General features: G+C 71.0%; 91 protein-coding genes, 5 pseudogenes and 1 riboswitch. Of the genes and pseudogenes, 23 read left to right on the top strand and 73 right to left on the bottom strand.

From position 1 onward, the window contains the following. From ACFWVP_RS24030 to ACFWVP_RS24040, 3 genes and pseudogenes are all read right to left on the bottom strand, one after another. Positions 1–365, bottom strand: a 365-nt coding sequence (locus tag ACFWVP_RS24030; protein ID WP_384499575.1) for a carboxyl transferase domain-containing protein, incomplete at its 3' end; no start/stop codon positions are given. Between the two features lie 275 nt (positions 366–640). Further along, positions 641–763 carry a hypothetical protein gene (locus ACFWVP_RS24035; RefSeq protein WP_384499576.1) on the bottom strand — a complete coding sequence of 41 codons (123 nt, stop codon included), beginning with the start codon at positions 761–763 and terminating at the stop codon, positions 641–643. A 2-nt stretch (positions 764–765) separates the two neighbouring features. Beyond that, a pseudogene (locus ACFWVP_RS24040) lies at positions 766–1,253 on the bottom strand (hypothetical protein); the annotation flags it as partial. 292 nt (positions 1,254–1,545) lie between these two features. Between ACFWVP_RS24040 and ACFWVP_RS24045 the strand changes: the two are divergent. Continuing rightward, a complete protein-coding gene (locus ACFWVP_RS24045; protein WP_384499703.1) occupies positions 1,546–2,757 on the top strand; it encodes a glycoside hydrolase family 64 protein in 1,212 nt (403 codons plus the stop codon). Positions 2,758–2,849: 92 nt separating this feature from the next. Here the strand turns inward: ACFWVP_RS24045 and ACFWVP_RS24050 are convergent, their stop codons facing one another. Continuing rightward, entirely contained in the window at positions 2,850–3,374 is a 525-nt protein-coding gene (locus ACFWVP_RS24050) for a hypothetical protein (RefSeq protein ID WP_384499578.1), read from the bottom strand. A gap of 253 nt (positions 3,375–3,627) precedes the next feature. On the opposite strand from ACFWVP_RS24050, the gene ACFWVP_RS24055 reads away from it, so the two are divergent. Further along, the gene (locus ACFWVP_RS24055; RefSeq protein WP_384499579.1) at positions 3,628–4,245 is read left to right on the top strand and encodes a YceI family protein; all 618 of its coding nucleotides are present in this window, start codon (positions 3,628–3,630) and stop codon (positions 4,243–4,245) included. A gap of 66 nt (positions 4,246–4,311) precedes the next feature. On the opposite strand, the gene ACFWVP_RS24060 is transcribed toward ACFWVP_RS24055, so the two are convergent. From ACFWVP_RS24060 to ACFWVP_RS24070, 3 genes are read right to left on the bottom strand one after another with little or no spacing between them, the layout of a single operon-like run. Further along, positions 4,312–4,950 carry an SAM-dependent methyltransferase gene (locus ACFWVP_RS24060; RefSeq protein ID WP_384499581.1) on the bottom strand — a complete coding sequence of 213 codons (639 nt, stop codon included), beginning with the start codon at positions 4,948–4,950 and terminating at the stop codon, positions 4,312–4,314. Then, complete coding sequence (locus ACFWVP_RS24065) at positions 4,947–5,987, bottom strand: NAD(P)/FAD-dependent oxidoreductase (RefSeq protein ID WP_384499583.1); 1,041 nt, start codon at positions 5,985–5,987, stop codon at positions 4,947–4,949. Before ACFWVP_RS24065 ends, ACFWVP_RS24060 begins: the two co-directional genes overlap by 4 nt. 15 nt (positions 5,988–6,002) lie before the next feature. Continuing rightward, positions 6,003–6,449 carry an ATP-binding protein gene (locus ACFWVP_RS24070; RefSeq protein WP_384499584.1) on the bottom strand — a complete coding sequence of 149 codons (447 nt, stop codon included), beginning with the start codon at positions 6,447–6,449 and terminating at the stop codon, positions 6,003–6,005. A gap of 112 nt (positions 6,450–6,561) precedes the next feature. On the opposite strand from ACFWVP_RS24070, the gene ACFWVP_RS24075 reads away from it, so the two are divergent. Together ACFWVP_RS24075 and ACFWVP_RS24080 are read left to right on the top strand one after the other, a co-directional pair. Next, positions 6,562–7,383 (top strand): Scr1 family TA system antitoxin-like transcriptional regulator, encoded by an 822-nt coding sequence (locus ACFWVP_RS24075; protein ID WP_384499585.1) that lies wholly within the window; start codon positions 6,562–6,564, stop codon positions 7,381–7,383. Beyond that, the gene (locus tag ACFWVP_RS24080; protein ID WP_384499587.1) at positions 7,380–7,619 is read left to right on the top strand and encodes a DUF397 domain-containing protein; all 240 of its coding nucleotides are present in this window, start codon (positions 7,380–7,382) and stop codon (positions 7,617–7,619) included. The genes ACFWVP_RS24075 and ACFWVP_RS24080 overlap by 4 nt, the downstream gene beginning before the upstream one ends. A 436-nt stretch (positions 7,620–8,055) precedes the next feature. Here the strand turns inward: ACFWVP_RS24080 and ACFWVP_RS24085 are convergent, their stop codons facing one another. The 6 genes from ACFWVP_RS24085 to ACFWVP_RS24110 all read right to left on the bottom strand — a co-directional run bounded on the left by ACFWVP_RS24085 (position 8,056) and on the right by ACFWVP_RS24110 (position 12,738). Continuing rightward, positions 8,056–8,499, bottom strand: a complete 444-nt coding sequence (locus ACFWVP_RS24085; RefSeq protein WP_384499589.1) for a hypothetical protein — start codon at positions 8,497–8,499, stop codon at positions 8,056–8,058. A gap of 45 nt (positions 8,500–8,544) precedes the next feature. Continuing rightward, positions 8,545–9,225, bottom strand: coding sequence for an NAD(P)H-dependent oxidoreductase (locus ACFWVP_RS24090; protein ID WP_384499591.1), 681 nt, complete (start codon positions 9,223–9,225; stop codon positions 8,545–8,547). Between the two features lie 35 nt (positions 9,226–9,260). Beyond that, positions 9,261–9,602, bottom strand: a complete 342-nt coding sequence (locus ACFWVP_RS24095; protein ID WP_384499592.1) for an ArsR/SmtB family transcription factor — start codon at positions 9,600–9,602, stop codon at positions 9,261–9,263. Between the two features lie 153 nt (positions 9,603–9,755). Continuing rightward, on the bottom strand, positions 9,756–10,706 hold the full coding sequence (ppk2, locus tag ACFWVP_RS24100; RefSeq protein WP_384499594.1) for a polyphosphate kinase 2: 951 nt from the start codon (positions 10,704–10,706) through the stop codon (positions 9,756–9,758). 168 nt (positions 10,707–10,874) lie between these two features. Further along, entirely contained in the window at positions 10,875–11,261 is a 387-nt protein-coding gene (locus ACFWVP_RS24105; protein WP_384499595.1) for an ankyrin repeat domain-containing protein, read from the bottom strand. A 13-nt stretch (positions 11,262–11,274) separates the two neighbouring features. Beyond that, on the bottom strand, positions 11,275–12,738 hold the full coding sequence (locus tag ACFWVP_RS24110; protein ID WP_384499596.1) for a catalase: 1,464 nt from the start codon (positions 12,736–12,738) through the stop codon (positions 11,275–11,277). A 244-nt stretch (positions 12,739–12,982) separates the two neighbouring features. Here ACFWVP_RS24110 and ACFWVP_RS24115 point away from each other — a divergent pair, with 244 nt between their 5' ends. Then, positions 12,983–13,399, top strand: coding sequence for a Fur family transcriptional regulator (locus ACFWVP_RS24115; RefSeq protein ID WP_384499597.1), 417 nt, complete (start codon positions 12,983–12,985; stop codon positions 13,397–13,399). A gap of 120 nt (positions 13,400–13,519) precedes the next feature. Here the strand turns inward: ACFWVP_RS24115 and ACFWVP_RS24120 are convergent, their stop codons facing one another. The 4 genes and pseudogenes from ACFWVP_RS24120 to ACFWVP_RS24135 all read right to left on the bottom strand — a co-directional run bounded on the left by ACFWVP_RS24120 (position 13,520) and on the right by ACFWVP_RS24135 (position 19,465). Next, complete coding sequence (locus ACFWVP_RS24120) at positions 13,520–14,914, bottom strand: hypothetical protein (RefSeq protein WP_384499599.1); 1,395 nt, start codon at positions 14,912–14,914, stop codon at positions 13,520–13,522. Between the two features lie 61 nt (positions 14,915–14,975). Then, entirely contained in the window at positions 14,976–18,062 is a 3,087-nt protein-coding gene (locus ACFWVP_RS24125; RefSeq protein ID WP_384499601.1) for a glycoside hydrolase family 3 N-terminal domain-containing protein, read from the bottom strand. A 56-nt stretch (positions 18,063–18,118) separates the two neighbouring features. After that, positions 18,119–18,466: pseudogene (locus tag ACFWVP_RS24130) on the bottom strand (family 1 glycosylhydrolase); the annotation flags it as partial. Between the two features lie 24 nt (positions 18,467–18,490). Next, positions 18,491–19,465: a LacI family DNA-binding transcriptional regulator gene (locus ACFWVP_RS24135; protein WP_384499603.1), complete on the bottom strand. Its 975-nt coding sequence runs from the start codon at positions 19,463–19,465 to the stop codon at positions 18,491–18,493. A 300-nt stretch (positions 19,466–19,765) separates the two neighbouring features. On the opposite strand from ACFWVP_RS24135, the gene ACFWVP_RS24140 reads away from it, so the two are divergent. Further along, on the top strand, positions 19,766–21,634 hold the full coding sequence (locus tag ACFWVP_RS24140; RefSeq protein ID WP_384499605.1) for a ricin-type beta-trefoil lectin domain protein: 1,869 nt from the start codon (positions 19,766–19,768) through the stop codon (positions 21,632–21,634). Positions 21,635–21,640: 6 nt separating this feature from the next. Here the strand turns inward: ACFWVP_RS24140 and cimA are convergent, their stop codons facing one another. The 10 genes from cimA to ACFWVP_RS24190 all read right to left on the bottom strand — a co-directional run bounded on the left by cimA (position 21,641) and on the right by ACFWVP_RS24190 (position 34,898). After that, positions 21,641–23,248, bottom strand: a complete 1,608-nt coding sequence (cimA, locus tag ACFWVP_RS24145) for a citramalate synthase (protein WP_384499606.1) — start codon at positions 23,246–23,248, stop codon at positions 21,641–21,643. Positions 23,249–23,633: 385 nt separating this feature from the next. Then, positions 23,634–24,737, bottom strand: coding sequence for a branched-chain amino acid aminotransferase (locus ACFWVP_RS24150; RefSeq protein ID WP_384499607.1), 1,104 nt, complete (start codon positions 24,735–24,737; stop codon positions 23,634–23,636). A gap of 275 nt (positions 24,738–25,012) precedes the next feature. After that, positions 25,013–26,056, bottom strand: a complete 1,044-nt coding sequence (locus ACFWVP_RS24155) for a 3-isopropylmalate dehydrogenase (RefSeq protein WP_384499609.1) — start codon at positions 26,054–26,056, stop codon at positions 25,013–25,015. A gap of 143 nt (positions 26,057–26,199) precedes the next feature. Further along, positions 26,200–26,328 carry a hypothetical protein gene (locus ACFWVP_RS24160; protein WP_384499611.1) on the bottom strand — a complete coding sequence of 43 codons (129 nt, stop codon included), beginning with the start codon at positions 26,326–26,328 and terminating at the stop codon, positions 26,200–26,202. Positions 26,329–26,748: 420 nt separating this feature from the next. Beyond that, a complete protein-coding gene (locus ACFWVP_RS24165) occupies positions 26,749–29,541 on the bottom strand; it encodes a hypothetical protein (RefSeq protein ID WP_384499612.1) in 2,793 nt (930 codons plus the stop codon). Continuing rightward, entirely contained in the window at positions 29,538–30,650 is a 1,113-nt protein-coding gene (locus ACFWVP_RS24170; protein ID WP_384499613.1) for an AAA family ATPase, read from the bottom strand. Before ACFWVP_RS24170 ends, ACFWVP_RS24165 begins: the two co-directional genes overlap by 4 nt. A 12-nt stretch (positions 30,651–30,662) precedes the next feature. Further along, a complete protein-coding gene (locus ACFWVP_RS24175) occupies positions 30,663–32,189 on the bottom strand; it encodes a VWA domain-containing protein (RefSeq protein WP_384499615.1) in 1,527 nt (508 codons plus the stop codon). Beyond that, complete coding sequence (locus ACFWVP_RS24180; protein ID WP_384499616.1) at positions 32,186–33,577, bottom strand: hypothetical protein; 1,392 nt, start codon at positions 33,575–33,577, stop codon at positions 32,186–32,188. Before ACFWVP_RS24180 ends, ACFWVP_RS24175 begins: the two co-directional genes overlap by 4 nt. Continuing rightward, complete coding sequence (locus tag ACFWVP_RS24185) at positions 33,577–34,047, bottom strand: hypothetical protein (RefSeq protein WP_384499704.1); 471 nt, start codon at positions 34,045–34,047, stop codon at positions 33,577–33,579. Before ACFWVP_RS24185 ends, ACFWVP_RS24180 begins: the two co-directional genes overlap by 1 nt. Before the next feature lie 251 nt (positions 34,048–34,298). Then, a complete protein-coding gene (locus ACFWVP_RS24190) occupies positions 34,299–34,898 on the bottom strand; it encodes a TetR/AcrR family transcriptional regulator (RefSeq protein WP_384499617.1) in 600 nt (199 codons plus the stop codon). A gap of 287 nt (positions 34,899–35,185) precedes the next feature. Here ACFWVP_RS24190 and ACFWVP_RS24195 point away from each other — a divergent pair, with 287 nt between their 5' ends. Next, positions 35,186–37,477, top strand: coding sequence for a glycoside hydrolase family 3 N-terminal domain-containing protein (locus ACFWVP_RS24195; RefSeq protein ID WP_384499619.1), 2,292 nt, complete (start codon positions 35,186–35,188; stop codon positions 37,475–37,477). A gap of 140 nt (positions 37,478–37,617) precedes the next feature. Here ACFWVP_RS24195 and pruA read toward each other — a convergent pair whose 3' ends face one another. Both pruA and ACFWVP_RS24205 read right to left on the bottom strand, forming a co-directional pair. Next, on the bottom strand, positions 37,618–39,249 hold the full coding sequence (gene pruA, locus ACFWVP_RS24200; RefSeq protein WP_384499620.1) for an L-glutamate gamma-semialdehyde dehydrogenase: 1,632 nt from the start codon (positions 39,247–39,249) through the stop codon (positions 37,618–37,620). A 93-nt stretch (positions 39,250–39,342) separates the two neighbouring features. After that, entirely contained in the window at positions 39,343–40,269 is a 927-nt protein-coding gene (locus ACFWVP_RS24205) for a proline dehydrogenase family protein (RefSeq protein ID WP_384499622.1), read from the bottom strand. 188 nt (positions 40,270–40,457) lie between these two features. Between ACFWVP_RS24205 and ACFWVP_RS24210 the strand changes: the two genes are divergently transcribed. After that, a complete protein-coding gene (locus tag ACFWVP_RS24210) occupies positions 40,458–41,651 on the top strand; it encodes a PucR family transcriptional regulator (RefSeq protein ID WP_384499623.1) in 1,194 nt (397 codons plus the stop codon). 875 nt (positions 41,652–42,526) lie between these two features. Here the strand turns inward: ACFWVP_RS24210 and serA are convergent. The 6 genes from serA to ACFWVP_RS24240 form a co-directional block, all read right to left on the bottom strand. Then, a complete protein-coding gene (gene serA / locus ACFWVP_RS24215) occupies positions 42,527–44,119 on the bottom strand; it encodes a phosphoglycerate dehydrogenase (protein ID WP_384499625.1) in 1,593 nt (530 codons plus the stop codon). Between the two features lie 285 nt (positions 44,120–44,404). Continuing rightward, positions 44,405–45,406 (bottom strand): ketol-acid reductoisomerase, encoded by a 1,002-nt coding sequence (gene ilvC / locus ACFWVP_RS24220; RefSeq protein WP_384499627.1) that lies wholly within the window; start codon positions 45,404–45,406, stop codon positions 44,405–44,407. A 131-nt stretch (positions 45,407–45,537) separates the two neighbouring features. Next, positions 45,538–46,065 carry an acetolactate synthase small subunit gene (ilvN, locus tag ACFWVP_RS24225; RefSeq protein ID WP_056794595.1) on the bottom strand — a complete coding sequence of 176 codons (528 nt, stop codon included), beginning with the start codon at positions 46,063–46,065 and terminating at the stop codon, positions 45,538–45,540. A gap of 21 nt (positions 46,066–46,086) precedes the next feature. After that, the gene (locus ACFWVP_RS24230) at positions 46,087–47,940 is read right to left on the bottom strand and encodes an acetolactate synthase large subunit (protein ID WP_384499629.1); all 1,854 of its coding nucleotides are present in this window, start codon (positions 47,938–47,940) and stop codon (positions 46,087–46,089) included. Between the two features lie 217 nt (positions 47,941–48,157). After that, entirely contained in the window at positions 48,158–50,980 is a 2,823-nt protein-coding gene (locus tag ACFWVP_RS24235; RefSeq protein ID WP_384499631.1) for a putative bifunctional diguanylate cyclase/phosphodiesterase, read from the bottom strand. A 266-nt stretch (positions 50,981–51,246) separates the two neighbouring features. After that, on the bottom strand, positions 51,247–52,209 hold the full coding sequence (locus ACFWVP_RS24240; protein ID WP_384499632.1) for a 2-hydroxyacid dehydrogenase: 963 nt from the start codon (positions 52,207–52,209) through the stop codon (positions 51,247–51,249). Between the two features lie 130 nt (positions 52,210–52,339). Here ACFWVP_RS24240 and ACFWVP_RS24245 point away from each other — a divergent pair, with 130 nt between their 5' ends. The 3 genes from ACFWVP_RS24245 (at position 52,340) to ACFWVP_RS24255 (ending at position 54,844) form a co-directional block, all read left to right on the top strand. Then, a complete protein-coding gene (locus tag ACFWVP_RS24245) occupies positions 52,340–53,296 on the top strand; it encodes an aldo/keto reductase (protein WP_384499706.1) in 957 nt (318 codons plus the stop codon). 68 nt (positions 53,297–53,364) lie between these two features. After that, positions 53,365–54,573, top strand: coding sequence for a PQQ-dependent sugar dehydrogenase (locus ACFWVP_RS24250; protein WP_384499634.1), 1,209 nt, complete (start codon positions 53,365–53,367; stop codon positions 54,571–54,573). A 34-nt stretch (positions 54,574–54,607) separates the two neighbouring features. Beyond that, entirely contained in the window at positions 54,608–54,844 is a 237-nt protein-coding gene (locus ACFWVP_RS24255) for a DUF6191 domain-containing protein (protein ID WP_384499636.1), read from the top strand. Positions 54,845–54,915: 71 nt separating this feature from the next. On the opposite strand, the gene ACFWVP_RS24260 is transcribed toward ACFWVP_RS24255, so the two are convergent. The 14 genes from ACFWVP_RS24260 to ACFWVP_RS24325 form a co-directional block, all read right to left on the bottom strand. Next, complete coding sequence (locus tag ACFWVP_RS24260; protein WP_384499637.1) at positions 54,916–57,981, bottom strand: AAA family ATPase; 3,066 nt, start codon at positions 57,979–57,981, stop codon at positions 54,916–54,918. A gap of 50 nt (positions 57,982–58,031) precedes the next feature. Next, complete coding sequence (locus tag ACFWVP_RS24265) at positions 58,032–58,217, bottom strand: hypothetical protein (RefSeq protein ID WP_384499639.1); 186 nt, start codon at positions 58,215–58,217, stop codon at positions 58,032–58,034. 153 nt (positions 58,218–58,370) lie between these two features. Continuing rightward, the gene (locus ACFWVP_RS24270) at positions 58,371–58,997 is read right to left on the bottom strand and encodes a hypothetical protein (RefSeq protein ID WP_384499640.1); all 627 of its coding nucleotides are present in this window, start codon (positions 58,995–58,997) and stop codon (positions 58,371–58,373) included. A gap of 52 nt (positions 58,998–59,049) precedes the next feature. Further along, complete coding sequence (locus ACFWVP_RS24275; protein ID WP_384499642.1) at positions 59,050–59,604, bottom strand: GNAT family N-acetyltransferase; 555 nt, start codon at positions 59,602–59,604, stop codon at positions 59,050–59,052. Positions 59,605–59,621: 17 nt separating this feature from the next. Beyond that, complete coding sequence (locus tag ACFWVP_RS24280; protein WP_384499644.1) at positions 59,622–61,841, bottom strand: MMPL family transporter; 2,220 nt, start codon at positions 61,839–61,841, stop codon at positions 59,622–59,624. Between the two features lie 457 nt (positions 61,842–62,298). Then, positions 62,299–63,807, bottom strand: coding sequence for an Asp-tRNA(Asn)/Glu-tRNA(Gln) amidotransferase subunit GatB (gatB, locus tag ACFWVP_RS24285; protein WP_384499646.1), 1,509 nt, complete (start codon positions 63,805–63,807; stop codon positions 62,299–62,301). Positions 63,808–63,823: 16 nt separating this feature from the next. Next, positions 63,824–64,066, bottom strand: coding sequence for a hypothetical protein (locus tag ACFWVP_RS24290; protein WP_384499648.1), 243 nt, complete (start codon positions 64,064–64,066; stop codon positions 63,824–63,826). Continuing rightward, entirely contained in the window at positions 64,063–65,565 is a 1,503-nt protein-coding gene (gatA, locus tag ACFWVP_RS24295) for an Asp-tRNA(Asn)/Glu-tRNA(Gln) amidotransferase subunit GatA (protein ID WP_384499650.1), read from the bottom strand. The genes ACFWVP_RS24290 and gatA overlap by 4 nt, the downstream gene beginning before the upstream one ends. A 5-nt stretch (positions 65,566–65,570) precedes the next feature. Further along, on the bottom strand, positions 65,571–65,867 hold the full coding sequence (gene gatC, locus ACFWVP_RS24300) for an Asp-tRNA(Asn)/Glu-tRNA(Gln) amidotransferase subunit GatC (protein WP_014048481.1): 297 nt from the start codon (positions 65,865–65,867) through the stop codon (positions 65,571–65,573). 175 nt (positions 65,868–66,042) lie between these two features. Beyond that, positions 66,043–68,196: a putative bifunctional diguanylate cyclase/phosphodiesterase gene (locus ACFWVP_RS24305; RefSeq protein ID WP_384499652.1), complete on the bottom strand. Its 2,154-nt coding sequence runs from the start codon at positions 68,194–68,196 to the stop codon at positions 66,043–66,045. A gap of 305 nt (positions 68,197–68,501) precedes the next feature. Then, positions 68,502–70,697, bottom strand: a complete 2,196-nt coding sequence (gene ligA / locus ACFWVP_RS24310; RefSeq protein ID WP_384499653.1) for an NAD-dependent DNA ligase LigA — start codon at positions 70,695–70,697, stop codon at positions 68,502–68,504. 24 nt (positions 70,698–70,721) lie between these two features. Next, positions 70,722–71,747: a methionine synthase gene (locus ACFWVP_RS24315; RefSeq protein WP_384499654.1), complete on the bottom strand. Its 1,026-nt coding sequence runs from the start codon at positions 71,745–71,747 to the stop codon at positions 70,722–70,724. A 32-nt stretch (positions 71,748–71,779) separates the two neighbouring features. Further along, positions 71,780–72,472, bottom strand: coding sequence for an SDR family oxidoreductase (locus ACFWVP_RS24320; protein WP_384499656.1), 693 nt, complete (start codon positions 72,470–72,472; stop codon positions 71,780–71,782). A 125-nt stretch (positions 72,473–72,597) separates the two neighbouring features. Further along, a complete protein-coding gene (locus ACFWVP_RS24325; protein ID WP_384499657.1) occupies positions 72,598–73,137 on the bottom strand; it encodes a TIGR00730 family Rossman fold protein in 540 nt (179 codons plus the stop codon). A gap of 65 nt (positions 73,138–73,202) precedes the next feature. On the opposite strand from ACFWVP_RS24325, the gene ACFWVP_RS24330 reads away from it, so the two are divergent. Both ACFWVP_RS24330 and ACFWVP_RS24335 read left to right on the top strand, forming a co-directional pair. Next, a complete protein-coding gene (locus tag ACFWVP_RS24330) occupies positions 73,203–73,538 on the top strand; it encodes a DUF427 domain-containing protein (RefSeq protein ID WP_384499658.1) in 336 nt (111 codons plus the stop codon). Positions 73,539–73,600: 62 nt separating this feature from the next. Next, positions 73,601–74,401: an alpha/beta fold hydrolase gene (locus ACFWVP_RS24335; protein WP_384499659.1), complete on the top strand. Its 801-nt coding sequence runs from the start codon at positions 73,601–73,603 to the stop codon at positions 74,399–74,401. Between the two features lie 112 nt (positions 74,402–74,513). On the opposite strand, the gene mnmA is transcribed toward ACFWVP_RS24335, so the two are convergent. Continuing rightward, positions 74,514–75,647, bottom strand: a complete 1,134-nt coding sequence (mnmA, locus tag ACFWVP_RS24340; RefSeq protein ID WP_384499660.1) for a tRNA 2-thiouridine(34) synthase MnmA — start codon at positions 75,645–75,647, stop codon at positions 74,514–74,516. A gap of 61 nt (positions 75,648–75,708) precedes the next feature. Between mnmA and ACFWVP_RS24345 the strand changes: the two genes are divergently transcribed. After that, entirely contained in the window at positions 75,709–76,377 is a 669-nt protein-coding gene (locus ACFWVP_RS24345) for an N-acetylmuramoyl-L-alanine amidase (protein ID WP_384499662.1), read from the top strand. Between the two features lie 101 nt (positions 76,378–76,478). Here the strand turns inward: ACFWVP_RS24345 and ACFWVP_RS24350 are convergent, their stop codons facing one another. The 3 genes from ACFWVP_RS24350 to ACFWVP_RS24360 form a co-directional block, all read right to left on the bottom strand. Further along, positions 76,479–77,648: a cysteine desulfurase family protein gene (locus ACFWVP_RS24350; RefSeq protein ID WP_384499663.1), complete on the bottom strand. Its 1,170-nt coding sequence runs from the start codon at positions 77,646–77,648 to the stop codon at positions 76,479–76,481. Positions 77,649–77,791: 143 nt separating this feature from the next. After that, positions 77,792–78,109, bottom strand: a complete 318-nt coding sequence (locus ACFWVP_RS24355) for a DUF4190 domain-containing protein (RefSeq protein WP_384499664.1) — start codon at positions 78,107–78,109, stop codon at positions 77,792–77,794. Between the two features lie 48 nt (positions 78,110–78,157). Next, positions 78,158–78,313 carry a hypothetical protein gene (locus tag ACFWVP_RS24360; RefSeq protein ID WP_384066377.1) on the bottom strand — a complete coding sequence of 52 codons (156 nt, stop codon included), beginning with the start codon at positions 78,311–78,313 and terminating at the stop codon, positions 78,158–78,160. A gap of 105 nt (positions 78,314–78,418) precedes the next feature. Here ACFWVP_RS24360 and ACFWVP_RS24365 point away from each other — a divergent pair, with 105 nt between their 5' ends. Then, positions 78,419–79,054, top strand: coding sequence for a TetR family transcriptional regulator (locus ACFWVP_RS24365; RefSeq protein ID WP_384499666.1), 636 nt, complete (start codon positions 78,419–78,421; stop codon positions 79,052–79,054). A gap of 109 nt (positions 79,055–79,163) precedes the next feature. Then, positions 79,164–79,274: pseudogene (locus ACFWVP_RS24370) on the top strand (TetR/AcrR family transcriptional regulator); the annotation flags it as partial. Positions 79,275–79,290: 16 nt separating this feature from the next. Here ACFWVP_RS24370 and ACFWVP_RS24375 read toward each other — a convergent pair. The 11 genes from ACFWVP_RS24375 to ACFWVP_RS24425 form a co-directional block, all read right to left on the bottom strand. Next, positions 79,291–80,256, bottom strand: coding sequence for a helix-turn-helix transcriptional regulator (locus ACFWVP_RS24375; RefSeq protein ID WP_384499668.1), 966 nt, complete (start codon positions 80,254–80,256; stop codon positions 79,291–79,293). A gap of 103 nt (positions 80,257–80,359) precedes the next feature. Further along, positions 80,360–81,226 carry a thioesterase family protein gene (locus ACFWVP_RS24380; RefSeq protein ID WP_384499669.1) on the bottom strand — a complete coding sequence of 289 codons (867 nt, stop codon included), beginning with the start codon at positions 81,224–81,226 and terminating at the stop codon, positions 80,360–80,362. A gap of 51 nt (positions 81,227–81,277) precedes the next feature. Then, positions 81,278–81,949, bottom strand: coding sequence for a trimeric intracellular cation channel family protein (locus tag ACFWVP_RS24385; RefSeq protein WP_384499670.1), 672 nt, complete (start codon positions 81,947–81,949; stop codon positions 81,278–81,280). Positions 81,950–81,995: 46 nt separating this feature from the next. Beyond that, positions 81,996–83,393, bottom strand: a complete 1,398-nt coding sequence (locus tag ACFWVP_RS24390) for an ABC transporter ATP-binding protein (protein WP_384499671.1) — start codon at positions 83,391–83,393, stop codon at positions 81,996–81,998. Next, entirely contained in the window at positions 83,390–84,382 is a 993-nt protein-coding gene (locus ACFWVP_RS24395) for an ABC transporter ATP-binding protein (RefSeq protein WP_384499673.1), read from the bottom strand. The genes ACFWVP_RS24390 and ACFWVP_RS24395 overlap by 4 nt, the downstream gene beginning before the upstream one ends. A gap of 6 nt (positions 84,383–84,388) precedes the next feature. Continuing rightward, a complete protein-coding gene (locus ACFWVP_RS24400; RefSeq protein ID WP_384499675.1) occupies positions 84,389–85,351 on the bottom strand; it encodes an ABC transporter permease in 963 nt (320 codons plus the stop codon). Between the two features lies 1 nt (position 85,352). Then, positions 85,353–86,357, bottom strand: a complete 1,005-nt coding sequence (locus tag ACFWVP_RS24405; protein WP_384499676.1) for an ABC transporter permease — start codon at positions 86,355–86,357, stop codon at positions 85,353–85,355. Positions 86,358–86,442: 85 nt separating this feature from the next. Further along, positions 86,443–88,110 carry an ABC transporter substrate-binding protein gene (locus ACFWVP_RS24410; protein ID WP_384499677.1) on the bottom strand — a complete coding sequence of 556 codons (1,668 nt, stop codon included), beginning with the start codon at positions 88,108–88,110 and terminating at the stop codon, positions 86,443–86,445. Between the two features lie 187 nt (positions 88,111–88,297). Further along, positions 88,298–89,089: an enhanced serine sensitivity protein SseB C-terminal domain-containing protein gene (locus ACFWVP_RS24415; protein ID WP_384499678.1), complete on the bottom strand. Its 792-nt coding sequence runs from the start codon at positions 89,087–89,089 to the stop codon at positions 88,298–88,300. 142 nt (positions 89,090–89,231) lie between these two features. Beyond that, complete coding sequence (locus ACFWVP_RS24420) at positions 89,232–90,002, bottom strand: enhanced serine sensitivity protein SseB (protein WP_384499680.1); 771 nt, start codon at positions 90,000–90,002, stop codon at positions 89,232–89,234. A gap of 139 nt (positions 90,003–90,141) precedes the next feature. Beyond that, the gene (locus tag ACFWVP_RS24425) at positions 90,142–90,816 is read right to left on the bottom strand and encodes an AAA family ATPase (protein ID WP_384499681.1); all 675 of its coding nucleotides are present in this window, start codon (positions 90,814–90,816) and stop codon (positions 90,142–90,144) included. A 209-nt stretch (positions 90,817–91,025) separates the two neighbouring features. Next, a riboswitch (glycine riboswitch) is annotated at positions 91,026–91,123 on the top strand. Between the two features lie 177 nt (positions 91,124–91,300). Here ACFWVP_RS24425 and gcvT point away from each other — a divergent pair. The 4 genes from gcvT (at position 91,301) to ACFWVP_RS24445 (ending at position 95,708) form a co-directional block, all read left to right on the top strand. Beyond that, on the top strand, positions 91,301–92,422 hold the full coding sequence (gene gcvT / locus ACFWVP_RS24430) for a glycine cleavage system aminomethyltransferase GcvT (RefSeq protein WP_384499683.1): 1,122 nt from the start codon (positions 91,301–91,303) through the stop codon (positions 92,420–92,422). A gap of 90 nt (positions 92,423–92,512) precedes the next feature. Then, positions 92,513–92,890 carry a glycine cleavage system protein GcvH gene (gene gcvH / locus ACFWVP_RS24435; protein ID WP_384499685.1) on the top strand — a complete coding sequence of 126 codons (378 nt, stop codon included), beginning with the start codon at positions 92,513–92,515 and terminating at the stop codon, positions 92,888–92,890. An 18-nt stretch (positions 92,891–92,908) separates the two neighbouring features. After that, complete coding sequence (gene glyA / locus ACFWVP_RS24440; protein ID WP_384499687.1) at positions 92,909–94,168, top strand: serine hydroxymethyltransferase; 1,260 nt, start codon at positions 92,909–92,911, stop codon at positions 94,166–94,168. Between the two features lie 154 nt (positions 94,169–94,322). After that, the gene (locus ACFWVP_RS24445; RefSeq protein ID WP_384499689.1) at positions 94,323–95,708 is read left to right on the top strand and encodes an L-serine ammonia-lyase; all 1,386 of its coding nucleotides are present in this window, start codon (positions 94,323–94,325) and stop codon (positions 95,706–95,708) included. 181 nt (positions 95,709–95,889) lie between these two features. Here the strand turns inward: ACFWVP_RS24445 and ACFWVP_RS24450 are convergent, their stop codons facing one another. Together ACFWVP_RS24450 and ACFWVP_RS24455 are read right to left on the bottom strand one after the other, a co-directional pair. Next, a complete protein-coding gene (locus ACFWVP_RS24450; protein ID WP_384499690.1) occupies positions 95,890–96,093 on the bottom strand; it encodes a cold-shock protein in 204 nt (67 codons plus the stop codon). A gap of 226 nt (positions 96,094–96,319) precedes the next feature. Continuing rightward, positions 96,320–97,459, bottom strand: a complete 1,140-nt coding sequence (locus tag ACFWVP_RS24455; protein WP_384499691.1) for a PucR family transcriptional regulator — start codon at positions 97,457–97,459, stop codon at positions 96,320–96,322. Between the two features lie 86 nt (positions 97,460–97,545). Between ACFWVP_RS24455 and ACFWVP_RS24460 the strand changes: the two genes are divergently transcribed. Together ACFWVP_RS24460 and ACFWVP_RS24465 are read left to right on the top strand one after the other, a co-directional pair. Continuing rightward, positions 97,546–98,601, top strand: coding sequence for a ferredoxin reductase (locus ACFWVP_RS24460; RefSeq protein ID WP_384499693.1), 1,056 nt, complete (start codon positions 97,546–97,548; stop codon positions 98,599–98,601). Between the two features lie 7 nt (positions 98,602–98,608). Then, positions 98,609–99,727 (top strand): fatty acid desaturase family protein, encoded by a 1,119-nt coding sequence (locus ACFWVP_RS24465; RefSeq protein WP_384499695.1) that lies wholly within the window; start codon positions 98,609–98,611, stop codon positions 99,725–99,727. A 401-nt stretch (positions 99,728–100,128) separates the two neighbouring features. On the opposite strand, the pseudogene ACFWVP_RS24470 reads toward ACFWVP_RS24465, so the two are convergent. Together ACFWVP_RS24470 and ACFWVP_RS24475 are read right to left on the bottom strand one after the other, a co-directional pair. Continuing rightward, positions 100,129–100,754: pseudogene (locus ACFWVP_RS24470) on the bottom strand (transposase); the annotation flags it as partial. Between the two features lie 52 nt (positions 100,755–100,806). After that, positions 100,807–101,376, bottom strand: coding sequence for a VanZ family protein (locus tag ACFWVP_RS24475; RefSeq protein ID WP_384499696.1), 570 nt, complete (start codon positions 101,374–101,376; stop codon positions 100,807–100,809). Positions 101,377–102,665: 1,289 nt separating this feature from the next. On the opposite strand from ACFWVP_RS24475, the gene ACFWVP_RS24480 reads away from it, so the two are divergent. After that, a complete protein-coding gene (locus tag ACFWVP_RS24480; RefSeq protein ID WP_384499697.1) occupies positions 102,666–104,954 on the top strand; it encodes an N-acetylmuramoyl-L-alanine amidase in 2,289 nt (762 codons plus the stop codon). A 44-nt stretch (positions 104,955–104,998) separates the two neighbouring features. On the opposite strand, the gene ACFWVP_RS24485 is transcribed toward ACFWVP_RS24480, so the two are convergent. The 5 genes and pseudogenes from ACFWVP_RS24485 to ACFWVP_RS24505 all read right to left on the bottom strand — a co-directional run bounded on the left by ACFWVP_RS24485 (position 104,999) and on the right by ACFWVP_RS24505 (position 108,453). After that, positions 104,999–105,214, bottom strand: a complete 216-nt coding sequence (locus tag ACFWVP_RS24485; RefSeq protein WP_384499708.1) for an EF-hand domain-containing protein — start codon at positions 105,212–105,214, stop codon at positions 104,999–105,001. A gap of 84 nt (positions 105,215–105,298) precedes the next feature. After that, positions 105,299–105,702 (bottom strand): annotated as a pseudogene (locus ACFWVP_RS24490) (YncE family protein); the annotation flags it as partial. Further along, on the bottom strand, positions 105,693–106,493 hold the full coding sequence (locus ACFWVP_RS24495) for a polysaccharide deacetylase family protein (RefSeq protein WP_384499699.1): 801 nt from the start codon (positions 106,491–106,493) through the stop codon (positions 105,693–105,695). The pseudogene ACFWVP_RS24490 and the gene ACFWVP_RS24495, both read right to left, overlap by 10 nt. 425 nt (positions 106,494–106,918) lie before the next feature. After that, positions 106,919–107,434 (bottom strand): ATP-binding protein, encoded by a 516-nt coding sequence (locus ACFWVP_RS24500; protein ID WP_384499700.1) that lies wholly within the window; start codon positions 107,432–107,434, stop codon positions 106,919–106,921. Between the two features lie 251 nt (positions 107,435–107,685). Beyond that, positions 107,686–108,453: an enoyl-CoA hydratase/isomerase family protein gene (locus ACFWVP_RS24505; RefSeq protein ID WP_384499701.1), complete on the bottom strand. Its 768-nt coding sequence runs from the start codon at positions 108,451–108,453 to the stop codon at positions 107,686–107,688. Positions 108,454–108,518: the final 65 nt, after the last annotated feature.

Raw genomic sequence — 108,518 nt, forward strand, 5'->3', positions numbered from 1 at the left:
TGGATCTTCGTGGCATGGGCCTCGCCCAGCGCCCCGCCGAAGATCCGGAAGTCGTGCGCGTAGACGAAGACCGTGCGGCCCTCGACCGTCCCCCAACCGGTGATCACACCGTCCGTGTACGGCCTCTTCTCCTCCAGGCCGAACCCGGTCGCCCGGTGGCGGCGCAGCTGCTCGACCTCCTTGAACGAACCGGGGTCGAGGAGGAGATCGATGCGCTCCCGGGCGGTCAGCTTGCCCTTGGCATGCTGCGCCTCGGTCGCCCGGTCGCTCGGTCCGCGCCGTGCCTGCTCGCGCAGCGCCAGCAGTTCGGCCACCCGGCCACGCGTGTCACTCGGCTCGCCCGGGATTTCGTCCACAACGGTCATGCATCGACCCTACGAAGCCGACCACGGAAACCCTGCCGTCGACTCCGAACAGTCTCCTGCCCCGTTTCCTGGTGGCACCTGACAGAAGCCGGGGGCGATGCAACCCATCTGCCAGCTCATGGGGCGGTTCCTTTGTCGGGCTCCGACAAAGCCGTTCTGTGCTGTTCGGCACGCGGCGGTCCGCGCGCCACGCCGTGGAAGCACCGGGGAGGGGTACGTCCGCACACCAGAATGGCAGAGGGACGGCACCGGGTCATGGTGCACTCCCCGTCCTGTCAGCCGCCGCAGCTGACGCGGGCGCTGCCCCGGTCGCCGCCGTCGGCGACCACCGGCTCGACGTACGTCGCGCCGCTGACGTCGGCCCGGAGCCGCCAGGCGGGGTCCGCCGCCGTCAGCACCGGTCGACGGCCTCGTAGCCGCTGGTGTCGGGCGTGACCACGGCCTTCGCCCAGGGCAGGTCCTCCCCGCTCTCCGGCTCCGGCACGCCCTCGCCGCGGTCCCCCGACCCGGACACCGCCGTCGCCGGCCTTGCGGGCCTGGTGCCGGAGGCGGGCGTCGCCGCCGCCGGTGGCCCGGTCTTCGTGGAGTCCGGGTCGAGCGGGGCGAAGGCGGTGGCGGCGCCCGGCTCGGTCGGTCCGACGGAGACGAGGTCGTGGCCGGGTACGCCGATGGTGGGCACACGGAAGGCCTCGGTGTAGCGGCCCGCGGTCACCTCGAACGTGGTGGCGCGCCCGGACGCGGACAGCGAGGCGTCGAGCCCGACGTACGACAGGTCGTCGAAGGCCGGGAGCAGCGGGCGGTGGTGGCGGTCGTCCGGGGCGCGTCCGTGAGCCGGACGGGGTGCGCGGTGCCGTTGAGCGTGACGGCGGTGACCGGGCCGGCGCTGCCGGCGTCCACGCCGGGTCCGGTCGGTCCGGACCGGGCGCCGCGTTCGGTTCCTGTTCACCACGAGCGCACGGTGAGCGACCGAGGGTGGCCATCTCGGCTGTCACGGCGTCGAGTTGTGAAGAAACCCGCTCTCTTGAGAGCGCTCTCAGTCCTAAGTCTTGACGCTCGCGGCGGGCGTGGTGAGAGTGGTGCGCACCGCAGACGCCCCCCACCGCATCTCCTCCCCACCCCACCCCCATGACCCGTCTGCGGCCCCCCACACCTCGGGAGTCCCTTCGTGATTTCGCGCAGAATGTTCCTGACGGGCGCCGCCGCCTCCGCGACCGCGCTCACCTATCCGCTCTGGGGCAGCGCCTTGAGCCCGCGCGCCTCGGCAGCGCCCGCCACGTGCGAACTGGCCCTGGAGAACAGGTCGTTGCCCGGCACGGTGCACGCGTACGTCACCGGTCACGAGCAGGGCACCGACCGCTGGGTGCTGCTACGGCCCGACGGCGGGGTCTACCGCCCGGACTCGCCGGGTGCCCCGCAGACCCCGCTGCCGGTGGACTGCGCCATCCCGCTGAAGCCCGCCGGCGCGGGCCCGGTCGTGCTGACGCTGCCGCAGATGTACGGCGCGCGGGTCTACTTCGTACGCGACGACAAGCTGGACTTCTACCTGAACCCGGGTCCGTCACTGGTCGAGCCGGCCTTCGCGACGCCGACCGACCCGAACTACGGGCGGACCTGGTCGTTCTGCGAGTTCACCTTCAACCCACAGCAGATCTACGCGAACATCAGCTACGTCGACCTGGTGACCGCGCTGCCCATCGGCCTGACCCTGGAGGGCGACGGCACGCACACCGTGGCGCCGCTGCCGGACGGCGCGGTGCAGCGCATCGCCGACGACCTCACGGCGCAGGCCGCCTCGGACGGGCAGCCCTGGGACGAGCTGGTGACCCGCGGCCCGGACGGGAAGGTCCTGCGGGTGGTCTCGCCGCAGAATCTGATGGCGCCGTTCTTCGACCGGCCGGACGAGATGCCGTTCCGGGATCTGTTCACGGCGCAGATCGACGAGGTCTGGGCGAAGTACCGCTCCACCGACCTGCGGATCGACCTCCAGGGCGGCCGGGGCACGCTCGCGGGCCGGGTCAGCGGTGACACGCTGACCTTCCAGGGCGGGCACACCTTCGTGAAGCCGACCTCGAAGGACATCTTCACCTGCAACCACGGGCCGTTCACGAACAACCCGGGCGACTCGGACGACAAGAAGGCACTGCTGGCCAGGATCGCGGCGGGCTTCAACCGGTCGATCATGCTCAGCCACCCGCAGCAGCCCAACGGCACCACGGTGGCGGACTACTACCGGGGCGCGGTGACCAACCACTGGTCGCGCGTCGTCCACGCCAACTCGCCGATCGGGTACGCGTTCCCGTACGACGACGTGCGTCCGGACGGCCAGCCGGACGTCTCCGGGGCCGCACACGACGGCAACCCGCGGCGTTTCACGGTGAGCGTCGGGTCCTGACCCCCGCCACCTCCGCGCACAGGGGTGCCCCCGTCCCGCCGGACGGGGGCACCGCTGTACGCGGGAACGCCGCTGTACGCGGGACGCCGGGGTCAGCAGCCGCCGCAGTTGTAGTACGTCACGTCCCAGTGGTTGCCCTCGTCGGCGTAGACGTTGCCGGAGCCCGACCGGTACTGGGGTGCGCCGTCACCGCGCACACCGATGTAGGTGAACACGCCCTTCACGTAGTTCGTCAGGCAGGTGCTCTTGCCGTAGTCGAGCTTGTAGCCGTTCCAGTGCGAGTACGTGCCACCGGCGTGCCCGGTCTCGGTGCCGCCGGTGATGTTGAGCGCGCAGCCCGTGGCGCTCTTCAGCGTCTGGGCGCCCTGGGCGCTGGTCAGGTTGAGCTGGTCGAAGGACGTGCAGGTGGCGACGTTCCGGTTGGAGCAGCCGCCGGACGACGACCAGGTGATCCCGGACGAGGTGAAGCGGGAGGTGGCCTGGGAGTGGGTGAGCTTGGTGACTGCGTGGGCCTCGGTCGCGCCGCCGCCGAGGACGCCGACGCCCGGCGCGAAGAGCACACCGAGGACGAGGGCGAGGGCGGTCAGGGCGGAGCGGAGTCTCGGACGGGTCAGCATGGGGGGATTCCTCCTGCTCATGACAATTCGGGGAACGTGCCGCGCCGTGCGGGTCGAGCAGGGAGATCCTGCCGGGTTCTACGCGCGTCCGCCAGAGGGCGTCCCGTGACCGTTCGGCGAACGTTCCGACTCGTGCGCGACCTCGGAACCTAGATGTTGAACTTTGAACAAGATGGGTCTACTGTGAATCTCGTTGAAGGTTAAACAAGAACTTCGACGGCCACTCGTTTCACACGTCCCCCGAGGAGGAGCCATGGCTCTGTTCAACCGCAGGAACACCGTCGCCCCGTCCACCACCGCCACCCTCACGGTGGACCCGGCGCTGGCCGCGCTGACCGGCGAGTACACCATCGACCCGGCCCACAGCAGCATCGGCTTCACGGTGCGCCACGCCATGGTCACCAACGTCCGCGGCTCCTTCGGTGAGCACGAGGGCACGCTGAAGCTGGACGGCGCCGACCCGGCCAACTCCTCCGCGTCGATCGACGTCAGGATCGCCAGCGTCGACACCGGCATCGCCGACCGCGACGGCCACCTGGTCAGCGGCGACTTCTTCGACGCCGAGACGTTTCCCCTCATGACGTTCCGCTCCACGCGGGCCGAGCAGCTCGGCGGCGACACCTACCGTGTCACCGGCGACCTCACCATCAAGGACGTCACCCGCCCGCTCTCCATCGACCTGGAGTTCAACGGCTCCGCCACCGACGTCTACGGCAACGAGCGCGTGGGCTTCGAGGGCAGCACCGACATCCTGCGCTCCGACTGGGGCCTGACCTGGAACGCGGCGCTGGAGACCGGCGGCGTCATGGTCAGCGACAAGGTGAAGCTGAACTTCGACATCTCCGCGATCAAGGCCGCCCCCCAGGCCTGACCCCGCGACGCCCGAACCGTGCGCGCCCGCCCTCACTCCGGTCCAGAGCGGGGCGGGCGCTCGTCGTCACCGTCCTGACGTGCGGCGGATCTTCAGCGCGTTGTCGGTACGGGTGGTCGGGTTGCCGTCGGGGTCGTTCTGGATCCGCTCGTGCTCCTCGCTGAGCAGCACCTCCCACTCCCCCTCGGGAAGTTCCAGGGACGCGAGGACCTCGTCCGTCGTGGGCAGCTCCACATCCGGGTGGTCGTGCTCCCAGGACGGGAACCCGGCGTGCCCGACGACCAGGAGGACCCCACCGGGTGCGACGGCGGCGGCGGCCCTGCGCAGGATCTCCTCCCGCGGCAGGTCCCCCATGGAGTGCAGGAACTGGGCGGAGACCAGGTCGTACTCCCCCGTGGGGAAGGTGGCCCCGAGGTCGTGCCACTGCCAGTCGATCCGGTCGGCCACCTCCGCGTCGGCCGCGTGGACGGCCGCCCGGTCCAGGGCGACCCGCGAGATGTCGGTGGCGGTGACCGTCCAGCCCCGCCGGGCGAGCCAGACCGCGTCGGCCCCCTCCCCGCAGCCGAGGTCCAGAGCGCGCCCCGGCTTCAGGCCCTCCACCTCGCGGACCAGCATCGTGTTGGGGTTCCCGCTCCAGATCCGGTCGCTCTCGCGGTACCGGTCGTCCCACATCTCCGCGTCGCTGCGGGTGCTGTCGGTGGTCATCGTGATGTCTCCTGAAGTCCGTGACGGCGGTCTCCGAGCACGCGCTCGGTGACCTGACGCTCGGCCTCGGCCGAGAAGGGTGCGCGCCGGGCGTCGACCGCGCGGCGGGTGTCGTCGGTGACGAGGTCCATGTTGATCATCGAGGCCGCCTTCAGCCCGGCGGCCGCCGCTCCGACGACCTGCTCCATGAGGTTGGCGACGTTACCGGCCACCCAGACGCCCGGCACCTCGGTCGCCCCTGAGGGGTCGGCCGCGATGTACGTACCGACGACGTGACCGCCGATCTCCAGCTCGGTGGGCCGCAGGCCGAGACTCTCCAGGACCGCCGAGCGTGCGGTGAATCGCGGCTGGACCACGAGCGCCGCCCGTGGAATCAGCGTGCCTCCGGCCAGCCGCACACCGGTGACCCGGTCGTCCGCCACCTCCAGCGCGGCCACCTCACCGTCCACGACGGATACGCCCCGGGCGGCGAGCTGCTCGTACTCCTCGTCGGTGAAGTCGGGCTGGTCGTGGCGGAACAGCACCACGTCGTCGGACCACTGCCGCCAGAGCAGGGCGTGGTGCAGGGCCATGGGGCCGACCGCCAGTATGCCGACGGCCCGGTCCCGCACCTCCCAGCCGTGGCAGTACGGGCAGTGCAGCACCTCCTTGCCCCAGCGCTCGGCCAGGCCCTCCACGGCAGGCAACTCGTCGACGATTCCGGTGGTGACGAGCAGCCGGCGGGCGTGGACGGTGCTCCCGTCCTCCCGCACGACGCGGAAGCCGTCGGACACCTTCTCGGCCGACACGACCTCGCCCTCGACGATCTCGGCCCCGTACCCGGTCGCCTCCTCCCGGCCGATGGCGAGCAGCTCCGCCGGCGGGGTGCCCTCGCGGCCCAGGTAGTTGTGCACGTGGCCCGCGGGCGCGTTGCGCGGGCTGCCCGCGTCAATCACGAGCACGGACCGCCGCGCCCTGGACAGCGCCAGGGCCCCGCTCAGACCGGCGGCCCCGCCGCCCACAACCACCACGTCGTACCGCTGGTTCTTGTCGCTCATGCGAAACACCTCCATCTACGGGAGATGGTGCGCGCACGGCAGCGTTTCGACAAACTTGCTTGCTGAAGCGGCAAACTCGCACCAGACGGTCTTGCCCGGGTTCCGCTCCTCCACGCCCCAGCCGTCGGCCAGCGCCACGACGAGCGTCAGCCCGCGCCCGTACTCCGCGTACGGCTCGGCGCCCGCCCCCGCCCGAACCTCACCGCCCCCGCTGTCGTGCACCTCGATCCGCAGGGTGCGCTCCCGGAAGAGCTGGACGCGGAATCCACGACCGGGCGGGACGCCGTGCACGAGCGCGTTGGTGGCGAGCTCGCTCACGCAGAGCAGCACGTCGTCGACGGGCACCCCGCACGACCAGTCGAGCAGCGCCTCGCGCACGAACTGCCGTACGAGCGGGATCGACCTGCGCTCACGGCGGTAGAACGCCTCGCGGAAGTAACTGAGTTGAGTTGATTCATTCACGGGACGACTGTTACAGAACGTCACTAGGGTTACTCAGCGCGTCAGGTCGTACACCGTGTTTGTACGGGCGCCGACGGGTCCGGCGGGGCTCGCGCACGGGGAGAGGCACAGCATGCACTCGGCAAAGAGGAACAAGCGCGTCACGTCCTGGCACGTGATCGGCGCGCAGCTCGCCACGTTCCGCAAGGCGGCCGGGCTGACGCAGGCGGCACTGGCCGACCGGTTCTGCGTGGGCGAGGACACGATCGCCTCCATCGAACAGGGCCGTCGGCCACTCCAGGCGGACTTCGCGGCCCAGCTGGACGAACTGCTGGACACCAAAGGGGTGTTGAGCGTCGCGGTGGCGAAGGTGCCGCAGAAGGAACGCTTCCCGGCGTTCGTGCAGGACTTCGTGGAGTACGAACAGGAGGCGGTGACGCTGCTGTCGTACGAGAACCAGGTGGTGCCGGGGCAGCTTCAGACGGAGGGCTACGCCCGGTTCGTCTTCTCCTGTCTCTATCCGCCACTGGAAGAGGACCAGCGAGAAGAGTGGGTCGCCGCCCGGCTCGAACGGCAGCGACTCCTCGAACGCAGGCCGCGACCGATGCTGCACTTCGTCCTGGAGGAGTGCATCCTGCGTGGCGTGATCGGGGACCCCGCGATGCGGCGGGAGCAGATCCAGCACCTGCGGCAGTGCATGGAGCTTCCCTTCCTCGGACTCCAGATCATGCCGATGCGACTGTCCAAGCACGCAGGTCTCGCCGGACCCATGGTGCTGCTGGAGACGCCCGATCACGACCACCTCGCCTACGTCGAGGGGCAATTGACCAGTGTGCTGCACGACGACCCGGACGACGTCAGTGTGCTCCAGCAGAAATATGGGATGCTGCGTTCGCAGGCGCTTTCTGTCGAGAAGAGCGCGCGCCTACTGGATGACCTGCTTGGAGAGTCATGACTCGCGCAGCACTCACGTGGTTCAAGTCCAGCTACAGCAGCGACCAGGGCGGCAACTGCCTCGAAGTCGCCTACGACTGGCGCAAGTCCAGCCACAGCAGCGACCAGGGCGGCGCGTGCGTCGAGGTCTCCGCCCACCCCGCCGCCGTGCACATCCGTGACTCCAAGGTCACCGATGGGCCGGTCCTCACCGTGCCCCCGGCCGCCTGGGCGGCGTTCGTCGTCTCCGCCGTCTGAAGGTACGCGCGTGACCGGCCCGGATCGCCGAAGGGGTACGCCCTCCCGCCGTGGTGATCGACGGCCACCGAGAGCTCGGCGTACGTGTGCCGGCTGACCGAAGGGCCCCGCGTCCTGGCCCGTGGTGATCCGGTCGCGGGACGAGCCGGAGCTCGACCCCTGGTTCTCGACCCCGCTGTCCAGCCGGACCACGTGTACGTCCGGCTGGGCGAGAGAGCCCGGCCGTACGCCCGGCGCCTGCGGATCCTGCGCGAGGCGCTCGGCCCCACGTCGGACCGCGGCGCGTACGAGTCGGCCTACGGGCATCAGCACCGGGTGGCGTTCCCGCCCGCCGGCAGCGAGGCGGCCCGGCGCGCCGTGCTGTCCGCCGTGGACCTCGTGGGGTGCCCCGTACGGTCGGCCGACACCGTTCACGGCACGTCGTCGCGGAGTGCGGTCAGGCGAGGGCCGGTTCGGCGAGGTCCAGGGTCAGCTGATTCCGCCAGTCGTTGGTGAAGACCGCGACCGTTCCCTCGTACCGCACGCCCGTGAACGGGTTGGACGACCACATCGAGGCGACCCACCGCACGGTGCGGTCGGCGTCGAGGCGGGCCAGGTAGCCGACGTTGCCCATCCCGCTGCCGCCGCCGGACATCCAGCCCGATCCGTCCGGCAGCGGGCTCTCGAAGTACGGGTTCACCTCGGTGGAGCCGTACTCCTCGACGGCCGCGGCGACGTCGAGCGGCCCTCCGAGGCGGAAGGGAATGGGCTGCCCCGCGTCCGGGTGGTAGGCGCCGGGGCCGTCCACGTACAGCTCCAGGCCGGTGTCGTCCGACCGGTACAGCCCGTCGCGGTACGGGAACTCCCCGCCCGCCCACAGTCGCTCGACCGCCCCCACCACTCCGCCTCCCCTCCGGCTCTCCCCCCGGCCGGCCCGTCGCCCGGGTCAGCGAACGGCGGGCTCCCGCCCCGCCGCGACGCGCGCGACGGCCTCCCCGACCGCGCCGAGGGCTCCCGCCCTCTCCTCGTCGGTCATACGCGCCGGGCCGTAGGTGATGACGGGGTCGAGGACCCGGTATCCGACGAACTCCAGCATGCCGCGGTGGATGTGGAACAGGAAGTCGTCCATCGAGCCGTAGGCGCCACCGGGCCGGAACCGCTCGGCGGCCCCGCCGGTCGTGAGCAGCAGCATCGCCCTCTTCCCGGCGAGCGCCCCGTCTTCGAGGAATCCGTAGTCCCCGCCGAAGACCGCGCCCATCACGAAGACCCGGTCCACCCACCCCTTGAGGACGGCGGGCAGCGAGAACCACCACAGCGGGAACGACAGCACGAGCAGATCAGCGGCGAGCAGCCGGTCGAGGTGGTTTTTGACGGCGGCGTCGAGCGTCCCTTCCTCGACGGCGCGCTGCTGCTCGGCCTGCGGCTTGAAGTGGCCCTCGACCGGCGCGAACTCCTCGCGGCCGAGGACGGGGGCCCATGCGTCGGCGTAGAGGTCGAGGACATCGACCCGGTATCCGGCATCGCGCAGGGCCTGGGCGGCGGTGGCCATCTGGGCGGTGCTGAACGACTGGGCCTCGGGATGAGCGTGGACGATCAGGGCGGTGGGCACGGCGGCAGAGGTCGACATGAACAAAATCATATCGACGTATCGCGATTCGTCAATCAGATAGTGGTGTCCATCGCCCGCGCGACCTGAGCCAGCCGCTCCTCGTCGCGCCGGTAGTGGGTCCACTTGCCCACCCGGGTGAGCCGTACCAGCCCCGCCCGTTCGAGCGTGCTCATGTAGCTGGAGACGGTGGACTGCGCGAGTCCCGACTTCGCCTGGATGTGCGTGACGCACACGCCGACCGTCCGGCGGTCCGCGATGGGCTCGTACGCGCCGAAGTGCGCGTCGGGATCCTTCAGCCACTGCATGATCTGCAACCGAGCCGGATTCCCGAGGGCCTTGAACACCTCGATCAGCTCTCCCGCCTCCACACACACCTCCCCGTCGCCCTCACTCACCCACCCACACTATCCCGGCGGTGGGTGGGATCGAGGGGACGCGAAAAACGGGCATAACGCCTGTTTCTCGGTCTGTAGGTTCCCAGCGGCCCGGGCAACCCCGCGGCGGCGGCCGGCCATCGCGCAGCCTTCGGGGTCGTGACCGCGGGCTTCCTACGGGTGTGCGCCCGGCCCCTCGGTGTGCCGGGCCAGGGGGGTGGGGGACAGCGAGGTGTCCTCCTCCCCCGGCTCCAGCAGGGTGGCGGCGGGCCCCACGACCAGGGGGTCCGGTGTGCCGACCGCCCCGGAGTCCTTCGGCTCGTAGTCGATGCGCGCGAGGAGGCTGCGCATGGCTTCGAGGCGGGCTCGGCGCTTGTCGTTGCTCTTCACGACGGTCCACGGGGCGTGACCGGTGTCGGTGGCCCGGAACATGTCGATCTTCGCCGTGGTGTAGTCGTCCCAGCGGTCCAGGGAGTCGACGTCCGTGGGAGAGAGCTTCCACTGGCGCACCGGGTCGACCTGGCGGATGGCGAAGCGCGTGCGCTGCTCGGCCCGGGAGACGGAGAACCAGAACTTCACCAGGACGATGCCGTCGTCCACCAGCATCTCCTCGAAGGCCGGGCACTGCCGGAGGAAGAGCTCGTACTCGGGTGGCGTGCAGAAGCCCATGACACGCTCGACACCGGCCCGGTTGTACCAGGAGCGGTCGAAGAAGACGATCTCGCCACGGGCCGGGAGATGGGCCACGTAACGCTGGAAGTACCACTGGCCGCGCTCGCGGTCCGTGGGTTTGTCCAGGGCCACGATGCGCGCGCCACGGGGGTTGAGGCGCTCGGTGAAGCGCTGGATGGTGCCGCCCTTGCCGGCCGCGTCCCGGCCCTCGCACACCACGACGACGCGCGCCCCGGTTTCCCTGGTCCAGCGCTGCAGCTTCAGCATCTCGATCTGCAGGACGCGCTTGGCCCGCTCGTACTCCTGGCGGCGGACCTTGCGGTCGTACGGGTAGTTCTCCCGCCAGGTCTTGATGGGCATGCCGTGCTCGTCGAGCAGCACCGGCCGTTCCGGCCTGCTGGTGTCGACGGTCAGTCCGTCCAGCAGCTGTTTGCCCACATCGTCACGGTCCACCCGGCCACTTTGTCACCCGTACGGTGCAGATGCCACCGGGCAGGCGAAAAGGGCCGGCCCCCTGGACAGGATCCGGCCCCTTCCTCTACGGCGGGCGGTGCCGCAGGCCACGCAGGGCCTGGGCCGCGGCCCGCGGCAGCCCGCCGAAGTCGTCGCCTCCCGGGCTGCTCAGCCGGTCAGCAGGTGCTCCCGGCCGAACATGGCCGCGGCGGCCCGTGCGCTCGGCGTTCCCGCGTCGAGGTCGGCACCGGCCGCGCGCAGCACGGCCACGACCTCGTCCTCGCCCTTGAACAGCGCGCCCGCCAGGGGTGCCTGGTCACGCACGTTGCGCAGGTCCGGATCCGCGCCCCGGGCGAGCAGCGCGCTGACCGTCCCCGCGTGCCCGTGGTAGGCGGCGAGCATGAGCAGCGTGTTCGCGTCGGGGTCGGCCGAGTCGACCGGGAGCCCGTGGTCGACGAACTCCGCCAGCTGCTCCGTACGGCCTTCCCGGGCCAGCTCCATGGCGATCTCCACGACCCGCCCGGTCTGGTCGGGGGTCAGTCCGGCGTCGTCCATCGGTGCCTCCCTCTCAGAGCGTGCCGGCGGCCAGCGCCTCGATCGCCTTGCGGACACCTTCGCCGTACGCCGGGTCGGCCTGGGTGCAGTTGGCTATGTGCCGCTCGACGGTCGCCTGCGACGCGCCGTCGATCGCCCGCGCGGTGTTCTCGAAGAGCACCTGCTGCTGCGCCGGGCTCATGTTCCGGAACAGGATGCGGGGCTGCTCGAAGTAGTTGTCGTCGTCCTCGCGGAAGTTGAACCGGTCGGCGATGGCACCCACGGCCTGCGCCGGGTCACGGTAGGCGGGCTGCTCCTGCCAGCGGCCGTACGAGTTCGGCTCGATGCCGGGCGTGGCGCCCTGGTTGCCGTCGATGCGCATGGCGCCGTCGCGGTGGTAGGAGTTCACCGGGTTCTTCGGCGCGTTGACCGGGATCTGGTGGTGGTTGACACCCAGGCGGTAGCGCTGGGCGTCACCGTAGGAGAACAGCCGGCCCTGCAGCATGCGGTCGGGCGAGTAGCTGATGCCCGGGACCACGTTGGCCGGGGTGAAGGCGACCTGCTCCACGTCGGCGAAGTAGTTGTCCGGGTTGCGGTTCAGCTCCCACTCGCCGACCTCGATCAGCGGGTAGTCCTTCTTCGACCAGACCTTGGTGAGGTCGAAGGGGTGGTAGCGGTAGTTGTCGGCGTCGGCCTCCGGCATGACCTGGATGAACAGCTTCCACTTCGGGAAGTCGCCGTCCTCGATCGCGTCGAAGAGGTCGCGCTGGTGGGACTCGCGGTCCTTGCCGACCAGGGCCTCGGCCTCGGCGTCCGTGAGGTTCTTGATGCCCTGCTGGGTGCGGTGGTGGAACTTCACCCAGAACCGCTCGCCCTCGGCGTTGATCAGGCTGTAGGTGTGCGAACCGAAGCCGTGCATGTGCCGGTAGGACGCGGGGATGCCGCGGTCCGACATCACGATGGTGACCTGGTGGAGCGCCTCGGGGAGGTTGGTCCAGAAGTCCCAGTTGTTCTCGGGGTTGCGCAGGTTGGTGCGCGGGTCCCGCTTCACGGCGTGGTTGAGGTCGGGGAACTTCAGCGGATCGCGGAAGAAGAACACCGGGGTGTTGTTGCCCACGAGGTCCCAGTTGCCCTCGTCCGTGTAGAACTTCAGCGCGAAGCCGCGGATGTCACGCTCCGCGTCGGCGGCACCCCGCTCGCCCGCGACCGTGGAGAAGCGCGCGAACATCTCGGTCTTCTTGCCGACCTCGGAGAAGATCTTGGCGCTGGTGTACCGGGAGATGTCGTGGGTCACCGTCAGGGTCCCGAACGCGCCCGAGCCCTTGGCGTGCATCCGGCGCTCCGGGATGACCTCACGGTCGAAGTGCGCGAGCTTCTCCAGGAACCACACGTCCTGCAGGAGCATGGGGCCCCGCGGACCGGCGGTCAGGGAGTTCTGGTTGTCGGGAACCGGTGCGCCGGCGACCGTGGTCAACGGCTTCTGGTTGTTCTCGGGCAAGGCTCGCTCCTCGGTGAGTTGTTCGTCGCGTGCGTCGGGACCTGGATGCCTCGCCGGCCGCACGACCGACGCCGTCCGGACACCGCGCGACCGACCCCGATCCGCGGGTCGTCCGCCCTGCTGGTGTCCCGCCCCCTCGGCGTCCGCCGCGCCCAATCCTACGATGGACATCGTCTAAGTCAAGCGAGCATCCAAAGCCGTACCTGTTCGGGAATTAATACCGGCCACTGCTAGGCTGCTCCGTATGAGCGACCTCCTGGAACGACTGCGCGCACGCGGCTGGCGCATGACCGCACAGCGGCGTGTGGTGGCGGAAGTCCTCGACGGCGAGCACGTCCACCTGACCGCCGACGAGGTGCACGCGCGTGCCGTGGCGAAGCTCCCGGAGATCTCCCGGGCGACCGTCTACAACGCGCTGGGTGAGCTGGTGAGCCTCGGTGAGGTGCTGGAGGTCTCGACCGACCGCCGCGCCAAGCGGTACGACCCGAACGCGCACCGCCCGCACCAGCACCTGGTCTGCGGACGCTGCGGAACGATCCGCGACGTGCATCCGGTGGGCGACCTCCTCGCGGACCTGCCGGACGCCGAGCGCTTCGGCTTCACGGTCTCCGACGTGGAAGTGACCTACCGCGGCACCTGCGCCGCCTGCGTCCCGGCCTAGCCGAGGGTCCCCGCGCCGGGCCGGTGGGTCCGGGGGCCCCGCGTCGGGCCCCGGGTCCGAGGCGCCACGCGCCGGACCGGGGGGGCCGGTGAGCCCGGTGGTGGGACCGGTGGGTTCCGGTCAGAATCCTCCGCCGTCGAATCCGCCGCCCCCGCCGAAACCGCCGCCGTCGCCGAAGCCACCGCCTCCGCCTCCGTCGCCGAAGCCGGACGAGTCGAAGTCGGAGCCGGAGAAGTCGCCGCCGCTCCACTCCCCGCCGCCCCCGCCGAAGTCACCGCCGCCGTACTCCGCCGCGTACGCCGGGGTCGAGAGCATCGAGCCGAGCATCGTGCCGACGAGCAGGCCGGGCAGCAGGCCGCCGCCGAAGTAGCCGCCGGCCCAGGGGCCGTAGGCCGGGCCCGCCTCCCAGTACGGGCGGCGTCGGCCGTCGCCGACGTCGACGGTCCGGCCCATCGGTTCCTCGCCCTCGCGCAGCCGCACCTCGTCGGCCCCGCAGACGGGGACCTCGCGGGCCGCGCCGCCGGACGGGGTCCACAGGGCGTCGGCGACGGACGGGCCGTGGCGCGGGTCGAAGAAGCAGGGCGGGCGCCGGGCCGGGAGTCCGCGGCCCTTGCGCCGGGCCTCCAGGACGGCGAGGGAGAAACGGCCGTCCTCCAGGGCCTTGGTGACTCCGCGTACGTCGGAGGGGTGCCGGGCACCGCCCATCCGGGATTTGGCGTCCTCGTACGAATCGAGCGCCTGCTCGTAGTCCGCGCGCATCTCGTCGTCGGCGCCCGGTTCGCCGGGGTGGAAGTCGAGCCGGTCCAGGGTTTCGCCGTACGCGGTGATGTCCTCGTCCACGACGACCCGGAGCTTTTCGAGGGAGGCCCGCTCCTCCTCCTCCGTGCGCTTCCGGTTGCGGCGGACGATCGCGTACGCCCCCGCGCCGCCGGCCACGGCCACCGCGCCGAGCGTGATCAGGCCGGTCGCCGCCGTTCCACCCGCGCCGTCGTCGGCGCCGCCGTCGCCCGACCAGGAGGCGGGGGCGCTGCCCCGGGCCTGTTCGACGGCACGGTCCACGAAGGCGTTGAGCTGGGTCGCGGCGTCCGTGTCCGCGCCGGGTGCCTGGACGGCCGTGGTGAGGTTGTCGACCGCGCGGACCGACATCACCTGCGGGTCGGCACCGGCGTCGAATCCGTCGCCGAGGCGTACGGCGTAGACGCCGGTTATGCCGGTGTCGGTGCGGATGTTCTGGAGGAGGTTCTCCTCGGGGAATTCGGAGGTCGCCGGGAGCACGGCGACGAACACGGGTCTGTCGGCGTCGATGATCTTCTGCTCCAGGGCGTCCTCCTGGGCCGCCGAGAGCCGGTCGGTCGCCGCCGGATCCACGTACACCGGGTCCTCGCGCAGGGCCTGGCCCACTCGGTCGACCGTGGCGGGAGCGGCGGCCGGAGCAGCCGGTGACATCGCCAGCACGGCCGCCGTCAGGATCAGCAGCAGGCAGGCCCACAAGGGTGCGAACAGCCTCTTCCGCATACTCCGAAGGTAACCCGGATGGGCGACGGACGCGCCGCCCACCCGGGGTCGCTCCAGTCGATTACGCGGCGCGGTACGCCGTGCGCAGCTTCGCCACCGCTCCGGTGAGGTCACCGGTGAGCAGCAGGTGGTCGGCCTCGGCGAACGGCTTGGACACCGCCGCGGCCGGCGTGCTCCCGGCCTTGTGCTGGACCAGCAGCCGGGCCTGGTCCACGATCGCCTTGCCCGCCGCCGTCTTTCCGAGGCCCGCCTTCTCCGCGAGCTTCGCGGCGGCGGCGAGGGCGGTGAGGGTGAGCTCGCCGCCTCCGGGTGCCTTCTTCAGGGTGGTCAGTCCCCAGCCGTACGGGAACTGCGGGTCGTACGCCGCGTCGCCGACGTTGATCGGCAGCTGCGCCTCGGACTTCGGCCAGGTCACCGGGAGCTGTCCGGTGAAGGCCCTCTTCCCGTAGAGCACGTCGGCCACGCCGTCGCCCTCGGTGCCCGGCAGCCAGGAGGCCACCAGGGCGTCGATGTCACCGAGCACGTCGCCGATGAGCTGCGGGCGTCCGGAGACGATCAGGACGGCGCACTTCATCGCCGCGCAGACGTTGTCGACGGCTGCCTTGTCGGCGGCCGTGAGCTCCAGGTCGTGGCCGTTGCCGACGTCTCCGATGCCTTCGGCGTAAGGGGTCTCGCCGACGACCACGACACCGACGTCGTGGCCGTCCGTGTCGGCGGAGGCGTCCTTGGAGAAGGTGGCGGAGGCGGTGTTCTTCCTGATGCCCTCCAGGATCGTCGTACCCGTGGTGGTCCTCCCGGAGGCGCCCTGCCAGCTGACCGTCCAGCCGCCGGCCTGGTTGCCGAGGTCGTCGGCGTTGGATCCTGCGACGTACACCTTCTGGGACGGCTTGAGCGGGAGGACCGCGCCGTCGTTCTTCAGGAGGACCTGCGACTTGGCCGCGGCCTCGCGGGCGACCGCGCGGTGGGCGGCCGAGCCGACCTCGTCCAGGTTGGAGGCGTCGGCGTACGGCTTCTCGAAGAGGCCGAGGCGGAACTTCTGGGTGAGGATCCGGGACACCGCGTCGTCGATGCGGGCCTGGCCGATCCGGCCGGCGGTCACCTCGGCCTGGAGGGTCTTCGTGAAGTCCTGGTACGCCGTCGGGACCATGATCATGTCGAGTCCGGCGTTGACGGACGTCCGTACGTCACTGGCGTAGTCGCCGGGGATCTGGTCGATGGCCTGCCAGTCGCTGATGACGAAGCCCTCGAAGCCCATCCGGTCCTTCAGCACGCCGTTGATCATCTCGTCGTGGGCGTGCATCTTCAGCGGTCCGGCGTCGTCGCCGATGATGTCGAGCGAGGAGTACGACGGCATGACCGTGCCGACGCCGCGCCTCACGGACTCGGCGAACGGCGCGAGGTGGACCGCTTCGAGCTCCTCGCGGGTGACCTTCGTGACGCCCTGGTCGATGGTGTACGAGCCGGTGGTGGACGAGCCGAACTCCGTGCCGCCGTCACCGACGAAGTGCTTGGCGCTGGCCAGTACCTTGTCGTTGCGGTCCAGGTCCTTGCCGGAGGGGCTGCCCTGCATGCCGGTGATGACCGTCTCCATGGCTTCCACCAGGGCCGGGTCCTCGCCGTACGCCTCGTAGGAACGGCCCCAGCGCTCGTCGCGGGTCACGCACACGCAGGGGGCGAAGTCCCAGGGGATTCCGGTGGCGCGCACCTCGCTCGCGGTGACGGCCCCGGTCTTCTCGGCGAGCTTCGGGTCGCGGCCCGCGCCGATGCCGATGTTGTGCGGCATGATCGTCGAGCCGATCACGTTGTTGTGGCCGTGCACCGCGTCCACGCCGTAGATCAGCGGGATCTGGAAGCGGGTCGCCTGGGCGCGCAGCTGGTAGGCGTCGACCATCTTCGCCCAGGCCGCGGCCGTGTTCGGCGTGGGTACGGAACCGCCGCCGGAGAGCAGCGAGCCGAGGTCGTACGTGGCGATGTCGCCCTGGGACCGCAGTGCGTTGCGCTCGGCCTGGGTCATCTGGCCGGCCTTCTCGGCGGGCGACATCCGGGACAGCAGGTCCGCGACGCGCTTCTTCACCGGAAGCTTCGCGTTCTGGTACGGGAGCCCGTGGGCGTCGATGACGACCTGCGGGTTCTCCTTGGGCGGCTTGGCGCCGGTGACGGTGAGGGTGACCGGGATCGTCTCGGCCGACTCGGCGCCCCTGTCCGCGGCCGTGGCCACGGACACCGTGTGCGTGGTGCCGGAGGCGGTGCCCGCGGGGAAGGTGTGGGTGCCGGTGACCGGGGTGTAGTCCTTGCCGGACTCGGCGCTGCCGCCCTCGGTGGTGTACGCGACGGTGACCGGTTCCTCGACGGGAACCGATCCGGTGGTGGCGACGGAGATCTTGACGTCCGCGGTGCCGCCCTCCTTGACCGGGTGCACGGCCGAGTCGACGACGACGCTCGACTTCAGGGCCGGGTCGGCCTTCCCGTACAGCTCGACGGCGTCCATGGCGAAGGCGCCGGGGGCGCCGGTCGGGAGCGTCAGGGCGTAGCCCCACATCTCGTCGAGGCCGAGGATCTGGTCGATGCCGCCGACGGGCTGGTAGTCGGCCCGGTAGACGAAGTCGGCGAACGGGATCTCGACCTGGTGCCAGCCCTCCCAGTCGTCGGTGAAGGAGGTGGTCCAGAGCTCGGACGCGCCGCCGTTGGCTCCTCCGTCCTTGATCTCGAAGTTGACGCGCTTGCCCGAACCGGGCGGCAGCGGGGCGGTGTTCTGCCCGTACCACCAGAAGCGGATCCCCTGGTGGGCGGTCCAGTTCTTCGGGGGCTGGTCGACGGCGAACTCGTGGCTGAGTCCGCCCCAGGCGCTGATGTCGTAGGTGCCCTGGAGGACCTTGGTGCCCTCGGGGGCGTCGGCGCGCTCCTTCAGTTCCAGGGCGGGGTGGTCGTCGGCGTCGCCGCCCCAGGTGAAGAGGGCGTCGGCGGGCGGGTTGCCGAGCGGGACCTCGCCCTCGAAGCGGTCGACGAGGACCGGTGCGGGCTCGTCGCCCTCGGCCGCGGCGCTGGGGACGGCTCCGGCGAGCAGTCCGGCCAGGACGGTGACGGCGGCGAGCGCGGCTGTGGCCGGTCTCGCCCTGTGACGTGCGCGGTGGTGCGGTGTGCGTGGCATGTGCGGCTCGTCTCTGCTCTGGTGACGGGTGGGCACGGGTGGGGTCGGTCGTGAACGTTGTGGGTGGGCTGGATCGTGTCGCGGTACCACTTGGCGCTGTCCTTGAGCGTCCGCCGCTGGGCGTCGTGGTCGACCCGGCCGATCCCGAACCGCTGGTCGTAGCCGTAGGGCCCACTCGAAGTTGTCCATCGACGACCGGGCGAAGCGGCCCCGGACGTCGGCGCCCTGTGAGCGGGCTTCGGACACGGCCGCGATGTGGCCGGCGAGATGGGCGGTGGGTCGGTGTCGGGGACGGAGCCGTCGGTCGCGACGCTGTCGTCGAAGGCCGCTCCGCTCTCGGTGGTGACGGTCGGCGGCGCGTGGTCGCGCCGGAGCCGCGGCAGCAGGTCGTCGGGCCCCGTCGGCGCGGCTCCGTCGGGCCCCTCCCGTCAGGGCGCCGAGTCGCGCACGACCAGTTCGGTGGGCAGCACGACCGGCTCGTTGGCTACGGCGGTGCCGCTGAGGCGGGAGAGCAGGAGGCGGGCCGCGGTCTCGCCCATCCGACGCGTGGGCTGGCGCACGGTGGTCAGCGGGGGTTCGGTGTGCTCGGCCATCGGGATGTCGTCGAAGCCGACCACCGCGATGTCCTCGGGGACCCGGCGGCCCGCGCCGCGCAGGGCCCGCAGGACACCCGCCGCGCTGATGTCGTTGTGGGCGAAGACCGAGTCGAACTCCGCTCCGGCCGCCAGGAGTTCCTCCACGACGAGCCGGCCGCCGCGTTCGGTGAAGTCCCCCTTCACGACCAGGTCGGTGGGCAGGACCGAGCGGAAGCCCGCGAGCCGGTCGCGTACGCAGCCGAAGTGTTCGGGGCCGGTGAGGACCAGGGGTCCGGTGCGTCCCGAGGCCCGCAGATGACGGGCGGCCGACGCGCCTCCCTCGTAGTTGGTGGTCACGACGGAGGGGAATTCGGGGTGGTGGCCGCGGTCGTCGATGAGCACGATCGGCAGGCCCGACCGGTGCAGCGCGGTGAGGTGGTCGAGGGTGTTCTCCGGTTCGACCACGACGAGTCCGTCGAAGGCGCGCGCCGACACCTGGCTGGTGAAGCGCTCCACGGACTCGGCACCCCGGTTGCAGGTGAAGAGCAGCAGCCCGTAGTCGGCGGCCTCGACGGTGTCCACGACTCCCTGGAGTACCTCGCCCATCCACGGCCAGGTGAGCGAGGGCACCAGCATCCCGACCGTGCGGCTGCTGCCGCGGGCCAGTCCTACGGCACCCGAGCTGGGTACGTAGCCGAGGTGTGCGATCACTTCACGAACGCGGGCGGCCGTGGAACCGTCCACTTCGCCCTTGAGGTTGACGACCCTCGACACGGTCGTCTTGCTGACGCCGGCCTCGCGGGCGACATCGGCGATGGTGACTCGCAACGGGCCTCCAGGGACAAGGCGGGACAGGGCGGGGCAAGCGGGTGAGCTCGGCTTCGGCATCGGTTCCGCAACCGGTACCGGTACCGGTACCGGCGTTGCGGCTGGAGTTAACCCCGCCGGATCAGGACCGTCAACACTTCACACCGACATTGGTCCGTACCGATACTCCCGGCAGCTCCGGTGAGTGATGCGTTCATCTTCTGAACCGACACCCTCTTGACGCGAGCACGTAATAACAGTTCACTCACGGCTCGTTCGACGGCACTTCCCCCCACTCCCCTGCCGAGAAAGGCAGCAGCCATGATCCGAACCAGCAGAACGGCGCGAGTCCTCGTCGCGACGGCGCTCGCGACCGCGGGCCTGGCCGGGCTCTCCTCCGGTACCGCGCAGGCGGCCGGCGAGACCGTGAACATCGTGCTGACCACCACGGACGACTCCGGCGGCCGTCATGTGACCCGCGGCCTCCAGGCGCAGACGCCCATCGCCTTCGGTGCCGGGAACGGCGGCCCCGGCACGAACATCACGGTCGACGAGAACACCCGCTACCAGACCTTCACGGGCGGCGGCGCCTCCTTCACGGACACGGCGGCCTGGCTGATGAAGGGGAGCGGCGCGCTCAGCCAGGCGACCCGCGACGACACGATGAGGAAGCTGTTCTCCCCCACGGAGGGCATCGGGCTCTCGTTCGTACGCAATCCGATGGGCGGTTCCGACCTCGCGCGGTTCGGCTACACGTACGACGACATGCCGGCCGGGCAGACGGACCCGGGCCTCGCCAACTTCTCGATCGCACATGATCTCCAGGACGTCCTGCCGCTCACCAAGCAGGCCGAGCAGCTCAACCCCGCCCTCACGACGGTCGCCTCACCGTGGACCGCGCCGGCCTGGATGAAGGACAACGGGCAGCTGAACGGAGGCTGGCTGAAGGCCGAGAACTACGGCGCGTACGCCGACTACTTCGTGAAGTACCTCCAGGCCTACCGGGACCAGGGCGTCACCGTCGACTACGTCACCGCCCAGAACGAGCCGACGTGCTGCTCGGGCTACCCGTCGATGAGCTGGAACGGCCCGGGGCTCGCGTACTTCACCAAGAGCGAGCTGCTGCCGAAACTCCAGGCCGCCGGCCTCCCCACCAAGGTGCTGGCCCACGACTGGAACTGGGACACCTACGACGCGTACGCCGCCGCGACGGTCGACGACGCCGCGGTGCGCAGCCACCCCAACTTCGGCGGGATCGCCTGGCACGGCTACGGCGGCGACATCGCGAAACAGACCGCCGTGCACGACCGGTACCCGCAGCTGGACGCCTTCCAGACCGAGCACTCGGGCGGCACCTGGATAGCCGACCAGCAGCGCGAGGACATGCTGAACATCATCGACTACACCCGCAACTGGGCGAAGTCGGTGACCAAGTGGTCCCTGGCCGTGGACCAGAACCGCGGCCCGCACAACGGCGGTTGCGGCACCTGCGACGGCCTGGTCACCGTGCACAACGGGGACAGCAGGCACGGCCAGGTCGACTACACGGTCGAGTACTACACGATGGGCCACCTGACGAAGTACGTCCGGCCGGGCGCGGCCCGTATCGCCTCCACCGCGAGCTCCACCGTGCCGAACGTGGCCTGGCGCAACCCGGACGGCTCCAAGGCCCTGATCGCGTACAACGGTTCGACGTCGGCGCAGCAGGTCACGGTCGACTGGGGCGGGCAGAAGTTCACCTACTCGCTGCCGGGACGTACCTCGGCGACGTTCACCTGGTCGGGCACCCAGTCCGGCCCGTCCGGAAGCTCGGGTGCCCTCACCGGTCTCGGCGGCAAGTGCCTGGACGCCACCGGCAACACCGGCGTGGACGGCACGCCCGTCCAGCTCTGGGACTGCACGGGCGCGGGCAACCAGCGCTGGACGGTCTCGGGCGACGGTTCCATCAAGGTCCTGGGCGCCTGCCTGGACGTCGCCTCGGGGGCGACGGCCGACGGAGCGAAGGTCCAGCTGTACACCTGCAACGGGTCGGGGGCGCAGCGCTGGACGTACAGCTCCTCGACCGGGGACGTGGTCAACACGGCCGCGGACAAGTGCCTCGACGTGACCGGCCAGTCCTCGGCGAACGGGACCCGCGCCCAGATCTGGACCTGCACCGGAGCCGCCAACCAGAAGTGGCGGCTCCAGTAGGGCCCGTCAGTCGGTGGGCTCGATGCCGGCCCGCAGCAGGCCGTAGGTGTACGCGTCCTCCAGGGCCTGCCAGGACGCGGCGATGACGTTCTCGGCCACGCCGACCGTCGCCCAGTCACCGGATCCGTCACCCGTGGTGATCAGTACCCGGGTGGTGGATTCGGTGCCGGTGCGGCCTTCGAGGATGCGGACCTTGTAGTCGACCAGCTCCAGCTTGGCCAGCTGCGGGTAGATCCGCTCCAGGCCGACGCGCAGCGCCCGGTCGAGGGCGTTGACCGGGCCGTTGCCCTCGGCCGTGGCGACGATCCGCTCGCCCTTCGCCCAGAGCTTCACGGTCGCCTCGTTGGCGTGGGTGCCGTCGGGGCGGTCCTCGACGATGGCCCGCCAGGACTCGATGCGGAAGTAGCGGCGGGGCCTGCCTTCGACCTCCGCACGCAGCAGCAGTTCGAACGAGGCGTCGGCCGCCTCGTAGGTGTAGCCCTTGAGTTCGCGCTCCTTGACCCGCGCGACGACGCGGCCGACGAGCTCCCGGTCGTCGCCCAGGTCGATCCCGAGCTCCTTGCCCTTGAGCTCGATGGAGGCGCGGCCCGCCATGTCGGAGACGAGCATCCGCATGGTGTTACCGACGAGCTCAGGGTCGATGTGCTGGTACAGGTCCGGGTCGACCTTGATCGCGGAGGCGTGCAGTCCGGCCTTGTGGGCGAAGGCGGAGACGCCGACGTAGGGCTGGTGGGTGGAGGGCGTGAGGTTGACGACCTCGGCGATGGCGTGCGAGATGCGGGTCATGTCGGCGAGCGCGCCCTCGGGCAGGACGGTCTTGCCGTACTTGAGCTCCAGCGCGGCGACGACGGGGAAGAGGTTGGCGTTGCCGACCCGCTCGCCGTAGCCGTTGGCGGTGCACTGCACATGGGTGGCGCCCGCGTCCACGGCGGCCAGGGTGTTGGCGACCGCGCAGCCGGTGTCGTCCTGGGCGTGGATGCCGAGCCGGGCGCCGGTGTCGGCCAGGACGGTGGAGACGACGGCCTGGACCTGGGCGGGAAGCATGCCGCCGTTGGTGTCGCAGAGGATGACCACCTCGGCACCGGCCTCGGAGGCCGCGCGTACGACGGCCTTGGCGTACTCCGCGTCGGCGCGGTAGCCGTCGAAGAAGTGCTCGCAGTCGACGAAGACCCGGCGGCCCTGCTCACGGAGATGGGAGACGGTGTCGCGCACCATCTCCAGGTTCTCCTCCAGGGTGGTGCGCAGGGCCAGTTCCACATGGCGGTCGTGGGACTTGGCCACCAGGGTAATCACCGGGGCGCCCGACGCGAGGAGCGCCTGCACCTGCGGATCCTCGGCGGCCTTGCCGCCCGCTCTGCGAGTGGCGCCGAACGCGACGAGCTGGGCGTGCCGGAACCTGATCTCCTGCTGCGCGCGGGCGAAGAACTCGGTGTCGCGGGGGTTGGCACCCGGCCAGCCGCCCTCGATGAAGCCCACACCGAAGTCGTCCAGATGACGGGCGATGGTCAGCTTGTCCGCGACCGTCAGGTTGATGCCTTCACGCTGCGCACCGTCGCGCAGGGTGGTGTCGAAGACATGGAAGCTGTCGTCGGGGGCCGTGGCCTTGGTGGTCATGCTGTCTGACTCCTGTCGGTGAGCGGATCCGGACGAATCGGCTCCACTTGCCCCCATCATCTCGCGTGCCTCGCCCCGGCCGTGGTGGGGGCCGGAAAACGAAAAAACCCCTCGCGGGTGCGAGAGGTCTGCGCGCGGGTCTGGGGCACGATGGCCGTGCCGTACGTGGTGGTACGGACGGTCACTGCGGACCGGCGCGCCTGCTGCCGATAATCATGGCGAACGAGGACACGTAGGCAGTCTGGCACAGCCCCGCCCCACCTTCCGCCCCGTCTCACCATCCGGTCGCCAGGGTGTGCCGGGGGTCGTCGGAAGGCAGAGGACCGGCATTCGGGTTTTCTGCCCGATTTGCCGGTCCGCTGCCGCACGACGACCACACCGAGGGCTAGCCGAGGGGGTGCATCCAGTTGTGGGGGTCCTGGGCGATGCCTCGCTGGATGTCCAGGAGGCGCTCGCGCAGCTTGAGGGTGACCTCGCCGGGGGTGCCGTCGCCCTGGGTCCACTCGCCGTCCGCGGACTTCACCGTGCCGACGGGCGTGATGACGGCGGCGGTGCCGCAGGCGAAGACCTCGGTGAGGCTGCCGTTCGCGGTGTCGTCCCGCCACTGGCCGATGGAGACGCGGGACTCCTCGGCGGTGTAGCCGAGGTCGCGCGCGACGGTGAGCAGGGAGTCACGGGTGACGCCGGCGAGCAGCGAGCCGGTGAGGGAGGGGGTGACGATGCGCTTGCCGCCGCCCTCCTGCTCGTACACGAAGTAGAGGTTCATGCCGCCCAGTTCCTCGACCCACGTGTGCTCGACCGCGTCGAGGTAGGCGACCTGGTCGCAGCCCTTCTCGGCCGCCTCGGCCTGGGCGAGGAGGGAGGCCGCGTAGTTGCCGCCGGTCTTGGCGTCGCCCATGCCGCCGGGGACGGCGCGGACCCGGTCCTGGGAGAGCCAGATCGAGACCGGCTTCACGCCACCGGGGAAGTAGGCGCCGGCCGGGGAGGCGATGACGAGGAAGAGGTAGGAGTTGGCGGGCTTCACGCCCAGCCCGACCTCCGAGGCGATCATGAACGGGCGCAGGTAGAGGGACTCCTCGCCGCCGTGCGCCGGAACCCACGCCTTGTCCTGCTGGACGAGGACGTCACAGGCCTCGATGAACGTCTCGACCGGGAGCTCGGGCATGGCGAGCCGGGCGGCGGACCGCTGGAAGCGCGCGGCGTTCACCTCGGGACGGAACGTGGCGACCGTCCCGTCGCTCTGCCGGTAGGCCTTGAGACCCTCGAAGATCTCCTGCGCGTAGTGCAGGGTCATGTTGGCGGGGTCGATCGACAGCGGTCCGTACGGGACGAGCTGTGCGTCGTGCCAGCCGCGGCCCTCGGTCCAGCTGATCGTCACCATGTGATCGGTGAAGTGGCGGCCGAATCCGGGGTTGGCCAGGATCGCCTCGCGCTCCGCGTCGGACAGCGGGTTCGAGGAGGGCTTGAGCTCGATCGTGGGCGTCGTCATGAGTGCGTGTCCTTCACCGGTCTTGTGTGTGATGGACCGCGCTCACGCCCGCTCCCGTGCGACATGTCAGACATGACGGACAGGCTGTAGGACGTCCGAGCTCTCCCGCAAGCCGCGGCCCCGCGTTCGATTATCTCTCGCGGGCGGCCGTGCACGAAATGACGTGTTTGCGGTGACGTGAATGCGGTCCGGGGTCGATGGTGGCACCCGGAGACCGCAAGGTGAAGCCGCCGGGTGCGGATGCGACCCGGCGGCTTCGAGGTAAAGGCGTCGGGTCAGCTCGCTACGCGTACTGCGAGCGCGTCACCGATCTCGTCGGTGGTGCGTGCGGCCTTGCCTTCGCGCTCCGCGAGGTCGGCGGAGACGGCCTCCTCGATGCGCACGGCCTCGGCCTCGTAGCCGAGGTGGCGCAGCAGGAGGGCGACGGAGAGGATCGTGGCGGTCGGGTCGGCCTTGCCCTGGCCCGCGATGTCGGGGGCAGTGCCGTGGACCGGCTCGAACATGGACGGGAAGGCGCCCGTCGGGTTGATGTTGCCGGACGCGGCCAGGCCGATGCCGCCGGTCACGGCCGCGGCGAGGTCGGTGAGGATGTCACCGAAGAGGTTGTCCGTGACGATGACGTCGAAGCGCTCCGGCTGGGTGACGAAGAAGATCGTCGCGGCGTCGACGTGCAGGTAGTCGGTGCTGACCTCGGGGTGTTCGGCCGCGACCTTGTCGAAGATGTTCTTCCACAGGTGACCCGCGTACACGAGGACGTTGTTCTTGTGGACCAGCGTCAGCTTCTTGCGCGGGCGGGCGGCGGCACGCGCGAAGGCGTCACGGACGACGCGCTCGACACCGTAGGCCGTGTTCACGCTGACCTCGGTGGCGACCTCGTGCTCCGTACCGGTGCGCAGCGAGCCGCCGTTGCCCGTGTACGGGCCCTCGGTGCCCTCGCGGACGACGACGAAGTCGATCTCCGGGCGGCCGGCCAGCGGCGTCGCGGTGTTCGGGAAGAGCTTCGACGGGCGCAGGTTGACGTAGTGGTCGAAGGCGAAGCGCAGCTTGAGCAGCAGCCCGCGCTCCAGCACGCCCGACGGTACGGAGGGGTCGCCGATGGCGCCGAGCAGGATGGCGTCGTGGCCCTTGAGGGACTCCAGCTCCGCGTCCGGGAGGGTTTCACCGGTGCGGTGCCAGCGCTGGGCGCCGAGGTCGTACTCCTTGGTCTCCAGCTTCACATCCTGCGGGAGAACAGCGTTGAGGACCTTGAGGCCCTGGGTGACGACCTCCTGGCCGATACCGTCGCCGGGGATCACTGCGAGATCGATGCTGCGAGACATAGAGGCACCCTAGCCTTCCGTCCCACCCCATGACATCCGCTGTCCACGATCCGGACGGACGGAACACCCCGTACGAGCGCGGCGCGAGGGCCGCGCGAGGGCTGGACCAGCGATCATCGGTGCCGCGAGGTGGGATCCGGCGGTCAGTGGCCGGTCGACCCGCCGTTGTCCCGGCGGTCGAGGGCGCGCTGCAGCGCGGCTGCGGCGTTCTTACGCTCCGACTCGGTCGGGCGGGGGGTGTGACGGACACGGCGAACAGTGGTCTGGACCATGATCGACTCCTTGGGATCGCGTGGATATCGAGATCGGGACTTCGCACGGCGTGAGGCCGCGCAGCGTGAGGTCGGGATCGGGATTTCGAAGCGCCGGAAGGGGCGGGGAGCGGGTGCCGCAGGGGTTGCCTGCTTCGGGGCACGTACTCGCGACCGCCAGTCGCTGGATCATGCGAGTCGTTCGGCTTCTACAAAGTTAGGCCAGCTCGAGCGATCTGTCTCTACAGATACTCGGACTTCCTACTATCTGAGACGGCGACGCGAGCGAGGCCTGCTACAGGGGATGTGCCGCGAGCCCCGTCCGCGCCCCGGGGGAAGGGTTTCTCCGGGGCGCGGACAGGGCTCGGATGTGGCTCGGACGGGGCGGCGGCGGGACAGGGTGTGTGGACCTGGCCGGGGTTCGTGGCCTGGCGCTCGGTGTCAGGGCGCCGTGGCCAGGAGTGCCTCCAGCGCCACCGCCGTGTCCGGGTGGCGGCCGGCCAGGGCGGCGCCCGCCGGGGCGGGGGCCGTGGTCTCCCACGTCCCTTCGCAGCCCAGCAGATCCGCGACCGCGTCGCACGTCGCGGGGTGGGCGGTGAGCAGCGCGCAGCCGCCGTCCGCGGCCGTGGACCCCGCGTCGGGTTCGGGTTGTGCCCGCCACGGCGGTACCCACTCGTCCAGCGCGGCGAGCCGCCCGGGGAAGATCCGCCCGGCCTCGCGGATCAGCAGCGGTGCCAGTTCCGAGCCGTCCGCCCGCAGCGTGGTGATCAGGGCCGGCAGCCACGGCAGGAGCACGGGGTCCGGAAGCCGTGCGAAGGCGTTCGACACGGCTTCCACGACGAAGTCGGCCAGCCCCGGCACCGGCTCCAGGGCGTGCACGAATCCGCTGAGGTAGCGCGGGTAGGCGGGCACCACCAAGGGGTTGCCGAGCAGTTCGTCGCACCGCGCCCGCAGCTCCGCGCGGGTCAGGTGCCCCAGGTGGACCTGGGCCGCCCACAGCAGTGCCGTCTTCGGCGGGTCCTGCGGGTGGGACTGGACGAGGGCCAGCTCCAGCTGGGTCCGGTCGCAGCCGAGCGACAGCGCGAGCCCCTCCATGCCGAACAGGAAGCCGAGCATCGCCCCGACCTGCCGGACGGTGGCGTCGTCGTCGGTGAACGCCGTCGGCAGCAGGGTGCAGTAGTGCGCGTATCCGGCCTTGGTGAAGGACTCGATCCACGAGGGCAGGACGGGTTCGGCGGTGCGGTAGTAGGCCAGCAGTCGCCGCACCCGGCGCAGCACCTCGGGCGCCCCGTCGACCGTGCGCTCGGCCGACAGCACCTCCAGCGCGCGGTTGCCCAGCTCGTCGGCGAGCCGGCGGCTGCGCAGGTACAGCGTCGCGTCCTCGACGGCCTCCAGGACGGTCGCCGCGGTCGCCCGTGGTCCGTACGCGGTGCGGCGCAGGCGCTGCTCCAGGACCTGCTCGATGCTGACGCCCTCGTAGCCGAGCTCGATGAGCGCACGCTGGTGGGTGCCCAGCGCGAGGTCCCACGACTCCTGGATGGGCCGCTCCCCCAGCTTCCGCTCGCCCATGACCGTGCGGGCCGCGCCGCCCGGCATCAGGTGGCGCAGCATCCACAGCACGTCGGAGCAGCGCTCCAGCTCCGGCCGGGAGGAGATGTCCAGCAGGGCCCGCTGCACACCGCGCTGCTGGAGCTTGAGGTTCAGCGGGGCTAGCCGGTCGTGCACGTCGCGGGCCAGGGGCGGCAGCGCGTCGTAACCGACCTGGCCGACCCGGTCGCCGCCCATCATGATCTCCACGAGGCGGCGCACGTCGCGCCGGCCGGGCACGGTGTCCTTCTCGATGCAGGTGACGGCCGCGTCCTGGAAGTCGTACGGGGTGGGCTTGGCCCGGTCGCGCATCCCGGCCAGCAGGATCGACGTCTCGAACACCGCGATGGCGTCGGCGGTGGAGGCGAGGTAGCCGTTGCGCCGGGCGGCGCGCACGATCTCCACGGACCAGCCGAGCAGTTCGGCCTCGTCCAGCCGGTCCAGGACCGGTGGCTGCCGCAGGAAGCCGGTCAGCCTGTCCGAGGGCGGGAGGTCCGGTACGGGGGCCGCGGCGGCCGGGGTCTTCGTCGGCCTCGGCTTCTTCGCCCCGGCCTGCCCCACGAGGGCGAACGGCTTCACGCGGGTGCGCCGGAGGTTCTTCGCCCAGAGGGTCGCCGCGATCGACACCGAGCCGGAGGCGAGGCCGAACTGCGCCTCGATCGCCGCGTGACTGGACGGGATCAGGCCGTGCAGCCACTTGGTGGCGCTGCGCGGGGTGATCTCGAAGGTGTCGCTGCCCGCGACGCCGAACTCCTCGACACGGCTGGCCGCGTGGAAGGCGCCGCAGACGTAGAGGCAGTCCTCGGGCGCGGTGCCGGTCGCGGCGAGGTGTTCGCGCATCCTGGTCCACATGAAGCGCTCGCGGTCCTCGTCGACGCGCACCCGGTGCGGGTCGCCGGGGGCGAGGCGCCGGAAGAGGCTGCCGATCAGGAGCATGACCTGGCGGTAGGTGTCGTGGTCGCTGTCGCCGAGCGGCAGCTCCACGTACTGGTGCCACCATTCCGACCAGTGCCGCACCTTGCCGTGGCGCAGCAGGTGCTCCTCCAGTTCGGCGAAGCGCGGGCGCAGGTCGCCGATCTCCACGCCGACCGCGTCACCGTGCAGTGCGGCCTCCTCCTCGGGGGGCGGGGCGTCCGGGCCGGCCGGTACCGCGTCGTGCTCGCCGCGCCGGTCCCACTGGAAGACGTGGTCGGAGGAACGGTCGACGAGGACCAGCTCGACGCCCGGGGTGTCGAGGGCGTACGCGATCGCCTGGTATTCGGCGGAGGCCTCGGTGATCGGTGCGACCACCGACAGCGGTGCCCACTCGGCCGGGAAACCGTCGACCTCGGACGCGAACGACTGGACCGCCACCGGGAGCCTGCAGTTGCGCAGTTCGGTGAGGAGCGGTGCCATGTCCTCGCACAGCTCCAGGTAGACGACCTTGGGCTGCTTCTCCCGCAGCCGACGCGCCATCGCGAGGGCGGAGGCGGGCGAGTGGTGGCAGACGGGGAAGATCTCCAGCGGCTCGCGCACCGCGCGGTCGACGTCGTCGACGAGGCCGAGGAGGATGCCCTCCAGGGCGTCGGGCCCGCCGGCGAAGGTCGCGGCGGCCTCCTGCAGTTGTCCGCGCAGCTCTGTGAAGGTCTGGTCGGGTGCGCCGCTCATGACAGGGTGGCGATCGCGTCCCGGCCGCCCTCCAGGAACTCGGGCCAGGAGCCGCCCTCCTCCTTGCTGCGCGGCTCGACGACACCGTGCAGGTACTTGTTGAGGATGGCCAGGTCCTCGGGCTCGCGCCGGGCCAGCGACCCGACGAGCGAGGAGGCCAGCGTGTGTGCGGTCAGGGCGCTCTCCCCGAAGAAGTTGCTGTGCAGGATCGCGTCCTCCAGTACGCCGATCTGTTCGGCGGTGGAGAGGGCCGACTCCAGCTTCTCGTCGTCGCTGCCGGCCGCGGCCGCTGTGGCGCGCAGGTCCGCGAAGCTCTGGAGCAGCACGTCGAGGAGCGTCGGCGGTACGTCCAGCTCGATCTGATGGCGGCGCAGCAGTTCCTCGGTGCGGAAGCGGACGATCTCCGTCTCGCTCTTCTTGTTCGTCACCACCGGGATGCGGACGAAGTTGAAGCGGCGCTTGAGAGCCGACGACAGGTCGTTGACTCCCCGGTCCCGGCTGTTGGCGGTGGCGATGACCGAGAATCCGGGCTTGGCGAAGACGATGCCGTCGCTGTCCAGTTCGGGTACCGAGATGTACTTCTCGGACAGGATCGAGATCAGCGCGTCCTGGACGTCACTGGTGGAGCGCGTGAGCTCCTCGAACCGGCCGATCGCGCCCGTCTCCATCGCGGTCATGATCGGCGAGGGGATCATCGACTCCCGCGACTGCCCCTTGGCGATGACCATGGACACGTTCCACGAGTACTTGATGTGGTCCTCGGTGGTGCCGGCGGTGCCCTGCACCACGAGTGTGGAGTTGCGGCTGATCGCGGCGGAGAGCAGTTCGGCCAGCCAGCTCTTGCCGGTGCCGGGGTCCCCGATGAGGAGCAGGCCGCGGTCGGATGCCAGCGTGACGATGGACCGCTCGACGAAGCTGCGGTCGCCGTACCACTTCTGCGCGATCTCCCGGTCCAGGCCGTCCGAGCGCTCGGAGCCCAGGATGAACAGGCGGACCATCTTCGGGGAGAGGCGCCACGAGAAGGGCTTGGGGTTGTCGTCGATCGACTCCAGCCAGTCCAGCTCCTCGGCGTACTTGATCTCGGCGGGGGCGCGCAACAGGTCGGACATGTGAGGGCCTTTCTAGGCGAGGAACGTCTTGAGTTCGTGGACGAGCTTGCGGATGTGGCCGGAGAGCACCGGCGTACCGAGATCCTTGAAACGCTCCCGGAACCACGGGTTGACGACACCGCGGCCGGAGCTGGTCACCGATCCGACCGGGATGAATTTGGCGCCCGAGCGGTGGATGGCCGCCATGCTCTCGAACAGCGGCTCGGTCTGCCATTCGTAGAAGTCGGAGATCCACACGACGACGGTGTTGCGGGGCTCGGCGATCTTCGGCTGGGCCAGGGCCATGGCGACCGTCCCGTCGGTGCCGCCGCCGAGGTTGGTGCGCAGCAGGGTCTCGAAGGGGTCGTGCACCCACGGGGTGAGGTCGAGCGCCTGGGTGTCGTACGCGATCAGGTGGACGTCCACCTTGGGGAGTCCGGCGAAGATCGAGGCCAGGATGGTGCAGTTGACCATCGAGTCGACCATCGAGCCCGACTGGTCCACGACGACGATCAGTCGCTGGGGTGTCGTCCTGCGGGCGGTGTGCCGGTAGTAGAGGCGGTCGACGTAGAGCCGCTCCTCCTCCGGGCTCCAGTTGGTGAGGTTCTTCCAGATGGTGCGGTCGATGTCGAGGTTGCGGAACACCCGCTTGGGCGGGACGGAGCGGTCCAGGGCGCCCACCGTGGACTTCTCCACCTGGGTGCGCAGCACTTCGGCGACGTCGTCGACGAAGCGGCGGATCAGCGCCTTGGCGTTGGCCAGGGCCACGCCCGAGAGGTTGTTCTTGTCGCGCAGCAGTTGTTCGATCAGCGACATGCTCGGGGTGAGCTGTGCGGCCAGCTTGGGGTCGGCCAGCACTTCCCGCAGGTGCATGCGCTTGACGAGGTCGGCCTCCAGCGCGCCCAGTGCGGGGCCGATCGCCGGGATCAGCCGGCTGAGGTCGGGGTTCGCGCCGCGGCCTCCGGTGCCGGTCGGGCCGACGCCGCCCGGCCTGGCGCCCGGACCGGTCCGGCCACCGCGCAGTTGGCCGGGGGTGCAGCCGAGCGCGCGCTCCAGCCAGCCGGCGTCGGACTGCCAGCGCGCCAGCTGTCCGGCGGTGACGGTGCCCGAGCCGGACGCGAAGACGTTGAGCAGCACCTTCGACGCCAGGGCCGCGCGCCGTACTTCGGCGGCCCGGTCGCGGGAGGCGCCGACGGGACCGGCAGCGGTCTGGGGGGCGGGGTCGGGGTCGGGTGTCATCAGGCCGTCGAACTCGTCGGCCAGCTCCGGGTGACGCTGCACGACGGAGTCGACTGAGGCCTGTGGGTCGAGCAGCGCGGACGGCAGGCCGATGTCCTCGACGACGGCCAGGCTCGCGGATTCCAGGGTGGCCTGCTCCTCCGGGTCGAAGAGGCGGGCGAGGAGGCGCCAGTAGAGGACCTGCCGGCGGTTGTCGTGGGGGTCTGGCCCGGCGGGCTCCGGCGGGCCCGTGCGTCCGGGCAGGGGCACCTTCCCGGCAGGCGTCGCGGGCTGGGTCGCGGACTGGGGGTCGGCCTGGGGGCCGGTCGTCGGGTCCGTCATTTCCGCAGCAGCCTTCCGGCGCGCTCCCGCAGCACGGCCACGGCGTCGGTGGCGGCCTTCTCGGCCCTGACGCCCGCCTTGTCCGACGTACCTCCGGCCCATCCTCCGGCGTGGAGGGTGACGGCCTTCTTCCGTACGGTCCGCTCCACGGCCAGAGGCTGGACGCGATACGTCCCGGCGTCCCAGCGGAGCAGCCCGACGCACGCGCCGGAGGTTGCGACGGCCTCGGGGGTGAGCGGTCCCGCGGCCGGGATCCGGTCCGTGTCGACGGGGAGCGGATGACCGGCGACGGTGAACGTCAGTACGCCGTCGTCGTCCGTCGCGGAGTCGTAGCCGTCCAGGAACACGGGGACCGCGATGCCCGCCGGGTGCCGGTCGAGGGGCACGGTCACGGAGTCGGTGGCGGTGGGCAGGGCGACGCGGGCGGTGACGAACGCGTCGGCGGGCTCGCCACGGCGGGCGTGCGCGTCGCTCCAGAGCAGGTCCCCGTCGGCGGTGACCGGCATGTCGGTGAGGTCCATGGAGCATCCGTCACCGGCTGCGGCCAGGAGCGACATGTGCGGGCGGAGCAGCTGCCAGAGGCCGGCTCCCACGACCGTGTCGGGCTTCGGCACGGACACGCCCGCCCGCACCAGGCGGGGCGCGGTCCCGTCCGCGGGCTCGAACACCGCGTGGACCTGGGCCTGTACGGCGGTCGCGTGCTCCCGCAGGTCGACGCCCAGGGGCAGGAGCCGGCCGGTGGCCGTACCGGAGAGGGGTACGCCGGCGGCGCCGGGCAGGGTGAGCAGCATCCCGCGCGACCAGAGGTCCGCCCAGCGGCGTACCGGTAGGCGTTCCAGCGATGCGCCCGGGCAGGACGCGGCCAGCTCCACGGCGAATCCGTCGAGGAGTGTCGCCAGGCGGCGCAGGGCCGGGTCGGGGAGCATCGCGGAGATGATCGGTGCCGAGCCGGAGACCACGTCGTGGTCGATGCCCTGCCACCCGGCGCGTGCCAGGTCGGAGAGCCAGGAGCGGGCGGCGACGAGCAGGTTGGCTTCCGGCTGCCCGACGGGCGGCGTGGCGGTGGCCTCGCCGCGTGGCCGGCCGGTCGCCTCCCCGGCGCGGGCCGTCAGGGCGTCGTGGACGGAGCCGAGCAGCGCGGTCCGGGCAGCGGCGAGGGCCACGAAGTGGTCCTCGCCGGCCGCTCCGGCCACGGCCTTCTCGGCCGCCTCGGCGACCCTCGCGGCCAGCGGGGTCCCCGCGACGGCTCGGGCGAGCCCGGTCAGCCCGGCGGACCGGTCGGGCCGAGGGCGAAGCAGGCCCTCGACGAGTGTCCGGTCGAAGGCGTCGACGGCGGCCAGCGCCTCGTCGAGTCCGGTGACGGGTTCGGCCAGCAGGTCGGCGCGCATCACGCCACCGCCCTGCTCGGCGGGAACCACTGCATCTCGGGCAACGGCACCGTGGTCGGGGCCAGTTCCAGGTAGGCGAGGTGGCGCAGGAACCTGCTGAAGACGGGCGCGGCGGCCGCGGTGTCGCCCTGCGGCGGCCGGGCGGCGGCCATGTGGCCGGTGATGGTCTGCGCGCTCGGCTCCCCGTCCGTGGTCTCGGCCTTCAGGTAGCGGGCGACGCGCTCGGCGCCGTACTGGAGCACCGCCTCGGTGATCAGGGCCCGTATGTGGTTGCAGAACGAGCCCCTGGCACCGCCGCAGGGCCGGTTGTTGTTGGTGCTGCACGCGAAGGCGTAGGTCCCGGACACGACCGACGAGACGTAGACCCGCTCGATGTCGGAGCCGCTGGACACCACACCCTGCAACCGCCCGTCGGCCAGCTCGACGAACGGGGCCTTGGCCAGCTTGCGCGGTCGCGCGGGCTCCACCACCCGTACCGTGCTCGACCTCTCCCAATCTGAATCCGACAACGCGCCATCTCCAATGCACACCGAGGGGGGCGTCCTCACCACGTCGGCGGGACACCACTGAACCTAGTGGCGACCACTGACAACGACGGTTGGCGGGGCGGGAGTCGGGGCGGGGCCGGGGAGGAGCGCACCGGTGCGGTGACCCGCGGACACGCGCGCACGGTGGACCGCGGGCCGGAATCCCGGTGAACCACCCCTGGATGTAAGGGCGTTCAGAGTCTGACGGTGAGCTGCGTCTGGATGTGGGCGCGCAGGACGCCCGCCATGTCCGTCGCGCAGTCGGCGAGCAGCCACTGCACCTGGAGCCCGTCCATCAGGGCGATCAGCTGCTGTCCCGCCTCCTGCGGAGCGATCCCGCTCCGCAGGGCGCCCTCGTCCCGCGCCTGGAGATAGGCGAGTCCGGCGTCGGCGACGGAATTGCGGTAGCGCCGCACGAAGTACGCGTGCGCGGGGTGGTCCGCGGCGGTGGCTTCGGCGGAGACCACGGTGAACAGCTCGACGATCCCGCGCCGCTCGGCGTTCAGCGCGGCCAGCTCGGCGAATCTGCGCAACCGGTCGACACCTGTCGTCCCGCCCGCCGACAGCCATTCGCCGTCCACCTCGTCACGGTGTTCGAGCACCGCGAGCAGCAGGGACTCCTTGGTCGGGAAGTGGTGCAGCAGCCCGGGGTGCGACATCCCGCACCGGGTCGCGATCAGGCGCAGCGAGGCACCCCGGTAGCCGGCTTCGCCGAACAGGGACATGGCCTGGCCGAGGATCTCGCGTCTCTTCGCCCGGCCCTTCGCGTAGCCACGCTGCGCTTCGGCGGTCACGCGCCACTCTCCCGTGTCCTGTCGGCTGTCGAGGTCCGGCGGTCGGCTGCCGGTGGTGGGCTGCCGGCGTTCGGCTGTCAGCGGTCGGTTGCCAGCGGTTCGGTTGTCAGCGGTCGAGGTCAGGCAGTCCGCCATCTGTCGTCCGCCGAGTCCGGCCGGTCGTCCGCCGGTCCCGCCGTCGTCACTGCTCAGATTCGCACACCGGATCCGTTTCCCGCGAGTAATACTTACCAGGTGGTCGGTATTGACTCTAAGGTGGACCCGAACCGTGTCGTGAAAGGACCCCCGTGGCCCCCTCCCTGCCCTATCTCGACCCCGCGCTGCCCGTCGCCGACCGGGTCGAGGACCTCCTCGGCCGCATGACCCTGGCCGAGAAGACCGGCCAGATGCTCCAGCTGAACGCCAAGGACGGGGTACGGCACCTCATCGAGGACCTGCACGCGGGTTCGATCCTGCACGCCTCGCCCGAGCGCGTCCTCGAAGCCGCGGCGGTCACCGGACAGACGCGCCTGCGCATCCCCCTGCTGGTCGCGGAGGACTGCATCCACGGCCACTCCTTCTGGGAGGGGGCGACGATCTACCCCACGCAGCTCGGGATGGCCGCCACCTGGGACCCGGAGCTCCTGGAGCGCATCGCGAGGGCGACGGCCGTCGAGGTCGCGGCGACCGGTGTCCACTGGACGTTCTCCCCGGTCCTGTGCATCACCCGCGATCTGCGCTGGGGCCGGATCAGCGAGACGTTCGGCGAGGACCCGTTCCTGATCGGCGAGCTCGCCTCGGCGATGGTCCGCGGCTACCAGGGCGACGGCCTGGCCGACCCGACGGCGGTCCTGGCGTGCGCCAAGCACTTCGCGGGCTACTCCGAGACGCAGGGCGGCCGTGACGCGAGCGAGGCGGACATCTCGCGGCGCAAGCTGCGCTCCTGGTTCCTCCCGCCGTTCGAGCGGGTCGCCCGCGAGGGCTGCCGTACGTTTATGCTCGGCTACCAGTCCATGGACGGCGTACCCGTCACGGTGAACAACTGGCTGCTGAACGAGGTGCTGCGCGGCGAGTGGGGCTACACCGGCACCCTGGTCACGGACTGGGACAACGTCGGCCGCATGGTGTGGGAGCAGCAGATCTACGCCGACTACACGCAGGCCGCCGCCGCGGCGGTCCGCGCGGGCAACGACATGGTGATGACGACGCCGAAGTTCTTCGAGGGGGCGCAGCAGGCGGTCGAGCTGGGCACCCTCGAAGAGGCGGAGATCGACGCGGCGGTCCGGCGTGTCCTGACGCTGAAGTTCGAGCTGGGCCTGTTCGAGAATCCGCGCCACCCCGACGCGGCGCGGCAGGCCGAGTTCATCGGCAGCGCGGAGCACGCGGTGCTGAATCTGGAGGCCGCCCGCCGTTCGCTGGTACTGCTCACCAACGACGGCACCCTGCCGCTGGCCGGCGGGTTCGTGGCGGGCCGGGACGGACGGGCCGTCGCCGGTGCGGGCACGGCTCCGCGTACGGTCGCCGTGATCGGCCCCAACGCCGACGACGCGCAGACCCAGCTGGGCGACTGGGCCGGTGCCTCGGGCCAGGCGGACTGGCTGCCGGACGGCCATCCGCGCGCCATGATCCGTACGGTCCTCGACGGTTTCCGCGCACACGCCCCGGCCGACTGGGCCGTGTCGTACGCGCGGGGTGCCCGGATCCTCACGGTGGGGCCCGACCCGGAGGGGGATTTCTTCCCCGACGGGCAGCCGCGCCCCGAGGTCGTCGTACCGGCGGAGCCCGACGAGGCGCTGATCGGTGCGGCGGTCGCCGCGGCCGAGGCCGCCGACCACGTCGTCGCCGTCGTGGGCGACCGCATCGAGCTCGTCGGCGAGGGGCGCTCCACCGCGACCCTGGAACTCGTCGGTGACCAGGTCGCGTTGCTCGACGCGCTGGCCGCGACGGGCAAGCCGCTCGTCGTCGTGGTGATCAGCTCCAAGCCGCTGGTCCTGCCGCCGTCCGCGCTCGGCGCCGCGGCGATCGTGCACGCCTTCAACCCGGGGATGGAGGGCGGCCGGGCGGTGGCCGAGGTGCTGCTCGGGCTGGTCGAGCCGTCGGGCCGGCTGCCGGTCTCCTTCGCCCGGCACGCGGGGCAGCAGCCGACGTACTACAACCAGATCCGTGGCCAGCACGGCTCCCGGTACGCGGACCTCACCCAGCGTCCGGCGTTCGTGTTCGGGGAGGGTCTGAGCTACACGACGGTCACGTACGCGGGCCTGGAGGTGCTGACGACGGCCGTGGGGCCGGCCGACACGGTCCGCGCACGCGTCACCGTCCACAACACGGGTGCCCGGCCGGTACGGGAGACCGTGCAGGTGTACATCAGCGACACGGTGACGTCCGTGACGTGGGCCGAGAAGGAACTGAAGGCGTACCGGCAGGTGACGCTCGCCCCGGGTGAGGCGCGCGAGGTGCTGGTGGAGCTGCCCGTCGAGACGTGCACGCTCGTGGACGCCGAGGGCCGCCGGGTCGTGGAGCCGGGCGACTTCGAGCTGCTCGTCGGTCCGTCCTCGCGCGACGACGTCCTGCTGCGGGCGGGTTTCACCGTGAAGGGCTGATCCTGGTCCACGGCGTCCGGGGCTCCTCGCCCCGCGCACGACGGGGGGCCCGGAAATGGAAACCGCCTCCCGGCCGGCAGGGGGGCCGGTCGGGAGGCGGAGTGCGGGGCGGGGCGCCGGTGTGCGGCCCCCGGAGGGCGTCAGCCCTGGTGCGGGTAGGTGTAGTCGGTCGGCGGGACCAGCGTCTCCTTGATGGCGCGGGTCAGCGTCCAGCGCTGCAGGTTCTGCGGGGCGCCCGCCTTGTCGTTGGTGCCCGAGGCACGGCCGCCGCCGAAGGGCTGCTGGCCGACGACGGCGCCGGTCGACTTGTCGTTGATGTAGAAGTTGCCCGCGGCGTAGCGGAGCTTGTCCATCGTGTACGCGGCCGCCGCACGGTCGTTGGAGATGACCGCACCGGTCAGCGCGTAGTCGGAGACCGACTCCATCTGCTCCAGCATGGCGTCGTACTTCTCGTCCTCGTAGACGTGGACGGCGAGGATCGGGCCGAAGTACTCGGTGGTGAAGACCTCGTTGGCCGGGTCGTCGCACACGATGACGGTCGGGCGGACGAAGTAGCCCACGGAGTCGTCGTACGTACCGCCGGCGACGATCGTGCAGGACGGGTCGGCCTGGGCGCGGTCGATCGCGGCCTTGTTCTTCGCGAAGGAACGCTCGTCGATGACGGCGCCGATGAAGTGCGACAGGTCGGTGACGTCACCCTGGGTGATGGAGTCGACCTCGGCCGCGAACTCCTCCTTGAAACCGGAGTTCCAGATGGAGGCGGGGACGTACGCCCGGGAGGACGCGGAGCACTTCTGGCCCTGGTACTCGAAGGAGCCACGGGTCAGCGCGGTCTTCAGGACGGCACGGTCGGCGCTGGGGTGCGCGACGACGAAGTCCTTGCCGCCGGTCTCGCCGACGAGCCGCGGGTAGGTGCGGTAGTTGGCGATGTTGTTGCCGACCGTCTTCCACAGGTGCTGGAAGGTGGGGGTCGAGCCGGTGAAGTGGATGCCGGCCAGGTCGCGGTGGTTCAGTGCGACCTCGGAGACGGCCTTGCCGTCGCCCGTGACCAGGTTGATGACGCCCTTGGGCAGGCCCGCCTCCTCCAGGAGCCGCATCAGCAGCACGGCGGCGTGGGTCTGCGTCGGGGAGGGCTTCCACACGACGACGTTGCCCATGAGGGCGGGCGCGGTGGGGAGGTTGCCCGCGATGGCGGTGAAGTTGAAGGGCGTGATCGCGTAGACGAAGCCCTCGAGCGGGCGGTGGTCCATACGGTTCCACACGCCGGGGGAGTTCGCCGGGGGCTGCTCGGCGAGGATCTGGCGCGCGTAGTGCACGTTGAAGCGCCAGAAGTCGACGAGCTCGCAGGGACAGTCGATCTCGGCCTGCTGGGCGGTCTTCGACTGGCCGAGCATCGTGGACGCGGCCAGCGTCTCGCGCCAGGGGCCGGACAGCAGCTCGGCGGCACGCAGGATGATCGCGGCGCGGTCGTCGAAGGACATCGCGCGCCAGGCCGGGGCGGCGGCGAGGGCGGCGTCGATCGCGTCCTGCGCGTCCTGCTCCGTGGCGGCGGCGAACGTACCGATGACGGCCTTGTGGTTGTGCGGCTGTACGACGTCGAAGCGCTCGCCGCCACCCATCCGCTTCTCGCCGCCGATGGTCATCGGCAGGTCGATCGGGTTCTCGGCGAGCTCCTTGAGCTTCGCCTCCAGGCGGGCCCGCTCGGGGGAACCCGGGGCGTAGGAGTGGACCGGCTCGTTGACCGGCGCGGGGACCTGGGTCACAGCGTCCATGAGTGCCTTGTCTCCTTGGTTGGGGTGGGTGGTCGGCCGGGCGGGTCAGCCCTTGGTTCAGCTCTCGGTCCAGGCCTTGGCTCAGCCCTTGACTCAGCCCTTGGTGAGGACGGAGCGGGCGAAGAACAGCAGGTTGGCCGGCTTCTCCGCGAGGCGGCGCATGAAGTAGCCGTACCAGTCGGTGCCGTACGCCGTGTAGACGCGCATCCGGTGGCCCTCGGCCGCGAGCCGGATCTGCTCGTCGCTGCGGATGCCGTACAGCATCTGGAACTCGTACTCGTCCAGTTTGCGCCCGGCCTGGCGGGCGAGCTCCTGGCCGATGGCGATGAGGCGCGGGTCGTGGGAGCCGATCATCGGGTAGCCCTCGCCCAGCATCAGGATCTTCAGGATGCGGACGAACGCCTTGTCGATCTCCGGCTTCTGCTGGTACGCGACGGAGGCGGGCTCCTTGTACGCGCCCTTCACCAGGCGGACCCGGCTGCCGGCGGCGGCGAGGCGGCGGGCGTCGTCCTCGGTGCGGAACAGGTAGGCCTGGATCACACAGCCGGTCTGCGGGAAGTCCTTCCGCAGCTCCTCGTGGATGGCGAACATCGAGTCGAGGGTGGTGTGGTCCTCGGCGTCCAGCGTGACCGTGGTACCGATCGCGGCGGCGGCCTCGACGACCGGGCGGATGTTGGTGAGCGCCAGTTCGTGGCCGCCGTCGAGCGACTGGCCGAACATCGACAGCTTCACCGACATCTCGGCACCGGTACCGAGGCCGAGGTCCTTGAGGCGGTCGATCAGTTCCAGGTAGGCGTCACGGGCGGCGGCGGCCTGCTCGGAGGTGGTGATGTCCTCACCCACGACGTCCAGGGTGACCTCGAGGCCCTGGTCGGCCGCGTCCTGGACGATCCGGATGACCTGGTCGACCGTCTCACCGGCGATGAACCGGTCGACGACCTGCTTGGTGCCAGGGGCGGCCGAGACGAAACGTCGCATCTTGTCGCTGCGGGACGCGGCGAGAATCACGGGACCCAGCACGGGGCACCTCCACGGAGGGACGGAAAGTACGAACGAGAGCCGTGTCGGCATGTATCTGAACAGACCGGGACGGCACGGAGAACCACCGTGAAATCTAAGGATCCATCCGATCCTGTGCCATCGACACCTGTCACGCATCTGTGGCCGCCACCTCAGACATTTGTCTGAAGGGGTGCGAGAATAACCGGATGAAGGGCGATTACCAGGAGCTGGTCGACGAGATCTCCGCGCTGCTCGGCGCCCCGGCCACCCTGGAGGACCGGGATTTCGGCCTGGTCGCCTTCGGCGCCCATGACAGCGACGACGACACCGCCATGGACCCCGTCCGCACCCGTTCGATCCTCACCCGGCGCTCCACCCCGGCCGTCCGCGCCTGGTTCGAAGGGTTCGGCATCACCCGCGCGACCGGCCCGGTCCATATCCCGGCCGCTCCGGAGGCGGGGGTGTTCCGCGGCCGGATCTGCCTTCCGGTACGCCATCGGGGTGTCGTCCTGGGGTACGTATGGCTCCTCGACCGGGACCGTGCGCCCACCGAGGGGCAGCTGGCGGCGGCGATGGAGGTCGCGGCCCGGATCGGGGCGCTCCTCTCCGACGAGGCACGGGCGGGCGCGGACCTGTCCCGGGAGTTCGGCGCGGCGCTCGCCGCGGGGCGGGGCCGGCAGCACGACCTGGCCGTGTCCGCCCTGAGCGAGGCGCTCGGCCCGGACGCGGAAGGGCTGCACACGGTGGTGTGCGTGACCCCGTGGCCGGAGGAGACCCCGTCGGTACGTACGGTGCCGTCGACGGCGGCCCTCGCCACGGTCACCGGGACGGGCCCGGGTACGGGTGCGACGGGCGTGGGTGCGGGTGCGACGGGCGTGGGTGCGGGTGCGGTGTCGCTGGCCGCGCTCGTCCGGCTGCGCTCCCCCGACGCCCTGGACCCGGCGACGACGGCCGCGGAACGGCTGCGCGCGACCGCCGGGCCCGGCGCCACGGCCGGGATCGCGGTCGCCCGCCGGGGTCTGGCGGAGCTGGCCGTGTCCTGGCACGAGGCCCGGTCCGCAGCCCGTGCCGCCGCCGCCGAATCCCGCTTCGGCCCGGTCGCCGGCTGGCCCGCCATCGGCCCGTACCGGCTGCTGGCCGCACTGCCCCGGCACCCGGGCACCGCCCCGGACCACACGGTCCGCACCCTGCTGACCCCACCGCACACGGAACTGGCCCGCACCGCCGAGGTGTTCCTCGACTGCGCGGGCCAGGCGGGCCGGGCGGCGGCGGAACTGGGCATCCACCGCCAGACGCTCTACTACCGGCTGACCCGGGTCCAGCAGCTCACCGGGCTCGACCTGAACGACGGCGAGGACCGGCTGCTGCTGCACATGGCACTGAAGGCTGCCCGGCTGTGAAAGCGGCCCGCGCCCAGGACCGGCCGAGCGCACCCAGGCCCTGCCGCGAGCCGACACGGCGCGGGCGTCGGCTCATGCGCCGGGCTCCCGGCCGGAGCCGTGCTGTCGGTGACGCGCAGTCCGGGCTCCCGGACGGCCGGTGCCGTGCTGTCGGTGACGCGCAGATCCCTCCGCATCGCCTCACGCAGCTCATGGAGCAGATCCCGCGCCTCGTCGGTCCGGGCGCCTATGGCGTCCAGCGACCCGCCCTCCCCCGCCGTCCCGCTCTGTTCCGCCTTGAGCAGTCCGTACGTGAGGCTCAGCGCCGCGTCGGCCCGCCGCGCGACGTCGAGCAGCGTGTCCGGGACGGTCATCCGGGCTTCCGCGTACGACGCCAGGTAGGCGGTACGGCACCTCCTCCACCTCGTCCGCGCCTTCCCGCGGCCAGGTACCGCACCGCAGCGCGTGCACCCGGTCCCGCAGGGCGGTGAGACAGCGCCGGGCCGTGGTGTTCAGCACCACGTGACCGACCGGACCGGCGTGCTTCGAGCGCCGCCTCCCGGGAGCGTTCCTCGTGTTCGGCCCGGCGCTGCCGCTCGGCGTGCTCCAGCTCCCGCCGCTTGACGCGGTCCGCGCTGCGCCGGGCCGGCCAGGTCGCCGCCGGCGTTCCGCGGACGCCGATCAACGCGATGAGAATCGCACCGGTCTCCACCGTCCAGCCCCCCGTCGGCCGTCATCCCCCATGCCGGAGGCCGACCCTGTCGCGGCACCCGGGCCGCGCCCGCGGCCCGTCCACCGGACCGTCCATCGGCCCGTCCGCCGGTCCCCGGACAGCGGCGCACCCGGCAGGCGGACGGGTGTCTGCCTGCCGGGTGCGGTAGCCGTACGGCGGTGGATCAGGCGGTGAGGTTCACCGAGCGGGCCGAGGCGGCGCCGATCTCCTCGGCGATCTCGGTAAGGACCGACTGCGGGATGGTGTCGTCGACGGTGAGGACGACGAGCGCCTCGCCGCCCGCGTCCTGCCGCGAGACCTGCATGCCCGCGATGTTCAGGCCGGCCTCACCGAGGATCTTGCCCACGGCGCCTACGACGCCCGGACGGTCCTCGTACCGCAGGACGACCATGTGGTCGGCGAGCGCCAGGTCCACGTCGTGCTCGCCGATGCCGACGATCTTCTGGAGGTTCTTGGGACCGGCCAGCGTGCCGGAGACCGCGACCTCCTCGCCGCTGGACAGCGTGCCGCGAACGGTCACCACATTGCGGTGGTCCGGCGACTCGGAGCTGGTGGTGAGGCGGACCTCGACACCGCGCTCCTGCGCGAACAGCGGGGCGTTGACGTACGACACGGTCTCGTCGACGACGTCCTCGAACACACCCTTGAGCGCGGAGAGTTCGAGCACCTTCACGTCGTGCTGGGTGATCTCGCCGTAGACCTCGACGTCGAGACGGGCCGCGACCTCGCCCGCGAGCGCGGTGAAGATACGGCCGAGCTTCTCGGCGAGCGGCAGTCCGGGCCGTACGTCCTCGGCGATGACACCGCCCTGGACGTTGACCGCGTCGGGCACGAGCTCACCGGCGAGCGCGAGGCGGACGGACTTGGCGACCGCGATGCCCGCCTTCTCCTGCGCCTCGTCGGTGGAGGCACCGAGGTGCGGGGTGCAGACGACCTGGTCGAACTGGAACAGCGGGGAGTCCGTGCAGGGTTCCTTGGTGTACACGTCCAGACCGGCTCCGGCGACCCGGCCCTCCTTGAGGGCCGAGGCGAGCGCCTCCTCGTCGACGATGCCGCCTCGTGCGGCGTTGACGATCCGCACCGAGGGCTTCACCTTGTGCAGCGCCTCGTCGCCGATCAGGCCGAGCGTCTCGGGCGTCTTGGGGAGGTGCACCGTGATGAAGTCGGAGACCGCGAGCAGCTCGTCCAGCGAGAGGAGCTTGACGCCCATCTGCGCGGCGCGCGCGGGCTGCACGTAGGGGTCGTACGCGACGATCTTCATACCGAAGGCCGACATGCGCTGGGCGACCAGCACGCCGATGCGGCCGAGGCCGACGACGCCGAGGGTCTTCTCGCTGAGCTCCACACCCGTGTACTTGGAGCGCTTCCACTCGCCGTTCTTCAGGGCGGTGTTGGCCTGCGGGATGTTGCGCGCGGTGGCGACGAGCAGGCCACAGGCGAGCTCGGCGGCCGTGACGATGTTGGACGTCGGCGCGTTGACGACCATCACGCCGGCCTTGGTGGCCGAGGAGACGTCGACGTTGTCCAGACCGACACCGGCCCGGGCGACGACCCGGAGCTTCTTCGCGGCGGCGATGGCCTCCGCGTCGACCTTGGTGGCGGAGCGCACCAGGATCGCGTCGACGTCGGCGATCGCGGGGAGGAGTGCGGCGCGGTCCGCGCCGTTGCAGTGCCGGATCTCGAAATCCGGACCCAGAGCGTCGACCGTGGCGGGCGACAGCTCTTCAGCGATGAGTACGACAGGTTTCGAGCTCACGTGTGTCCTCACAAGTCCAGTGCGGACGGCCGTCCCGACGGCCGCAGGCGGTGAAGGGGCTAGCCGCGTGGAGACGCACGACACTGTGGGCCCTGACGCGTATGTGTGTTGAGCAGTGTAGTCATGCGACCGGACGCATTCCGCGCTCCGGTGGAAGGATCACCCGCACGAGGCGGACGGCTTGTACGAACGTACGGTGCCGTTCCTGCCACCGCCCCTCCCCGCAGTGACACGGGGGTGAGCCGGCCCGGGGGCGGGTCCGTGCGGACCCGCCCCCGGCAGGACTCAGGCGTCGTCGTTGTCGACCCAGCTCATGAGCTTGCGCAGTTCCTTGCCGGTGGTCTCCAGCAGGTGGTCGCTGTCGGCCTTCTTGTACTCGTTGTACTTGGGCAGACCGTTGTGGTATTCGGCCATCCAGGCGTTGGCGAAGGTGCCGTCCTGGATCTCGGTGAGGACCTTCTTCATCTCGGCCTTGGTGGCGTCCGTGATGATGCGCGGACCGGTGACGTAGTCGCCCCACTCGGCGGTCTCCGAGATGGACCAGCGCATCTTCTCCAGGCCGCCCTCGTACATGAGGTCGACGATGAGCTTCAGCTCGTGCAGGCACTCGAAGTACGCGATCTCCGGCTGGTAGCCGGCCTCGGTCAGCGTCTCGAAGCCGGCCTTGACCAGGGCGGCGGTACCACCGCAGAGGACGGCCTGCTCACCGAACAGGTCGGTCTCGGTCTCCTCGGTGAAGGTCGTCTTGATGACGCCGGCGCGCGTGCCGCCGATGCCCTTCGCGTAGGAGAGGGCGAGCTCCAGGCCCTTGCCGGTGGCGTCCTGCTCGACGGCCACGATGCACGGGACGCCGCGGCCCTCCTCGTACTGGCGGCGGACCAGGTGGCCCGGGCCCTTCGGGGCGACCATGCAGACGTCGACGTTGGCCGGCGGCTTGATGAAGCCGAAGCGGATGTTCAGACCGTGGCCGAAGAACAGCGCGTCGCCGTCCTTGAGGTTGTCCTTGATGGACTCCTCGTAGACCTGGGCCTGGATCGGGTCCGGGACGAGGATCATGATGACGTCGGCCTCGGCGGACGCCTCGGCGGGGGTCACCACGCGCAGGCCCTGCTCCTCGGCCTTGGCCTTGGACTTGGAGCCCTCGTGCAGACCGACTCGGACGTCGACACCCGAGTCACGCAGCGACAGCGCGTGGGCGTGGCCCTGGCTGCCGTATCCGATGACCGCGACCTTGCGGCCCTGGATGATGGACAGGTCGGCATCGTCGTCGTAGAACAGCTCGGCCACTGGGTCTTCTCCTTGGTGTGCAGGTGTTGCGTCCCACCGTACGGCGGGGTGCGTCAGAAACGTTGTCGGGTCTCGCGATGCGAGCGGTCGGGGCCCGTCCGGCGGATCAGGCCCCGTGCCACCCGGGGTGATTACGCCGTGCGGTCGAGCGCGCGCAGGGAACGGTCGGTGATCGAACGCGCGCCGCGCCCTATGGCGATCGTGCCGGACTGGACGAGCTCCTTGATGCCGAACTGCTCCAGCATCTTGAGCATGGCCTCCAGCTTGTCGGCACCTCCGGTGGCCTCGATCGTGACGGCCTCCGGGGAGACGTCCACGGTCTTGGCGCGGAACAGCTGGACGATCTCGACGATCTGGGAGCGGGTCTCGTTGTCTGCGCGGACCTTCACCAGGACGAGCTCCCGCTGGATCGCAGCGGACGGCTCGAGTTCGACGATCTTCAGGACGTTGACCAGCTTGTTGAGCTGCTTGGTCACCTGCTCGAGGGGCAGGCCCTCCACATTCACGACGATGGTGATGCGGGAGATGTCGGGGTGCTCGGTGGTACCGACCGCGAGCGAGTCGATGTTGAAGCCGCGCCGGGAGAACAGGGCCGTGATCCGGGCGAGGACACCTGGCTTGTTCTCGACCAGGACGGAGAGGGTGTGCTTGCTGGACATGAGTCTGTCTCTCTCTGTCTCTCAGTCTTCGTTGTCGCCGAAGTCGGGGCGGACACCGCGGGCTGCCATGACCTCGTCGTTGGAGGTGCCGGCGGCGACCATCGGCCACACCATGGCGTCCTCGTGGACGATGAAGTCGATGACGACCGGGCGGTCGTTGATCGCGTTCGCCTCGGCGATGACCTTGTCCAGGTCGGCCGGGTCCTCGCAGCGGATCGCGTAGCAGCCCATGGCCTCGGACAGCTTGACGAAGTCCGGCACCCGGGTGCCCTTGGCCGGGACGCCGTCCGTGTCGGCGCCGGAGTGCAGCACGGTGTTGGAGTACCGCTGGTTGTAGAACAGGGTCTGCCACTGGCGGACCATCCCGAGCGCGCCGTTGTTGATGATCGCGACCTTGATCGGGATGTTGTTGAGCGCGCAGGTGGTGAGTTCCTGATTGGTCATCTGGAAGCAGCCGTCGCCGTCGATCGCCCAGACCGCGCGGTCCGGCATGCCGGCCTTGGCTCCCATCGCGGCCGGGACCGCGTACCCCATCGTCCCGGCGCCGCCGGAGTTCAGCCAGGTGGAGGGCTGTTCGTAGTTGATGAAGTGGGAGGCCCACATCTGGTGCTGGCCGACGCCCGCGGCGAAGATCGTGCCCTCGGGGGCGAGTTCGCCGATGCGCTCGATGACCTGCTGCGGCGAGAGGCTGCCGTCCTCCGGCAGGTCGTAGCCGACCGGGTAGGTCTCGCGCCACCGGTTGAGGTCCTTCCACCAGGCGTCGTAGTCGCCGGTGTGGCCCTCGGTGTGCTCGGCCTGGACCGCCTGGACGAGGTCGGCGATGACCTCGCGGGCGTCACCGACGATCGGCACGTCGGCGGCACGGTTCTTGCCGATCTCGGCGGGGTCGATGTCGGCGTGCACGATCTTGGCGTACGGCGCGAAGCTGTCCAGCCTGCCGGTGACGCGATCGTCGAACCTGGCCCCGAGCGCGACGATCAGGTCGGCCTTCTGCAGCGCGGTGACGGCGGTGACCGAACCGTGCATGCCGGGCATCCCCACATGCAGCGGGTGGCTGTCGGGGAAGGAGCCGAGCGCCATCAGGGTGGTGGTGACGGGCGCTCCGGTGAGCTCTGCCAGGACCTTCAGTTCCGCGGTGGCACCGGCCTTCATGACGCCGCCGCCGACGTACAGCACCGGACGCCTGGCCTGCGTGATGAGCTTGGCGGCCTCGCGGATCTGCTTGGCGTGCGGCTTGGTGACCGGGCGGTAGCCGGGCAGGTCCATCGACGGCGGCCAGCTGAAGGTCGTCTTCGCCTGCAGCGCGTCCTTGGCGATGTCGACGAGGACGGGGCCCGGGCGGCCGGTGGAGGCGATGTGGAAGGCCTCGGCGATGGTGTGCGCGATGTCCTCGGCGCGGGTGACCAGGAAGTTGTGCTTCGTGATCGGCATCGTGATGCCGCAGATGTCGGCTTCCTGGAAGGCGTCCGTGCCGATCGCGGCCGAGGCCACCTGGCCGGTGATCGCGACCAGTGGCACGGAGTCCATGGCCGCGTCGGCGATCGGGGTGACCAGGTTGGTGGCGCCGGGGCCCGAGGTGACCATGCAGACGCCGACCTTGCCGGTGGCCTGCGCGTACCCGGTGGCCGCGTGACCGGCACCCTGCTCGTGGCGGACCAGGATGTGACGGACCCGGGTGGAGTCCATCAGCGGGTCGTACGCCGGAAGGATGCAACCGCCAGGGAGGCCGAATACGGTGTCGGCCCCGACTTCCTCGAGAGAACGGATGAGGGACTGCGCGCCCGTGAGGTGCTCAACGGAGGCGGAGGACGGTCCGCCGTTACGGGCCCGCGGCTGCGGGTGCTGGGCCCCGGTGGCCTGCTCGGTCATCGGCATTCTCTTCTCGAAGCTGAGGGTTTATGCGGGGTGTTTGTGGGGTTTTGAGTGGCGCCGGTGCAACAAAAAACCCCTCGTGCCGTGAGGCAAGCGAGGGGAGCGCGCCGGTGCGGTCTGCAGGGTGTCCATGAGTGACCCTGCTTCAGCCGACGCGCTTTCCAAGTACGAGAATTCGGGTGCGCATGGCATTGACCCTCTCTCCGGCACACGTGTGGTGTCAAGTGGGTGGGACGGGGGTCTCATTATGTGAACGGCCCTGGGGCGGGATCGAGCCGCCCGCGAGCACGGGCTGAGCGGCCGGGCCGCCGCCCGGGACGGGGTACTTCCCACGGATCAGGGTGCGCCGCAGCCGGTACTCGTCGAGCGGTCCGGAGAAGGCCATCCCCTGCCCGTGCGTGCACCCCATGGCCCGCAGCGCGCGCAGCTGCTCGGGTACGTCGACCCCGTCGGCCACGGACTGCACGCCGAGGTCGCCGGCGATCCGCAGCAGCCCGCTGGTGATCTTGTGCAGCCGCGCGGACTCGACGATGCCCTCGACCAGGCCCCGGTCCAGCTTCAGTACGTCGATGGGAAGCCGGCGCAGGGCGTTGATCGCGGCGTACCCGCTGCCGAAGCCGTCGAGCGCGATCCGGACGCCGAGTCTGCGCAGCGCGACCAGTCGTTGTTCTAGCTCGTCGAAGGAGACTCTCGGGTCACTGTCGGACACCTCGATCATCAGGGCGCCGGAGGGCAGTCCGTGCCGGGTGAGGAGTGCCTCGACGGAACCGAAGGGCAGGGTCCGGTCCAGGAGCCGGTCGGCCGGCACCCGGACGGAGACCGGGATCTGGTGTCCGGCCCTGGTCCGCTCGGCGGCCTGCTCGACGGCCTCCTCCAGCAGCCAGCCGCCCAGCTCGGCGGCACGGTCGCCGTCGTCGGCGACCCGGAGGAATTCGGCGGGGGTGAACAGGATGCCCTGGGCGGAGCGCCAGCGTGCCTGGGCTGCGACAGCCGCCACGGTGCCGCTGGCCAGATGGACGACGGGCTGGTGCAGCAGGGCGAACTCACCCTCGCGCAGGGCGGTGCGGAGCCGGGCGGTGAGCTCGGAGCGGCGCACCACGTCGGCCTGCATCTGGGGGGCGTACAGCTCGACCCGGTCCTTGCCGCCGGCCTTCGCGCGGTACATCGCCAGGTCGGCGTTGCGCATGAGGTCCTTGGGCGTGATGGAGGGCTCGGCGAAGGCGACGCCGATGGAGGCGGCCACCCGGACCTCCCCGGTGCCGATCCGGTACGGCTGCGAGAGCGTGAGGCGCAGCCGGTCGGCGATCTCGTGGACCTGGCACTCCCGGGCGGCCTGGTCGCGGGTGCCGTCGCCGACGATGAGCGCGGCGAATTCGTCGCCCCCGAGGCGTGCCGCGGTGTCCGAGGCGCGGACCGACTCCTGGAGGCGGCGCGCGGCCTGGATGAGGAGCTCGTCGCCCGCCTGGTGGCCGATCGAGTCGTTGACGGCCTTGAAGCCGTCGAGGTCGATGAAGAGGACGGCCGTGCCCGGGTCACCGGCGCGCCGGCCGCCGAGGGCCTTGCCGACGCGGGCGGTGAACAGGGCGCGGTTGGGCAGGTCGGTGAGCGGGTCGTGCTCGGCGTTGTGCTGCAGCTGGGCCTGCAGCCTGACCCGTTCGGTCACGTCGCGGCTGTTGAGCAGCAGGCCGCCCTGGTGGCGGTTGACGGTGGACTCGACGTGGAGCCAGTCGCCGGTGCCCGAGCGGAAGCGGCATTCGATCCGGGTGGTGGGCTCCTCGCGGGACGGGGCGGCGAGGAACCGCCGCACCTCGTGGACGACTCCCCCGAGGTCCTCGGGGTGGATGATCGACGCCAGCTCGGTCCCGACGAGGTCCTCGGCCTCGCGCCCGTAGACCCCACCGGCGGCGGGGCTCACGTAGCGGAGGACGCCGGTGGGCGCGGCGATCATGATGACGTCGCTGGAGCCCTGCACCAGGGAGCGGAAGTGGTTCTCCTTCTGGGCCAGTTCCTGGGTGAGGGAGATGTTGTCGAGGAGCATGATGGCCTGGCGGACGACCAGGGCGAGCACGACCGCGCAGCCGGTGAGGACGACGACCCGGTCGACCGTGCGGCCCTCGACCACGTTGTAGAGGATGCCGAGGGTGCAGACGGCGGCGGCCAGGTACGGGGTGAGCGCGGCCAGGGAGCCGGCGATCGGGCGGCTGGTGGTGCGTGGCTCGCGGCCGGGCGCGACAGCGTTGTCCTCGACGTGGCGGGCGCCCCAGGGCGCGTACGCGAGGAGCAGCGAGCCGGCGAACCAGCCGGCGTCCAGCAGTTGTCCGGAGCTGTAGGCGGAGCGCAGCAGCGGTGAGGTGAACAGGGCGTCGCACAGCACGGTCAGGGCGAGCCCGGCGATGGCGGTGTTCACCGCGGAGCGGTTCACGTTGACCCGCCGGAAGTGCAGGACGAGCACCATCGAGACCAGCACGATGTCGAGGAGCGGGTAGGCCAGCGAGAGCGCCGCCCGGGCCACGCTCTCGCCCTCGGCGTTGGCGGCATGGGCGGTGTGGGCGAGTGCGAGGCTCCAGGAGAGCGTCAGCAGGGACCCGCCGATCAGCCAGGCGTCGAGCACCAGACAGACCCAGCCGGCCCGGGTGACGGGCCGTTTGGCGAGGACGAGCAGCCCGACGATGGCGGGCGGCGCGAAGCAGAGGAAGAAGAGGTCGGCGAGCGACGGGGAGGGCACGGGGCGGCCCAGCACCACCTCGTACCACCCCCAGACCGCGTTGCCCCCGGCCGCCATGGCGGAGGAGAGCGAGAAGAGCAGCCAGGCGGGCCGGAACCGGACGCCGTTCGTGCGGGCGTGGAGGAAGCACGACACGGCGGCGATGAGGGCGGCGACACTGAGTCCGAAGTCGCCCATGAACAGGGCCAGTCCGGGTGAGCCCCAGCCGGTGGCCGCCCCTACCGCGTACCCCGCGCAGATGGCGGCGAGGAGCAGTCGGGAGCGCAGGCCCGCGCTCCGGTGGGCCGGCCGGGAGAGCAGGGCCCCGAGGGCGCTCACCGCAGAGCTCCCCGGGCCGGGCCGGGTGCCCTCGGCGCCACCGGCCGCTCCCGTCCGCCGCGCCGCACCGGATCGTCTGTCCACTGGCCGCACATCGTCCGTCGCCCCCTCGCGTTCCGCTTCCTCCCCGGCGCCGTCCCTGCCACGACGCGGCCCTATCCGGACGATACACCAGAGTCGTCACTCAGGGACATAGCTTCTCTACGCTCCGTTACCATCAGGGGAGTTGTGGGCACGGTGTGCAGCCGAACCGATTCGCGCCGTGCTCAGTCGGTCGTGAGTACGAGGTTGTCGACAGGCTGTCCAGCCGCGAACCGGGTGAGCTGTGCGGCGAGCAGTCGCTTGGCGCGCGGCAGGAACGCCGAGGTGCTGCCGCCCACATGGGGCGTGATGAGGACGTGGGGAGCATGCCAGAGGGGGTGCCCCGCGGGCAGGGGTTCCGGGTCGGTGACGTCGAGTGCGGCTCGCAGACGCCCGGATCCGAGCTCGGCGAGCAGCGCCGCGGTGTCCACCACCGGCCCCCGTGCGACGTTCACGAGGAGTGCGCCGTCCCGCATCGCGGCCAGGAAGCCCGCGTCCACCAGCCCTTGTGTGGACGGGTTCAGCGGAGTGGACAGGATGACGACGTCCGCCTCGGGGAGCAGGGCGGGCAGTTCGTCGAGTGCGTGCACGGGACCGCGCCCGGTTGCCCGTGCGGAGCGTGCGACGCGCACCACCCGCGCGCACTCGAAGGGTTCGAGCCGGTCCTCGATGGCCGCGCCGATCGATCCGTAGCCCACGATGAGGACGGTTTTGTCGGCGAGCGCCGGGTGGAAGCCCGCCCGCCACTCCTCCTTGTCCTGGCCGTGCACGAAGCCGGGGAGGCCGCGCAGCGAGGCGAGGACCAGGGCGAGCGTCAGCTCGGCGGTGGACGCCTCGTGCACCCCCTTGGCATTGCAGAGCCGCACCCCGGCGGGCAGCAGGCCGAGCCCCGGCTCCACGTGGTCGATGCCGGCGGAGAGCGTCTGCACGACCCGGACCGCGCTCATGGCTTCGAGGGGACGGACCGCGACCTCCGCGCCCTTCATGTACGGAACCACGTAGAAGGCGCAGTTCGCGGGGTCCGCGGGGTAGTCCCGGCCGCCGTCCCAGAATCGGTAGTTGAGACCCTCGGGGAGTCCTTCTATCTCTTCGGCGGCGATCGGCAGCCAGACGTCGGTCGTGGGCGTCGGAGTCCGTGTGGAAGTCATGGTCAGGAGGCTATGCGAAGGGCGTGGGGCGGCAGAGGCTACTTTGGGGGCGGTGTGGTCCCGTGACGGCGGGACCGAGGGAGGGTTCGGGGAGTTGGAGCGCAGGACAATCGGCTCGGCGGCGCTCGCCGTGGGCGCGGTGGGGCTGGGCTGTATGCCGATGAGCTGGGCCTACAGCACGTCGCAACAGCGTGGTGACCGCTCGCTGCGGACGGTGCACGCCGCACTGGACGCGGGCGTCCAACTGCTCGACACGGCCGACATGTACGGCCCGTTCACCAATGAGCTGTTGATCGGGCGGGCCCTCAAGGGGCGCCGGTCACAGGCGTTCCTCTCGACCAAGTGCGGTCTGCTGGTCGGCGATCAGCACGTCGTCGCCAACGGGCGGCCCGGATACGTACGCCGGGCCTGCGACGCCTCGCTGCGGCGGCTGCAGACCGATGTGATCGATCTGTACGTGCTGCACCGGGCCGACCCGGAGGTGCCGGTGGAGGAGACCTGGGGCGCGATGGCGGGCCTGGTCGCGGCGGGCAAGGTGCGGGCCCTGGGGCTGAGCGCCGTGGGGGCGCGCGCCGGGCGGCGGCCGGGGGCGCGGAGGCATGACGGAACGATCCGGCAGCTGGAGCGGGTGCAGCAGGTCTTTCCCGTGAGCGCGGTCCAGGCGGAGCTCTCCGTGTGGGCGCCGGAGGCTCTGGAGGACCTGCTGCCGTGGTGTGCGGCGCGGGGTGTGGGTGTGCTGGCCGCGATGCCGCTCGGGAGCGGTTATCTGACGGGGACGCTGAAGCCGGGCCAGGGCTTCGAACCGGACGACGCGCGGGCCAGGCATCCCCGTTTCACCGCGGAGATGATGGCGGCCAACCAGCCGGTGGTCGCGGGGCTGCGGCGGATCGCGGAGCGGCACGGCGCGACTCCGGCGCAGGTGGCGCTGGCGTGGGTGCTGCGGCAGGGCCGCCATGTGGTGCCGGTGCCGGGTGCGAAGCAGGAACGGTGGGCCGTGGAGAACGCGGGTGCGGCGGCCGTGGTGCTCACGGACGGGGATCTGGCGGAGATCGCCGGGCTGCCGCGGGCCCGTGGATCGTGGGACTGATCGCGCGGCGGGACAATTTGGCCGGGATCGGAACCCGGGGACGAGCGGCGGTGTTAAGAACGGTAGTCATGCTCACCGTCGAAAGGACCGGTGCTGTGCAAACTCCCGCGGTGCGCAAGGGGATGGTGGCCGCGTTCGCGTCGGCCTCCCTGCTGCTGACGTCCGCCTGCTCGTCGGACGACCCTGCGGCCGGCGGGAAGGACGCGTCCTCTCCCCCGGCGAGTGCCTCGTCCGCTGCGACCTCGTCGAGCCCGGCGGCCGACCTGCCGCCGGCGAAGGGCTCGGTGGACGTCGTGTCGACGCTCACGGAGGACCTGCCGTCCCCGTGGGGGCTGGCGGCGCTGCCCGGCGGTGATCTGCTGGTGGCCTCGCGCGACGGGGCGACGATCAGCCGGATCGACGGGAAGAGCGGCGGGAAGACCCTGCTGGGCTCCGTACCCGGCGTCGCGCCGGCCGGTGAGGGCGGTCTGCTCGGCCTCGCGGTCGCGCCGACGTTCGGCGCGGACCATCTGGTGTACGTGTACTTCACCACGGCCTCGGACAACCGCATCGCCCGCCTGCAGTACGACGAGGCGAAGCCGGCCGGGCAGCAGCTGGGCGCCCCGGACACGATCCTGCGGGGTATTCCGAAGGGTTCCGTCCACAACGGCGGCCGGATCGCGTTCGGCCCCGACCGGATGCTGTACGCGGGCACCGGCGAGACGGGCGACACGGGCCTCGCCCAGGACAAGGCGTCACTGGCCGGGAAGATCCTGCGGATGACGCCGGACGGCGAGCCGCTGCACGGCAACCCCGAGGCGGACTCGGTCGTGTACTCGTACGGGCACCGCAATGTGCAGGGACTGGCCTGGGACGGGGACAGGCGTCTCTGGGCGGCCGAGTTCGGCCAGGACACCTGGGACGAGCTGAACAGGATCGAGCCGGGGAAGAACTACGGCTGGCCCGAGGTCGAGGGCAGGAAGGGCGAGTCGGGTTACGTCGACCCGGTCGCCCAGTGGAAGACCTCGGAGGCGTCCCCGAGCGGCATCGCGTTCGCGGAGGGCTCGATCTGGATGGCGGGGTTGCGCGGCGAGCGGCTGTGGCGGATCCCGCTGTCGGGTACGGCGGCCGAGGAACCTCTCGCACCGCCCCAGGCGTTCCTGGAGGGGAAGTACGGCCGGCTGCGGACCGTGGTCGCCGCGGGCGGTGACAAGCTGTGGGTGGTCACGAGCAACACGGACGGCCGGGGCACCCCCGATTCGGGGGACGACCGGATCCTGCTGCTGAAGGTGCGGTAGCGCGCCGGGCGGCCTGCCGGAAGGAGCGCGGCCGGTGTTCGACTTCTTCGAGGAACTGTTCGCGCCGGGCCGCAGGCACACGGCCGAGGAGCAGAAGCGGCTGGAGCTCAGCCGGGTCGACCTGGGCATCGGCGACCCGGCGAGGGGCCCGATAGACCTCACGTCGGGCAAGGTGACCCTCCGCCACCCGCCACGGACCGAATCAACCCCGCCGGACGACCGAGAACACCCCACACCGGCACCGGCCACACCAAGCCCGTCCGGCGACTGAGGACACCCCATCACCGGCCGAGCACGAACTCCCGAGCCCGCCCCCGTCCGGCCCGAGGGCGAAACCCCCGTTCACCCCACCGCGTACAGCCGGAACCGATGCGCGAGTGCGGCCGCCTCGCCCCGGCTGGAGACGCCCAGCTTGGCCAGGATGTTGGAGACGTGCACGCTGGCGGTCTTCGGCGAGATGTACAGCTCCTCCGCGATCCGGCGGTTGGTGTACCCCGCCGCGACCAGCCGGTGCACCTCCCGTTCCCGTGACGTCAGCCCGAACGACTCGATCGCGTCCACCGCGGGCCCGGAATCCGGCTCGTCCTCCGCCCCGGCGGGATCCAGGGTCCCCCCGGAACCTCCGGAACCCGCCCCGGCGAGCACGATCCGCGCCCGCCCGGCCAGCAGTTCGACGCTCTCGGCGAGCGGTCGCGCCCCGAGCCGCTCCGCCACCGCGTGCGCCTCACGCAGGAGCCCCGCGGCCGCGCCCCGGTCACCGGACGCGGCGAGTATCGCCTCCGCCCAGCGATGGCGGACCTGCGCCAGTTCGTACGGCCGCTGCAGCGGCGTGAAGGCCGCCGCCGCACGGGCCCAGTCCGCCGGAGTGTCCGTCCCCTCCGCCCGGGCCAGTTCCGCCTCGATCAGCAGGCCGTGGGCGGCCCATACGGGCACGAGTGTCGGCAGCCGTTTGAGATGGCCCCGGATCCGGGCGAGGACCGCGGGCCGCCCCGGTTCCATGACGGGCAAGCCGCGCGCGTCGGCCTCGACCGCCGCGGCCACGAGCAGCAGAGGCAGGGCGTAGCGCTGGGTCCCCGGCGGGAAGGCCTCCTCGGACTGCGTCTCGAACGCGGCCCGCGCCTCGGGGTGCCGGCCCTGCTGGGCGGCGAGGATCATGGCGTACCTGACGGGACTGATCAGGTGCTGGGGCTGCGGGTCGTGCTGGCCGAAGTAGCGTCGGCTCAGCGCCAGTTGTTCCTCGGCCTCGCCCACGTCGCCGCGGGCGAGTGCCAGCTCGGTGCGGCGTGAGGCGACGAGTCCCTGGGACTTGAGGGACTGCGCGAGGAGCGCGGCGGCGTCGATGGCCGCCCGGCTCTCGTCCCAGTGTCCCAGCGAGAAGTACGACTGTGCCTGGTTGGCCCGGACCCAGGCCTCGGAGTCGGGGACGCCGTGGCTGTGGCAGATCCGGATGCCGTGGTCGGCGGCGGCCACTGCTTCCAGGGAGCGGCCGGTGGACTCCAGCGAGGACGGCAGGTTGACGCTGGCGCGGCTCATCACGCCCACCAGGTGCAGCTCGTCGGCCCGGTCGCGGACGGCGTACATCTCGGCGAGCCCTTCCTCGACCCCACCGGCGTCGATGGTGAGCCAGCCGCGGGTGAGCCGGGCGTGCAGTTCGGTGTACTCGTCGCCGACGAGCCGGGCGTACTCCACGGCGCGGTCGGCCGCGGCCAGTGTCTCCGGGCCGGGCCGGTGCAGGGCGCCCCAGCTCGCGACGTTGGTCAGCACGTCGGCGTGCACCGAGGACGGGCTCAGGCCGCGCACCAGTTCCTGGGCCGTGGCCAGCTCCTGCCATCCGTCGCCCCGGGTGAGGTTCTGTGTGAGCAGGGAGCGCTGCACCCAGAACCACGCGGCGCGCAGCGGGTCGGCGTCGCCGTCCAGGACGCGCAGGGCCTTCTTGGCGATGGCCAGGGCCCGTTCGCGGTCGCCGCCGAAGCGCGCGGCGACGGTGGCCTCGGCCATCAGGTCGAGGTAGCGCAGCGGCGCCGTCCCCGGGTCGCGGCCGCAGCCCGGGTAGACCTCGGCGTAGTCCAGCGGGCGCAGGGTGGCGCGGACCTCTTCCGGTACGTCGTCCCACAGCTCCATGGCCCGTTCCAGCAGGCGCAGTTGCTCGGAGTGGGCGTAGCGGCGGCGGGCCTCGACCGATGCGCCGAGGACTGCCGGGAGGGCTTTGGCGGCGTCGTGCGCGGCGTACCAGTAGCTCGCGAGCCGGGCGGCGCGTTCGTCGGCGCGCACGAGGGACGGGTCGGCCTCCAGCGCTTGGGCGTAACGCCGGTTGAGGCGGGTGCGTTCGCCGGGCAACAGGTCGTCGCTGACGGCCTCACGGACCAGGGAGTGCCGGAAGCGGTAGCCGTCGGAATCGGGGGCGGGCAGCAGGAGGTTGGCGCCGACCGCGGCCCGCAGGGCTTCGTCGAGGTCGTCCTCGGTGAGCCCGGCGACGGCGGCGAGGAACGGGTGCTCGACGGTGGAGCCGCCCTCGGCGACGATCCTGGCGATCCGCTGGGCGTTCTCGGGCAGCGCCTCGACGCGTACGAGGAGGAGGTCGCGCAGCGAGTCGGAGAGCCGGGAGCTGTCGCCGCAGCATTCCACGCTGCGGGCGAGCTCCTCGACGAAGAAGGCGTTGCCGTCGGAGCGTTCGAAGATCTCGTCGACGAGCGCGGCCTCGGGAGTCACGGCGAGGATGCCGGTGAGCTGCCGGCCGACCTCGGAGCGGCTGAAGCGGTCGAGTTCGATGCGGCGGACCGTGCGGAGCCGGTCCAGCTCGGCCAGGAGGGGGCGCAGCGGGTGCCGGCGGTGGACGTCGTCGGCGCGGTACGTCCCGACGACGACGAGGCGGCCGTCGCGCAGGGTGCGGAAGAGGTAGGCGAGGAGGTGCCGGGTGGAGGCGTCGGCCCAGTGCAGGTCCTCCAGGACGAGGACGACCGTACGGGCGGCGGATATGCGCTCCAGCAGCCGGGCGGCGAGTTCGAAGAGGCGGGCGGTGCCGTGTTCGTCGTTCGCCGCCCGGTCCGCCTCGCCCAGCTCGGGGAGCAGCCGGGCCAGTTCGCCCTCCTGTCCGGCGAGGGCCTCGGTCAGTTCTTCGGGCAGGGCGTGGCGCAGGGCGCGCAGTGCGGTGGAGAACGGGGCGTAGGGCAGGCCGTCGGCCCCGATCTCCACACAGCCGCCGACGGCCACGACGGCTTCGCGACGGCAGGCCGCCTTGAGGAACTCCTCGACGAGGCGGGTCTTGCCGACGCCTGCCTCGCCGCCGATGAGCAGTGCCTGCGGTTCCCCTGCCGAGGCGCGGGCGAGCGTGTCGGTGAGCGAGGCCAGTTCACCGGCTCGGCCGACGAACACGGGGCTGACGGTGTTGGTCTCCACGTCGCCGAGCATCGCACACGGGTACGACGCCGTGGTGGCGGCAGGAGCGCGGACGTCCATCGTTACGCGGCGTGCGCGAACCGGTCCGGGTCGCCGCTCACCCGCCCTTCGGTGTCGTCCCGTCCGGCACGGGGGGCCGAGCGGCGGGCGGCCCGCCGGGCGAGGACGGCCTGGCGGACGGTGCGCTGTTCGTCCGCCAGCCGGATCAGCTCGGTGGCGCCGAGGCGGTGCATCTCGTACTCGTACATCTTTTCTCCCTGGTGACGGAAGTGGGGGCACGGGCTCTTCGCCGTGCCCCCACTCTCGTCCGCCAGGGGTTGCCACCACATCGGGCGGCTGCCGCATCTCCGCGGCGCGGGGGCCTTAGACCCCGGTCGTGGATGCCTTAGGGAACGGCCGCGCTATCCGGCGGCGACGGGCAGACCGACGATGAGGTCGAAGTACATCCCTACGGAGACGAGCACGCCGAGCACGCCGAGCGCGACGCCCGCGAGGGCCACGGAGCGGATCCAGCCCGGCTGCGGGTTCGCGGCGGGGGGACCGAAGGCGGGGCGGACCAGGACGAAGGCGCCGACCAGCAGGGCGAGGAGTGCGAACAGTCCGCCGACGAGGGCGGTGGTGTGCCAGGCGTCGGCGTAGATCTCGGAGATCTGCTGGGCGGCGCTGCCGCCGCCCGAGGTCTTGATCTGGCCGATCAGGGTCTCGCGCTCGGCGGCGACCCGGCCGGTCCAGCTGCCCGAGAGGGAGATGACACCGAGCGCGGCGGCGACGACGGCCGCCGCTCCACCACCGACCCCGGCGGACGCCGCGGCTTCCGCCTCGGCGTAGGGGTCGGTCTCCAGGTCGTCGTCGTCCTCCGCGTCCGCATGCCCTACGGCATCGTCGGCGGTGTTGTCGGCGGTGTTGTCGGGTGCGGCGGCGTCGGGCTCCGTCTTCGTCAGGTCCGCGACGGTGCTCTCGTCCGCTGCCGACGGCTCCTCGCGGTCGTCGTCGACGGCGGAGGTGGTCTTGGAGGGGGTGGTCTTCATGCGCCGCACGCTAGGGGGCCCGGATGAGAACCTTCTTAACGCGCCGTACCCCTCAGCCCCGCCCGGCACGCCATTCGGAGGCCAGTACCGACCAGATCTCCTGGTCGTGCCGCACTCCCCGGTAGAGATAGGACTCGCGCAGTACGCCGTCGCGCGTCATCCCGAGACGCTCGGCCGCCGCGACGCTGCGGGTGTTGGCGGCGGAGGCGACCCACTCCACCCGGTGCATCCCCCGCACGTCGACGGCCCAGTCGATCAGCTTGCGCGACGCCCGGTTCACCAGCCCACGGCCCTCCCCCGCGGGCTCCAGCCAGCAGCCGATCTCGCAGTTACCGGTCCCCGCCTCGAAGATCCGCAACATGACGCCGCCGACGAGTGTGCCGTCCAGCCAGATTCCGTAGAGCCGACCGGTGTCGGCCGCCTGCTTGTCCGCGTACCGCTGGAGCAGTGACCGCGCGGAATCGATGTCCTTCGCAGCCGCGGCGAACGGGACCCAGGGGTCGACGAGGCCGCGCGCCCGGTCCATGTGCGCCAGGAACTCCTCCGCCTGCCAGGGTTCGAGCGGGCGCAGCTGCGCCCCGTCGTCGCCCAGGGACACCGCGAACATAGGTACGTCTCCTCGTCTCAGTGGGTGCGCTGCGCGACGAGCCGGTCCTGGTCGTCGGCGCGCTCCCCGGGGATCTTCGCATGCGGCACGGCGCGGTCGGGCGGCTCGATGCTGATACGTGGGAGCAGGCGGTCCAGCCGGGCGGGCAGCCACCAGTTCGCGCCGCCGAGCAGGTGCATCAGGGCGGGTACCAGCAGGGTGCGCAGGACGAAGGCGTCGAGTGCGACGGCGGCGGCCAGCGCGATACCGAACATGGCGATGACGCGGTCTCCGCTGAGTACGAAGGCGAGGAAGACGGAGATCATGATGACGGCCGCGGAGTTGATCACCCTGCCGGTCTCGGCGAGGCCGACCCGGACGGATCTGCGGTTGTCCCCGGTCTCCAGCCACTCCTCGTACATCCGGCCGACCAGGAAGACCTGGTAGTCCATCGAGAGCCCGAAGAGGACGGACACCATGATCACCGGGAGGAAGGGCTCGATCGGGCCCGCGCTGCCGAGTCCCAGCAGCTCGCTGCCCCAGCCCCACTGGAAGACCGCGACGACGACCCCGAACGAGGCGGCGACGGCGGCCACGTTCATCACGGCGGCCTTCAGCGGGATCGCCAGGGAACGGAAGGCCAGCAGCAGGAGCAGGCAGCCGAGGCCGATGACGACCCCGACGAAGAGCGGGAGCTTACCGATGATGATCTCGGCGAAGTCGTCGTAGCTCGCTGTCACCCCGCCCACGTGGACCTGGAGGGACGTGTGCTCCTGGAGCGGCGGCAGTACGTCGTCGCGCAGCCGGTCGACGAGTTCGCTGGTCCGCTGCGACTGCGGCGCGGACTCGGGGACGACGGTCACGAACGCCGTGTCGCCGCTGTTGTTGTACGTCACCGGGCTCACGGAGGAGATGCCGTCGGTGGTCCGGAGCACTCCGGGCAGACCGTCCAGGGCCAGCCGGTCGTCGGCCCCGTCGAGGTGGGCGGCGATCGTCAGCGGCCCGTTGACACCGGGACCGAAACCGTCGGCCAGCAGGTCGTACGCCTGCCGGGTGGTCGCCGTGGCGGGGTTGTTGCCCTGGTCGGAGGTGCCCAGGTGCAGACCGAGGGCCGGCAGGGCGAGGACGGCCATGACTGCGGCGGCGACCGCGCCGAGCAGCTTGGGGTGCCGTTCGACGAACCCGGACCAGCGGGCGGCGAAGCCGGTGAGCCGCTCGGGCGACGGCCCGTGTTCGGCGAGCCGCCTGCGCTCGCGCCGGCTCAGCGCCCGCATGCCGATGAAGGAGAGCAGGGCCGGCAGCAGGGTCACGGAGGCGGCGACGGTCAGCACCACGGTGAGGGAGGCGGCGATCGCGACACCGTTGAGGAAGCCGAGCCGCAGGACCAGCATGCCCAGCAGGGCGACGCAGACGGTGGCTCCGGCGAAGACGACGGCGCGCCCGGTGGTCACGACGGCGTTCTGCGCGGCCTCGGTGACGGACAGACCGCGGCGCAGTCCTGTGCGGTGCCGGGTGACGATGAACAGCGCGTAGTCGATGCCGACGCCGAGGCCGATCAGCATGCCCAGCATCGGTGCGAAGTCGGCGACTGTCATGACGTGGCCGAGCAGCACGATGCCCGCGTACGCCGTCCCGACGGAGACGAGGGCGGTGGCGACGGGCAGCAGGCTCGCGGCGAGCGAGCCGAACGCGAGGAAGAGGACCAGGGCGGCGACGACGACCCCGACGGCCTCGCTGAGGTGCAGGGCCGGTGCTTCGGTCAGGGCTACGGCGGTGCCGCCGAGCTCGACCTGGAGCCCGTCGCTCCCGGCCGCCTTAGCGGTGTCGACGACGGCTTGCGCCTGTTCCTTCGGGATCTCGTCGGCCCGGTGGTCGAAGGTGATCGTGGCGTACGCGGTGCGGCTGTCCGCGCTGATCCGGCCGCTGCCGGCCGGGTCGTAGGGGCTGGTGACGTCCCCGACGCCGGGCAGGGCCTCGACGGCCTCCAGTGTCCGGGTCATCGTGCGTTCGACGTCGGTGGCGCGGACGGTGGGGCCCTCGGTGTGCCAGACCACGGTGTCGGTGTCACCGCCGAGGTCCGTGAACCCCCCCTGGAGAAGCTCACCCGCACGTCCCGACTCGGTGCCGGGCACCTCGTAGTCGTTGGAGTACGCGGAACCCGCGAAACCCGCCGCGGTGGCGGCGCCGCCGAGGGCGAGCAGCCAGATGAGGACGGCGGCGAGGCGGTGCCTGAGACACCAGCGTGCGATGGCGGCCAACGGAGGTGCTCCTGAGGGTTCGTGGACCCGTGTCGGGAGATAAGGGGAACATCCCGCAAAAGTCTCATGACCTGAGATGGCTCACTCTGTCAGCCAATCGTGATCATTTGCCCGTTTCGTGGCCATGGTCACAGGACTTGACGGAAGGCACAACTGCCACACGGAGGGCGGTGCGTCACACGGAGGGCGCGTCGCACCCGGAGGACGGTGCGCCAGCGTCTCACACGGAGGCCGGCGCGTCACGCGAAGGGCGGTGCGGCTGACGAAAGGCGTGCCTCGCACGGAGTCCCGTTGCCTCACACGGAGGAGGCCCGAACATCACACGGAAGCCGGTGCGTCACGCGGAAGCCGGTGCGGCTGACGAAGGGCGGTGCCCCCGGGGTCCGGGGGCACCGCCCTTCGTTCGCACATCTCCGCCGGAAGGCCTCGGCCGTCCGGCAACCGGGCAGTCCCGGAATCAGCCCTCGACGCCGAGCTTCTCCAGGATCAGCTCGCGCACGCGTGCCGCGTCCGCCTGGCCGCGGGTGGCCTTCATGACCGCACCGACCAGCGCGCCCGCCGCGGCGACCTTGCCGCCACGGATCTTGTCGGCGATGGCCGCGTTGGAGGCGATCGCCTCGTCGACGGCCGTGCCCAGCGCGCCCTCGTCCGAGACGACCTTCAGGCCGCGCTTCTCGACGACGGTGTCCGGGTCGCCCTCGCCCGCGAGGACACCCTCTAGGACCTGCCGGGCCAGCTTGTCGTTGAGGTCGCCCGAGGCGACGAGCTCGGCCACCCGGGCGACCTGCGCGGGGGTGACACCCAGCTCGTCGAGTCCGCGGCCGGTCTCGTTGGCGTTACGGGCGAGCTCGCCCATCCACCACTTGCGGGCCTGGTCCCCAGGAGCGCCGGCCTCCGTCGTGGCGACGATCAGGTCGACCGCGCCCGCGTTGAGGATGGACTGCATGTCGTGCTCCGAGACCCCCCACTCCTCCTTGAGCCGCGCACGGCGCAGCCGCGGCAGCTCGGGGAGGCCCTTGCGGAGCTCCTCGACCCAGTCACGGGCCGGGGCGACGGGCACGAGGTCCGGCTCCGGGAAGTAGCGGTAGTCCTCGGCGTTGTCCTTGATGCGGCCGGCCGTGGTGGAGCCGTCCTCCTCGTGGAAGTGCCGGGTCTCCTGCACGATCGTCCCGCCGGAGTTCAGCACCGCGGCGTGGCGCTGGATCTCGAAGCGGGCCGCGCGCTCGACGGAACGCAGCGAGTTCACGTTCTTCGTCTCGGAGCGCGTGCCGAACTTCTCGCGGCCGTGCGGGCGCAGCGACAGGTTCACGTCGCAGCGCATCTGGCCCATTTCCATCCGGGCTTCCGAGACACCGAGCGCCTTGATGAGCTCGCGGAGCTCGGCGACGTACGCCTTGGCGACCTCGGGGGCGCGTGCGCCGGCCCCCTCGATCGGCTTGGTGACGATCTCGATGAGCGGGATGCCCGCACGGTTGTAGTCGAGCAGCGAGTGGGAGGCGCCGTGGATACGGCCGGTGGCACCGCCGACGTGCGTCGACTTGCCGGTGTCCTCCTCCATGTGGGCGCGCTCGATCTGCACGCGGAAGATCTCGCCGTCCTCCAGCTGGACGTCCAGATAGCCGTCGAAGGCGATCGGCTCGTCGTACTGGGAGGTCTGGAAGTTCTTCGGCATGTCCGGATAGAAGTAGTTCTTCCGGGCGAAGCGGCACCACTCGGCGATCTCGCAGTTCAGCGCGAGCCCGATCTTGATGGCGGACTCGACGCCGATCTCGTTGACGACCGGGAGCGCGCCCGGCAGTCCGAGGCAGACCGGGCAGGTCTGCGAGTTGGCGTCCTGCTTGAGCTCGGTGGAGCACCCGCAGAACATCTTGGTCCTGGTGCCGAGTTCCACATGGACCTCGAGGCCCATGACGGGGTCGTACGTCGCGAGGGCGTCCTCGTACGACTCCAGGTCGATGACAGTCACGATGAAACTTTCCCTCTCAGCCCAGCAGGACGTCGTCGTCGCCGAGACGCTTGAGCTCGCGGTAGAGGATCGCGAGTCCGGTCACGATCGCGGCGGCGGATACGGCGGCGTCGATCAGCCGCAGCGTGTCCTTGTCCTGGCGGGCCATCTTCGCCTGCTTGAAGACGCTGAGCGCGCCGAAGGCGGTGGTGCCCAGGGACACGTACACGCCGGACTTGGACTTCTTGAAGTTCTTGGCCTTCTTAGCCATTGCGCTCATAGTGACGGAGCCTCCTCAAGCAGCGGGTGCCCCCACTTTTCCACGAAAGCGGCCTCGATGGCTGCTCCGACCTTGTACAGCCGGTCGTCCTTCATGGCGGGGGCGATGATCTGCAGCCCGACCGGCAGGCCGTCCTCCGGAGCCAGGCCGCAGGGCAGCGACATGGCGGAGTTGCCGGCGAGGTTGGTCGGGATGGTGCAGAGGTCCGCGAGGTACATCGCCATCGGGTCGTCGGCACGCTCGCCGATCGGGAAGGCGGTGGTGGGCGTCGTCGGCGAGACGATGACGTCCACCTGCTCGAACGCCTTCTCGAAGTCCTGGGTGATGAGGGTGCGGACCTTCTGGGCCGAGCCGTAGTACGCGTCGTAGTAGCCGGAGCTGAGCGCGTACGTACCGAGGATGATGCGGCGCTTGACCTCGTCGCCGAAGCCGGCCTCACGGGTGAGGGCGGTTACGTCCTCGGCGGACCGCGTGCCGTCGTCGCCGACCCGCAGGCCGTAGCGCATGGCGTCGAAGCGGGCCAGGTTCGAGGAGCACTCGGACGGCGCGATCAGGTAGTACGCCGACAGCGCGAGGTCGAAGGACGGGCAGTCCAGCTCGACGACCGTGGCGCCGAGCGACCTCAGCAGCTCGACCGACTCGTTGAAGCGCTGGACGACACCGGCCTGGTAGCCCTCGCCCGCGAACTGCTTGACGACACCGACGCGCATGCCCTGGACGGAGCCGTTGCGCGCGGCCTCGACGACCGGCGGGACCGGGGCGTCGATGGACGTCGAGTCGAGCGGGTCGTGCCCGGCGATGGCCTCGTGCAGCAGCGCCGCGTCCAGGACCGTACGGGCGCAGGGCCCGCCCTGGTCGAGGGAGGAGGAGAAGGCGACCATGCCGTAGCGGGACACACCGCCGTAGGTGGGCTTGACGCCGACGGTGCCGGTGACGGCGGCGGGCTGGCGGATGGAGCCGCCGGTGTCCGTGCCGATGGCCAGCGGCGCCTCGAAGGAGGCCAGCGCGGCGGCGGAGCCACCGCCGGAACCGCCGGGGATCCGGGTGAGGTCCCAGGGGTTGCCGGTCGGGCCGTAGGCGCTGTTCTCGGTGGAGGACCCCATGGCGAACTCGTCCATGTTGGTCTTGCCGAGGATGACGACGTCGGCGGCCTTCAGCTTCTTGGTGAGGGTCGCGTCGTACGGCGGGATCCAGCCCTCCAGGATCTTGGAACCGACGGTGGTCGGCATGTCCTGGGTGGTGAAGATGTCCTTGAGCGCGAGCGGCACGCCGGCCAGCGGGCCGAGCTTCTCGCCCGCCTCACGCTTGGCGTCGACGGCGCGGGCCTGCGCGAGCGCGCCCTCACGGTCGATGTGCAGGAAGGCGTGGACCTTCTCGTCGACGGCGTCGATCCGGGCCAGGTGGGCCTCGGTGACCTCGACGGCCGTCAGCTCGCCGGAGGCGACCTTCGCGGCGATCTCGGCCGCGGTGAGCTTGATGATGGTGCTGATGTCCGTCATGACTTCTAGTCCTCCCCCAGGATCTGCGGCACCTTGAAACGCTGCTGCTCCTGGGCCGGGGCGCCGGAGAGCGCCTGCGCGGGGGTGAGCGACGGACGGACCTCGTCCGCGCGCATGACGTTCGTCAGCGGCAGCGGGTGGGAGGTCGGCGGTACGTCTTGGTCGGCGACCTCGGAGACGCGGGCGACCGCGCCGATGATGTCGTCGAGCTGACCGGCGAAGTGCTCGAGCTCTTCGCCCTTCAGCTCCAGACGCGCCAGCCGGGCGAGGTGGGCGACCTCCTCGCGCGTGATGCCAGGCATGCAGCGATCCTCAGGGGTTGGTGTGTGGTTTTGGCCCAATCCTATGGGGTCGCCACCCGCTGCCCCGCCTGCTTCCCCACCCACCGCCTCACAATCCCGGTCCGGCCCGGTCGGGCCCGCCCGACGATTGAGGACAAATCGGCCACCAGGTCGCCCTGGCGCTCCCACCGGCCCGTCAGGCCGTGGCCGGACCGGGATTCAGCGCGCGTCCCGCGGGCCTGGGTTCCAGCTCGGGCGCCACCTTCGCGGCGGCAGCGGCGGCAGCGGCCGCCAGCTCCGCCGGCCGCCTCCAGCCGTGTTCGCCGCGCGCCCGCAACCAGGCCGTCGTCTCCTGCGGCGGCATCGCGGCGGCTACGAGCCACCCTTGGACCGCGTCGCAGCGCAGGTCCCGCAGCCGCTCCCAGGTCTCGTCGTCCTCGACGCCCTCGGCGACGACCAGCAGGCCGAGCGAGTGGGCCAGGTCGATGGTGCAGCGGACGATCTCCGCGTCCTCGTTGTCGACGGCCAGCCGGGCCACGAACGAGCGGTCGATCTTGAGTTCGCTGACGGGCAGCTTGCGCAGGTGGACCAGCGAGGAGTAGCCCGTGCCGAAGTCGTCGAGGGACATCTTCACGCCGTGCCCGGTCAGTCCGGCCAGGGTGTCGGCGGCCCGCTGCGGGTCCTCCAGCAGGACGTGCTCGGTTATCTCCAGTTGCAGCGCCCCGGCCGGGACACCGTGCCGGGCCAGCCTGGCCGCGACACTGCCCGCGAAGCCGGGGGTGTGGACGTCACGCGGCGAGACGTTGACGGCGACGGGGACGAACAGTCCCTGCGCACGCCACCGGGCCACCTGGGCCAGCGCCGTCTCCAGCACGTACTCGGTGAGGTGCGGCATCAGGCCGGAGGACTCCGCGATCGCGATGAACTCGTCCGGGGGGACCCGCCCCCGCTCGGGATGCACCCAGCGTACGAGCGCTTCGAGGCCGGCGACCTGGCCGTCGAAGCGGACCTTCGGCTGGTAGTGGAGCTCCACCTCCCGCGCGTCCAGGGCACGCCGGAGGTCGCCCAGCAGACCGAGCCGGTCCGGGGTGTTGCTGTCGCGCTTCGACTCGTACACCTCGACGCCCGTACGGTCCCGCTTGGCCTGGTACATGGCCACGTCCGCGCGCCTGAGCAGCCCTTCGGCGTCCAGCGCGTGTTCGGGGTGGACCGCTACCCCGGCGCTCGCCTCCAGCACCAGCGTGAGCCCGTCGAGGTCGAGGGGCGAGGACAGCTCGGCGACCAGGTGGCGGGCGACGCGCTGGGCGCTGGTGATGGAGTCGGCGGTCGGCAGCAGTACGGCGAACTCGTCTCCGCCCAGCCGTGCGACCTCCGCTCCGCGCGGCAGGGCGAGGCGCAGCCGGTCCGCTATCTGGAGCAGCAGCCGGTCCCCCGCCAGGTGGCCGAGGGTGTCGTTGACGGCGCGGAACCGGTCGAGGTCGATCAGGACGAGGGCTGATCGGGTGCCGGTGCTCCCGGCCTCCTCCAGCGCCGTCCACGTCCTCTCCAGCAGCCACTGGCGGTTGGGCAGTCCCGTCAGCGGGTCCCGCAGCTGCTCCTCGGCCCGTGCGCGGGCGATCCAGAGCGTGGAGTCGAGGGCGATCAGCGGGATCGCGAAGAGCGGCAGCAGCACGGGCACGGCCGAGGCGACGACACAGATCAGTGGGGCGATGCCGAGCAGGGCGACCGCGACGAGCCCCTGGCGCAGGAGCGCGGTGCGGGCGATCGTCGGCAGTCCGCCGCTCTGCGAGGCCCGTGCGCACCACAGCAGCACCCGGGTGACGAGGAGGTACGTGGACGCGGCGAGCAGGACTTCCGGTACGGCGTCGATGCCCCAGTGGAGGGGCCGCCAGGGTGTCTCGACGGTCGGTACGTTCCCGAAGGCGGACAGGACGAGTGCGGCGGCCCCTATGCCGAGTATGTCCACGGCGCCGTGCAGCAGCCCCTGCCTCCAGCGGTGCCGCCTGGCCGTGCCGACGAGCACCACGACGACGAGGCTGACCAGGCCGGCGGGCACCCAGCCGTAGAGCAGCAGCACGGCGAGCGTGAGGGCGGCACCGGAACCGGTGCCGCCCCACCAGCGGTCGCGCCCGAGGGCCACCAGGTGGCCGACGATGATTCCGGTGAGCAGGGCGAGCGACCAGCCCGCGGTGCCGTCCGGGAAGAGTGCGTGTCCGTCGCGGACCGTCCGGTAGGAGCCGGTCGCGAGCTGGACGGCGGCGACCGCCACGACGACGGCCCCCACGTTCGAAGTGAGGCCCGCGAAACCTTGCAGCCGCGACACCGGTGCGGCGCTCTCGGTCGGTTCCATTCCGTCCCTCTCACAGCCGGCGGTGCCGATGTCCCATGGTGGCCCCCGCTCCCATGCCACCACGACCCGATTCCCACCACGCGGCCGGGCACGGCAGGTGCACCTTCAACAGTAGGCCGCCGAGGGCCCGTACGGGCAGCGCTCTACAGCTCTTGCCCGAATGCGGACCTCGGACCCTTCACCCTCTGATATGCGCCGAACGGGTGGTTCCGGCCGGCCGGACCGGACCTCTCGCTCCCCTCACGTCCGCTTTCTTCCCCCGTCGCCCACGGCCATTCCCCGGCAGCGTCTCGATCGCGCCTCGATCACGCATCGGCGGGCACAGCGGCCTCACGTGCCGCGTCCGGCCCTTGGGCGAGGAGCACGGCGAAGCCGTCCTCGTCCAGGACGGGCACCTTCAGCTGCATCGCCTTGTCGTACTTCGAACCCGGGTTCTCGCCGACCACCACGAAGGAGGTCTTCTTCGAGACGGAACCGGTCACCTTCGCGCCCCGGCTCTGGAGCGCGTCTTTCGCGCCATCCCTGGTGTGCGTCGCCAGCGTGCCGGTGACCACGACGGTGAGGCCTTCGAGGGGCCGCGGGCCCTCCTCCTCGCCTGCGCCCTCGTCCTCCGTCCGGACCCCGGCCTCCCGCCACTTGCGCAGGATCTCGCGGTGCCAGTCCTCGGCGAACCACTGCTTGACGGACGCCGCGATGATCGGGCCGACCCCGTCCGCGGCGGCCAGCTCCTCCTCGGACGCCTCGTCGATCCGGTCGATGGAGCGGAACTGCCGGGCCAGCTCCTCGGCGGCCACGGGGCCCACATGGCGGATCGAGAGCCCGGTGAGGATCCGGGCCAGCGGGGCCTGCCGGGCCGCCGCGATGCCCTCCAGCATGCCCAGGGCGTTCTTCCTCGGTTCGCCCTGCTGGTTGGCGAAGACCGTCGCGATCTTCTCCTCGCCGGTCTTCGGGTCACGCCTGGGGAGCCCGCTGTCGGGGTCCAGGACATAGGCGCGGATCGGCAGCAGCTGCTCCACCGTCAGGCCGAAGAGGTCGCCCTCGTCCCGCAGGGGCGGCTCGACGGGCTCCAGCGGCTTGGTCAGGGCGGCGGCGGCGACATAGCCGAAGTGGTCGATGTCCAGGCACTTGCGGCCCGCGAGATAGGCCAGCCTTTCCCGCAACTGGGCCGGGCAGGAGCGCGCGTTGGGGCAGCGGAGGTCGATGTCGCCCTCCTTCATGGGCCGCAGGCCCGTACGGCACTCGGGGCACTCGGACGGCATGACGAACTCCCGCTCGCTGCCGTCGCGCAGGTCGACGACCGGTCCGAGGATCTCCGGGATGACGTCGCCCGCCTTGCGGAGCACCACCGTGTCGCCGATGAGGACGCCCTTGGCCTTCACCACGTTCTGGTTGTGCAGGGTGGCGAACTCGACCTCGGAGCCCGCCACCTCGACGGGCTCGACCTGGGCGTACGGCGTGACCCTGCCGGTGCGTCCGACGCCGACCCGGATGTTGACCAGCTTGGTGTTGACCTCCTCCGGCGCGTACTTCCAGGCGATCGCCCAGCGCGGTGCGCGCGAGGTGGAGCCGAGGCGGCCCTGGAGCGGGATCTCGTCGAGCTTGACGACGACCCCGTCGATCTCGTGCTCCACGGAGTGGCGGTGCTCGCCGAAGTACGCGATGAACTCCCGTACGCCGTCGAGGGAGTCGACCACCCTGTTGTGCCGGGCGGTCGGCAGGCCCCACTCATGCAGCAGCTCGTAGGCCTGCGAAAGGCGGTCGATGCCGAAGCCCTCACGGGCACCGATGCCGTGCACGACCATGTGGAGCGGGCGGGTGGCGGTGACCTTGGGGTCCTTCTGGCGCAGCGAACCGGCCGCCGCGTTGCGCGGGTTGGCGAAGGGCTTGTCGTCGGCCTCCACCAGCCGGGCGTTGAGCTCCTCGAAGGCCTCCATCGGGAAGAAGACCTCGCCGCGGATCTCGACGAGCGCGGGGATCCGGTCGCCCGTCAGCCGGTGCGGGATCTCCGCGATCGTACGGACGTTGGGTGTGATGTCCTCGCCGGTGCGCCCGTCGCCGCGGGTCGCGGCCCGGGTCAGCCTGCCGTGCTCGTACGTGAGGTTGACCGCGAGGCCGTCCACCTTGAGCTCGCACAGGAAGTGGTGCCCGGGCGTGCCCACGTCCCTGGCGACGCGCTCGGCCCAGGCGGCCAGCTCCTCGTCGTCGAAGGCGTTGTCCAGGGAGAGCATGCGCTCGCGGTGTTCGACGGACGTGAACTCCGTGGTGTAGGGCCCCGCGACCTTCTGGGTCGGCGAGTCCGGCGTGCGCAGCTGGGGGTACGTGTCCTCGACGGCCTCCAGCTCACGCATCAGCCGGTCGAACTCGGCGTCGCTGACGACGGGCTGGTCCTTCACGTAGTACCGGAAGCGGTGTTCCTCGATCTGCTCGGCGAGGAGCGCGTGCTGCTCCCGCGCCTGGGTCGGCACACCCGTCGGCTGCTGTGCCTGCTGTTCGCCGGCCATCGTCCCGTTCCTCCCGTTGACCCGTTACTCAGGGTTGTCTGCGAGCGACCTCGCGGCCCGGGCGCAGTGGGCGAGCGCCGCGCGCGCGTACGCGGGCGACGCCCCCGCCAGCCCGCAGGACGGGGTGATCACGACGGACTCGGTGAGAGTCCCCGGATTGAACCCCAGCCTGCTCCACAACGTCCTGACACCCATGACGCTACCGCCAGGGTCCGACAATGCGGTCGAGGCCGCGTCGACTCCGGGAATCACGCCGAGGAAGAGCTGGGTGCCGGATTCGACGGCTTCCCCGATCGCCTCCTCCTCACGCTCGGTGAGGAGGGAGAAGTCGAACGAGACGGCGTCGGCTCCGGCGCGGCGCAGCAGCGCGAAGGGCACTTCGGGGGCGCACGAGTGGATCGCCGTCGGCCCCTCGGCGTTCACCGCGAGGAGTTCACGGAGGGCGTCCTCGACGACCTGGCGGTCCACGGCACTGTAGGTGCGGTATCCGCTCGCCGACCTGACCCGGCCGAGCAGCACGGCGGTCAGGGAGGGCTCGTCGAGCTGGAGGACGACCTCGGCGCCGGGCACCCGGCGCCGGACCTCCGCGAGGTGGCCGCGCAGCCCCTCCGCCAGCGATCCGGCCAGGTCACGGCAGGCGCCCGGGTCCGCGAGCATCGCCTCGCCGCCGCGCAGTTCCAGGCCCGCGGCGAGGGTCCAGGGGCCGACGGCCTGGATCTTGAGCAGCCCTTCGTAGCCCTGGGTGTACTCCTCCAGGGCGTCGAGGTCCTCGCCGAGCCAGGAGCGGGCGCGCCGGGTGTCGCGGCCGGGGCGGTCGCTGATCCGCCACCCGCTGGGCTCGACGTGACCGTACATCTCGACGAGCAGTCCGATGGTCCGCCCGGTCATGTCCGCGCCGGGGCCGCGCGCGGGCAGCTCCGCCAGGTGTGGCATGCCCTGCCCGTCGGCGAAGGATCCGGCGACGGTCCTGGCGGCCTCCCGCGCGTCGCCGCCCGGCATGGATCCGACCCCGGTGGCGGCACACTCGCTGAACTTGCTCTTCTCGCTCACGTGGAGAGCCTACGGGCCGTACGGGCCCCGGTTCATCGGTGGCCGGGGCGGACCGTCAGGTTGTTGATCTCGGCGTCGCGCGGCAGGTCGATCGCCAGCAGGATCGTGGTGGCCACCGACTCGGGCTCGATCCAGCGGGACGGGTCGTACTCCTTGCCCTCCTGCTGGTGGACCTTGGCCTGCATGGGGCTGGCGGTGCGCCCGGGGAAGACGGAGGTGACCCGCACCCCGTTCCCGTGCTCCTCGTGGCGCAGCGAGTCGGCGAGGGCCTTCAGGCCGTGCTTGCTCGCGGCGTACGCGCCCCACTCGGCGTGCGCTTCGAGTCCGGCGCCCGAGTTCACGAAGACGACGTGGCCGTGCGAGACGCGCAGCTGCGGCAGCAGCAGACGGGTCAGTTCGGCGGGGGCGATCAGGTTGGCGTTGAGCTGGAAGTGCCAGGCCTTGGGGGTGAGGTCGCCGATCCGGCCGAGCTCGACGACGCCCGCGATGTGCAGCAGCGAGTCGAGGCGTTCGGGCATCGGCTGCTGCCCGAACGCCCAGGAGAGCCGGTCGGGGTTGCCGAGGTCGCCGACGAGCGTGCGCGCCCCGGGGTGGAGCGCGGCCAGTTCTTTGGCGCGTCCCGCGTCCCGGGCGAGCAGCACGAGTTCGTCGCCGCGCTCCAGGAGGCGGCGGGCGACGGCCGCTCCGATGCCGGAACCGGCGCCGGTGATGAGATGAGTAGGCATGCCCTCATGCTGTCATCCCGGCGGCGCGTCACCGTCGCCCGCTCCGGGTCTCACCGCCGGCCGCTCCGGGCGTCACCGGGGTTGCTCCGGGCGTCATCGCGGTCCGGCCGGTCCGGCACGGGATGTCACAGCAGGCCGGCCGACTCCTCCAGGTAGGCGAGCGCCCCGACGCCGTCCTTGGCGAAGAAGACCAGGTCGGTGAGGGGCAGCGGCAGGAAGCCCTCGTCCTCCATGCGCTGGAACTGCTGGCGCAGGCCGTCGTAGAAGCCGGCCGTGTTCAGCAGGACGACGGGCTTGGTGTGCTTGCCGTGCTTCTTCAGTTCCAGGATCTCCGTGGCCTCGTCGAGCGTTCCCGTGCCGCCGACCATGATGACGACGGCGTCGGCCTTCTCCAGGAGCAGCGCCTTGCGCTCGGCCAGGTCCTTGGCGATCACCATCTCGTCGGCGTCGGTCCTGGCCTTCGCCGCGAGGAATTCCACCGACACACCCACGAGCCGCCCGCCGGACGCCCGCACCCCGTCTGCGACGACCTTCATCAGCCCGCTCTCCGATCCGCCCCAGACCAGGGTGTGCCCGCCCCGGCCCAGCAGTTCGGCGAATTCCCGGGCGGGCACGGTGTAGCGGTCGTCGAGGTCGGCGGCGGAGAGGAAGACGCAGATGTTCATGGGGACACCGTACGACCGGCCTCCGACCCGGGAAGAAACCGGCTTCCCGGGCGGCTGAGAGACATATGACTTCCCTCGCAGGACACACCATCACCGTCGAGCCCGCCGCCGTGCACGTCCGCGCGGTCCGGGACGGCTCGGTGCTCGCCGAGAGCCACCGCCCGCTCGTGCTGCGCGAGACGGGCTGTCCCGTCCGCTACTACCTGCCGCCCGAGGACGTCCGCACCGATCTGCTGACTCCTTCGGACACCCGTACGCACTGTCCGTTCAAGGGGGACGCGTCGTACTGGTCGCTGCCGGGTGCCGCGGATCTCGTCTGGGCCTATCCGGAGCCGAAGGAGCAGGTCGCCGCGATCAAGGACCACTTCTGCTTCTACGCCACGGAAGTGGTCTCCGACTGACCGTCAGAAAGTTTCTCGTGCCGGTGCGATGAGTTCCGCACGGCGGCACGGTCCACCCTCGCATGGACACGATTCTCTCCCGTGACGGCACGTCGATCGCGTACCGCGTGCGGGGCGACGGGCCGCCGGTGGTCCTTGTCGGCGGGGCACTGAGCACCGCGGCGACCGAGGAACCGCTGGCCGCTCTGCTGGCACCGCACTTCACGGTCGTCACGTACGACCGCCGGGGACGCGGCGCCAGTGGCGACGGCGGGCCGTACACGGTCCGCCGGGAGGTCGAGGACCTGGCCGCGGTGGCCGGGCGGGCGGGTGAGCGGGTGTCCCTGTTCGGCATGCTGTCGGGCGGGGCGCTGGCCCTGGAGGCGCAGGCGGCCGGGCTGCCGGTGGACCTGCTGGCCGTCTACGAGCCGCCGTACACCCCGGGGCCCGCCGGCCTGCTCCACAAGTCCCGCTGCACGGCCCGGCTGCACCGGATGCTGTCCATCGGTGACCGCGACGGGGCCGTCGCCCTGTACCTGGCCCGGACCGGCGTCCCCGAGGCGACGATCGCCCGGATGCGCCACGCCGCGCTGTGGGCAGGTCTGAAGGCGCTGGCGCACACCCTGGCGTACGACGACGCGCTGCTGGGCGACGGCGCGGTCCCGGCCGAGCGGTTCGCTTCCGTAACGGCCCGCGCACTGGTGGTGAGCGGTGGCTTCAGTCCCGCCCCGATGCGCCGGATGACCCACGCCCTCGCCGCCGCGCTCCCCCGCGCGCGACACCGCACCCTGACGGGCCAGACCCGGGAGCTGGCGCCGCAGGCGATCGCCCCGGTCCTGGTGGACTTCTTCGCCCGGGACGTGTTCGCGCACCGGGCGTCGTAGGGGCACCACGGTCGCGCCCCGGTCCGGACGAGGGTCCTGACCGGGGCCTGTGAGCCGTGTGCCGCCGGGCCGGGTCGTCGCCGGGGAGCGACCCGGTCCGGTGGCCCCGGGTTCAGCCGGCGGCCGCCGCCTTCTCCTTGCGCACCGTCGTGGCGATGGTGGCCGATCCGACGACGCGCGTGCCGTCGTACAGCACGACGGCCTGGCCGGGGGCCACACCCCTTACGGGCTCGGTGAACGAGACGTGCAGCGTGCCGTCGACCAGCTCCGCCGTCACCTCGGTCTCGCCGCCGTGGGCACGGAGCTGGGCGGTGTACGTGCCGGGGCCGGTCGGGGCGGTGCCGCACCAGCGGGGCTTGACGGCCGTGAGTGCGGTGACGTCGAGTGCCTCCACCGGTCCGACCGTCACCGTGTTGCTCACCGGGGAGATGTCCAGGACGTAGCGCGGCTTGCCGTCGGGCGCCGGGTGGCCGATGCGCAGGCCCTTGCGCTGGCCGATGGTGAAGCCGAAGGCGCCCTCGTGGGTGCCCACCTTCGTACCGGACTCGTCGACGATGTCGCCCTCCGCGGGGCCGCCGAGACGGTCCGCGAGGAAGCCCTGGGTGTCGCCGTCGACGATGAAGCAGATGTCGTGGCTGTCGGGCTTCTTGGCGACCGCCAGGCCCCGCCGCTCGGCCTCGGCCCGGATCTCGTCCTTGGTGGTGAGGGTGTCGCCGAGCGGGAACATCGCGTGGGCGAGCTGCCTCTCGTCCAGGACGCCGAGGACGTAGCTCTGGTCCTTGGCCATGTCCGAGGCGCGGTGCATCTCCCGGGTGCCGTCCTCGTTGAGTACGACGGTGGCGTAGTGGCCCGTGCAGACCGCGTCGAAGCCGAGGGCCAGGGCCTTGTCGAGCAGCGCGGCGAACTTGATCTTCTCGTTGCAGCGCAGGCAGGGGTTGGGCGTGCGCCCGGCCTCGTACTCCGCGACGAAGTCGTCCACGACGTCCTCACGGAAGCGTTCCGCGAGGTCCCAGACGTAGAACGGGATGCCGATGACGTCCGCCGCGCGGCGGGCGTCCCGGGAGTCCTCGATGGTGCAACAGCCCCGCGCTCCGGTACGGAAGGACTGCGGGTTCGCGGAGAGGGCGAGGTGTACACCGGTCACGTCGTGGCCTGCCTCGGCGGCACGGGCCGCGGCGACGGCGGAGTCGACTCCGCCCGACATCGCGGCGAGCACACGGAGGGGGCGCTGGGAGATCTCAGTCATAGCCCATCCAGAGTACGGGGCCCCGGGAACCGAATGCGCGCGGATAAGCGTTGACGATCACATGGGCACCAGAGGGAAGGCCGGAGAATCCGGCAGCGGTCCGTCGCGCGGCATCAGCAGACGCACGCTGCTCATCGGCGGCGGCGCCGCGGCCGTGGGCACGGCGGCGCTGGCAGCGGAGGAGATCCGGCACGTCTGGTGGCGGGTACCGGGCGTGGAGAAGCCCCGCACGCCGGGTGAGCTGGACTTCGCGGACGCCCGCTGGGTGGCGGCCTCCGAGGCGAACTGGCGGCGGGCCGACCGCCCCGAGGACTACGGCGTGGACCGGGTGATCGTCCATGTCACCCAGGGCAGCTTCGCCAGCGCGGTCAAGGTCTTCCAGGACCCGGCGCACCAGGCGGCGACGCACTACATCGTCGGGCAGAACGGCCGGGTCACCCAGATGATCCGCGAGCTCGACGTGGCGTACCACGCCGGTAACCGCTCGTACAACGAGCGCAGCATCGGCATCGAGCACGAGGGCTTCGTGGACCGCCCGCAGGACTTCACGCCGGAGATGTACGCGGCGTCGGCGCGGCTGACGGCCGCGATATGCGCGCGGTACGGCATACCGGTGGACCGCGACCACATCATCGGCCACGTGGAGGTCCCCGGCACGGACCACACGGACCCGGGCCCCCACTGGGACTGGCCCCGCTACATGAACCTGATCGACGCCGCCCGCACCTGACGCCCCCTCCCCGGTCGGGGGGAGGGAGGGGACCGAAAAACGGGCGTTATGTCTGATTCCGCCGTCCGTTCCCTCCCATCGACCGGCGCCAGGCGCGGGCGTCAGCTGAGGCCGGCCGTTCTGGCTCGGTCGACCGCGGGGGCGATCGCGCGGGCGACCTCCGCCACGTCATTCTCCGTGGAGGTGTGTCCGAGGGAGAAGCGCAGAGTGCCGCGTGCCAGGTCGGGGGCGGTGCCGGTGGCCAGGAGCACGTGACTGGGCTGGGCGATGCCGGCCGTGCACGCCGAGCCGGTGGAGCACTCGATGCCCTGGGCGTCGAGCAGCAACAGGAGGGAGTCGCCCTCGCAGCCGGGGAAGGTGAAGTGGGCGTTGGCGGGCAGCCGGCCTCCGGGGGCCGGGTCACCGCCGAGGATGGCGTCGGGGACGGCGCGCAGCACGGCTGCGGCCAGCCCGTCGCGGAGTGCGCCGACCTCGCGGGCGAAGTCCTCGCGCCCGTCGGCGGCGAGCCGTCCGGCGACGGCGAACGCGGCGACGGCGGGTACGTCCAGGGTGCCGGAGCGCACATGCCGCTCCTGCCCGCCCCCGTGCAGCACGGGCACGGGAGCGTGGTCGCGGCCGAGCAGCAGCGCGCCGATGCCGAACGGGCCGCCGATCTTGTGCGCGCTGACGGTCATCGCGGCGAGTCCCGACCGGGCGAAGTCGACCTCCAGCTGGCCGAATGCCTGCACCGCGTCGGCATGCATCGGAATGTCGAACTCACGTGCCACTTCGGCCAGTTCACGTATCGGCATGATCGTGCCGATCTCGTTGTTGGCCCACATCACCGTGATCATCGCGATGTCGTCGGGGTCGCGGAGGATCGCCTCGCGGAGCGCCTCGGGGTGCACCCGTCCGTACCGGTCGACGGGGAGGTACTCGACGGTCGCGCCCTCGTGCGTGGCGAGCCAGTCGACGGCGTCGAGCACGGCGTGGTGTTCGACGGGGCTGGCGAGGAGCCGGGTCCGCCGGGGGTCGGCGTCGCGCCGGGCCCAGTAGAGGCCCTTCACGGCGAGGTTGTCGGCCTCGGTGCCGCCGGAGGTCAGGACCACCTCGCTGGGGCGCGCGCCGAGGGCGTCGGCGAGAGTCTCTCTGGACTCCTCGACGGTACGGCGGGCACGGCGCCCGGCGGCGTGCAGTGAGGACGCGTTGCCGGTGACGGCGAGATGCGCGGTCATCGCCGCGATCGCCTCCGGAAGCATCGGCGTGGTCGCGGCGTGGTCGAGGTAGGCCATGGTGGACCCGATTCTACGAGCCCCGGGCGGAGTGCATCGCGGGCGCATCGCGCCGCGGCTCGCACAGGGGCCTCACGGCGGCCCGTGGCCCGCCCCGGCCCGGAGCCCGATCCGGTACCGGAGGACCTTCGGCCCCGCCCCGGTCAGCCCCCGAAGCTCCAGGAGACGGTGCCGTTCGCGGTGACCAGGACCCCCAGGACGACCAGGTCGGCGATGCCGAGGGTGAGGCCGAGCAGGGCGCGCCCGCGACGGGCGGTGGAGCGGGCGAGGGCGATCGACGCCATGACGACGGCCGCGGGCCCGAGAAGGATATTCATCACAAGGAGGCCGAGCAGGCCGAGGACGAACGAGGCGACCGCCAGCCCGTCGGCCTCGCGGGCCCCCGCCCCGGCCTCACCGCGGGCGTGACGGACAGCGGGTGTACGGCGGGAGGTGCGGGTGAGTGCCGTGGCCGGTGTCATCGTGCGGGCTCCTTCGGTTCCGGTGGGGTACGAAGACGGGTCCCGCGGTCAGCGGGTTCGGCGGGCGAGGCGTTCGCGGACGCCGAACACGGCCAGCCAGAGACCGATCACGGCAGCGGCGGCCAGGGTCAGCGGGAGCGGAAGGTGCGCGACCGCCCCGAGAACGACCCCCAGCAGGAGCAGGGCGGCGACGAGGACGAACATGTGCGGCCTTTCTGCGAGCCATTGAGAGTACGACTGTTCACTGACCTGAGAGTCTAGACCGCTCACCCCTACCAAGTCTCGGAGAACGGTTGTTTACTGAATGGCATGAGTCACACCATCGGCATCCGGCAGGCCCAGAAGCGGAGGACGCGTCAGGCGCTGCTGGACGAGGCGCTCCGGCTGCTGGAACACCAGAGCCTGAGCAGCCTGGGCCTGCGCGAGGTCACCCGGGCCGTGGGTGTGGCCCCGACCGCCTTCTACCGCCACTTCGACGGCACGGCGTCCTTGGGCGTGGCCCTCGTCGAGGAGACGCTCGGCAGTCTGCACGGCATGATCGGCGCGGTCCTCGCCGAAACCGGCGACAGCGAGGAGCGGCTGGACCGCGGCGTCGAGCTGATCGCCCGTCATGTCGCGGCCCAGCCCGCCCACTTCCGCTTCATCGCGCGCGAGCGGCACGGCGGCGTCGGCCCGGTCCGCGAGGCCATCGCCGCCCAGCTCCGGCTGTTCGCCGAAGAGGTCGCGGCGGCGCTCGGCACGGAGCCGGAATCGACGGGCTGGGACCGGGAGGATCTCCTGATGCTGGGCGGCCTGTACGTCGACCACATGGTGATCACGGCATCGGCGCTGCTGGACGCGGGGCCCGAGGGCGAGCGGGAGGTCGTCCGCGTGGCACGGCGCCGACTGCGCCTGGTCACGCTGGGAAGGGCGCACTGGCTGGACGGGGGCGGGGATGGGGAATAAGCCCGGAGCAGGCCGTCGGACGTGAACGGGGACGGGCAGCCGGGCACCGGATCCGGGGCAGATCGGGCGCCGCCGGAGTGGGACGGGCGCCGGCGGGGATCGGCCGCGGGGCCCCGTCGTCGGTGTCGCCCGGCGCTGGCTCTCCGGCATCGAGGACGTCGACCTCGACGAGGCGGCGCGCATCCTGCCCGACCGGATCTGGCGGTCCGTCGGCGCGTAGGCGCGCCCCCGGCGTCTCAGCCGTCGCCCGCGTACAACTCGACGACCGCGGCCGCCGCTTCGGCGAGCAGACGGCGTGCCTCCGGGGGCGCCAGCACTTCGAGATTCGGGCCGAAGGACAGCAGGGACCGCGCCCACGCCACCTCCGGCACGGCGAGCTCGGCCAGCAGCCACGATTCCTCGCCCTGCGGCTCGGGCCGGCCCGTGAGGGCGCCCGCGTGGAGGCGTACGAAGAGGTCCAGCCGGGAGCGGTGCACACGCACCCGCAGCCGTACGACCCCGGGGCGCTCCTCCACCTGCCTGCGCAGCACCTCCCAGGTGTCGGACAGCTCCACCCCCTCCCTCCGCACCACGGGCTCCCCGGTGAGGGACGCCTCCCGCACCCGGTCGGCACGGAAGAGCCGGGGTGCGCCGTCGAGGTCGGCGACCAGGTACCAGACGCCCGCCTTCACCACGAGGCCGTAGGCGTCGACGGTGTAGGTGCGTGGGGTGTCCGTGCCGCTGTGCCGGTAGCTCAGCAGCAGCCGCCGGTCCGCGAGTACGGCCTCGTGGAGTTCGGCCACGTCGACCGGCGTCCGCGGGCCGCTCATCCAGCGGACCGGGTCCACGAGGACGCGGCGGCTGGTCTGTTCTGCCGCGGGCCGGTGCGGGGCGGGGAGTGCGGCCATCACCTTGCGCAGGGCGGAGCCGAGCGCGGCGTCGAGGCCGAGGGCGGAGTGGGCCCCCTGCGTGGCGAGGACGAACAGGGCGCGTGCCTCGTCGGTGGTGAGCCCGGTGACATCGGTACGGAAGCCCGGAAGCAGCGCGATCCCGCCGTTGCGCCCCCGCTCGGCGTACACGGGGACACCGGCGGCCGAGAGGGCCTCGACGTCGCGGTAGATGGTGCGTACGGAGACTTCGAGGCGCTCGGCGAGCTCGGCGGCGGGCACCAGGCCCCGGGTCTGGAGCAGCAGCAGGACGGAGAGCAGCCGGTCGGACTTCACGGCCCCATCATGACGCGGGCGCGGCCACCGGTGACCGGTCCACGGTGGCCCCTGTCACGCTGGGAGCGTTGCCCCGGAGCGGGACGGTGGGCCGCCTCGCCTGTCAGCCGCGCGGTGCGCGGGCCAGCTGGCGGGACTGGGCCACCAGACGGCCGGCGCTGTCCCAGACGTCCGCGTCCTCCTCCAGGAATCCGCCCGCGAGGTTACGGGTGGTGATGGAGACGCGCAACGGGCCGGGGGCCGGACGGCAGCGGATGTGGGTGGTGAGCTCGATGGTGGGCGTCCAGCCCTTCAGCCCCAGCTCGAAGGAGGTCGGCGGCAGCGCGTCGACGGTGAGCAGCAGCGAGAGGGGGTCCGCGTCACGGCCGTCCGCGAGTCCGAACCAGCCGCGCATCTCTCCCCTGCCGGACGGGGCGCCGACGGCCCAGCCGATCGTCGCCGGGTCGAGCTTGACGTCGAGCCGTTCGGTGATGGCGGAGCTGCCGGGGATGGGCGCCGGACCGTCGGAGGGGCCGAGGCAGTGCTCCCGCGGCGGGATGGCGGGCGGCTCGGCCGACGTACGGACGTCGTCGGTGAGGCCGTCCAGGTCGCCGTAGGTGGCGAGCACCCGGATGCGCTCGACCTCGGTGCCGTCCCCCGCGAACTGGAAGAGCGAGGCCTCTCCGGTGGAGAGCGTGCGGCCGGTGCGCACGACCTGCGTACGGATCACCGCGGGCCCGGGGACGGAGGCCGTCAGGTAGTGCGCGGACACCGAGAAGGGGTCGGAGTGCGGCAGCGCCTCACCGAGCGCCCGGCCGAGCATGGCCAGCAGGTAGCCGCCGTTGACCGCGTGGATGATCGTCCAGCCCGCGGAGAGCTCCGCGTCGTAGACACCCTCTTCGCGGAGGGTGACGGCGGTGTCCCGGTCGAACTCGCTGTCGCCGATGGTCGCCCGCGTGGTGCGCTGCGCCTGCGCTGCTGCCTGTGCCATGGGACGCACCGTACACCGATCACATTACTGAGCGGTAGCTTTATGTTGCGGTCAGATGACGGCCTGGGATTCCTCGGCCGTGGCCGAACGGCGGTTGTAGGCGCGCGGGGCCCGCCAGTGGAAGCGCATGGCCAGCAGCCGCAGCGTGAACGCGGTGATCGCCGCCGCGCCACTCGTATAGGCGTTGAGGACGTCGAAGCGGATGCAGAGCACGACCATGACGGCCCCCACGATCGCCGGGACCGCGTACAGGTCGCGGTCCCAGCGCAGCAGTGAGGGCACCTCGTTGGCCAGTACGTCGCGGAGCACACCGCCACCGACCGCGGTGGCCAGGCCCAGAGCGGCGGACGCGGTGAGGCCCAGCCCGTAGTCGTACGCCTTGACCGTGCCGGCGACGCAGAAGAGCCCCAGTCCGGCCGCGTCGAAGACGTTGACGCCGACCTGGATCCGCTCGACGTGCGGGTGCAGGAAGAACACCAGCCCCGCGGCGAGCAGCGGGGTCAGGAAGTAGCCGAGATCCGTGAAGGCCGCCGGGGGCAGCGCGCCGATGATCACATCACGGAAGATCCCTCCGCCCAGCGCTGTCACCTCGGCGAGGACCGCGATGCCGAAGACATCGAAGTTCTTGCGTACGGCGAGCAGGGCGCCCGAGATCGCGAAGACGAAGATCCCGATGATGTCGAGCGCATGCTGGACGGAGGGAGTGAAGAGTTCGTTGAGCACCGGACAGTTCTACAACGTCCGGTGCCCACGATGTCGCCGGCAACCGTCAGGCGGAACCGGTCTTCCCTTCGGCACCGGGCCCGGCCCGGTCCGTCGCCTTGTCCGGAGCCTTGTCCGCGGTCGCGGACCCGTCCGCCGCCTCGTCCGGAGCGTCGGCCGCCCCTGCGGTGTCGCCCTCGGGCGCGACAGCCTCCCCGGCGACAGCGGCCTCGGCCACCGGCTCCTCGGCGGACGTCTTCTGCGCGGGCACCTTCGCAGCGGGTATCTCCGCGACGGGCACCTTCTCGCCGACCGGCTCCCCTACCGGCGCGACCGGCTCCTTGGCGGGCGCGACCGGCCCGCCCGGCTCCGCAGCCACGGCATCCGCGTGCGCGGCCGCGTCCACGGGCCCGGCCTCCGCCGCCTTCTCCGTCCCCACGACCGCCTCGATGCCTGTGGGGCGGGTCAGGCCGATCGTCCCGTCCTCGATCTCGGCCGCGAAGTGGCAGGCCACCTTGTGCCCGTCACCCAGGTCCGTCAGGACCGGGCGTTCGAGTGCGCACCTGTCCTGCACCCACGGGCAGCGGGTGTGGAACCGGCAGCCCGCCGGCGGGTTGGCCGGCGAGGGCAGGTCGCCCTGGAGCAGGATCCGCTCCCGCCGGTCCTCGACCTCCGGGTCGGGCACCGGCACGGCGGACATGAGCGCCCGGGTGTAGGGGTGCTTCGGCCCGGCGTACAGCGCGTCGCTCGGCGCCTCCTCCACCAGGGAGCCCAGGTACATGACCCCGATGACGTCGGAGATGTGCCGGACGACGGCGAGGTCGTGGGCGATGACGAGGTACGTGAGCCCGAGGGACTCCTGCAGCTCCTCCAGCAGGTTGATGACCTGCGCCTGGATCGACACGTCGAGCGCCGACACCGGCTCGTCGCAGATGATCACGTCCGGTTCGAGCACCAGGGCGCGGGCGATGCCGATGCGCTGGCGCTGTCCGCCGGAGAACTCGTGCGGGTAGCGGGACAGCGAGTTCGCGGGCAGGCCGACCTTGGCGAGGATCGCCTTGATCTTCTCCCGGCGGTCCGCCCGGTCGGTCCCGATCCCGTGGGCCGCCATGCCCTCGGAGAGGATCGACTCGATGTTCTGCCGCGGGTTGAGGCTGCCGAGCGGGTCCTGGAAGACCATCTGCAGCCGGCGGCGGAACTTGCGCATCTCCTCGTCCGGCAGCTTGGCCAGGTCGGTGCCGTCGAAGACGACCTCACCGGAGGTGATGTCCACGAGCCGGAGCACGGCCCGGCCCAGCGTCGTCTTGCCACAGCCCGACTCGCCCACGAGCCCGTACGTCTGTCCGGCCTCGACGCTCAGCGAGATGCCGTCCACGGCGTACACGTGTCCGACCGTACGGTCGAAGAAGACACCCTTCTTGACGGGGAAGTGGACCTTCACATCGTCGAGTTCGAGCAGGCTCATGCCGAAACCTCCGCCTTGGGCAGGACCGGGTTGACACAGCGCACCTGGTGTCCGGCCGTGCGTGGTTCGGTCAGTTCGGGAGTGCCCGTGAGGCACTCCATCGTGTAGAAGTCGCAGCGGGGCGCGAAGGCGCAGCCGTCGGCCCAGGCGATCTTGTCGTTGATCGACCCGCGGATCGGGTGGAGCGGTTCTCCGCGCGGTGCGTCCAGCCGCGGGATGGACCCGAGGAGTCCGTGCGCGTACGGGTGCGTGGGCGCGGCGAACAGCTCACGCCGGCCCGCGGACTCCACCGCCCGTCCCGCGTACAGCACGTTGACCTCGTCGCAGATGCCCGCGACGACCCCGAGGTCGTGGGTGATCATCAGCAGGGCGGTGCCCTCCTGGTCGACCAGTTCCTTGAGGAGCTCCAGGATCTGGGCCTGGATGGTCACGTCGAGCGCGGTGGTCGGCTCGTCGGCGATGAGCAGCCGGGGCGCGCAGGCCACCGCCATGGCGATGAGCGCACGCTGCCGCATACCGCCGGACAGCTGGTGCGGGTACTCCTTCAGCCGCCGGCGCGGGTCGGGGATGCCGACCCGGTCCAGCAGGTGGGCGGCCTCCTTGCGGGCGGCCTCCCCCTTCAGGCCTCGGTGGCGCTGGAGGATCTCGGTCACCTGGATGCCGATGGGGATCACCGGGTTCAGGGAGGACAGCGGGTCCTGGAAGATCATCGCCAGCTGGCTGCCGCGCATGTCGCGGAGCTTGCGCCGGCTGATGGTCAGCAGGTCCTGGCCGTCGAACTCGACGCGTCCGCCGACCTTCACGCCCTTGTCGGGCAGCAGGCCCATCAGGGCGAGCGAGGTCACGGACTTGCCGCAGCCGGATTCGCCGACCAGGCCGACGACCTGGCCCTGGTCGACGGTGAAGGAGACGCCGTCGACCGCGACGGAGTCCTTGCGGCCGCGTCCGCCGAAGGTGACGCTGAGCTGGTCAACATTGAGCAGTGCCATGGGAGATCAGCCTCGCAGCTTCGGGTCGAGGGCTTCGCGCATGGCCTCGCCGAGCAGGGTGAAGCCCAGTGCGGTGATGATGATCCCGACGGCCGGGTAGGCGGCCATCATCGGCTCGTTGTCGAAGAACCGCTGCGCCTGGGAGAGCATGACGCCCCACTCCGGGATCGCCGGGTCCGGGTTTCCGAGGCCGAGGTAGGACAGGGCCGCGGCTTCGATGATCGCGGTGGCGAGGCTGAGCGTCGCCTGGACGATCACCGGGCTCAGCGAGTTGGGCAGGATCTGCGTGAGGACGATCCGCTTCTTCCGGATGCCGAGCGCCTTGGCCGCCAGGACGTAGTCCGCGCCGCCCTGGGCGAGCATCGAGCCACGCAGCAGACGGGCGAAGACGGGGATCTGGACGACACCGACGGCGATCATCACGGTGGTCAGGGACTGGCCCATGACCGCCGCGACGGAGACCGCGAGCAGCAGCGAGGGCAGCGACAGCATGAGGTCGGTGATGCGCATGATCACGGTGTCGATCCGCTGACCGGTCCTGCCGCCGAGCGTCGCGGCGGCACCGGACAGGACGCCGACGGCGGCGCCGATGACCAGGCCGATGAGCATGGAGACCACACCCACGAGCAGGGTCTGGCGTGCCCCGACGAGCATGCGGGAGAAGAGGTCACGGCCCAGGTGGTCGAGGCCGAACCAGTTCTCGCCGCGCATGCCGACGAACTTGCCCTGGTTGGTGAAGACTTCACCGCGCCAGGTCTGGGCGGTGGGGCTGTACGGGGCGATCCACGGTCCCACGATCGCCATCACCACGAACAGGCCGATGACGACCGCGCCGATGATGGCCATCTTGCTGCTCCGCAGCCGCCGCAGCGCCTCGCGCCACAGGCTCGCGCCGGAGGTCGACTCGGTCTGCTGGGTCAGCTCGGCGAGCCGGTCGATCTTGTCGGCCCTCTTGGTCGATGCAGTCACGTCAGTGCACCCGCACTCTCGGGTCGATGATGCTGTAGGCGACGTCGACCAGCAGGTTGATGAGGACGTACACCATCGCGATGAAGAGGATGAACCCGACCAGGACCGGGTAGTCGCGGGCGTCGATCGAGGTACGGATGAAGGAGCCGATCCCTCCGAACGAGAAGACCGACTCCGTGAGCACCGCACCGGAGAGCAGGCTTCCGGTCAGCAGGCCGACCGCGGTGACCACGGGGAGCAGCGCGTTGCGGAGCACGTGCCGGCCGCGTACGACGCGCTTCTCCAGGCCCTTGGACTCGGCGGTGCGGATGTAGTCCTCGCCGAGGACCTCCAGGACGCTGGCCCTGGTCATCCGCACGATCACGGCGAGCGGGATGGACGCGAGGGCGATCGCGGGCAGCACGAGGTGCATGATCGCGTCCCAGGTCGCGTCGAGCTCACCGGTCAGCAGGCCGTCCAGGGTGGCGAAACCGGTGATGTCGGTGGCGTCGAGACCGGTGGAGAGCCGGCCGTAGCTCGGGAAGATGCCCAGTTCGACCGCGAAGATGCCCTTGAGCATCAGCGCGAGGAAGAACACGGGGATGCAGATGCCGATCAGCGATCCGGACACCGAGGCCACGTCGAGCCAGCCGCCGCGGTGGCGGGCGGCGAGGTAGCCGAGTGGGATGCCGACCAGGATCGCGATGACGATCGCCGCGACGCTGAGTTCCACGGTGGCCGGGAAGCGCAGGACGAATTCGTCCCACACCGGCTGACCGGTCTGGGTGGAGGTGCCGAGGTCCAGTTCGAAGATGCGCTTGAGGAAGCGCCAGTACTGGACGTAGACCGGCTCGTCGAGTCCCAACGCCCGGTTGATGCGCGTCACTTCGGCTTCGGTCGCCCGCTCGCCCAGGATCGCTGAGGCGGGTCCGCCGGGCAGTCGGTTCAGCCACAGGAAGAGGAGAACCGACAGGCCGAGCAGGGTGGGTATGAGCTGTAGCAGTCTTCGTACGACGAGTCGCAGCACCCCGCGTGCCCCTTTCTTACGTGTCGAAAAGTGGGCCCGCCCGGCCACCGGGAAGCTGTGGCCGGGCGAACCCACTGATGTGCGGTTACTTGAAGGAGACCTCGGCGAAGTTCTCCTGCGTCAGCGGGGAGACCTTCGGCGGGTTGACGTTCTTGGCGAACGCGATGGCGGGCGGCGACGACGAGATCGGGAGACCCGGCAGGTACTCCATGATGGTCTCGTTGGCCTTCTTGTAGGCCTCGACGCGGGCGGCCGGGTCGGTCTCCTTCGACGCGGCGTTCACCGAGTCGAAGACCTTGGCGTCCTTGAAGCCCCACTGCTTGTCGGCGCCGGCGAACCAGGTGCCGATGAAGTTGTAGCCGTCGTTGAAGTCACCGGTCCAGCCCAGCATGTGCAGGGCGCAGGAGCCGGCCTCGGTGGCGTCCAGGTAGTCCGGGGCCCACTTCATGGCCTTCGGGACGACCGTGATGCCGGCCTTCTCGAGGTCGGCCTTCATCAGCTCGAACATGTCCTGCGGGGCAGGCATGTAGGGGCGGGTGACCTCGGTCGGGTAGCAGAACTCGACGGAGAGCTTGCTCTCGCCGGCGCCCTTGAGGAGCTGCTTCGCCTTGGCGGTGTCGAAGGCGAACTCCTTCACCTTGTCCGAGTAGCCGGCGACCGTGTCGGGCATGAACTGCGTGGCGACCTTGCCGCCCTCGGGCAGCTGGGTCTTGACGATGTTCTCGCGGTCGATGGCGTGCGCGATGGCCTGGCGGACCTCGGGCTTCTGCAGCGCCTTGTTCTTCGACTGGGTCATGCCCACGTAGAAGAGGTTGAAGACGTCACGGGTCGGGACCTCGTAGCCCTCGCCCTCCAGCGTCTTGATGTCGGCGGGTGCGACCAGGTCGTATCCGTCGATGTCACCGGCCTGGAGCGCCTGGCGGCGGCCCTCCTCGGTGTCGATCGTGCGGAAGACCAGGTTCTTCACCTTGGCCTTGTCGCCCCAGTAGCCGTCGAAGCGCTCGAGGCTGACTTCCTTGTTGCTCTTGTTCCACTTGGTGATCTTGTACGGGCCGGTGCCGGCGACCGTGCCGGCCTCCTGGCTGTACTTGGGGTACGTGATCGCGTCGCCCTTGGCGGTCGCGTCCTGCTTCTCGTACTCCTTGAGGGCCTTCGGCGAGTGGATCGCCAGGGCCTGCAGCGAGAAGCCGCCGGGCAGGTTCGCCGAGGGCTCGTTGACCTCGATGACCGCCGTGTTGGCGTCCTTCGCGGTGCAGGACTTGTAGTTCGCCGCGGGCGCCTCGGCGTCCTCGTTCTTCGCGAAGCCGCCCATGATGGACTGCCAGTAGTACGAGACCGCGCTGGACTGGTACGTGCCCGCCCAGTTGAACCAGTGGTCGTAGTTCGCGCAGACCGCGTCGGCGTCGAACGTCTCGCCGTCGTGGAACTTCACGTCCTTGCGCAGGTTGAACGTCCACACCGTGCCGGCGGCGTTGCTCTCCCACGTCTCGGCCAGTCCGCCGACGAGCTTGCTGCCGCCGGACTCGTGCTCGAGGAGGGCTTCGAACGCCTGACGCGTGACCCGGAAGGTCTCACCGTCGCTGGCGAGCGCGGGGTCGAGGGACCCGGGGTCGCCCGCACCGGCGAAGACGAAGGTGTCCTTCGCTCCGTCCTTGGCATCGTTGTCCCGCTCACTGGAGCAGCCCGTGGCGATCAGACCGACGGCCACGGCCGCCGTGATCGCCCGAACGGTTCGGGACTTGTTTATTCGCATGGTGGGTCCACCCCAGGTCAGCAGTGTGTGGAGAGGCATTGATTGGCCCGAACACTACATTCGCGAAGCAGTGCGGAGAACAGTCCGCATAGCGGTGATACCTACCTGAGACCCGGACACTCAACAAAGCGGACAGATACGGGACATCCTGCCCGCGCTTGTTAACCGGTTCGAAATCAGGACCAGTTCAGTGGAGCTGTGACGGCGGGTAGCCGTACCCGGGAGCGGCGGCGGGCGGCGGGCCCGCCTGGGCGTGCGCCTCGCGGTCGTAGAACGGTCGGGAGTTCGCGCGCAGCCACATCGCGACCGGATCGTATTCGTCGGACATCGAGACGGTGGAGACCGGCAGCCCGTCGGGAACGACGCCGATCGACTGCCGCATCATCGCGCGGACCGAGTCGACGGAGGGCCGGCCCGTGTCGTAGAGGTCGAGTCCGATCGCGAGGTACGGGGCGCCGAGCGCGGGCTGTACCCAGGCGCGGCGCAGTGCGCGGACGGCCGGGGTGCGGTGGGCGTTGTGCGACAGGAGGGCGTAGAACTGCGGGATCTCGATGGCGGGTTCCGTCAGCCGCAGCGGGCCGGCCGGCATCCGGTCGAGGCCCGTCGCGATGCGGCGCAGGTCGAGCCAGGGGATGCCGAGGCCGCCGCCGGGGGCGTGCGGGTTGAGCCAGATGCCCCAGCGGTCGGGGAAGAGGGCGCGCGCGATGTCGCGGCCGGTGATCAGCTCGTGGGCCCTGTTCCAGCCGCTGGCCGAGAGCTCCTGGGCGGAGGTCACACAGGGGGCGTAGCCGAGGCCTTCGACCTCCATGTTGCCGTACTGGGCGTCGGGCGAGCCCGCCGTGCCGTGCCAGAGCAGCATCCAGATCCGGCCCTCGGACAGCGCCCGCAGCAGCGCCTCGTACGCGTCGAGGCGTCCGGGGGTCACCTGCCGCAGCATGTGCTCGACCTCTCCGGCCGCCGCGGTGCCTGACGCACTCACCCTGGGTCCCGCCCCTCATCGATCCGCTGTCCGCTGTCTCGCGGTGTCGTTCCGCCGCGCCCGGGCACACGGGGCGACCTCGCCATCAAACCAGCTTATGTGCCGTCCCTGACACCGGCTCGACGTCACGGGCGGCGTGTGCTCAGTGCCCCTCGCGCCGGTAGAACGGCCTGACCTTGTCCGACATCCAGTCACCCACCGGGTCCTGGGTCACGTCGAGAAGGACGAGATTGACCGGCCAGGGAGCCTGGACCCGGCCCAGGGCGCGGCCCAGGGCGTCCAGCGGGGCGCTCTGCCCGGCGCCGTCCCAGGTGGCGCATTCGACGCCGACGAAGAGGACCGGGTCGCCGCCCTCGATGCTGGCCAGTGCCCGGCGGGCGGTGCTCACCACGCCGATGTCCTGGAATTCGGCGGCCACCGCGGCGAGGAAGTCGACGGGGTCCTCCTTCCAGTCCGGCTCGTACAGCCGCACCCGCCCACCACCACCGGGCCCGTCCAGCGGGGTGCGTCCGGCCTTGCAGAGCTCGGCCACGGCCGGGGGCGGCAGCGGTACGCCGACGGCCCCGCCCGGGTTGACCGCGATGCCCAGCTGGGGCGGGAGTCCGCGGGCGAACTCCCGGGCGGGCGCCACGGCGAAGGACATGTGGGAGCCGACGCAGTGCAGGAACTGCGCCTCGGAGCTGAACACGGGGACGTAGGCGCCACCGTCGATGTCGACCGTCGGCAGGTCCAGGTCGGGGCTGTCGGGTCCGCCACCGTTCGGGAGGGGGACCCAGACCTGGCTGCGGCCGAGGACCTCGACGAGCCGGCTTCCGGCCCCGGGCACGCCGAGGGCCGCGCTGAGCACTTCTTCGAGCTCGTTGGCCGGCCATCCGTGCTGCGGATGGACGTGGGCCTGGGCCGGAATGTCCACGGTGTGTGTCCCCTTCTCGCCATGCTGTGCGGCAGAAACCTTAGACGAGCCGCGCCCGGACGGCGGTGACAGGGACGACGACGCGGGCCGGGACCGCCGTACCGTCCAGATTCCGGACAGCCGGACGGCGATTCCCGGCCTATGCGTCTGCAAACGAGACCAGGGTGATCGCCGCGGCGGCCTCACGGTCGAGGAGCACCGCGGAGGCGCAGCCCGGCGGCAGCAGTCCGTCCTCGGTGTCGCGCAGCAGGCGCCCCACCGCGCGCCGGTGGCGGGCGAAGGCGTAGCCCGAGACCCCGCGGCCGCGCTCCCGCTGCCCCTCCCTGGCCACCTGCGGGGTGACGTCGAGCAGGACGAGGTGCAGGGTGCCGGTGCGCCGTCGGGCCGCGCGCGCCAGCCACCGCCGCACCCATGCCTGCGTACCGCAGTCGTGCACGACGACGGATCCGCCGGAGCGCAGCGCCCGCCACAGCCCGAAGTAGTGCGCGACGCGCACCAGGGGGCGGTACAGGGCGTACGGGAGTAAGCCGGGCAGCGAGGCCGCCCAGCGGTCCCTGGTGTCCTGGGAGTCGATCGCGTGTTCCCGGACCGCGCGCCGGATCAGCGTCGACTTCCCGCTGCCGGGCAGCCCGGAGACCACCACCACGTCGCCCGCCGCGAAGTCCAGGCTGCGCGGGCCTTGCCCGCCCCGGCCCCGCAGGTCACGCACCACCGGGGCGTGCGCGCCCGGAAGCTCCCGGGCGGGTGCCCCCTGCTGTGCGGGCATCGCACCGCGCGCTGCTCCTGTAGTTGTCACGTAGCGCTGCAACGTCATCGCCCTCCCCCTGCCGAGTCACCCACACCTGACCTCCCGAGAAGTGTAAAGAAAAGGTAATGCGGCACAACCGGTTACGGCTGTACGGGCCGTGCCGGGCGCGCCGCCGTGCGGGTGCCTTCCGGCCGCGGGCCGCCCGTACGGATCCGGACACCCCACTCTCCCGCAATGCGTGCGATGATGACCCCGCCAACTCCATACCGGCCGTTTGAATCCGCGCGGGAGAGTCCCGGTCACTGTGTGCACCGGGCGCCGAAGGAGCAAGTTCCTCCCTTGAATCTCTCAGGCCCCGTACCGCGCGGATGAGGCAGATCTGAAAAGCGGGCCGTTCTGCGGCTCCACCCAAGGTGCAAGCCGACCCCGGAGGGGCTGACCCGTTCAGACCCCCTCCCGGACCCTTTCAGGGGGTCCCGGCGAACCTCTCAGGTTCCGATGACAGATGGGGAGGGATCGTCCTCTGTCGTCATGCCCTGGAGCCGTATCCATGAGCACTGCCCCCGCCTCCCGTCTCACCGCCCTCGACGCGCTGCACCGTTCGCTGGGCGCGACCATGACCGACTTCGCGGGCTGGGACATGCCCCTGCGCTACGCCAGTGAGCGCGACGAGCACAACGCCGTGCGTACCCGGGCCGGTCTCTTCGACCTGTCGCACATGGGCGAGATCACCGTGACCGGACCGCAGGCGGCGTCCTTCCTGAATTACGCCCTGGTCGGCAACATCGCCACCGTGGGCCCGGGGCGGGCCCGCTACACGATGATCGTCGCCGAGGACGGCGGGATCCTGGACGACCTGATCGTCTACCGCCTCGGCGAGACCGAGTACATGATCGTCGCGAACGCGGGCAACGCCCAGACCGTCCTGGACACGCTCGTCGGGCGTGCCGGGGCCTTCGACGCCGAGGTGCGGGACGACCGGGACGCGTACGCGCTGCTCGCCGTCCAGGGACCCGGGTCCCCCGCGATCCTGAAGTCGGTCACGGACGCCGACCTGGACGGACTGAAGTACTACGCGGGCCTGCCGGGCACGGTCGCCGGCGTCCCGGCGCTCATCGCGCGCACCGGCTACACCGGCGAGGACGGCTTCGAGCTCTTCGTCTCCCCGGAGCACGCCGAGCAGCTGTGGAAGGCCCTCACCGAGGCGGGTGCCCCGCACGGCCTGATCCCGTGCGGTCTCTCCTGCCGCGACACGCTGCGCCTGGAGGCGGGCATGCCGCTGTACGGGCACGAGCTGACCACCGCGCTGACCCCCTTCGACGCGGGTCTCGGCCGGGTCGTGAAGTTCGAGAAGGAGGGCGACTTCGTCGGGCGCGAGGCGCTGGAGGCCGCCGCCGAGCGGGCCGAGACCGCTCCGCCGCGCAAGCTGGTCGGCCTGGTCGCCGAGGGCCGCAGGGTCCCGCGCGCCGGGTTCTCCGTCGTCGCCGGGGGTCAGGTCGTCGGCGAGGTCACCTCGGGCGCCCCCTCCCCCACGCTGGGCAGGCCGATCGCCATGGCGTACGTGGACGCGGCGTACGCCGCGCCCGGCACCGAGGGTGTCGCCGTCGACATCCGGGGCGCGCACGAACCGTACGAGGTCGTGGCGCTGCCCTTCTACAAGCGCGAGAAGTAGTCCCGCTCGCCCGGGACGTGACGTAGTCCCGTCTCACCACGCAAGACCACCGTTCATCAGCACTCCCCCGCGTACAGGAGAATTCAGACCATGAGCAACCCCCAGCAGCTGCGGTACAGCAAGGAGCACGAGTGGCTGTCGGCCCTCGAGGACGGCGTGGCCACGGTCGGCATCACCGAGTTCGCGGCCAACGCGCTCGGGGACGTCGTCTACGCGCAGCTCCCGGAGGTCGGTGACACGGTGACCGCGGGCGAGACCTGCGGCGAGCTGGAGTCGACCAAGTCGGTCAGCGACCTGTACTCGCCGGTGACCGGCGAGGTGACCGCGGCGAACCAGGACGTCGTGGACGACCCGTCGCTGGTGAACTCCGCCCCCTTCGAGGGCGGCTGGCTGTTCAAGGTGCGTGTCGCGGAGGAGCCGAAGGACCTTCTCTCCGCCGACGAGTACACCGAGTTCTCCGGTAACTGAGACCCAAGGGACCACCTGATGTCGCTTCTGAACTCCTCCCTCCACGAGCTGGACCCGGACGTCGCCGCCGCCGTCGACGCCGAGCTCCACCGCCAGCAGTCCACCCTCGAGATGATCGCCTCGGAGAACTTCGCTCCGGTCGCGGTCATGGAGGCTCAGGGCTCCGTCCTCACCAACAAGTACGCCGAGGGCTACCCGGGCCGCCGTTACTACGGCGGCTGTGAGCACGTCGACGTGGTCGAGCAGATCGCCATCGACCGCATCAAGGCGCTCTTCGGCGCCGAGGCCGCGAACGTCCAGCCGCACTCCGGTGCGCAGGCGAACGCCGCCGCGATGTTCGCGCTGCTGAAGCCGGGCGACACGATCATGGGCCTGAACCTCGCCCACGGCGGTCACCTGACCCACGGCATGAAGATCAACTTCTCCGGCAAGCTCTACAACGTGGTCCCGTACCACGTGGACGACACCGGTGTCGTGGACATGGCCGAGGTCGAGCGCCTGGCCAAGGAGTCCAAGCCGAAGCTGATCGTGGCCGGCTGGTCCGCGTACCCGCGTCAGCTCGACTTCGCCGCCTTCCGCCGCATCGCGGACGAGGTCGGCGCGTACCTGATGGTCGACATGGCGCACTTCGCCGGCCTGGTCGCCGCGGGGCTGCACCCGAACCCGGTGCCGCACGCCCACGTGGTCACGACCACCACGCACAAGACCCTCGGCGGTCCGCGCGGCGGCGTGATCCTGTCGACGCAGGAGCTCGCCAAGAAGATCAACTCCGCGGTCTTCCCCGGTCAGCAGGGCGGCCCGCTGGAGCACGTGATCGCCGCCAAGGCGGTCTCGTTCAAGATCGCGGCGGGCGAGGAGTTCAAGGAGCGGCAGCAGCGCACCCTGGACGGCGCCCGCATCCTGGCCGAGCGGCTGGTCCAGCCGGACGTCTCCGAGGTGGGCGTCTCCGTCCTCTCCGGCGGTACGGACGTCCACCTGGTCCTCGTCGACCTGCGCAACTCCGAGCTGGACGGCCGGCAGGCGGAGGACCGGCTCCACGAGCTGGGCATCACGGTCAACCGGAACGCCATCCCGAACGACCCGCGGCCCCCGATGGTCACCTCCGGTCTCCGGATCGGTACGCCGGCCCTGGCGACCCGTGGCTTCCAGGCCGAGGACTTCACCGAGGTCGCGGAGATCATCGCCTCCGCGCTCAAGCCGGCCTACGACGCCGACGACCTCAAGGCCCGTGTGAGCGCGCTCGCCGGGAAGTTCCCGCTGTACCCCGGCCTCAAGTAGGTCACCCGCAGTTCGCACGCCGGGTGGGGGCACCGCGCACACTGAAGAGTGAGCACGGTGCCCCCACCCCTGTCCCCGCGCTCTTCGTGCCCACCGGCCCGTCCCGCACCACCCGGCAGACAACGGCGTCTACCAACCCCTTAGGAGTACTCCCGTGGCCATCTCGGTCTTCGACCTCTTCTCGGTCGGCATCGGCCCGTCCAGCTCCCACACCGTCGGCCCGATGCGCGCGGCCCGCATGTTCGCCCGCCGCCTCAAGAACGAGGGCCTGCTGGCCCACACCACGTCGATACGGGCGGAGCTGTACGGCTCGCTCGGCGCGACCGGCCACGGCCACGGCACCCCCAAGGCGGTCCTGCTCGGTCTGGAGGGCGAGTCGCCCCGCACCGTCGACGTGGAGGGTGCCGACGCCCGTGTCGAGGTGATCCGCTCCACGGGGCGCATCAACCTCCTCGGCATGCACGAGATCCCCTTCGACGCCGACGAGCAGCTGGTCCTGCACCGCCGCAAGGCGCTGCCGTACCACGCCAACGGGATGACGGTCCTCGCGTACGACCACGAGGGCGCCACGCTCCTGGAGAAGACGTACTACTCGGTCGGCGGCGGCTTCGTCGTCGACGAGGACGCGGTGGCCGGCGAGAACCCGATCGTCCCGGACGACACCGTCCTCAGGCACCCCTTCCGCACCGGCGACGAGCTGCTGCGGCTCGCCCGTGAGACGGGTTTGTCCATCTCCTCCCTGATGCTGGAGAACGAGAAGGCCTGGCGCACCGAGGACGAGATCCGCACCGGCCTCCTGGAGATCTGGCGCGTCATGCAGGCCTGTGTCTCGCGCGGCATGTCCCGCGAGGGCATCCTGCCCGGCGGCCTGAAGGTCCGCCGCCGCGCCGCGAACTCGGCCCGTCAGCTGCGTGCCGAGGGCGATCCGCAGGCGCACGCGATGGAGTGGATCACCCTCTACGCGATGGCCGTCAACGAGGAGAACGCCGCGGGCGGCCGTGTCGTGACCGCCCCGACGAACGGCGCCGCGGGCATCATCCCGGCCGTCCTGCACTACTACATGAACTTCGCCGCCGGCGGCTGCACCGAGACGGAGAAGGACGACAGCGTCGTCCGCTTCCTGCTGGCCGCCGGAGCCATCGGCATGCTCTTCAAGGAGAACGCCTCGATCTCCGGCGCCGAGGTCGGCTGCCAGGGCGAGGTCGGCTCCGCCTGCTCCATGGCGGCGGGCGCCCTCGCCGAGGTCCTGGGCGGCTCCGCCGAGCAGGTGGAGAACGCGGCCGAGATCGGCATGGAGCACAACCTCGGCCTGACCTGCGACCCGGTGGGCGGCCTGGTCCAGATCCCCTGCATCGAGCGCAACGGCATGGCGGCCGTGAAGGCGGTCACGGCGGCCAGGATGGCGCTGCGCGGCGACGGCAGCCACAAGGTCTCCCTCGACAAGGTCATCAAGACCATGAAGGAGACGGGCGCGGACATGAGCGTCAAGTACAAGGAGACCGCGCGCGGCGGGCTCGCGGTGAACATCATCGAGTGCTAGGAAGACAGGCCCTGACCAGCGCGTCCGTACCTTTCGGCGCTGTCAGGCCTGCCCTGCTCACCTGGCGGAATGTCCCCGAAAGGTCCCTGGGACAGACGTGAAAGTCCCCGAAAAGTCCGCGGGACGTCCCCCGAGGGGCCTCGCTGGTCGCGGTTCGAGTCGGCCACGCAAGGTAGGGGGATCAGGCGAGGTCGATGTTCTCCGCCTGGGGGCCCTTCTGGCCCTGAGTGACGTCGAACGTCACGGCTTGGCCCTCCTGGAGCTCACGGAAGCCCGAGGAGTTGATCGCCGAGTAGTGGGCGAAGACGTCCGGGCCGCCAGCGTCCTGGGCGATGAAGCCGAAGCCCTTCTCCGCGTTGACCCACTTCACGGTTCCCGTAGCCATGTCTCGTGCCTTCCAGTCGGTGAACGCCTCCCACACGATGCGGAAGGCGGAGGTGATCGCCCTGGTTCCTGCGGCACAGCACGGTCCACCCCGACCGGCGCACTTCTCGGCCCGCCCTCCCGACGCCTGCCCACACCAGCGGTGCGCGGTGCGCGAAGTAGCCGTGGCCACCGGCCTGGCAGGCTCCATGAGCCGGCTGATGGCACCGAGAATGAGTCAGTACTCGTCAGCTGACCCGAAGAGCGACCGCCAGCGTCAGTTCGAGGACCCGGTGTGGCGATGCGAGATCCGGAAACAGCTCCCGCAGCTGCGTCATCCGGTACCGGACTGTCTGCGGATGGACGAACAACGCCGCCGCCACCTCATCCCGCCTGCCCTGGTGCAGCAGCCACGCCCGCAACGTCTCCTCCAGGCGTCGTGCGGTCGCGACAGGCAAGGTCCGCAGCGGTGCGAGGGCTCGGGCACGAAGGTCTGCGAACGCGTCCAGGTCGGCGCTCAGCATCAGCTCGGGCAGGTGGTCCTCGGTGTCGCGAATATCGGAGGAGAGGGAGCGCGCGCGTACGGCTCGTGCGTACGAGGCGGACGCACGAGTCCATGGTCGGGCCGGGCCGACCACGGCGGTGCGGTCGGTCAGCTGCCGCAAGAGGTGTGATCGGTCCGCATCGGGGACGAGCAGCACACCGGTGGCGTCCGGTAGATCGTCGAGGACGAGGGTGCTCGGGTCGAGCGCGCGGTAGGCAGGCCGGGCCTGGGCGGCGGGCAGCAGGACCGCGGTCAGCGAAACCGGGGGCTGCCACCCGGCCCGTTGAACAGAGGCCAGCAGCACGTCCGGGCTCGCGCCGGCGAGGAGGTCGCGGGCCAGGTGTTCCAGGTGGCGCTCGTGGGCCCTGCCCCGGGCGGCCAGTTCGTCGGCGTGGCCCGCGGCGCTCGCGGCGGAGAGCTCGTCGATGTACGCGAAGGTCAGCTCGGCGAACTTGGCGACCTCGGCGGCGGGCAGACCTGCGGGTACGGCACCCGCTGCCAGGCATCGCCAGGCCACGCGGGCGCCGACGCGGTACGCGCTGAGCAGGGCGTCCATCGAACGGCCGGAGCGCACCTCGCCGCGGCCCAGCTCGTAGGCCGCGTCACCGGCGTCGCCGCCTGTGGCGTTCCCGCTCGCGAGGTCCAGGTAGTGCCCCAGGGCGGTGCGGACGGCTCGGCGGATGGTGCCGCCCATACGGCCCGAAAGGGCGTTGGCGTAGGGAGGGACCTCGTCGATGATCGCCTGGACGACCTCGTCGGCGGTGGTCTTCAGCGCGGCCCGAAGTGCGGTGACCGTCGTCTCGTCCAGGGCCAGTTCGCTGGCCCTCCGGGTTGCATGGCTCACGTTTTGTTCCCTACGAACAATTCAGCCGACCAGATTCACATCCTACGGTCAGGACTTTACGCCTTGAGGCGCAGCAAGCTGGAGACATGACGAGTGCAGCCCTCCGCAGCAGGGCGTGGAAACTGCTGGAGATGGTCACGACGCCGCTGCTGCCGTCGGACTACCTCGACCTGGTCAGCCCGCTGCGTGCGGGCGCCGACTTGCGTGGGCGCATCGAGGCCGTGCACCCCGAGACGGGTGACGCCGCGACCATCGTGATCAGGCCGGGACGGGGCTGGCGCGGCCACACAGCCGGTCAGTACGTGCGGATCGGGGTCGACGTCGACGGGGTGCGCCTGTGGCGTGCCTACTCCATCACCTCGCCGACGAACCGCCAGGACGGCCGCCTCACGATCACCGTGAAGGCGATCCCGGACGGCAAGGTCAGCGGCCACCTGGTCCGCAGAGCGAAACCGGGCACCCTGATCCAGCTCGACCAGCCGACCGGTGACTTCGTGCTGCCGCAGGCCAAGCCCGCCAAGGTGCTCTACCTGACGGCCGGCAGCGGCATCACGCCCGTGATGGGCATGCTGCGCGACATCGAGTTCGACGACGTCGTCATGGTCCACTGCGCGCCACAGCCGCAAGACGTGATCTTCCGCAACGAACTGCACGACCTGGTCGCGGACAAGAAGCTGCGGCTCACCGAGGTGCACACCGACACAGACGGCATGCTCGACATCGCCCGTCTCGACGCACTCGTGCCCGACTGGGCCGAGCGCGAGACCTGGGCTTGCGGGCCCACGGGCCTGCTGGACGCCGCCGAAGAGCACTGGACCGGGCACGGTGTACAAGAGCGCCTGCACACCGAACGCTTCCGCCCCAGCGTCGTCGTCGCCGGCGCCGGCGGCGCGGTCACGTTCAGCGCCACCGGCAAGACCGTCGACGCGGACGGCGCCACGCCGTTGCTGGACATCGGCGAGGAGGCCGGCGTGCTCATGCCCTCCGGGTGCCGCATGGGCATCTGCTTCGGCTGCGTCACGCCGCTCAAGGCGGGCGCCGTCCGCGACCTGCGCACCGGCGAGATCACCGAGGCCGAGCCGGGCGTCCTCATCCAGACCTGTGTGTCCGCCGCGGCGGGCCCCTGCGACATCGAACGGTAGGAGCATCTTGACCGCCATCGACCCCACCGCCCACCTGACCGCGGAGCAGATCGAGGAGCTTGGCCGCGAACTGGACGCCATTCGCGACGAGGTGATCGCCGGCCGCGGCGAGAAAGACGCCGCCTACATCCGCAAGGTCATCTCGGCGCAGCGCAAGCTCGAGCTGGCCAGCAGGGGCGTGCTGCTGTTCTCGCTCTTCCCGCCCGCGTGGCTGATCGGCACCGCCGGGCTGTCCGTGGCGAAGATCATGGACAACATGGAGATCGGCCACAACGTCCTGCACGGCCAGTGGGACTGGATGCGAGACCCGAAGATCCACTCCACCACCTGGGAGTGGGATCACGTCTCGCCGTCCGAGCAGTGGAAGCACTCGCACAACGAGCTGCACCACACGTACACGAACGTGATCGGCAAGGACAACGACCTCGGCTACGGCATCATGCGCGTCGACGAGGACCAGAAGTGGCACCCGTTCCACCTCGGCCAGCCGCTGTGGAACTTCATCAACGCCTGCTTCTTCGAGTACGGCATCGCCGCCTACGACCTGGACCTCGGCAAGAACCTGAGCAAGCGCCGCCGCGAGGACCCGGAGTTCCGCGCGCAGGCCAAGGCCGTGGGCCGCAAGATCCGCAAGCAGGTGCTCAAGGACTACGTGATCCACCCGCTGCTGTCGGGCCCGTCGTTCCTCACCACGCTCGCCGCCACGTTCACCGCGAACCTGGTCCGCAACATCTGGTCCCACTCGGTGATCATGTGCGGGCACTTCCCCGAGGGCGTGCAGGTCTTCGAGCGCCGGTCGATCAAGGACGAGACGCGCGGCCAGTGGTACCTGCGCCAGATGATGGGCTCGGCGAACATCAGCGGCAGCACGGCCATGCACTTCATGACCGGCAACCTGTCACACCAGATCGAGCACCACCTGTTCCCGGACCTGCCGAGCAACCGGTACGCCGAGGTCGCGGTGAAGGTGCGCGCGCTGTTCGAGAAGTACGAGCTGGAGTACGTCACCGGCCCGCTGCCCAAGCAGGTGTTCTCCGCGTGGCACAAGGTCTTCCGGCTCTCGCTGCCGAACAAGAAGCCCAAGGCCAAGGCGCCGGACCGCGAGCAGGAGCTCGTCGCGGCCTGATTCCCGGTATGGGTTCAGGTCTTTCGGCCGTACCGGCGGCACCGCGGCTTCGGTGAGATCCGCCGCGGACGTGGACGGCCGCGACATGACGACACGGGACCCGGGCAGCCCGGTGCCCGGCTGCGCTGCCTGGACATGTGCCAGGAGCTCAGCACACAGCCCTCGGCGAGGTGTTGTCGTGCGCTGCCCTGCCGTGGTCGGGCCGGTAGCCGGGGCGCGTACGCGCGCTCGGTTTGCCGGCGGGCGGGCTGGGTGCAGGGCATGGACATGACGTGGACACTGCCGGAATCGGTGCTCGCCGCCCCCTGTGTCCGACCTGCGCTGCAGCCGGGGGGCGGGTGAGCCGAAGTGCGATGGATTCCGGGCCCTGTGCCCTGGTCTCCCGCGTGCTCTCCAGGCGCGGCAACGAGATACTTCCGGCGTTTCCGGAGATCGGGCCGGGGCCGCGCGGTTGCCGGACGCGACCGCGCTGGACGGCGAGCTGGCCGTACGGGACGCCGCGGGCCGCCTCGCGTCCGAGAGGCTGCGGAACCGGCTTGCCCGGCGCTGTGCCGGGCGCCCACCGCAATGGCCCCGGAAATGCCGACGGATATGGGCAGACCCGACCGTTCCGTGATCAGGTGGATCTTCGAGCCGTACTTGCCCCGGTCGACAGGATTCGGACCTGTCAGGTCCCCCTTTTCAGTGCCCGCACGTCCCCCGGGTCGATCGCGCACCGCGACCAGTCCAGCTCGCCGCGGACACCGAGTTCGTCGAGGACCAGGCGGTGGAGCTTGGCCCACACCCTGGCCTTCGACCACTCCGAGAACCGCCGGTGGGCGGTCGCTCCGGACGGGCCGAACAACGCTGAAGGCAGCTGCTGCCAGGTACGACCCGACGTGGCCACGAAGACGATCGCGGTCAGCGCTTCCCGGTCGCCGTGCCGACGCCGACCACCGCCCTGCGGCCGCGACGGCGCCTCAGGCACCACCCGGTGGAACAACGCCCACAACTCGTCCGGCACCAACCACTCGACGATCCCCACCATGACTCACAGACTTGACTCACAGACTTCCGAGTCACCCGAATGAGATGGCTTCCTATGCCGGGTCTTTGGCAGTCACCTGGCGTTTGGTGAACCGGTGCCACCAGTGGCGACGTCGGGGATGCACTGCGCGACCCATCCGGCGGCCGATCAGCAGGTAACCGATGAGGGCACCCGTGGTGTTGAGCAGTACATCATCGACGTCGAAGGCGCGCCCGGTAATGAGGGCGCCTTGGACGAGTTCGACGAGGACCATCACGAAAGCGGTGGCCGCCGCTACGCGGACCAGTCCTCGCGTTCGAGGTACCAGGACCGGCAGCAGCACACCGAACGGAATCCCCATCACGATATTGCCGCCGAGCTGCTTGACTGTGTCAGGGGCCATGGGATGCGCGAGATACGCACGGATGGAGTCACCAGGACGCAGGTTATTGTGCGTCAGCGACACGGATGCCGTCGAGGGTTCCAGAGTCAGCCGGGCCAGAACCACCGCGAATACGACCGTCCCCGCGAAGGCCAGCATCATGGCCAGCACCCGGCCGAGCGTAGACAGGGGAGGTTTTCCGGGAACCCGCTCCCCAGGATTCTCCGCGGTCTTCTTGTCACGCAGGACTATCCGCGCCATTACGAGCTCCCAGCCAGGGTTGGTTTGCTTGGACGTTCCGATACCCGAACTGTGGGGCGGAGCGCTTCGCGACGGTTCACGCAGGTACCGTGCCTGGGCCGCCGGCGTGTCCGTACAGGTCGGCTCGTCCAGGAGACGGTGGGCGAGCATGGGGCGCTACAGCTCGTCGTCGTCGGGTACCTCAGCGACCGTGGCGGACATTGACCACGGATGAGTTTTTGATTGTGTCATGGCCGGGTTCGCCGGCGCGACGCCCAGGTGGTTTTGGTCCTTTCCATCGGCGACCTCAGCCGGCGGCCAGCGAGTGGAGACGGGATCACGACCGACGGCCCGGGGCGGGCTCGCGGTGAACATCGTCGAGTGCTGAGGGCGAGAAGCGCCTGACCAGTGGGTTGGCGGGTTCGACCTGGTCAGTGCCCTCCCCGCCCACGGAGTCGGTCGGACTCCTGGTCACGGCCGCCGGGTCGCAGTGGCCTCACCCGAGGGCTTCCCGTCGCCTCCGCAGCCGTTCGGCGAGCTCACCTCGAAGTTGAGCTTTTTCCTCGGCTCGCGGGCGCAGTCGGCCCTGTTGCCGAGGAGCCGGACGGTACCTCGGCAGCCGGGTCCCGGACAGCTGGTGGTCCCTTCGGATGGCCGGCCGCTCCTCCGGTGAGACGGAGGATTCGGGGCGCTCGGTGTGGTTGCCCGGGGCGACCGGCCCCGCCCCAGGTGATGGGTGGTCGCGGTGTCCGCCGGCCGTGTGAGGGGCCATTCGTCCACGGACGCGTGCCGGCCATCCGTGCGGTTCGCCGTCCTGACGGTCAGAAGCTGTTCCGTTACCGCCCGGTCACCGTTGAGCTCGACCCGGCCCATATGGCGACACCGTTCCGACCGTCCGGTCGGTATTCCCCTTCAGGGTGAAGTCGACGCGTGACTCGTCCTTCATCACGGTCGGCACCCTCACACGGACCCTCACCCGACCGTCCCCGGGTCGGCCCCGGCCGGCCGCCGCGCACCGCGCCGCGCGGGTGGACGCACCGGGCGCGCGACGAGGTGCTGGGGCGAGGAGGTGGAAGCCTCTTCCGGGCGGCCTTCGAGGCCGTCCGTCCGCCGGGTACGGACGGGGGGGGAAAGACTGAACCCTCCGCCGGACGCGGCTTCCCCCGGGGGCCGTTGATTGTGATCAGGTCGAGTCCCGATATCGAGGACAGAGCACGGTCGATCGACGACGATCAGGTGCAGTAGCGGTCAAAAAGTGACCAGATCTTTCGAACTGCCGAAGCGGCAGTCATCATCCTCGGGGATCCCACGTGCGAGCGAAGCGAAGAATATGGGCCACGGCTGCCGTTGCGACGACGGCTGTGGCAGGTGTCCTGGTGTTCGAAGGGGTGACCGGTACGTCCGGTTCCCCCGGTGATCCGGACGCCAAGTCCACCCAGACCCGGGCCGATGTGCGCCGCACCGCGCTGAAGGTGTCGGAGGACGGGACCACGGCGTCCCTGCGGCAGCCGGATTCCCGGCCGTTCAGCATGCTCGGCGTCACCTGGACCGACCCGTCGGCCGAGGTGACGGGCACGGTGGAGGCGCGTACACGGTCGGCCGCGTCCGGCGACTGGTCGGCCTGGCTGCCCCTCGACACGGAGGTCGACGGCCGTACGGAGGCCGGGCGCTCCGGGGTACGGGGCAGCACCGAGCCCCGCTGGGTGGGGCCGTCGGACGGCGTGGAGGTCCGGGTGTCCGCGGGGAGCGGCACATCGGCAGGGCTGCCCGCGGGCCTGCGGCTGGACACCGTGGACCCGGGCCGGGCGTCCGGGGTCGAGCCGGCCGCGTACGCCCTCGACCCCTCCGACGAAACGACGGAGCCGGACCCGCCCGCCGACCCGTCCGCGGAACCCTCACCCGAGGTCAGCACCGAGCCCGCTCCCGGGACCACGGAGCCGACGCCCGAAGAGACCCCCGGCGTCCCGACGGAGGGGCCCCCGAGCACGGAGCCGAGCACGAGTGAGTCGTCGTCGGCCCCGCCGGAGTCGCCCTCCCCCACCGCCGAGCCCACCGCGACGCTGCCGCCGCCGCTGCCGTCCACCGTGCCGCAGCCGCCTGTCGTCAGCCGGGCCGGCTGGGGCGCTGACGAGTCACTCAACGACGAGTCGCCCGACTACATGGACAAGGTCAAGGCCGTCTTCGTCCATCACACCGCGCAGACCAACTCCTACTCCTGCGCCGACTCGGCGGCGATCGTGCGCGGACTGCACGCGTACCACGTCCAGTCCAACGGCTGGAAGGACCTCGGCTACAACTTCGTGGTCGACAAGTGCGGCACGGTCTTCGAGGGCCGCAAGGGCGGCGTGGACCGCGCGGTCCTGGGCGCGCACACCTACGGATTCAACCGGGAGACGGCGGGCATCGCCGTCATCGGTATGTACACCGACTCCTCGGCCGCGAGCGCCGCGACGACGGCGGTGGCCCGGGTCTCCGCGTGGAAGCTCGGCCAGTACGGCGGCGATCCGGCGGGCACGACCTCGCTGACCGCCGGAGCGGACGGGAACAACTTCGCCGGCAAGAAGTTCACCGCGGGCACGGCCTACCCGTTCAGCCAGATCTCCGGACACCGGGACGGCTTCAACACCCAGTGCCCCGGGGGCGCTCTTCAGGCCCAACTGCCCGCCATCCGCGGCCAGGCGGCGGGCCCTGTCACCGGACTGGCCGTCAAGTCCGTGACAGGCGCGGCACTTTCGGGCACCACCTATTACGCCAAGGCGGACATCACGGTCGGCTGGTCCGCGACCACGCCCGCCGCCCTCGTCACGAAGTACGAGCTGCTCGTCGACGGGAAGTCCGTCGCCTCCACCGCGGGCAGTGCCACGTCGGCCAAGACTGCGCTGACCGTGGGCAGCCACAAGGTGCGGGTCCGGGCCACCCACCAGTCGGGGAAGACGTCCCTGTCGGCGGAGGCGACCGTGGTCGCCGACCGGACCGCCCCGGCGTTCCCCACCAAGCCGGCCCTGTCGCTGCGCACCGGCACGGTGAACACGGCGGCCGTCCCGCTCACCCTGAAGTGGAAGGCGTCCGACGCCGTACTGCTCAGGGACGTGCGTCTGAGCGCACCGGTGGCCGCGACCTACGGCCCCACCACCACCAGCGCGTCGCACACCGCGAAGTCCGCCGTGGCGACGGCCTGGAGGATGACGGCGTACGACCGCGCGGGCAACAGCGCGGCCGCCTCGGTCACCGGGACGCCGGTCATCCTCCAGGAGTCCTCCGCGAAGAGGTCCGGCACCTGGACGACGAAGTCCTCGGCCAGTTACCTGGGCGGCAAGTCGTATGCGAGCGGCACCAAGAACGCCTCCCTGACCTGGACGTTCACCGGCCGCTCGGTCGCCTGGGTGGTGTCCCGGGCCTCGACGTCCGGGCAGGCGTACGTCTACCTGGACGGTACGAAGGTGGCGACGGTGGACCTGAAGTCCTCCACGACCAAGTACCGCCAGGCGATCTGGACGAAGTCCTGGTCGTCGGCCGCCAAGCACACGGTCAAGATCGTGGTTGTCGGCACGAAGGGGCGGCCCACCCTCACCACCGACGGCCTGGTCTACCTGAAGTAGCCGGACCGCCCCCGCCGCACCGGCGCACGCAGCGCCGGTGCGGTTCAGGCCTTGTTCTGCGAGGCCCAGAACTCGTCGAACGTGAGCTCGCCGTCACCGTTGCCGTCGTGGGTGTTGATGATCGCCTGAGCGACCGTCTCGGTGACGAACGGGTCGCCGAGCTGAGCCATCGCGCTCTTGTACTCGGACGCCGTTATCCGGCCGTCGCCGTTCTGGTCGAAGCGCTCGAATGCCTTGCGTGCCGACTCGATGTCCGCCACTGTTCCGCCCCTTCGTAAAGCACTGCTGACGGGGGTCAGATTATCCGGCACGGCCGGCGGCGGATCCTGCGGGCGTCCGGGTCGGCGGAAGACGCCGGTGCGACCGGGCGAGTGGCGGCGGGGCTGCGGGTGGACGGCCAGTCCGTGCGGCCCGCCGCCGACCGGGATCCTGGCCGGCAGCTTCCCACCGGCCGTGTCGATCGCGTAGACCTCGGCGTCGTAACGCCCGGACAGCCGGACCACCTTGCCGTCCGCCGAGACGCCGCCCATGTCGGGGCTGCCGCCACCGGGCAGGTGCCACTTCTTGGTCAACCTGTCCTTCGCGAGGTCGATCACGGAGACGGACCCCTCGTCCGGGTTGGGATGTACATCTCCTCGGAGTCCCGGCTGACGTGGACCCCGTGGCAGCCCCTGCCGGTGGGCAGCAGCTTCGGGCCGGTGAACGCCTTGCCGTCGAGCACCCACTTGCCGTGCGCCGTCATGTCGGCGCGGTCAGCAGCTCCGTGGCCGTCACCGCCCGCAGTTGGCGCCGGCTGATTTCGGTGAGGAGGAGGGGCAGTGCGGCGACGGAGTCCCGGTAGCCGAAGTGCAGGCTCACCACCGATCCGTTGCGGAGCTCGCCGGCGACCTTGCGGGTGACGGCGGCGACGCCCGGCGAGGTGAAGTCCAGGGAGTCGACGTCGTAGGACAGGACGTGCGGGTAGCCGGCCCGGCGGGCGAGGTCCTGCACGAGCGGGGTGGCGTACCGGGTGCGGGAGGGGCGGAACCAGGTGCCGATGGAGCCGGTGAGGCGCCGCAGCCGCTGGGCGCAGCCGTTGATCTCGGCGTACGCCCGTGCCTCGTCCATCGCGTTGATGTCGAGGTGGTTCTGGGTGTGGTTGCCGAGGTCGTGGCCGCCGTCGAGGATCCGGCGGGCCATGCAGGGGTGTTCGTCGAGCCAGCTGCCGACGGCCAGGACGGTGAGGCGGGCTCCGGCCCGTTCGGCTTCGGCGAGGACGGTGCGGGCGAGGACGGGGTCGCCCCGGCCGTGGAAGGTGAGGGCCACGCCTGGCCGGTCGCGGGGGCCGTGCTCGATCTGTACCGGGCGCCCGGGCAGGCGCCGGGGTACGGGGGCGGGGCGCGGGGCCGCGTGGGCCTGATGCGTGTTCCGGGCCTTCTGCGGGGTGTGGCCGACCTCGCCCGCCTGGCCGCAGCCCGCGGTGGCGGTGCCCGCGAGGAGTGCCCCGGCCGCGGCACGCAGGGTGCTGCGGCGGGGCACCGGTGTCCTGCGACCGTTCATGGGCCGTCCACCTCGCGGGTCGGTTCGGGGTGCGGAATTCCCCGAGACGCGAGACACAGTAGGGCGGAACGGACAGAACGGAAGGGAATGCGGTGCGTGACACTTTCACGGGTGGTCGATGAATCATCCCGCAGACCTCATAGGCATACAAAGAATGCCAGGCGAGTGAGCCATCACACCTGTGATTCCGAAGCGGAATCTAAATATTCATACCGTATTGACCGATTTGGGGCTTTGGCATCGAGGTCGCTCGTCTGCCATAGTCGATGGCACGACCTCCTCCGACCCGAGCCAGGTCCCACAAGCGGCCGTGGACACACCCCCCATTCCACGGCCCCCCACAGAAGCCCCCGAAGCGCCGCACCCCGGCCGACCGGGGGCTTCTGTGCGTCGCGCGGGGCCGCCTGTCGGGGCGGGGGGTCCGCTCAGCGGTCCGAGGTGCGCATTTCGAACCAGGTGGTCTTCCCGCGCGGTAAGAGGTCCACGCCCCACCGGTCGGACAGCTTGTCGACCAGGAAGAGCCCCCGGCCGCTGACGTCCATCTCCCGGACCGGCATCAGACACGGCAGCCCGCGCGAGGGGTCGCGCACCTCGATCCGGATCCAGCCGCGGCGGCGCAGCATCCGCAGTCCGAAGACCCGCGCACCGGTGTGCCGCACCGCGTTGCCGACGAGTTCGGAGACGAGGAGCACGCCGTACTCGGCGGTCTGCGGGGGCAGTGCCCACTGCCGCAGCATCACGCAGGAGGTGATCCGCCGGGCGGTGGCCGCGGACTCCGGACGCGAGGGCAGCCGGACTTCGGCCTCCGTCGGATTTCCGAACAACTCCAGCGCCTTGAACGCCTGTTCGTCCTCGACGGCCGACGTCCAGCGCGCCGCGGTCGCACCGGTACGTGGTCGCGGCTGTTCCACACCCTCAAGGCCCGCCATGCCCACCATCATGGCCGCAGGGAACGCTCCCTGTGACCGTTCCTGCCGAATCCCTCCCCCGGAACCAGTCATTCCGTGCCGGTCGTCAGGCATATGCCGTTGGCAGAATGTCACCCTCCGCAGCCGCTCCCATCTGCGGCGACGCCCGGCAGCCGGGCAATTGCACGGGCGAGGGGCGCGCCGGACCTTAAGGTTCTCTTAAGGTCCGGCTGATCCGCCCACACGGATGAACGCGCGGCGGCTCCGACCCAACTGGCGTACGGTCAGAGGAATTCGGCCTTGCCCGGACCCTCCTCCACGAAGCTGCGCATGCCGCGCTCCCGGTCCTCCGTGGCGAACAGGCCTGCGAACCAGTTCCGCTCGATCGTCAGCCCCGTGTCGATGTCCGTCTCCAGCCCCGCGTCCACGGACTCCTTCGCGGCCCGCAGCGCCAGCGCGGGTCCCCGGGCCAGCCGGGCGGCCCAGGCGCGCGCCTGCTCGTACACCTCGGCGGCGGGCACCACACGGTCCACCAGACCGATCGTCAGGGCCTCCTCGGCCTTCACGTGGCGGCCCGTGAAGATCAGGTCCTTGGCCTTGGACGGGCCGACCAGCCGGGCCAGGCGCTGGGTGCCGCCGGCTCCCGGGATCAGCCCGAGCAGAATTTCCGGCTGGCCGAACTTCGCGTTGTCCGCGGCGATCCGGAAGTCGGCGCAGAGCGCCAGTTCGCAGCCGCCGCCCAGGGCGTAGCCGGTGACGGCGGCGACCACGGGCTTGGGGATGCGCGCCACGGCGGTGAACGAGTCCTGCAGCGCCTTGGAGCGCACGACCATCGCCGTGTGGTCCATCGCCTGCATCTCCTTGATGTCCGCGCCCGCCGCGAACACCTTCTCGCCGCCGTAGAGGATCACGGCCCGTACGTCGTCGCGCCGGGTCGCCTCCTCGGCGAGCTCGCGCAGCCGGTCCTGGGTGGCCACGTCCAGGGCGTTCATCGGCGGGCGGTCCAGCCGGATCGTGCCGACGTTGTCGCTTACTTCGAGGGATACGGTCATGGGAGGCAGGTTAACCATGACTAACGGCGGCGGGCCCGGTGCCGTTGGTCACAGCACCGGGCCTG

The organism is Streptomyces sp. NPDC058637, assembly GCF_042717325.1.
Classification (GTDB): Bacteria; Actinomycetota; Actinomycetes; order Streptomycetales; family Streptomycetaceae; genus Streptomyces.

Excerpts from the sequence above, each read along its gene's own strand:
- ACFWVP_RS24325 (WP_384499657.1), bottom strand. The coding sequence starts at position 73,137 with ATGAACATCTGCGTCTTCCTCTCCGCCGCCGACCTCGACGACCGCTAC.
- ACFWVP_RS24050 (WP_384499578.1), bottom strand. The coding sequence starts at position 3,374 with ATGCTGACCCGTCCGAGACTCCGCTCCGCCCTGACCGCCCTCGCCCTC.
- ligA (WP_384499653.1), bottom strand. The coding sequence starts at position 70,697 with ATGGCCGGCGAACAGCAGGCACAGCAGCCGACGGGTGTGCCGACCCAG.
- ACFWVP_RS24395 (WP_384499673.1), bottom strand. The coding sequence starts at position 84,382 with ATGGCACTGCTCAATGTTGACCAGCTCAGCGTCACCTTCGGCGGACGC.
- ACFWVP_RS24165 (WP_384499612.1), bottom strand. The coding sequence starts at position 29,541 with ATGAGCGGCGCACCCGACCAGACCTTCACAGAGCTGCGCGGACAACTG.
- mnmA (WP_384499660.1), bottom strand. The coding sequence starts at position 75,647 with ATGACTGAGATCTCCCAGCGCCCCCTCCGTGTGCTCGCCGCGATGTCG.
- ACFWVP_RS24290 (WP_384499648.1), bottom strand. The coding sequence starts at position 64,066 with ATGAGCGCAATGGCTAAGAAGGCCAAGAACTTCAAGAAGTCCAAGTCC.
- ACFWVP_RS24390 (WP_384499671.1), bottom strand. The coding sequence starts at position 83,393 with ATGAGCCTGCTCGAACTCGACGATGTGAAGGTCCACTTCCCCGTCAAG.
- ACFWVP_RS24180 (WP_384499616.1), bottom strand. The coding sequence starts at position 33,577 with ATGCGCGCCGACCTGCTGGCCGAACCCGTCACCGGACTCGACGAGGCG.
- ACFWVP_RS24260 (WP_384499637.1), bottom strand. The coding sequence starts at position 57,981 with ATGCTCGGCGACGTGGAGACCAACACCGTCAGCCCCGTGTTCGTCGGC.
- ACFWVP_RS24330 (WP_384499658.1), top strand. The coding sequence starts at position 73,203 with ATGACTTCCCTCGCAGGACACACCATCACCGTCGAGCCCGCCGCCGTG.
- ACFWVP_RS24160 (WP_384499611.1), bottom strand. The coding sequence starts at position 26,328 with ATGGTCCAGACCACTGTTCGCCGTGTCCGTCACACCCCCCGCCCGACC.
- ACFWVP_RS24305 (WP_384499652.1), bottom strand. The coding sequence starts at position 68,196 with ATGGAACCGACCGAGAGCGCCGCACCGGTGTCGCGGCTGCAAGGTTTC.
- ACFWVP_RS24360 (WP_384066377.1), bottom strand. The coding sequence starts at position 78,313 with ATGTTCGTCCTCGTCGCCGCCCTGCTCCTGCTGGGGGTCGTTCTCGGG.
- ACFWVP_RS24355 (WP_384499664.1), bottom strand. The coding sequence starts at position 78,109 with ATGACACCGGCCACGGCACTCACCCGCACCTCCCGCCGTACACCCGCT.
- ACFWVP_RS24080 (WP_384499587.1), top strand. The coding sequence starts at position 7,380 with ATGACTCGCGCAGCACTCACGTGGTTCAAGTCCAGCTACAGCAGCGAC.
- ACFWVP_RS24210 (WP_384499623.1), top strand. The coding sequence starts at position 40,458 with ATGAAGGGCGATTACCAGGAGCTGGTCGACGAGATCTCCGCGCTGCTC.
- ACFWVP_RS24090 (WP_384499591.1), bottom strand. The coding sequence starts at position 9,225 with ATGTCGACCTCTGCCGCCGTGCCCACCGCCCTGATCGTCCACGCTCAT.
- ACFWVP_RS24140 (WP_384499605.1), top strand. The coding sequence starts at position 19,766 with ATGATCCGAACCAGCAGAACGGCGCGAGTCCTCGTCGCGACGGCGCTC.
- ACFWVP_RS24115 (WP_384499597.1), top strand. The coding sequence starts at position 12,983 with ATGAGCGACCTCCTGGAACGACTGCGCGCACGCGGCTGGCGCATGACC.
- ACFWVP_RS24150 (WP_384499607.1), bottom strand. The coding sequence starts at position 24,737 with ATGACGACGCCCACGATCGAGCTCAAGCCCTCCTCGAACCCGCTGTCC.
- ACFWVP_RS24410 (WP_384499677.1), bottom strand. The coding sequence starts at position 88,110 with ATGCGAATAAACAAGTCCCGAACCGTTCGGGCGATCACGGCGGCCGTG.
- ACFWVP_RS24075 (WP_384499585.1), top strand. The coding sequence starts at position 6,562 with ATGCACTCGGCAAAGAGGAACAAGCGCGTCACGTCCTGGCACGTGATC.
- ACFWVP_RS24450 (WP_384499690.1), bottom strand. The coding sequence starts at position 96,093 with ATGGCTACGGGAACCGTGAAGTGGGTCAACGCGGAGAAGGGCTTCGGC.
- ACFWVP_RS24380 (WP_384499669.1), bottom strand. The coding sequence starts at position 81,226 with ATGGCACAGGCAGCAGCGCAGGCGCAGCGCACCACGCGGGCGACCATC.
- ACFWVP_RS24230 (WP_384499629.1), bottom strand. The coding sequence starts at position 47,940 with ATGCCGATGACCGAGCAGGCCACCGGGGCCCAGCACCCGCAGCCGCGG.
- ilvN (WP_056794595.1), bottom strand. The coding sequence starts at position 46,065 with ATGTCCAGCAAGCACACCCTCTCCGTCCTGGTCGAGAACAAGCCAGGT.
- pruA (WP_384499620.1), bottom strand. The coding sequence starts at position 39,249 with ATGGACGCTGTGACCCAGGTCCCCGCGCCGGTCAACGAGCCGGTCCAC.
- ACFWVP_RS24175 (WP_384499615.1), bottom strand. The coding sequence starts at position 32,189 with ATGACGGACCCGACGACCGGCCCCCAGGCCGACCCCCAGTCCGCGACC.
- gatC (WP_014048481.1), bottom strand. The coding sequence starts at position 65,867 with ATGCCTGGCATCACGCGCGAGGAGGTCGCCCACCTCGCCCGGCTGGCG.
- ACFWVP_RS24060 (WP_384499581.1), bottom strand. The coding sequence starts at position 4,950 with ATGACCACCGACAGCACCCGCAGCGACGCGGAGATGTGGGACGACCGG.
- ACFWVP_RS24270 (WP_384499640.1), bottom strand. The coding sequence starts at position 58,997 with ATGAAGACCACCCCCTCCAAGACCACCTCCGCCGTCGACGACGACCGC.
- ACFWVP_RS24265 (WP_384499639.1), bottom strand. The coding sequence starts at position 58,217 with ATGTACGAGTACGAGATGCACCGCCTCGGCGCCACCGAGCTGATCCGG.
- ACFWVP_RS24500 (WP_384499700.1), bottom strand. The coding sequence starts at position 107,434 with ATGATGGTGGGCATGGCGGGCCTTGAGGGTGTGGAACAGCCGCGACCA.
- ACFWVP_RS24425 (WP_384499681.1), bottom strand. The coding sequence starts at position 90,816 with ATGACGTTGCAGCGCTACGTGACAACTACAGGAGCAGCGCGCGGTGCG.
- ACFWVP_RS24155 (WP_384499609.1), bottom strand. The coding sequence starts at position 26,056 with ATGTCTCGCAGCATCGATCTCGCAGTGATCCCCGGCGACGGTATCGGC.
- ACFWVP_RS24275 (WP_384499642.1), bottom strand. The coding sequence starts at position 59,604 with ATGTTCGCGGTGTCCCTGGGCGACGACGGGGCGCAGCTGCGCCCGCTC.
- ACFWVP_RS24055 (WP_384499579.1), top strand. The coding sequence starts at position 3,628 with ATGGCTCTGTTCAACCGCAGGAACACCGTCGCCCCGTCCACCACCGCC.
- ACFWVP_RS24240 (WP_384499632.1), bottom strand. The coding sequence starts at position 52,209 with ATGACTTCCACACGGACTCCGACGCCCACGACCGACGTCTGGCTGCCG.
- ACFWVP_RS24105 (WP_384499595.1), bottom strand. The coding sequence starts at position 11,261 with ATGGACGACGCCGGACTGACCCCCGACCAGACCGGGCGGGTCGTGGAG.
- ACFWVP_RS24125 (WP_384499601.1), bottom strand. The coding sequence starts at position 18,062 with ATGCCACGCACACCGCACCACCGCGCACGTCACAGGGCGAGACCGGCC.
- glyA (WP_384499687.1), top strand. The coding sequence starts at position 92,909 with ATGTCGCTTCTGAACTCCTCCCTCCACGAGCTGGACCCGGACGTCGCC.
- cimA (WP_384499606.1), bottom strand. The coding sequence starts at position 23,248 with ATGACCACCAAGGCCACGGCCCCCGACGACAGCTTCCATGTCTTCGAC.
- ACFWVP_RS24065 (WP_384499583.1), bottom strand. The coding sequence starts at position 5,987 with ATGAGCGACAAGAACCAGCGGTACGACGTGGTGGTTGTGGGCGGCGGG.
- ACFWVP_RS24250 (WP_384499634.1), top strand. The coding sequence starts at position 53,365 with ATGCTCACCGTCGAAAGGACCGGTGCTGTGCAAACTCCCGCGGTGCGC.
- ACFWVP_RS24120 (WP_384499599.1), bottom strand. The coding sequence starts at position 14,914 with ATGCGGAAGAGGCTGTTCGCACCCTTGTGGGCCTGCCTGCTGCTGATC.
- ACFWVP_RS24320 (WP_384499656.1), bottom strand. The coding sequence starts at position 72,472 with ATGCCTACTCATCTCATCACCGGCGCCGGTTCCGGCATCGGAGCGGCC.
- gatA (WP_384499650.1), bottom strand. The coding sequence starts at position 65,565 with ATGACGGACATCAGCACCATCATCAAGCTCACCGCGGCCGAGATCGCC.
- ACFWVP_RS24505 (WP_384499701.1), bottom strand. The coding sequence starts at position 108,453 with ATGACCGTATCCCTCGAAGTAAGCGACAACGTCGGCACGATCCGGCTG.
- ACFWVP_RS24365 (WP_384499666.1), top strand. The coding sequence starts at position 78,419 with ATGAGTCACACCATCGGCATCCGGCAGGCCCAGAAGCGGAGGACGCGT.
- ACFWVP_RS24045 (WP_384499703.1), top strand. The coding sequence starts at position 1,546 with ATGTTCCTGACGGGCGCCGCCGCCTCCGCGACCGCGCTCACCTATCCG.
- ACFWVP_RS24170 (WP_384499613.1), bottom strand. The coding sequence starts at position 30,650 with ATGTCCGACCTGTTGCGCGCCCCCGCCGAGATCAAGTACGCCGAGGAG.
- ACFWVP_RS24335 (WP_384499659.1), top strand. The coding sequence starts at position 73,601 with ATGGACACGATTCTCTCCCGTGACGGCACGTCGATCGCGTACCGCGTG.
- ACFWVP_RS24350 (WP_384499663.1), bottom strand. The coding sequence starts at position 77,648 with ATGGCCTACCTCGACCACGCCGCGACCACGCCGATGCTTCCGGAGGCG.
- ACFWVP_RS24475 (WP_384499696.1), bottom strand. The coding sequence starts at position 101,376 with ATGGCGCGGATAGTCCTGCGTGACAAGAAGACCGCGGAGAATCCTGGG.
- gcvT (WP_384499683.1), top strand. The coding sequence starts at position 91,301 with ATGAGCACTGCCCCCGCCTCCCGTCTCACCGCCCTCGACGCGCTGCAC.
- ACFWVP_RS24460 (WP_384499693.1), top strand. The coding sequence starts at position 97,546 with ATGACGAGTGCAGCCCTCCGCAGCAGGGCGTGGAAACTGCTGGAGATG.
- ACFWVP_RS24345 (WP_384499662.1), top strand. The coding sequence starts at position 75,709 with ATGGGCACCAGAGGGAAGGCCGGAGAATCCGGCAGCGGTCCGTCGCGC.
- ACFWVP_RS24495 (WP_384499699.1), bottom strand. The coding sequence starts at position 106,493 with ATGAACGGTCGCAGGACACCGGTGCCCCGCCGCAGCACCCTGCGTGCC.
- gcvH (WP_384499685.1), top strand. The coding sequence starts at position 92,513 with ATGAGCAACCCCCAGCAGCTGCGGTACAGCAAGGAGCACGAGTGGCTG.